The following is a 113383-nucleotide window of genomic DNA, read 5'->3' as shown; positions in this document are numbered from 1 at the left end:
GACCGGCCCCGCTTGCCGCGCCCCTCCGGCGAGGGTTGCGGCACGGGCGCGGGATCGTCGGGTAGGGGCGTGACCGTGAAGGCAGGCTCGACGTGCGCCTCGGAGGCAACCGCCTCGGGGGGCCGTCGACCGAACGTGTCTCGCGGTCCCTCGGGCGGGGCGGGCAGGGGGGTCGCGGGGATGGCGAGGTCAGGCGGGTCAGGCGGAGCATGGATCGTGGACGGCGCGGGGTCGACCGGCGCGCTCGCGGCTTCCGTGGTCGCGCCCGCGCCCGTCGCGCGGTCGCCCGAACGGCGTCCGAGGCTCATCCAGCCGACCAGGAGGACCGTCGCGCCCGTGACGAGGGCCGGCCAGCCCACCTGGACGAACTGCATCGCGGCGGCCGCCAGCGCCACGGCCGATCCGAGCAACAGAAGGCCTTCCCGGGCTCGGCCGGCCCCCGGTTCGCGCCCTGCCATGGACCGCGCCTCACCGCTCGCCACGGCCACCCCTGCGCCCAGCAGGGTCGGCGCGCCAATCCCGTGCCCGAGCCCGGCCCTCGGCAGGGCTGCACCGGCGCTGCGCCACGGGTCCGACAGGCCGGGACGGCGCGCCGGCAAGGTTCGCCGCCGCGGCGAGCCGCGACACGGTATCCGCGTCGAGATGGTGGCCGGGCGCCGTCGCCATCCGGCGCAGGTAGTCGGCCAGCCTCGGGCCGACGGCCTGCCCGGGTTCGAGGAGGATGCGCAGCGCCCGGAGCGCCGTGCCGCGCGGGTTCGGGTCTTCCTCCAGGTTGATGTCGACCGTGCCGTGACCCAGCCAGGCCGCGAACCGCGGGCCGTGGTGAACCCGGTGGCAGCCGCACAGGTACAGCACGGCGTCCCGGTCGAAGAAGGTCGTGTGGACGAGGTCGGCCAGGCGCGTCGCGCGGACGTGGCCGGTGCGCACCGCCCAGGTGGAGGGGAGGGCCCAGACGTCGTAGGAGTGCCGGCGGCCGGCGATCCGGTACCCGCCGAAACGGTTGCGCACGGCGCGGCCGTCGCGCAGCAGCTCCGCCAGGCGCCCCGGCGCGGTGTCCACGACGAGGTCCACGTCCGACCCGAACGCGTCGGCCCCGCCCCAGGCGATGTCGCGGGGCATGCCCCCGAAGATGGCGACCTCGCCGGCCTGGCCCAGGTGGCCGATCAGGTCCGCGATCTCGTCGCCGCCACGGGCCTCGTCCGCGAGGAAGGCCCGCATCCGCCGGCCCAGCTCGGCCCCGTCCCGGGCGCGCCTGCCCGGGTCAGCCATGGTGCCGCCCCAGGTCGTCGCGCAGCGATACCGCGAAGGTATCGGTCATGCCCGAGATCATGTCGGTGATGAGTTGCAACTCCCGGTAGCGCATCGGCATCCGGTTGCCCGGAGCCTCGGCGACCCGCCGGTAGTTCTCCGAGATCCGGGAGTAGACGTAGGCCGGCAGGGCCTCGCGATCCGACCTCAGGTCGTCCGGGTCCTTGCGCTCGACCACGGCCGTCCAGAACATGTCCATGAGCTCGTGGAGCGTGCGGTGGCCGGCGAGCTCGACCTCAAGGACGCTGCGGTGGCGGTAGACGTGGAACTTCGCGAAGCGCTTGAGCGAGGTCCACAGCACGACGGCGTCCGAGGCCGCCATCAACTCCCTGTCGAACGCGCCGGCCATGATGGCGTCCCGGTTGGCGACGAAGGCCCCGACGGCCGCCCGGACCATCGTCCCGATGGCGTCGACGCGGAACATCTGCATCGAGATGTCGTCGAGTTCCCCGGGCGAGAGTCCCTCGTCGCGGAAGTCGGCATGGTAGCGCTCCGCCCGCTCGCAGACCCCGAGGGTGACCTCGTCGTCGCAGGCATCGTGGCGCAGCCACGCCGTCAGCACGTTGAAGTTGATCAGGTTCTTCTTGGCGGCGTCCTCGACGTCCACGACCGAGTAGGCGATGTCGTCGCAAGCCTCCATCACGAAGGTCAGCGGATGCCGCACGCCCTGGCGCAGCCCGGTCTCCGCCCAGACCTCCGCGGCGATGCCGGCCTCGGACTGGAAGAAGTTGAACTTCTTCCGGGCATGGGACGACTTGTCGACCGCGTCCGAGGGCACGGGGTACTTCATCAGGGCCGCCAGGAAGGCGTAGGTCATGTTGAGCCCGAAATCGTCGTTCAGGATCTGCAGCCGGGTCAGCAAGCGGAACGCCTGCGCGTTGCCCTCGAACGCCAGGAAGTCCCGGCGCATCGGCTCGGTCAGGCCCGGCGCGTCGAAGATCGCGAAGGAGCCCGGCTCCTCCGAACGGGGTGTCGCGTGACGCTTCATCCAGGTCTGGATCGCGGTCTCGCCCTGGTGCCCGAAAGGCGGGTTGCCGAGGTCGTGGGCGAGCCCGATGGCCTCCAGCAGGGCCGGCACGTTGCGCAGGGGCTCGACCGACGCCGGGAAGCCGAGCGCCTCGCCGTGGACGAAGGCCAGGGTGGTCCCCATGCTCCGCGCCATGTTCGCCACCTCGTGGCTGTGGGTCAGCCGCGTGCGGACGCTGTCGTTGCGCTCCAGCGGGAAGACCTGCGTCTTGTCCTGGAGGCGCCGCACCGGGGTGGAGAACAGGATGCGGTCGTGATCGCGTTCGTGCTGGGTCCGATCCTCGCCCAGCCTCGGTTCGTGCGCCTTCCCGCCGGGCCTCGGCTTGCGACGCCGGGAATTCAGAAGGGCCGTCCAGTCGAGTTGCTCGCCCATCCTCGGTCCTGTCCCCGCGGCGACGCCGGCTCCGCCGCCTCCCACAACCGCATGACGCATGGTCTACGTTCCGGCTCTCCCGCCCGTCACGTCCGATTCCGGCCGTTGTCCACGGATTCGTTTCCGCATGGTGCCGGCCCGCGTCGCAAGAGGGTAGGGCACCCGGACCGGAAAGGGAACATTGCGGGAACGATGGCGGCGGCGCTGAGGGGCGGCCGGGCAGGCATGCGGCCTCGCACGGATGCCGTCGGCAGCGGTCCCGTACGCCTGACGCGGGCGCCGGCGGCCTCCTCTATGCCCGCCGGATCGCGGGAAGGGCGACGCGTCAGCTTGGCTGAACGGCCCGGCCCCCGTGTCGGTACGGATCAAGCCGGTCGAGAAGTGGCAGGCCTTCCGCCCGGTGGTTGGCGTCGCGGATCGGTGCGCCGTAGGGTCGACGGTGTCATGAAGAACGCTTCGACCGCTGCCTATCCCGACCGGTCCGACATCCTTGCTCGGAAAGCGGAAGGGCGCCGCGAGCTCGCCGCCCTGACCTTCGGCGAGAAGATCGCTCGGATGGAGGCCCTGCGCGACCGCCTCGCGCCGATCCGCGCCGCGCGCGAAGCTCGCTTGAGGCGCGCCTCCCTACGTTCCTGACCCGCCGTCGTTCCGTCCCCGGGTTGGGGACGGCGAGGTCCGGATCCCGCGCCGGCGGCCACGAAGCTGACCCGCTCCGCGCGAACGACGCCCTGCCTCGGCGGCTGCCTCTGCCGCCGCGCGGGCGCCTGCGCGCTCGCCCGGCTCAACCGATCCGCCCGAGCGCGGGGAAGGCCTCCAGGATGAGGGCGGCCACGGCGGTCATGCGGTCGGTGATCATCAGCAGACCCATCGCCACCATGACGCCGCCGCCGACCACCTGAAGGGCACGGCCGAACCAGCGCAGGGTCCGAAGGCGCGCGACGAAGCCGGACAGGAACAGGGCCGCGGCCACGAACGGCACGCCGAGGCCGAGCGAGTAGACGGTGAGCAGGGCGACGCCCTTGCCCGAGGCCGAGGAGGCCGTGACCGCCAGGATGGCGCCGAGGACGGGACCGATGCAGGGGGTCCATCCGAAGGCGAAGGCCGTTCCGAGGAGATAGGCGGCGACCGGCCCTCGCCCCGGCGGATCGCCGTGCCAGCGCAGCTCGCGCTGCAGCCAGGCGGGCCGCAGCAGACCGGCCGTGAACAGGCCGAACAGGATCACGAGGAGGCCCGAGGCGAGGTTCAGCGCCTCGCGATGGGCGAGCAGGGCGAAGCCGAGCGCGCTCGCCCCCGCGCCGAACGCGACGAAGACGGTCGTGAACCCGAGCACGAAGCAGAGGCTCAGGCCGAGCGTGCGCAGGCTGTCGCGCCCGCCGGCAGCCGACTGGCCCGCGACGTAGGACACGTAGCCCGGGACGAGGGGCAGCACGCAGGGCGACAGGAACGACACGGCGCCGGCCGCGAAGGCCGCCACGAAGCCCACGCTTGAGGCGTCGATGGCCATGGTCTCAGGCCCGGCGCAGGGATGAAGGCAGGCTCGTCACTCCCGCCCGTCCCCCGCCGCGGCGAAGGTCTTGCGGGGGCGCTGGCGCTCCGCCTCGGTCCCGCCGGGCCCCGGCGGCTTGCGTGCCGCCGCACCCCGGACCGGCTCGCGCTGTCCGGCAAGGGCAACCGGGCCCGAGGCCGGCATCGCGACCTCGCGCGGCCCTGCGGCCAGGGCCTCGGGGCGGCTCACCTCGCCGAGCCCGTTTCCCATCGCCATCATGGTCTCGCGGAAAGCCCGGTGCTGGCCACCGTCCTCGTACACCAGCCGGACGGCCGGCGTCCCGCTCGCCACGAGGGCGGCGACCTGCCGCTCGTCGTCCGCCTGCTTCCGCGCGACCGCGCCGGCCGTGGCCTCGTCGCCGCCGGCATCGAACACGTAGCGACCGCCCGCGGCGCCGACGACCGGCTCGGCCCACGTCACCTCGAAGCGGTCGGACCCCTCCTTGAGGTTCCTCCAGAACGCGACGTTCGGATCCTGCCGATGCCGGGCCAGGTTCTCCGGGGTCATGCGGAACGGATAGGATTGGAACTGGACGGCACGCTGCCCGCCCGCGAAGGCCTCGCGCACCACGGCATAGAGCTCCGAGATCGCCTCGTCCGTCATCGCGAAGCAGCCCCGCGACGAGCAGGAGCCGTGCACCATCAGGTGCGCGCCCGTGCGTCCCAGGGAGCGGTCGTACTCGTTCGGGTACCCGAGGTCGAACGAGAGATAGAGGCTCGAATTCGGGTTCAGGGACGCGGGCGTGACCGCGTAGAAGCCCTCCGGCGCCTGCCGGTCCCCCTCCCGGGTCTTGGGCCCGAGCTGGCCCGACCAGCGGCACATCGGATAGGTCTTCAGGAGGGCGTACCTGCCGTCCGCGCCGCGCTTCCAGAGCTCGATCTCGGATTCCTTCTTGTAGGCCCGCATCAGGATCGGGTCGGCCGCCGAGACCCCCTTGGTCGACATCAGGGCCAGGGTCGCGGGCGGGATCGGCGCGAGGTGGCGCGTCGAGGCCGCGTACTGGCCGTCCTGGCAGGCGGACAGCGCCAGGAGGAGGGCCAGACCGAGCGTCGTCGTCTTCAGCATGTCGGCCTCGCTGGGGTGGGCGCACGAGCCTGGGCCCGAAGGGTTGATGCCAGGTTGTCGTGGCCGTGGTTCGGCGGAATCGGGCCCCTCATGGGACTGGTTCCCCGGCACCGGGATGGCTCCGTCGCGCGGAAAGGCCTTCGAGGAGCAGCAGGACGACGCCGGCGGAAATCCAGGTGTCGGCCAGGTTGAAGGTGAACCAGCGAATGCCGCCGGTGTGCAGGTCGAGGAAGTCGGTGACGGCGCCGTCGATGAGCCGGTCGAGGAAGTTTCCAGCCGCCCCGCCGGCGATCGCGGCGAGCCCGAGACGTTCGAGCGTGCCCGTCGTAGCCAGCGCCCAGGCAATGACGAGGCAGGTGAGCGTACCCTGGAGGGCGAGGAGCAGCGCGAGGGAGGACGGATCGTGCGCCGCGAACAGGCTGAAGCTGATGCCCCGGTTGAACGACAGGCTCAGATCGACGAAGGGCACGAAGCCCCGGGGCACGCCCTCGGTCAGCCACGCCTCGGCCACCGCCTTCGCGCCGAGGTCGATGGCCGTGGAGGCGAGGATGACCACGGCCACGGTCGCCATGCGGCCGGCCCAGCCTGACGAAGAGCTCATCAGGCCCTCAGAAGACGCAGCGCGTTGGCCGTCACCAGGACGGTCGCGCCGGTGTCGGCCAGGATGGCGGGCCAGAGGCCGGTGATGCCGGCGATGGTCGTCACCAGGAACACCGCCTTCAGGCCGAGCGCGATGGCGACGTTCTGGCGGATGTTGCCCAGGGTCGCCCGGGACAGCGAGACCAGCGCGGCCACGTCGCCGACGCGGTCGTTCAGCACCGCCGCGTCCGCCGTCTCCAGGGCCGCGTCGGTGCCGCCGCCCATCGCGATGCCGACGCTGGCGGCGGCCAAGGCCGGGGCGTCGTTGATGCCGTCGCCGACCATGGCGACCGGGCCCCTCTCCTTCAGGGCCGCGATCTCGGCGAGCTTGTCCTGGGGCAGGAGCTCGGCCTTCACGTCGAGGCCGAGCTCGGACGCGACCGCCCCGCCCGTGCGGCGGTTGTCGCCGGTCAGCATCACGCTGTGCACGCCGAGCTTCCGCAGGGCCGCGATGCCGGCGGCCGCGTCGGCGCGGGGCTCGTCCCGGACCGCGATGGCGCCCAGGGCCTCGGCGCCGCGGACGACGATGACCACCGTCTTGCCGCCGGCCTCCAGCTCCGCGACGGCGCGGTCCGCCTCGGGGCCGAGCCGCGCGCTCTCGGCGGCGTGGCGCGGGGAGGCGACGAGCACCGTCTGGCCCATCACCGTGGCCTGCACCGCCCTGCCGGGGATGGCGCGGGCGTCCCGCGTCGGCCGCAGCGGCACCCCGTCCGTGTTCGCCCGGTCGAGGATGGCCCGGGCGATGGGGTGGCTGCTTCCGCTCTCGACCGCGGCGGCCAACCCGAGAAGCGACCGCTCCGACGCGTCCGGGGCGAGGGCCAGGATGTCGGTGACCCGCGGCCGCCCCGCCGTCAGCGTCCCGGTCTTGTCGAACGCGACCGTGCGCACCCGCCCGATGACCTCCAGCGCGGCGCCCCCCTTCACGAGCAGCCCGCGCCGCGCTCCGGCGGCCAGCCCGGACGCGATGGCGGCCGGGGTCGAGAGCACCAGCGCGCAGGGGCAGGCGATCAGGAGGAGCGCCAGGCCCCGATAGACCCAGGTGCCCCAGTCGGCGCCGAGCAGCAGCGGCGGCACGATTGCGACCGCGGCGGCGAACGCGAAGGCGATGGGCGTGTAGACCGCGCTGAACCGGTCGATGAAGCGCGCCGTGGGCGACTTCGAGGCCTGCGCCTCCTCGACGAGGTGCAGGATGCGGGCGACCGTGTTGTCGGCCGCCGTCTTGGTGACCCGGACCTGCAGCGCGCCGTCGGCGTTGACGCTGCCCGCGAAGACCGGGTCGCCGACCTCCTTGGGCTTCGGGACCGACTCGCCGGTGATGGGGGACTCGTCGAGGCTCGACGCGCCGTCGGTGATCACGCCGTCGGCGGGCACGCGGTCGCCCGGCCTCACGACGACGACCTGCCCGATGGCCAGCGACGCCGCGGGCACCTCGCGGATGGCGCCGTCGGGCCCGTCGACGAGGCGGGCGGTCTTCGGCACCAGGGCGGCGAGCGCCTTGATCCCGGCGCGCGCCCGGCCCGCCGCCACGACCTCCAGCATCTCGCCGACCGTGAAGAGCAGCACGACGATGGCGGCCTCCTCGGCGGCGTGGATGGCGAGCGCCCCCGCGGTCGCGACCGACATCAGCATCTCGATGGAGAAGGGCGTGCCGGCGAACGCCGCCAGGACCGCCCGGCGGCCGTAATAGGCGAGCCCGACGAGCGCGCCCGGCCAGTAGGCGTACTCGCCCGCCAGGCCCGGCGCGATCCGCTCGACGAGGAAGCCGGCGGCGAACAGGGCGCCGATGAGGATGCCCAGCAGCGCCTTCCGGCTCCGCCAGAGCGGCGGCTCGGGCTCTTCCGCGCTCTCGGCGGGCGGGGCGCCGCCCGAGGCTTGCGCCCTGGCCAGGTCCGCGGCCGTGGGGAGCGGCGCGACGCCGTAGCCCAGGCGCTCGATGCGCCCCTCCAAGTCGGTCCTCGGCGTCGCGGCCTCGTCGAGCGCGAGGTCGAGGATTTGGCTGCCGTAGTTCACGCGCACGTCCGCGACGCCCGGCAGCCGGGAGACGGCGGTCTCGATCTTCCCGGCGCAGGTCGGGCAGTCCATGCCCCTGACCCTGTAGCGCAGGGCCTGCGCGCCGGGGGCGGACGGGGACAGGGTGTCCGCGGGGGCGGCCTGGTTCATGCTGCGCTCCGTTCGTCCGAGCCCTGGACCGGACCGGGACGGGTGCCTACATGCACCCTGTAGTCACTGCAGGGTCAAGCCGTGAGCAAAACCGCGTCCATGACCATCGGCAGGCTCGCGGAGGCAACGCAGACCCGCGTCGAGACGGTGCGGTGGTACGAGAAGGTCGGGTTGCTGCCCCCGCCGGCGCGGTCGAGCGGGAACTACCGGCTCTACGGGCCCGAGCACCTGCGCCGGCTGAGCTTCATCCGGCGGAGCCGCACCCTCGGGTTCACGGTGGAGCAGATCCGGGACTTGTTGGCGCTCTCCGACGACCGGGAGCGCTCGTGCACCGAGGTCGACATCATCGCCCGCGCCCACCTCGCCGACGTGGAGCGCAAGCTGGCCGACCTGGCCCGGCTCGCCGCGGAACTGCGCGAGGTCATCGGCCAGTGCGGCTGCGGGTCGGTCGCGGACTGCCGCATCATCGAGGCCCTCTCGCCGATGGTCGACCCCGCCTGAGGGACGTGCGGCTGGCTCCGCAGGCGACGCAAGGGGCATCAGCTCCCGTCTCTCGAACGGCCCTTGGCCGCGAACCCGCGGCACGCCACGGCGGGGGGAGGGGGGGGCGACCGTGGCCATCGCCCGGACGGCGGCCCTGGCGCGACGGTGAGGGCCCGCATCCTCCGCTGCCAGCACAGCCGCGCCTTGTCTCATCACCTCACCTCGCCGACGATGATGCAATGTTCCACCGCGGCGCGCATCGAGATCCCGAACACAACGATCGTCCGGACAACTCACTCAAGCCTGAGCAGTGTATGAGCGAGCACGCAATGCGAGCGTCCGGGATGCCATATAACGGCCGAACATCGATGGAAGGCGCGCACGAACGAACCGGCGCCTGGTCTTCAATTGCGGAACTTCGGGAGGACGCCGCGAACCCCGACAGCGGATAGCTGCCGCGACATGGCGTGGATGATCGACGCGGGTCCGGCCGCGCTGTGGCGAGCTTCCAGCTTCACCTCAAGGCCGCGCAGCCCCACGGCCAACTCAAGTGCTTGCAGCGACCTCGTGATCTCCTCGAACCGCGCTCTCGCGTCGGACCAGCCTTGCGCGAAGCCGAACAGCTCGCGCAGGGCCGGCGCGATCTCCTTGAAGGCTGCCAGCGCCGCGACCAGGGCGTCGAGCGAGAGGCGGCCCTGGACGAAGCCACGCCGCCGGAAGCGTCAGCAGCGAGAGCAGCACGAGGCGCAGCTGGAAGCGCAGCGTCGCCCGCGGGACGTCGCGCTCAAGGCTCCGCCGCTCCGGGCTTCCGGCGCCGCGACGGCGCTGCCGTCCGCGCAGCCAGCGCCAGCCGAGGCGGAGCGCCAGCCTTCCCGTCCAGGCCGGCGCCACGACGAGAACGAGGACCGAGACGAGCTCAATCCACCCAGGGCCGTGGGGCTGATCCAGGCCGGTGACCCGGTGGATCAGGTCGTGGACGACGGGCGCGAACAAGGGGCTCCGAGGTGGGACGCTTCAACCGAGCCGGGTCGCCCGCAGGCGCAGGGCGTTGCCGATCACGCTGACCGAAGACAGCGCCATGGCGGCGGCGGCGATGACGGGCGAGAGCAGGATGCCGAGGAACGGGTAGAGGACGCCCGCCGCCATCGGCACGCCGGCCGCGTTGTAGACGAAGGCGAAGAACAGGTTCTGGCGGATGTTGCCCATCACCGCGTTCGACAGCCGCCGCGCCCGCACGATGCCGAGGAGGTCGCCCTTGAGCAGGGTCAGCCCAGCGCTCTCGATGGCCACGTCGGTGCCGGTGCCCATGGCGATGCCGACGTCGGCGGCGGCGAGCGCGGGAGCGTCGTTGACGCCGTCGCCGGCCATCGCCACGACCTGGCCGGCCGCCTTGTGCCGCTCGACCACGGCGGCCTTCTGGTCGGGCAGCACCTCCGCCTCGACCTCCTCGATCCCGAGGCGGCGCGCCACCGCCTCTGCGGTCGTCCGATTGTCGCCGGTCAGCATCACGACCCGGATGCCCTCGGCCCGGAGCGCGGCGAGCGCCTCGGGCGTCGTGACCTTGACAGGGTCGGCGATCGCGATGACGCCGGCCACGCGCCCGTCGACGGCCGCGAAGATCGCGGTCGCCCCATCTCGCCTCAGGTCGTCCGCCTCGGCCGCGTAAGTCGACACCTCCACCCCCTGCTCGCGCAGGAAGGCGGCGTTGCCGAGCGCCACCCGGCGCCCCTCGACGGTGCCGAGCGCGCCCTTGCCGGTCGGGCTGTCGAAATCCGCCACGGGAGCCAGGCCGATCCCGCGCTCCTCGGCCGCCTTCACGATGGCGAGGGCGAGCGGGTGCTCGCTCGCCCGCTCGACGCTCGCCGAGAGGCGCAGCACGCTGGCCTCGTCGAAGCCGGTCGCCGCCGCCACCCGCGTCACCGCTGGCTTGCCCTCGGTCAGCGTGCCGGTCTTGTCGACCACCAGCGTGGTGACCTTCTCCATGCGCTCCAGCGCCTCGGCGTTCTTGACGAGCACCCCGGCCCCGGCGCCGCGGCCAACGCCGACCATGATCGACATCGGCGTGGCGAGGCCGAGCGCGCAGGGGCAGGCGATGATGAGCACTGCGACAGCCGCCAGCAGCGCGAAGGTGAAGCGCGGCTCCGGCCCGAACGCCATCCAGGCGATGAAGGCCAGCGCCGCCACGCCGATGACCGCCGGCACGAACCAGCCGGCGACCTGGTCGGCGAGACGCTGGATAGGCGCGCGAGAGCGCTGGGCCTCGGCCACCATCTGGACGATGCGGGCCAGCATGGTGTCGCGCCCGACCTTGGTCGCCTCGATGACGAGGGCGCCGGACTGATTGAGGCTGCCGCCGATGACGGAGGTGCCGACCTCCTTGGTGACGGGCATCGATTCCCCGGTCACGAGGCTCTCGTCGACGGAGCTGCGGCCCTCCACGACGGCACCGTCGACCGGCACCTTTTCGCCGGGGCGGACGCGAAGGCGGTCGCCAACGCCGATGGCGTCAAGTTGCACCTCCTCGTCCGTCCCGTCGGGCCGGATGCGGCGGGCCGTCTTCGGCGCGAGGTCGAGCAGCGCGCGGAGCGCCCCGCCCGTGCTCTCGCGGGCCCGGAGCTCCAGGACCTGCCCGAGGAGCACCAGCACCGTGATGACCGCGGCCGCCTCGAAGTAGGCCGGCACCGCCCCGCCGTGACCGCGCAGCGCCTGCGGGAAGAGTCCGGGCGCAACGGTGGCGACGACGCTGTAGGCCCAGGCCACCCCGGTGCCCATCGCGATCAGGGTGAACATGTTGAGGTTGCGGCTGCGCACCGACGCCCAGGCGCGCACGAAGAACGGCCAGCCTCCCCAGAGCACGACCGGGGTCGCGAGGACGAACTGGACCCAGTTCGAATTCTGCTGGCCGAGGAGGTCGAGCAGGCCAGTCAGGTGGCCGCCCATCTCCAGCGCGAACACCGGCAGGGTCAGCGTGAGCCCGATCCAGAACCGCCGGGTCATGTCGACGAGTTCCTCGCTCGGACCCTTGTCGGCGCCGACCAGCACCGGCTCCAAGGCCATGCCGCAGATCGGACACGCCCCTGGGCCGAGCTGCCGGATCTCGGGGTGCATCGGGCAGGTGTAGATCGTGCCCTCGGGCACCGGGTCGGCCTTCTTCGCGGCCCGGCCGGGGTCGACGTAGCGGACCGGGTCGGCCTCGAACTTGGTCCGGCAGCCGTTCGAGCAGAAGTAGTAGGGGTGCCCGTCGTGCTCGGCCCGGTGCTTCGTCGCATGCGGGTCGACCATCATCCCGCAGACCGGGTCCTTCACGCGGAAGGCGCCGTCCTCGCTCTCCGTGACGCCGGCATGGTGGCCGTGGTCGTGGCCGTGTGCGTGCCCGTGCTCGGCATGGCCGTGGCCTCCTGGGGCAGGATCGTGTCCCTGTGGCGCGTCGCTCATGACCGCTCCTTCCGCATGGCCGAGCGGGCGCCGCCGGGCCGCAAGCGACCCGACGACAGCCGGCGGCTTACTGGTTGCCTTCCGTCTTGGCGTTCTTGTCGAGCCAGGCGACGAGCTCCTTGATGCTCTTCTCCTGCTCCTCGATTGTCTTTTCGGCGAGGCGCTTGCTCTCGGCGTTGTCGGCGCCCTTCAGCCCGGCGCGGGCCATGTCGATGGCGCCTTGGTGGTGCGGGATCATCGCGCAGATCCAGGCGACGTCGGGGTCGCCCGCCATCATCCCCTGCATCATCGGGCCGTTCATCGACATCATGGCCTGCTGGAGACCCTTCTGGGTCTCGGTCATCTGGCCGCCCATGCCCTGCATGGCCTGGGACATGTGCCCCTGCATGTCCTTCATCATGGCGTCCTTGCCGGCGGTGGCCGCCTTGCAGGCCTCCGGCAGCTTCACGGCGGACTGCATCGAGCCATGGTCGTGGTCGGCCGCGAGAGCCATCCCGGCGCCCGGGAGCGCCAGGGCCGCGGCGAGAATCAGGGTACGAACAAGCATGATTGCCTTCTCTCGTTGGGGGTGAGGAGCGGCCCGGTCGGCCGCCCCGGATCCATCAGGCGGCCATCTTCCGGCAGCTCTCGGCGCAGCGGCGGCACTGCTCGACGCATTGCTGCATGTCGCCGACCTGCTCGCAGCTGCGGGCGCAGTCCTCGCAGACGTCGGCGCACTCGGCGCAGGTATGCTTGTGGTGTGCGGTCCCCAACAGCATGAAGTGCGCCGAGGTCCGGCAGATTTCGGCGCAGGCGAGCATCAGCCGGAAGTGTTCGGGCTCGACGTGCTTGCCGCCGGCCGGGAGGCAGTGGTTCGAGGCCATGCTGAGGCAGGTCTGGTAGCAGCGTAGGCACTCGTCGATGCAGGACTGCATCTCGCTCGACATCTGGTGCATTCAGGTTCTCCGTCTATCCATCGCAAGGTTTGCGGCACGACTGGAATGCTGACTCAGTATCAGATAAGTCAGACCGTCATTACCCTAATATAGAACTCACGGGATACAGATGCGTTCTGAAATAAATACTCTGAAGCATCACGTATTCGGGAGGGCCGCCTGCGCGCGGACGCGACCGCTCAGTTGGTGCCGCGCTTCCTGAGGAAGGCCTCCATCTGGGCGATCTCAACGTCCTGAGCCTTGATGATCTCCTCAGCCAGCTTCCGGATCTCGGGGTCCTTGGAATGCTGGAGGGCGACCTTGGCCATCCCGACGGCGCCCTTGTGGTGGGGAATCATGCCGCGCACGAAATCGACGTCGACGTCGTTCGAGTAGCGGATGTCCATGTTCCGGTGCATCTCGGCATCGACGTCCCGGAACGCCTTCGTGGCCGGCGTGTCCGCTTTGTCCGCGGCAGCCATGGCGGCGTGGTCGTGACCGCCATGGCTGGCATGGTCGTGGGCCTCGTGCGCTAAGGCGATGCCCGAGAGGCCGAGGGCCAGGGCTCCGGCGGCGAGGGTCGAGGTCAGGGTCTTCATCGAGGAGGCTTCCTGGTGCGAGGGGTCAGTTGAACTTGCCGCTGGCGGTCGCGCCGTCGGGACCAGTGAGTTGCACGGCCCCCTTGGGGCTTTCGCCGAGGGCGACCGCGGCCCTGCCGGACAGGCGGTTGCCGTCGGCGGGCTCCAGGGGGACGCGGGTCGGCTTGCCGCCGACGACGAGGATGGCCGTGCCCTTGAAGCCGGAGGTCGGGACCGGCTTCTGGCCCTCGTCCAACAGGAACACGTCGACGGTCTCGCCTTTGGTGACGAGCTCGACGTGGAACTTGCCCGCGTCCGCCACCCGGCCGCCGTGCTGGCCGGTGGTCTCGTGGGCGTAGGCGGCGGTCGCGGCGAGCAGGCCGGCGGCCAGGGTCACTCTCGAAAGGATCATGGGGAACTCCTCGGTTGCGGGGTCAGTAGGCCTCGGCCGGCCGCGGGGGCGCGCCGTCCGGGGATGGGTAGGCCGGCGCCTCGGCGTGCAGCGCACGCAGCCGCTCAAGCGGCCTGCGGCCGAAGCGCAGGAACAGGACGGGGGTCAGGAAGGTGTCGAGCAACGTCGCGCTGATCAGGCCGCCGAAGATCGTCACCGCGACCGGGTGCAGGATCTCCTTGCCCGGGCTCGCCGCGTCGTAGAGCAGCGGCAACAGCGCCACGCCGGCCGAGAGCGCCGTCATCAGCACCGGGGTCAGCCGTTCCAGACTGCCGCGCACGACGAGTTCGGGCCCGAACGGCACGCCCTCGTGCAGCGACAGGTTCAGGTAGTGGCTGATCTTGAGGATGCCGTTGCGGGCCGCGATGCCGGTCAGCGTGATGAAGCCGATCATCGACGCGACCGAGAGCGGCTGCCCGACCAGCCACAGGGCCGCCACCGAGCCGATCAGGGCGAGCGGCACGTTGCCCATGATGATGAGCGCCAGCGCGGCCGAGCGGTAGCGGCTGTAGAGGATGGCGAAGACCAGCGCCAAGGACAGGCCGGAGAGCGCCGCGATGGTCCGGCTCGCCTCCTCCTGCGCCTGGAAGGTGCCCTCCAGGCTGGTGAAGAAGCCGGGCGGCATCGGCTCCTGGGCCACCGCCTCGCGGATCGCCGCCACGATCGTGGCCATGTCGCTCTCGGCCGTGGTGTTGGCCTGGACCACGATGCGGCGGCGGGCGTTCTCGCGCAGGATCTGGTTCGGCCCGTCCGTCTCGCGGATGTCCGCGACCTGGCGCGCCGGCACCCAGCCCGAGGGCGTCTCCAGCAGCAGGTCACCGAGGCCAGCCGTCGTCCGCCGGTTCTCCGACAGGCGCAGCACCACGTCGAAGCGGCGCACGCCGTCGACGACCGTCGAGACCACCCGCCCGTTCGAGAGGCGGCTGATCTGCTCGACGACCGCGGCGGGCTGGACCCCGTAGAGGGCCGCCCGGGTGTAGTCGACGCGCACCTCCAGCTGCGGGATGCGGACCTGCCGCTCGACCTGCAGGTCGGCGAGCCCCGGGATCTTGGCGAGGCGGTCCCTCAGGCCGTTCGCCACCCGGCGCAGGGCGTCGAGGTCGTCGCCGAACACCTTGAGCGCGATCTCAGCGCGGACGCCCGAGAGCATGTGGTCGAGCCGGTGCGAGATCGGCTGGCCGACGTTGACCGCCACCGGCAGGGCACCGAGGCGCCCGCGGATGTCGGCGACGAGCGCCTGCTTCGGACGCTTCAGCCCATCGTCCAGGGCGACGTCGATCTCGGAGGAATGCACCCCCTCGGCGTGTTCGTCGAGCTCGGCCCGGCCGGTCCGGCGGCCGACCGCCTTCACGCCCGGAATCTCCAGGAGCAGTTTTTCCGCGATCAGCCCGACCCGGTTGCTCTCGGCGAGCGAGATGCCCGGGTTGAAGGTCATGCTGACCGTGAACGAGCCCTCGTTGAACGGCGGCAGGAAGGCGCGCGGCAAGTTCCAGGCGGCGATGCCGGCGGCGGCCACCGCGGCCGCGACGGTGCCGACCAGCAGGCCCTTATGCCGGAAAGCCACCCGCAGCAGGGCGGCGTTGCCGCGCTTGAGCAGCTTCAGCAAGCGGCTGTCGTGCTCCTCCAGGTTCCGGAGCCCCGGCAGCAGCCAGGACGCCAGCACGGGCGTCAGGGTGATGGAGGTGAGCAGGCTCGCCAGGATGGAGATGATGTAGGCCTGCCCCAGGGGCGCGAAGAGCCGGCCCTCGATGCCTGAGAGCGCGAACAGCGGCACGAAGACCAGGATGATGATCAGCGTCGCGTAGACGATGCCGGAGCGGACCTCGTTCGAGGCCGAGACCACCACCTCGAAGGTGCTCCTAGGGTTGCCCGCCTTCCGATTCTCGCCGAGCCGTCGGTAGATGTTCTCGACGTCCACGACGGCGTCGTCGACGAGCTCGCCGATGGCGATGGCGAGCCCCCCGAGCGTCATCGTGTTGATGGACAGGCCGAACAGGTGGAACACCAGAGCGGTCGTCAGCACCGAAACCGGGATGGCCAGCAGCGAGATCGCGGTGGTGCGCACGTTCAAGAGGAAGGCGAACAGCACCAGGGCCACCACCAGCACGGCCTCGACGAGGACGCGCTCGACGTTGCGGATCGAAGTCTCGATGAAGTCGGCCTGCCGGAACAAGACCTGGTCGGCCTTGATGCCGCCGGGCAGGGTCGGGTTGAGTTCCTTCAGGGCGGTCTCGATGCTGCGGGTCAGCCGCACCGTGTCGACGTCGGGCTGCTTCTCGACCGAGACGATGACCGCGGGCTTGGCCATGTAGCCGGCATCGCCCCGCTTCACCTTCGCGGCGAAGGACACCTCGGCGAGTTGGCGCAGGTAGACCGGGGCGTCGGCGACCGTGGCGACCACGAGGTTGCGCAGGTCGTCGAGGCTCATGGTCCGGCCGATGTTCCGGATCAGGTACTCGCGGGCGTTCTGGTCGGTGAAGCCGCCGCCGGCGTTGGTGCCGAACTGCGCGAGCGCCGTCTCCAGCTGGGCGTTCGTCACCCCGAGCGCGCGCATCGCCGCCGGGTTTGGGCTGACCCGGAACTGGCGCACCTCGCCCCCGATGGGGATGACCTGCGCCACGCCCGGGATGGTCAGCAGCCGGGGCCGGATGGTGAAGTCGGCGACCTCGCGCACCTGCATCGGGGTCGCGGTCTCGCCCGTCACCGCCACCAGCAGGATCTGGCCCATGATGGACGAGATCGGCCCCATGACCGGGGTCACGCCGCGGGGCAGCTGGTCCTGCACCAGCGACAGCCGCTCGGCAACCTGCTGGCGATTGCGGTAGATGTCGGTGCCCCAGTCGAACTCGACGTAGGTGATCGAGAGCCCGACCCCCGAGACCGAGCGCACGCGGGTGACACCCGGCAACCCGTTCATCCGGGTCTCGATGGGATAGGTGACGAGCTGCTCGACCTCCTGAGGCGCGTACCCTTCCGCCTCGGTCATGACGGTGACGGTGGGCTTGTTGAGGTCCGGGAAGACGTCGACCGGCAGCTTGGTGGCGGTGAAGGCGCCGTACAGCACCAGCACCGCGGCGAGCGCGAGGACGAGCAGGCGGTTGCGGACCGACTGGCTGACGAGGACGGTGAACATGGCCGGCCTCCTCAGCGGACCTGGTCGAGGAGCTCGGCGCCCTGGGTCACCACCCGCTTGCCGGGTCCGATCCCCTCGGCCACCAGCAGGCGGGCGCCGTCGAGCGGCTCGACCCGCACGGGCCGCGCCTCGAAGCGCTCGGCGGTGGTGTGCTCGTAGACGACGTCCTGCCCGTTGCCGGTGCGCACCACGGCCGAGCGCGGCAGCGCCAGGCCGGCCTGCTCGGTCTCGGTCCCGGCCAGCACCGTGACGAACTGCCCGACGCGCAGGCCGGCGGCGTCGCCGAGGACCGCGAACTGCACCGGGATAGCCTGGTTGCGGTCGGCGAGCCCCGTGCCCTGGTAGGCGAGCTTGAGGGTCCGGCCATCCGCGAGCCGGGCGGTGGCGTTCTGCGCCGCGGTCAGCGCGTCGAAGCTGAGGGCCTCGACCCAGAGGCGGTTCGGGTCGACGATCTGGAACACCATCGCGCCGGGCGCGGCCATCTGCCCGGCCACGGCCGCGGCCTGCGCCACCACGCCGTCGACGGGCGCCACCAAGGTTTCGGGCTGCTGCCGGATCTTGTCGAGGGCGGCGCGGCGGTCGTGCAGGCCGTTCAGCTCCGCGACCGCGTCGTCGAGCTGGGTCTGGGCCACGGCGCCGGTGGTGGCGAGTTTTTTATAGCGCTCGACCCGGCGCTCGACGATGGCGACCTGCTGGTCGAGCTCGCCCTGGCGCTGGCGCATGTCGGAGACGTCGACGGCCTGGACCGGCGGCGTCACGGTCGCGAGCACGTCGCCCCTGCGCACCTTGGTGCCGAGGCGTGGGAAGAGGCCGGAGGGCGGTGGCGCGAGCCGGCCACCGACCGAGGACTGCACCACGCCGCTGGCGTTCGGGTCCGGGATGATGCGGCCCGGCAGCTCGACCGAGCGGTGGAAGCTGCCCTGCTCGGTCATGGTCGTTCGCAGGACGAGGAGCCGTTGCGTGGGCTTGGGCACGAACACGGAGCCGTCGGGCAGGCGCTGGGCGAGGTCAGCCGAGCCGGGGGCCCGCGCCTCGATCAGGGCGGCCCCCCGCATCGGCTCGCCGTGGTCCTCGTCGCCGTGCGCGAAGGCGGCGGTGCCGAGGATGAGGGTGATGCCGATGGCGAGCAGCGCCAGGGCGGGGGCGCCTCGGCGCCCGCGAACGACCGCGGTGACGAGCATGCCGAGCAGGAACGCGACGGCGACCGCCGCCACCAGCGTCGGGTCCTTGGCCGTCAGGCGCTCCCGGAGGCCGTGGGCGAACTCGGAGGCGCGTCCAAAGGCCGCTTGCGTCGGCGTCGGCTTGGCGGCCGCTGCGGCTGCCTGCGCGGCGGGATCGGGCACGGTGACCGCCACGGTCAACACGTCGACCGCATCCCCGGCCGTGACGGTCGCCACGAGCTCGTGCCGGCCGGGCTTCGCCAGCCAGGGCACCGGCAGCGCGTAGCCGCCCTCGGGCGTGGCCGCGGCGATCTTGGCCCCCTCCGGCGTCTCGACCTCGATGGTCGCGCCGGGCACCGGCTCGTTCGTCCGGAAGCGGTCGAGGAACAGCGTCAGGGTGCCGTCGCGCGGGATGGCGACGAGCTCGAAGGCGTCGGACAGCGCCTCGCCGCGCGGCGCGATGGTCTTGGTGACGGGCGGCGGCGCGGCGCCGTGGTCATGCCCTCGTGGGCGAGCGCGGGCCCCGCCAGGACGGCGGCAAGCAGCGCCACCGCCCCGGGGGCGGCGGCAAGACGGGTCGACATGAATGGGTATCCTCGCGTCGGGAAGTCCGGATGCACGCCGCGATGGCGGACGCAGTCCGGGCGTTGCGCGCCTCAGGCGCGCCTCACGTCACGCGAGGGTTCGTGGCGGCTTGGGCAGGGCCTCGGGGCCGACGCCCGGGCGGCCAGCGACGTCGTGCGGGATCAGCTTGGCAGTGCGGACCACGGGAAGTGACAGGGCCCCCGTGCCGGACATGATGCCCGACGCGCAACAGACCATGGTCCCGCAGCAGGAGCCCCTGCAGCCGGCCGGACAGCACCTACCGCCGGCGTCATTCGCTCGCAGCGAGGCCACCGGCTCGACGGCCGGCGCCTGAAGATCGACAGCGGTCCGGGGCCTCGCCGACGTCTTTACGACGCGCGAAGGGGCAGCGGAAACCGTGGTCTCAGCGATGGAGGGCGCCGCCTGGACATATGCCGCCGCGGCTTGGTGGCGGCCATGGTGCGCGTGGCCCTCGTGGGCCTGGACGGCGGACGGCGCGACGTAGGCGATGATCGCGAGGATCATCGCCGCCATCAGGCGCACGATTTGCCGGTCGGGGCTCATGAGGGCTGCTTACACCGTTTCCAGTGGCGGGACTATGTCGTCAGGGACGTGAATGCCGGCGTGCAGGTTTGGTTGCCGCGGCGGCGTTTCAAGGTGCCGCGGGCAACGGCTCGGCCGGGTAGCCGGCGGCCGTGATGGCCTGGGCGATGCGGTCGGCGAGGCCGCCGGCGCCCGAACCCGTCACGCGTTTGGCCCGCAGGTCGGCATTGACCCGAGCCCCGGACTCGACGCCGAGGACGGCGCGTGACGGCCTGGTCGCAGCCGCAACCCGGTTCCGAGACCCTGTATCGGGCCATGACGCTCTCCCCTCGGTGGCGTCCCGCTCAGATGGGGCTTCCCATAGTGGGAAGGTCAACAGGCTTTTCCGGGACAGGAGGTGAAAACCACAATTGATGGCTTTCCCTCGAAAAGACGCGCCACCCGAAGAAAGCCGCGCAAGCCGGGCTTTCCACCGAGTTCGCTGAGGCGTCGCATGAGCGCGGTCGCGCCGCCTGGCCAGGTCGGGGCCGAACCGGTCCAGCGATAGTCTCAGCCGCGCCCCTTGTCCTTCCGGTAATGGTCGCGAACGAGCTGACCCGGCGAGGGCTGCGCGACCATGGTGCCGCCGTACCCGGCTGCCTTGGCCAGGTTGATCGCATGATCTGCGCACTTGGCCGCGTATTCGCCTGCGCAAACCTCGTGGCCGTCCGTGTTCGTTGCGTAAACCAAGTAGGTGCGGTCGGGATTTGCCATGGTGTTTCGCCAGAATCGCAATCGACCGATTGTGAATCGAATCGAACGGTTTCGTCAAAATCGGATATCGGTCACGACGTGTATGACGGTCCGGGCGCAGCCGCCGCAGCCCATTTTCTCGACCCTGTAGCGGACCATGACGCCCTCCCGTCGGTGGCGTCCTACGCAGATGGGGCTTCCCCTGGTGGGAAGGTCAAGGGCCGCGGCGCCCGTCAGGCCGGCGCCCACACGGCAATCGTCGTCGCAGGCTCCTGGTGGCCGTGCCGGATGCCCTCCCAGCCGAGCCAGCCCGTGTAGAGGCCGACCAGGACGATCAGAGCCGCGGAGGCGTAGGGGGCCCGCCGGGCGAAGGCGTCGAAGCCCGACCAGCGGTTCGCCACGTGCCTCACGCTGAGCGCGGCCAGGATTCCGGCCGACACCATCGTGAGCGCCAGCCCGATGCTGAAGCACACGACGAGCGCGAAGCCGAGGCTGAACTGCTTGAGCTGGATGCAGAGCAGCAGCACCGTGATGGCGGCCGGGCACGGGATCAGGCCGCCCGTCAGGCCGAACAGCACGATCTGACCGGTGGTCACGGTGCGGCCCCCGAACCGTCGCCGGATGGCCTCGGCGTGCGCCCGGGCGTGTGCGTCGTCCTCGTCGCCCAGGTTCAGGTGGTCGTGTGCGTGGCCGTGCTCCTCGAACGCGACCTCGTGGATCTCCGCCCCGGCGGACCCATCGAGGTGCAGCCGTGCCCTGAAGGCATGCGGCTCCGGGATCTCCTCCATGCTCTCCAGGAAGTCGCCCCCACTCGCGAACGAGAATGCCTGGCGGGCACCGTCGGGTCGGACCGTCTCAAGGGTGACGCGCTGGGCCGGGGGCAGCACGCCCTTGACCCGGCTCAGGCGCCAGCGCGGCGGCACGCCGTCCTCGATGACCTCCAGCTGGAAGACGCCATCGCGGGCCATGATGCCGTGGCCCTCGGCGTCGTGGTGGTGGTCGTGGTGCTGCTCGCGCCAGGTGCGCCACGCCATCCAGAGCGCGATGCCGACGATGAGGACGGCCGAGGCGAGCTGGAAGTACGGCTCGGACGCCTCGCCGCCCCACGCCTGCCCCAGGTACTGGCCGCCGAGCGCGATCACCCAGACGACCGCCGTGTGCGAGAGCGTCGCCGCCAAGCCCAGCAGGACCGCCTGCAGGACGGTGCCGCGGACCGCGATGATGAAGGCGGCCATCATCGTCTTGGAGTGGCCGGGCTCCAGGCCGTGCAGGGCGCCGAGCAGGATCGCGCTCGGCACGAACAGCCAGGCGTGCGCGGTCCCCTGCTGCAGCAATTCGGGAAACGGGACCATGACGGGTCGCCCTCCTACTTCAGATAGGTCCGGACGACCTCGATGAGCTCGGCCGCGCCCTTGGCACGCTCCGGGTCGGGCTCGCGAGCGGGGTCGACGACGTGATGGCGGATGTGGTCCTCCATCAGCTCGGCGGTCAGCCCGTTGATGGCGCCCCGCATCGAGGCGACCAGCATCAGCACGTCGGTGCAGCCGATCTCCGCCTCCAGGGCGCGCTCGACGGCCTCGGCCTGCCCCTTGATCCGGCGCACGCGCGCCAGAAGCTTGGTCTTGTCCTTGACGGTGTGGGACATGGGTCGGCTCCCTTCGCTTCGTAATATAGGGGGCTACCCTATGTATGTCGAGCGAGAAGCCCGTTGCGGGCGAGGGAGGGCGTGCCGTGACGGAGAAGGATCCCTGCACCGGCGTCTGCCGGTTCGATGGCCGGTCGGGCTGGTGCGTCGGCTGCGGCCGGACCAGTTCGGAGATCAGGGCATGGCGTAAGATGACGCCCTGTCGGCGCACGGCGCTCGCGCGCGAATTGCCGCGCCGAGTCCGGCAGGCCAGCGGGGAGGGGGCCGCGCCCTGACCGAGCGCGCCGCCTTCGACGCGACCGACCACACTGCCCGCGTGAGCCTTGCCGATGACAGCGTTCCCGAAGGCGGGATGGTACGCTCCCATCCGGATGCGAAGGACGGGTATGCCGCGCCGATGCAGGTGATGGACGAGACCGGGACCGACCGAACCCTCCCTGCCTGACGCGGCCTGGATCGGGAACCGCATCCGGGCCTGGCGCGACGACCCGGGCGGCTCCCACCGGACCTGGTCCCTGTGGGAGGAGCGCATCGAGAACTTCCGCGCGATCCGACGCCGCCTCCAGGCCGTGGTCGAGGAGATCCGGGCCGACACCTTCGGCAACGCCTACCGCGGCTCGTGACTGGAGACGGGGGCCCACGCGATCGCAGAGCAGCGCCAGGTCTTCCACGGCGCCGACCACGCCTTCCTCTGGAAGCCGAAGCTGCGCATCCCGGACATCCACGAGGACGGCGCCAACCAGGTCGCCTTCGGGCGCTTCCTCGACGCCTGCCTGCGCGGCACCGCCGAGGCGCAGGTGCTCGCGGCCATCCAAGCGCTCGACCAGGCGGGGATCACGAGCCTCGGCCCGGCGGCGGCGAACCTGCTCTACTTCCTGCACCCGACCTGGGTGAGCCCGTTCAACACGGCCATCGTGAAGGGCTACAACGCGCTGACCGGGGCCAACGCGACACTCGGCAAGTGGGACGAGTCCCTCGCCATGGGCCCGGGGGATCGTCGCCCTCAACGCCAGCCACCGGACGCTCCTCTCGAACGATGACGGGGGCGTCGCCGGCTTCCTGTTCGACGTCGGGTCCGGCCGCTGCCCGAGCGCGACGGGGGCCGCGGCCCTGGCCCGCCGGCGGGCGGACCTCGACCGGGTGCGGGCGCAGGCCGCGAGCAAGGCGGACCACACCCACACCGAGATCCAGGGCTGGCTGCGGGACCTCGGCCTGGCCCTCGGCTTCGACGTCTGGATCGCCTCGAACGACGCCGGCCGTCCCTACGGCCCCGGCCGCCTGTCGGGCGGCTGCCTCAACCGCCTGCCCGAACGCCTGACCGCGAGCGGCTCGGCCGAGACGGTGCAACTCATCGACGTGCTCTGGCTGGGCAAGGCGGGCGGCGACGTCGCGGCGGCCTTCGAGGTCGCGCGCACCACGAGCATCTATTCCGGCATCGTGCGCATGCTCGACCTCGCCCTCGGCGTCGAGGGCGGGACCGCGCGCAACTTCTTCCGGGTGGCTCGGGACAACCGCGGGGACGACGTGCGCGCCCAGTTCGCCGGGCCGGCGTTCTCGCGCGTGGGCGACCTCGACCCGCGTTACCTGCCCTCCAGCGAATTGCGCGGGACCCGCGAGGCCATTGCCCGCCCCGTCCGCATCGCACGATGACGCGGTGCGAGCCTATCCCTGAGGCATCTCGGGCCGCCGCCCGGCGGCAGACCGAGCCCATGGGCCGCCCCTTCCGGAAACCACGGAGGATAACCGGGAGCGAGAGCCCAAAGACTTCCCTCGTAAAACGCCCTTGACCCCGTACTACGGTACGGACCTTAGGCTCACGGGGCGTTGGTGATGCCGGGGCAGCACATGCGGGATCCGACCATCGGGAAGGCGGCGCGGGAGGCCGGCGTCGGCGTCGAGACCATCCGGTTCTACGAGCGCCAGGGCTTGATCGCGCAGCCGGCCAAGGGGGCCGGCTATCGGACCTACCCGCCCGAGGTGATCGCCCGCATCCGCTTCATCCGGCAGGCCCAGAGGATCGGGTTCTCCCTCAAGGAGGCGCAGGAGCTCCTCGCCCTGCGCGCCGACCCGCAGGCCGACTGCGGCGACGTGCGGGCCCGGGCCCGGCACAAGATCGCCGAGGTGGACGCGAGGATCGCCGAACTCCTGCGCGTCCGCGCCGCCCTGGAGGCCGTGGTCGCCTCGTGCCCGGGCCACGGCGGGCTGGGTGGCTGCACCATCCTGGAAGCCCTCGACGAGGCACCGCCGGCACCGGCGGCGTGCCGATGCGGCGCGCCGAGAAAGAGGAAGACGCCATGAGGACGGTCACCCTGAAGGTCGAAGGCTGGCGGTGCGCCGCCTGCTCCGCCTCGGTCGGCTCTCTGTTGGAGGCTCATCCCGGCGTCCGCGGCATCGACGTCTCCTTCGACGAGGGACGCGTCCGCGCCCTCTACGACCCGGCGACCACCAGCGAGGACCGCCTCGTCGAGCTGATCGAGAAGCGCGGCTTCCAGGTCGTGGCCCGTACTTCGGCCTGATCCGGCCGGCTGGACATTCCTGGAGACGGACCGATGGCCGCAGCAACCCTCGACACCGACTTTTCCCTGTGGAGCGAGGAGCCGGCGAGCCGGCCCGACCGGGCGCGCATCCGTGCCCGGATCGGCGGCCTGCACTGCTCGCTCTGCACCGGAACCATCGAGAAGGCTCTGGGCAGCCAGCCCGGCGTCGACAAGGTGGCGGTCAGCCTGACCCACGAGCAGGCCCTCGTCGAGTACGACCCGGCGGTCGCGCGGCCGGCGGCGCTGCTGGGGATCCTGCGCGACATCGGCTACACCATCTCCGACCCGCGCAAGGTCCGGCCCTACGAGGAGGAGGAGCGCGATCTCGTGCGCGAGAGCCGCCGCTTCGTCGTGGCGGTCGCCCTGAGCGTCGCCTCCATTCCCATCATCGCGGATCCCACCCTCGGCTGGATCGGCTTCCTACCCGCCCTGGTCTGCCTCAGCCTCGGCGCGATGGTCTTCCTCGTCCTGCGGAAGACCAGCCTCCTCGCCGCGGCCGCCAGCACCACCGGTCTCGCAGTCCTGGCACTCGGCCTGCTCTACCTGAACCTCCAGGGCTACCTAACGGCCTCCGCTCCCTGGCTCGTCGCCGCGCTCGCGGTCGTGCTCGTCTTCGGGGTTGGGCGCCACATCCTGCACATGGCCGTCCAGGCCCTCCGCCGCGGCATCCTGAACCAGCACGTGCTGCTGGAAATCGGCGCCTTCGCGGGCATGCTCGGCGGCGTCATCGGGCTGGTTCTCGACCGGCCGGACTACCCGACGGCCCCGTTCTTCGCCGTCTCGGTCATGGTCGCGACCTACCACATCTTCTCCGAGTGGCTGTCCCTCATCGTCAAGACGCGCAGCTCCCAGGCCGTGAAGCGGCTCCTCGACCTCCAGCCGGAGACCGCCCGCGTGGTCCGGGACGGCCAGGAGCGGGATGTGCCGCTGGACGCGGTCGCAGTCGGCGACCTCGTCCGCATCCGCCCCGGGGAGCGCGTGCCCGTCGACGGCACGGTCGCGGGCGGCCGCTCCGCCGTCGACCAGGCCCTCGTCACCGGCGAGCCGATCCCGGTCGAGCGCGCGGAGGGCGACGCCGTCATCGGCGGCTCGATCAACGGCACCGGCACCCTGCTGGTGCGGGTAACCGCGGTGGGGGCCGGCAGCTTCCTGCAGAAGGTGGTGCGCGAGGTCGAGGACGCCCGCGCCCTCAAGCCTGGCCTGCTCCACCTCGTCGACCGCGTCCTGCAGGTCTACACCCCGACCGTGCTCGCGGTGGCCGCGCTGGCCTTCGTCGGCTGGCTCGCCGGTTCGTGGTTGGCGGGCGGCGAACCCGACATCGAGCGGGCCGTGTTCGCGGGCTTGAGCGTCCTGGTCATGGGCTATCCCTGCGCCGTCGGGATCTCGGCACCGCTCTCCATCGTGCGGGGGTCCGGCGAAGCCGCCGAGCACGGCATCCTGATGCGGACCGGCGAGGCCTTCCAGGGCTATCGCCTCGTTGACACCGTCGTCTTCGATAAGACCGGGACCCTCACCGAGGGCCGGCCCGCGGTCCGCGAGGTCGAGGCGTTCTCCGGGAGCGAGGCCGATCTCGTCGCCGTTGCCGCCGCGGCCGAGGCCTCGTCCGAGCACCCGCTCGCGCAGGCGGTGGTCAAGGCCGCGTTCGCTCGCGGCGCCGTGCCCCCGGACGTGACCTCGTTCGAGGCCGTCCCGGGCAAGGGCATCGTCGCCCAGACCGAGGCGGGCAACGTCCTGGTCGGCAGCCCGGCCTTCCTCGCCGGCCACGGCATCGATCTCGCGCCCGCTTCAGCGCGCATCCTGACCCTGGAGGGGGCCGGGCGCACCGTCATCGTGGTCAGCCGGGACCATCGCCTGCTGGGTCTGCTCGCGCTCGACGACAGCCTGCGGTCCGACGCGGCGCAGGCGGTCGCGGCCTTGCGGGCTGAGGGCGTGAGGACGGTCCTGCTCACCGGTGACAACGAGCGGGCCGCCCGCCGGATTGCCGCCGAGGCGGGCATCGACGAGGTCCACGCGGGGGTGATGCCCGACGGCAAGGCGGAGACCGTGCGGCGCCTCCAGGCGACGGCCAAGGTCGCGATGGTCGGCGACGGCATCAACGACGCGCCCGCCCTGATGCAGGCCGATGTCGGCATCGCCATGGGCGGGGGCACCGACATCGCCATCGAGGCCGCCGACATCATCATCCTGTCGAACCGCCTGGCCGCGCTGCCGCTCGCCCGCCGCATCAGCCGGCGCAGCTACGCCAAGATGCTCCAGAACGTCTGGCTCGCCTTCGCCTTCAACGGCCTCGGCATCCCGATCGCCGCGACCGGCCTCATCAACCCGATCTGGGCCATGGTCGCCATGGCGGTGAGCGTCACCGCGATCTTCCTCAATTCCCTCTGGGGCCAGCCCGGACTGTTCCTGGGGGCGATCACGAGCGTCGGCAGCCTGCCCGGGACGAACGGGCTCGCCATCGAAGGAGGTCGGCGATGAGGTTCCTGATTTCTTCGAGCGGGGCGGCCGCACTGGCAGCTCTCCTCCTGGGACCGGTGGGGCCTGTTCGGGCCCAAGAGGACACGCCGGCCACGTCACGCCGCGGCTCCGATCTGAAGGTCGCGACCCTCCCGGTGGAAGGCATGGTCTGCCTCTCCTGCGCCGCCTCGATCAAGCGTGCGGTCCGGAAGGTGGACGGGGTGACCGACGCGGAGATCGATTTCGTCGGCCGCACGCTCCGCGTCACCTACGCCGCCGGCCGACCCCTCCTGCTCGGTCGCGTGCGGACGGCCGTCGCGGGCCTCGGCTACACCCCCGGTCCTCCCGTGGTGGCGCCGTGACGCTCGAACATCTCGTCCGGCCCCTGGCGACCGGCGCCGGCGGGCCGGCCGCCCTCTGGATCGCGTTCCTTGCCGGGGTCCTGGCCAGCGCGGTCTGCCCCTGCACCCTGCCGGTCGGGCTCGGCTTGGCCAGCGTCGCCGGGGCCTCGGAGGCGGGGTCCCGCCGCGCCGGCCTGCAGGTGGCCGGGTCCTTCTTCGCCGGAATCGTCCTGAGCCTCGCCGCCCTCGGCTCCGCGGTGGGACATCTCGGCGCGCTCGCGACGGAGGCGTTCGGCCGGAGCTGGGCCCTGCTCATGGCCGGCGTCTCGCTCGCGGCGGCGCTGCTCGCCTTCTGGTGGCCGCGCCTGCGCACCCGAGCGCTGACGGCCTGGCGCCACCCCGGCCTGCTCGGCGCCTTCGCCTACGGCGTGGTGTTCAGCGTCGGCACCTCGGCCGCGCCGCTGTTGCTGCTGCTCACGGTGGCGGCCGCGGAGGGTCGGGACGGGCGCGGCGTCGTCCTCGCCCTCGCCTTCGGCCTCGGTCGGGGCCTGCCCTTCCTCGCCGCCGGTGCGGCCGGGAGCGCGGTCACCCGCCTGGCCCGCCTCGGCGTCTGGGGCCGAGCCCTGCAGCTCCTCAGCGGCGCCGCCCTCCTACTGGTCAGCGCCTACTACGCGCGGGTCTACGCGGACCTGCTCTGAACCCCGGAGACCTCATGAGCGACGAAACCGCCTTTCTGACGGAGGTCACCCTCTCCGTGCCAACCATGTTATGCGACGGCTGCGCCGAGACGGTCCGTGACCTGCTGATGGCCATTCCGGGTGTCCGGCAGGCGAGGGCCAGCGCCTGGCGTAAGCACGTCGCCGTTCGCTTCGAGCCGTCCCGCGTCGGACCCGCGGAGATCCGGTCGGCGCTCGCCAATGGCGGGTTCGACGGCGCCGAGGTACAGGCATGATCCCCGGAACGGCGGAACCCGCGGAGGCTGACCGCGAGCGCCTCCTCCGCGTGCTCGCGGCAGCGGCGTTCGTGATCTTCTTTCAGGCGTTCATGGTCGCGCCGGTCCTGCCGCAGTTGGCGCAGGGGTTCGGCGTCTTGCCCGAGCGTGTCGGGCTCATCGTTCCGGCCTATTTGATTCCGTACGGCGCGGCGACGCTGGTCTACGGGCTGCTGGCGGACCGCCTCGGCGTCTGGCGCGTCATGGCGGGTTCCCTGGCCGCCTTCGCTGCGCTGACGGCCCTGACAGCCACGGCGAGCTCGGTCGGGCAACTCGCCACGTGGCGCTTCCTGACCGGCCTGGGGGCGAGCGGGGTCGTCCCCCTCGGCCTCGTTCTCGTGGGCCGGCTCTTCCCCTACGAACGACGCGGGCGCCCCTTGGGATGGCTGTTCGGCGCCATGGCCGGCGGCATGGCTTTCGGGTCGACCTTCGGCGCCCTGCTCGAACCGGTCGCCGGATGGCGCGGCCTCTTCCTGACCGTCGGCGCCGCCGGGGGCGCGCTCCTGCTCGTCCTTGCGCCGTCACGGGGGATCATCCCGGGCGCCACGGCGATCGGGACACGGCTGCCCGACCTGTTCCGCGGCTATCGCGACCTCCTGCTCATCCCACGCGGACGCCGCACCTATAGCTTCGTCCTGCTCAACTCGATGTTCCACTCCGGCGTGTTCACCTGGCTCGGCCTGTACTTCGAGCAGCGATACGGGCTCGGTCCCGTCGGGGTCGGCCTTGCGCTCCTCGGCTACGGCATCCCGGGCTTCCTCCTGGGGCCTGTCATCGGCCGCATCGCGGACCGGCGAGGGCGCGGCCGCCTGCTCCCGGTCGGGCTGCTCCTGGGGGCCTTCGCGGCGGCAGCTCTGACCCTCGACGCGCCGCTTCTCCTGGCTGCGGCGGCGGTAACGGTCCTGTCGCTCGGCTACGACATGACCCAGCCGCTGCTCGCCGGCGTCGTCACCGCGCTCGGGGGCCAACGTCCGGGGCAGGCCATGGGGCTCAACGTCTGCCTGCTGTTCACCGGGTTCGGGCTGGGAAGCCTGCTCTTCGGCGGATTGCTCCGCTTCGGGTTCGGGACGACGCTCGCGCTGTTCGCGGCGGCGGAACTGGCGCTGGCCGCAACTGCCGTGCGTCTCTTCAGGCCCGAGACGCCGTCCGTCGAAGGAGGACGCCCCTGAGCACGCCAACACCCGAATTCGAGGAGGATACCCTCGACACCGTCATCCTCTCCGCATTCCGGCAGGCGCGCCGCGAGGGACATCGCGACGCGGCCGAGCACCTCATGCGCGCCCTGGAGGCCCTCGCCGGCGCGGCCGACCCGTCGTCGGCATCGGCCTGCGTGGCCGAGGCATGCCTTGGCTTCGCGGACGAGCAGGGCACGGGACGCGCTTCCCCGACGTATGGAAGTCGATCGAGGCAGCCGCATTGAGCCTCGACGGTCCGTTCTCGTCCCGGGGCGGCAGGGTCTCTGAGGCGGAACGCGTCGGAGCGGAGCCGTGCCCCGCATTCGACACCTCTTAAGGCCGGGACGGCCCACCAGCCCAGTTTGAGGTGACCGCGGACGGCCCAACCGGCGCCGGCGGGCCGCTCGGGTGCACCGAGTCCCGCTGCGCAAGCGGAGCAGGAGCGTACCGTGCAGGAGGGCCCCGGTGCAGAGCCCCTGGAAGCGCTGGAGCGGCTCCGCCATCCTCGCTGCCGCTGCGCCGTACACGCGCTGGTTTGCCAAGCCGCGGACCTGCGCGAGCGTCGGGGACTCTCGGCCGGGCGAGGCGAAGCCCCAGGGGCGGGTGTCGCGGCCTCGTCGACGATCAGCGACGTGGACGTGCCTGTCACGAAGGCGGCGCCGCGGGACTCCGTCCGGCTGCGACGGCGCAGCCGGGTGCAAGCCACGCCCCCGCTCTCCGAGGCCGCCTGCCTTCACCTGCTCGTCGAGAACGCAGCCGTTCAGAGCATGTATCCGATGTCGGATGCTCCGGTTGGGTAGGCGAACATCGTCGTTTTCAGGTCTTCGGCCGTGAGACCATGCCGGATCGCCAGGCCGAAGATGTTGATGACCTCATCGACGTGGGGGCCGACCAAGTGCGCACCGAGCACGCGGTCGGTGTCCTCGTCGACCAGAACCTTGAAGCCGTAGGTGGGCTCGGCGACGCGCCGGGCCGTGTACCAGCCGGACACCCTCTGGCTCCGCAGGCGGAACCTCAAGTTCCTCTGCCGCGCCTCTGCCTCGCTCAGCCCGACGCTCGCGATCGGGGGGATAGTGAAGGCGACGCTCGGGACGCCGCGATAGTCAGGCCGGTACTGATTGCCCTCGATCATGTTCCGCACGGCAACCTTGGCGTCGTGGCTCGATACCGGCGTGAGGGGCGGCCCCGTCCGGGCGGCGTCGCCTGCGGCGTAGACGGCAGGGTTCGATGGGCTCTGCAGGAACGCGTTGAGCCTGAGATGCCCGCGCTCGTCCCGCGCGACGCCGGCGGCATCGAGCTGCAGCGGCTCCAGATCCGGGATTCGGCCCGCGGCGTGGACCACGAGGTCGGCCTCCATCGCCTCCTCGGCGCCGGTCTCGGACCGCGTCAGGACCGTGTACCCGTGCCCCGCCTTCTCGACCCGCACGACGGCGCGCCGCGTCCGCACGTCGATCCCCGCCTCGTGGAAGCTCTCCATGAGCCAACCGACGAGCTCGGGGTCGAACTGGGTCAGGAGGCGCTCGCCACGCTGCAGGATCGCGACGCTCGCGCCCGCCCGGGCCGCGATGTGCGAGAACTCGGCCGCGATGTAGCCACCCCCGACCAGGATGATACGAGGCGGGAGCTCCTCAAGCTCCAGGAACTCCTCGTTGGTGACGAGGTGCTCGGCGCCGGGAAAGGGGAGCGGCGCTGGGCGGGCTCCGGCCGCGATCAGGATGTGCCGCGCCTCGCAAACGCCCTCGCCCGCGATCGCGACCGCGTTCCGACCCACGAAGCGGGCTTGGCCGTGAAAGGCGTCGATGCCCTTCCCGGCGTAGTTCCTCGCCTGCTTCTCCGGGATCGGGGCCGTGAAGGTGCGCTTGAACGCCATGAGCTCCGGCCAGGACATCCGAGCCTCGGGCGCGACCACCCCGCGGGTGCGCATGCGGCGGATGTCGTCCATCACCTGGGCGCCGGTCACCAGCATCTTCTTGGGGTCGCATCCGCGCAGGGCGCAGGTGCCGCCGAAGGGCCGGAAGTCGGTCACTGCGACCTTACGGCCGGCGGCCGAGGCCCGATTGCTCGCGACCATGGCCGCCGTGCCACTGCCGATGATGATCAAGTCGTAGCTTCCAGCCATCTCGTTCACCCAGACTTGCGAGGGATGTCCTGCTCACCGGCAGCTCCTCTTCGGTCGCGAGCCCTGCCGGGACGGCCCGCATTGCGCGCGCAGGTGGCGCAGCACCGTCGGAGGTGTCAGCCGAAGCCGACCCGCCCGAGCGCTGCAAGGGCACCTGCGGCCGCCGGTTCGTACGGAGCCACGGAGGCCAGTGGCACGTCGGACGGAAGATGGATGGATGGGCAAGCCACAGCGGACGAGGGCAAGCGCGGCGAAGGCGAGGAAGGTGGCGACTCCCGCGCTCGCGCCGGTTCCGGGATATTGCCCACCTCACGCGAAGGGCCGCGAGCGGACAGCATGGAACCTCCCCGAACAGGTCGGCAGCCAGACAGGCGCAAGCGGGCCCCGGCTCGGCTTGGTGCCTCGGACGAGCCCGCGTCTGACCCGACCGGCGACAGAAGATGGGCCGATGGCCGCACGCACGATGGTCAACAAACCTGGAGCAGCTTCAGGTTTCCGCCGGGCCGGAAGTTTCTTCGGTTCCGTATCGGCCAGAGGTGAATGCGAAGTTCGGTCTGGATTGTCGAACAGGCTCGGCGGCGTCTGCCCGCGAACCTATCGGCCGGCCTCGGAGGGTGCCGGTTTGAGCGCGCTCGCTGCTGGCGGTCACGTGTGGAGCAGGCCGTCGGCCACCTGAGGCGGCGGGAAGCCGCCGGCCGCGTGCCCGAAGCATACGGCCGGCGGATGCAGGCGTCACGAGTCCTCGTCCTGGAACAGCGTCTCCATGATCGGACAGTCGGGTACGAGGCCGCCGATACAGGCCGCGGTCATGTCCTTCAGGACGCGCTCCATCCGCCGGAGGTCGGCGATCTTCGCCCGCACCGCGATCAGTTGGCGGTCGGCGACGCCCTGGACTTCCCCGCAGGTGACCGCGTGGCGGTCGACGAGCGTCAGCAGCGCCCGGATGTCCTCGACGCTGAACCCGAGCTCGCGGGCCCGGCGGATGAAGGTCAACCTCTGCCGGTGAGCTCGATCGTAGATCCGCTGGTTCCCGGCCGTCCGGGGCGGTGCCGGCAGGAGCTTGACCTTCTCGTAATACCGGATCGTCTCGATGTTGACGCCGGTTCCCTCAGAAAGCGCCCCGATGGTCAGGGCAGCGCGTCCGCGCGACGCAGGAACGATGCCCATGCAAATCTCCTTGAACCTGTAGTCGCTACAGATGCTAGCCCCTCCAAGGTGGGAGGGAAAGCCGTGTTGAAATTCTCCTTGATTGCCCGCGTCCCCCAGGCCTTGCGCAGGCATGCCCGGAGTGTGATCGACGAAATCTCGCGCTTCCGCCTCCGGCCGCTGCGCCTCGGGAGCCTTCCGGTCGTCCTGGCCCTGACCGGCCCGGCGCACGCCGGCGACGTGGGGCTCTTCGCGCTCCCGATCCCCGACAGCTACCCGGAAAGCGTGGCCGTCGGACCCGGTGGCACCATCTGGTTCACGGAGAAGCAGGGCAACAGGATCGGGCGGCTCGCTCCCGACGGCGAACTGACCGAATACCCCATCCCGACCCAAGACAGCCGCCCACAGGCGATCGTGGCCGGTCCGGACGGCGCCCTGTGGTTCACGCAGAACCGCGGCAACAAGATCGGGCGCATCACGCCTGCGGGCGTGATCACGGAATATCCGGTCCCGACGCCCGAGAGCTACCCGTTCGGCCTCACGACGGGGCCCGACGGTGCCCTGTGGTTCACGCTGTCGGGCACGAACCGGATCGGCCGCATCACGGCCGAGGGGAGGATGAGCGAGTTCAGCCTCGCCAAGACCCTGACGCCTTACGGCATCACGCTCGGGCCCGACGGCAATCTCTGGTTCACGGGCTTCAACAGCAACACGGTCGGCCGGATCACACCGGCCGGCCAGGTTGCGGAGTTCCCGCTGCCGACCCCAGATAGCGCCCCGCAAAATATCGTTTCCGGTCCGGACGGCGCCCTGTGGTTCACCGAGGCTGCGGCGGATGCCATCGGTCGGATCACGACAGACGGCAGCGTGACCGAGTTTACGCTCGCATCGTGCGCGCCTGGTTCCGTTTCCGAGGACGGCCACCCTGCCCGTTGTACGGGCACGAGGTCTCCCTGCGGCATCGCGGCCAGCAGCGACGCGCTGTGGGTGACGCAGCATTGTGGCGGACGGCTCAGCCGTCTGTCCCCGGGCGGACGGCTCAGCGAGATCGGTCTGGGCGGCCTCAAGGCACCGAACGGGATCGCAGTCGATCCGGACGGCGCCGTCTGGTTCGCCCTCGCCCGCTCGAACGGGATCGGGCGTCACCGGCCCGAGGGCGGCAACCGGTGAGCGACTCTCGGGTCTTCGCCGGGTCGTGGACGGGGCCGCAGGTCCGCCGGCGGCGACCCGGCACGGGCAAGACCGAGGGCGACGCATGTTCCACTCTGGCGAGACCATCGCCCGCGAGGAATGCGCCGCGCTATTGCCACGCTTCGGCGGCGCCGGGCTGCTTCCGGCCGTTGCCACCGACGCGGGCTCCGGCGCCGTCCTGATGCTGGCCTGGATGAAGGCCGCCGCGCTCCACAGGAGCATCGAGACCGGTGAGGCGTGGTTCTGGAGCCGGTCCCGGCAGCGCCTCTGGCACAGGGGCGCGACGAGCGGGCAGGTCCAACACGTCCAGGAGATCCGGGTGGACTGCGGCCAGGACGCGATCTGGCTGAGGGTTCGCCTGGCCGGTCGAGCAGGGTCCTGTCACACCGGCCGCTCCAGCTGCTTCTACCGTCGCGTGGTGACCGGGCCGGACGGGCCGATCCCTCATCCTGGACCCGATCCCACCGGGGCAGCCCGCAGAGCCGTCCCGAGGCCGGAGCGAGGAACACGTGAACGGCCCAAATCAGCGCTTGCACCTGTAGTCGCTACAGGTTGCACAATCCGGACATCGAAAGGATCCCACATGGACAAGTTGGTTGGCACGGCTCCATGCGAGAGCACGGTCGCACCGCGCAGCGAGGCCGAAGGGGACGGGCAGAGGATCGCTGCCGTCGGCGGCATCCTCGCCGCGCTCGGAGCCTCCTCCTGCTGCATCCTGCCCCTCGCACTCTTCAGCCTCGGCGTCAGCGGGGCCTGGATCGGCAACCTGACCGCGCTCGCGCGCTACCAGCCCGTCTTCATCGCCGCGGCGGTGGCGTTCCTTGGCTTCGGGTTCTGGCGGGCCTACCGCCGGCCGGCGGCCTGCGCGGATGCCGGCGCGTGCGCGCGGCCCGGCTCGGGCCGTCTCGCCAGGATCGGGCTGTGGATTGCCGCCGCACTCGTCCTGGCGGCCGTGACCTTCCCCTACACCGCCCCCCTGTTCGTCTGACCCTCACCGTCCTTACCCAGGAGATCACTATGAAGATCTTGCTTCGCGCCCTCATCGCCGGATCGGTCCTGGCGCCGGCCGGTGGCGCCTTCGCCGCCCCGCGCACGGCCATTCTCGACGTCCAGAACGTGAGCTGCGTCACCTGCGCGCCCATCGTCAAGAAGACGTTGTCGCGCCTCGACGGGGTGACCCAGGTCACGGTCGTCGAACGTGGCGGCACGGCCACGGCCACCGTGACCTTCGACGACGACAAGGTCACGGCCGAGGCCCTGTCCGGGGCGGCCACCAACGCCGGGTACCCGTCCTCCGTGAAGGAGGTGAGGAACGCGGCCGCCGACATCACCGGCAGCCCCGCTCAGGCGCGCTGACGAGGCCCGGGACATCATTCTGGCGACCGCCATCTCCTTCGAGCCGGCGCCTGCCCGGCCGCGCCCTGGCGCGCGACGCCCATCCCGGTGGCCGTCCCAGGATCGGGCGGTCTCGCGGCCGGGGCCACCGGGGCCGACGGTGTCCCGGTCCCGCCAATCCTCGTCCTGGGCAGCTCAGCCGGGATCAAGCCCGATCGGTTCAACACCTCCACGCGTCCGGCGGCATCCGAGTGCCGCGGCGCGGACGAACACACACGGAAGCTGAGATCATGAGCGATTGCTGCAGCACCCCGCGCGGGAACAACGGCAGCGGCCCCTACGACCTCGTCGTCGTCGGCGCCGGTTCGGCCGGGTTCTCGGCCGCGATCACGGCCGCCGAGCAGGGCGCACAGGTCGCCCTCATCGGGCACGGCACGTTGGGCGGCAGCTGCGTGAACGTGGGCTGCGTCCCCTCGAAGGCCCTGATCCGGGCCGCGGAGACCGTGCACCATGCCAACACCGCGGGCGGCCGGTTCGCGGGCATCCAGGCCCAGGCTCGGGTGACCGACTGGCGCGCCCAGGTCGCCCAGAAGGACGCCCTGGTGCAGGGCCTGCGCCAGGCGAAGTACGCGGACCTCCTGCCGGCCTACAACAACGTGTCCTACCACGAGGGTCGCGCGCGCCTCGTCGCCGGCGGGGTCGAGGCAGGGGGCCGGCATTTCGCGGCGAATCGCATCCTCATCGCCACGGGCACGCGCCCGGCCATGCCGAACATTCCCGGCCTTGCCGACGCCTCGCCCCTCGACAGCACCGCGGCGCTTGCCCTCACCGAACTTCCGCGCTCGATGATCGTCCTCGGCGGCGGCTACATCGGCGCGGAGCTTGCGCAGACCTTCGCGCGGGTCGGGGTCGCCGTGACGCTCGTCTGCCGCAGCCGGCTCCTGCCCGCGGCGGAGCCGGAGATCGGGGAGGCCCTCGCCGGCTACCTGGCCGGCGAAGGCATCGCCGTTCTGGGCGGCCTGTCCTACGAGGGCGTGGACAGGACGGAGGGTGGCGTGAGCCTCACGCTCTGGCGGGACGGCCGCCGGGAGACCGTCACGGCCGAGCGGATCCTCGTCGCGACCGGGCGCACCGCGAATACCGAGGACCTCGGTCTCGCCGACGCGGGTGTCGCCCGGACGCCGACGGGCGCCATCGTGGTCGACGACCGCATGCGCACCTCGAAGCCGGGCATCTACGCCGCGGGCGACGTCACCGGGAAGGACCAGTTCGTCTACATGGCCGCCTACGGCGCGAAACTGGCCGCCAAGAACGCCCTCAACGGCGACAGCCTGCGCTACGACAACAGGGCGATGCCGGCCGTGGTGTTCACCGACCCTCAGGTCGGGAGCGTCGGCCTCACCGAGGCGCAGGCCAGGGCGACCGGGTACGACGTGCGCACCTCGGTGCTCACGCTCGACAACGTGCCCCGCGCGCTCGCGGCGCGCGACACGCGCGGGCTGATCAAGCTCGTGGCGGATCGCGCGACCCGGAAGCTGTTGGGAGCGCATATCCTGGCGCCCGAGGGCGCGGACAGCATCCAGACGGCGGCGATGGCCATCCGCGGCGGGCTGACCATCGACGCGCTCGCGGAGACGATCTTCCCGTACCTGACCACCGTCGAGGGTCTCAAGCTCGCGGCCCAGACCTTCGACAGGGACGTCAAGAAATTGTCCTGCTGCGCCGGTTAACCGGGATGCCCAGGATCCGCAGGGGGATGTCGTCCGACCTGCATGCGAGACCGCAGCGTTGTCCCGTCGAGATCAGGCCGGGCGTGCTCCGCCCGGAATGGTCGGCCGCTATCTCGCCTGGCGCGCGGGCCGCGCTCGCCCGGCGACGGCTGCGCGGTCCAGCTTGATCGAGGCGTAAGCGCGTCCGCTGGAGGCCGATGAGGATCGGGTCTGGCGCGCCGTCCTCCGCCTCTACGCGGAACGGGAACGTCCACCTTGGCGCCATCGCCGCCACGATGGGCGTCGCCGAGGATCATGCGCGAGCCCTCCTGGGAAGCTTGCGGCGGCGGGACCTGATCGGCCTGGAGCCCGCGACGACGGTCATCCGGTACGCGTACCCATTCTCCCGCGTCGCGACAGGCCACCGCGTCTTGCTCGGTGGGCAGTCCCTCGATGCCCTCTGCGCCGTCGATGCGCTCGGAGCGGGAGCCTGTAGGGGGCGGACATCGAGCTTCGGGCCGATTCTGGCCGAGGCCGGGAGCCCTGGATGCGTCCGTGGGGAGGGTTGCCAGACCGTCTGAGGTGGTCCGGCGAGCTCCGGGCAAGGGCCGCCGGCGCATCACGGGGCGGTGCTCGACGAACTTGACGAGGTCCCGCTGCGACTTGGTGCTGGCATGGCCCTCTAGGCGGCGCACCACGCGCCCGCTCGGCTGACTCGATCGCCCTGGCCATCGCGATCGCCTCGCGCTCCGCAGCGGAACGCCTGCGTGGCTCCTTGGCAATCGCATCGGCGACAAAGGTTGTCCACGCTTCCGAAGCAACGTCCGGAGCGGCTCTGGGACACAGCTTGCGCACCTCCTTATCCCCAAGCCAGGCTGAGATCATCGCGTTCGGTCCGTACCCAGACCCGAGTCGATGGCGAAGTCCGGCTGGCCGGGGTTCGCGGGTCGCGATTGCGCGGCTGTTAAGCCGCCATCGCAAGGAGAGGGGAGGACCGTGGCAAACCGGGCGGTCTCCGGCGGGTTAAGTCGGCCGGAACGCCTGAACTAGGCTCGGATCCGTCTCGATGTGGGCTGCCCCGATCAGGTCCAGGCAATACGGGATGGCCGGGAATACGGCGAGCAGGCTGACGCGGATGGACGCGGGACGCCCGGGACAGTTCACGATCAGGGCCTTGCCGCGCAGGCCCGCCGTCTGCCGCGACAGGATGGCGGTCGGCACCTGCTCCAGGCTGCGCCGCCGCATGAGTTCGCCGAAGCCGGGCATCATCCTGTCGCAGGCGGCCTCGGTACCCTCGGGGGTGAGGTCGCGGGGCGCCGGCCCCGTCCCGCCGGTGGTCAGGACCAGGTCACAGTGCGCGTCGTCCACGAGCCGGATCAGGGCGTCCCGCACGCTCTCGACGCCGTCCGGCACGGTGCGCGCGACCGCCTCCCAGGGCGAGGCGAGGATTTCCGTCAGGACGGCCTGCATGGCCGGCCCGCTCGCGTCCGCGTAGCCGCCAGAGCTCGCGCGGTCCGAGACCGTCAGAATTCCGATCCGCGCTGCCCGCTCCGATGAAACCATGGGTTCGTGCTCCGACCCGTGACGGGTGAGTGCTGCGTGTTCGCCCACCGGAGGAACCGACGCAACCCCGCCCGCCGCGGGGTCGGTCGAACACCCGCTCTCGTTTCTTCGAGGGCCCCGGGGCTCACGCGCGCGCCGCCTCCGCGCCCTCGCCTCACCGACTTTCCCGGTTTGTAACGAAATCCGGCGCTGCCCCGAATTGCTTCTCATTCCGACCTGACGGAGACGATGGTGGCCGTCCCTTCGAAGCCGATCCTGATGACACTGCTCGGGCTAACCCTAGCGGGAGCGTCGCCGCTTCTCTCCGCTCCCGCGGCCGCCCGCGAGAGCGCCCTGGATTGGCTGCACCACGTCTCCCGGCTGCTGCGGGCATCCACGGATGCGGTTGCCCGGGTCGACGCCAGGATCAGGGCGGTTGACGAGCGCTCGGCGAAGCGCACCGTCGCGTACGCAGCGTTCCCGGCCCGCGGCAGGCGGGTGGCGACCGCGACGTTCCAGGTTGCCGAAACTGTCCGCCTCGGCGCCGTCAGAGTCGGGGACGCGGTGGAGGTGCGAGCAGCCCAGCACGCCGGCGTCGAGCGGGTCATGAGTATCCGGCCGCAGGGATGAACCGTCGAGTCCTCCGCGGGTGGTCGTCGGCCCAGGCCGGCCAATGGCCTTGGGGCCTGCCGCGCCCCTGCGTCCCCGCCGCGATGCGGCGGTGCGATGCGCGGACCGGCCGATGAGGCGGGGAATGCGATGTGCGCGATGATGGCAGGGAACGCCTCCGACTGGCGATGGGTCCTGCAGGGCGGCCCGATCACCTGGCTCGTGGTCCTGTTCGCGGTGCTCGCCGTGGTCGGGGTGATCCTGGCCGGGGCGGCGCTCGCGAGAAACCTTGTCGATGTCCTCGGCTCCCGCCGGCGCTCGCCGGAAGCCTTGGCGCGACCGAACCCTGGTTTCGGCGGGGAGGTCCCCGCCTGGCCGACGCCGCCGTCCGCTCCCGAGCAGCGGCGCTCCTCTGACAACACCGGAGTCTGACGATGAAACTCGCGACGATGATGTCCGCCTCGTCCCTTCTCGGGCTCGCGCTGACGGCCGGCGTGGCCCTTGCTCAGGGCACGGGCGCCCAGCCGTCCCAGCAGGGCGGCGACCCGTCGGGTCAGGCCGGCGGCATGCCCCAGCCAGGCGGCATGGGCATGATGAAGGGGATGATGGGTGGCATGGGGATGGGCTCGGGGTCCGCCGATGCGAAGCAGGGCGGCTGCGGCATGATGAACAAGATGAGCGCGTTGCAGGAGCGCGTGAACCAGTTGGAGCAGCGCCTGAACGCGGCTCAGACGCAGAGCCCGGCCAAGCCTCAGTAACGGAAGACGGACCCGCGAGCCTTGCCTCGCGGGTTCCCCGGGACGCGGGGGATCCGGCCGGACGCTGCCCGCGCGCGCGGCGCATCCCGCGACCGGCGCCGCCTCGTACCGCAACCTCCTGCCACCGCGAGCCCTGACTTGGCGACCAGCAATCCCGATCCGGACGCGCATGCTCTCCGGCCTGCCGGTCGGAGCACCGCGAAGTCGCGCAGGCCCGCCACGGCCTCCGTCGTCTTGCACTGGCTCGGCATGGCGGCGCTGTTCGCGGCGCTCGCGGCCGGGCTGGTCGTCCACCGGTTAGCCTCGTGCTGCCAGCCCCAGTACTGGCCGACCTACAATCTGCACGCCTCGCTCGGTCTCACGGTCCTCGCCCTGGTCGCGATGCGGGCCCTCTTCCGGCTGCTTCGTCCGTGGCCGGCACTGCCGGCCGGCATGCCCGCCTGGCAGCGCCTGGCCGCGCACGGCACGCACACCGCGCTCTACGTGCTCATGGTGGCGCTCCCCGTCGCCGGGTGGAGCGTCGTGTCGGCCCCGGGCTGCTGCCACATCAACCCCTTCGTGTTCGGCCTCTTCACCCTGCCGAGCCTCGACCCGGCCCCGTTGCCCGACAGGGCCGCCGCGTTCGCGGTTCACTCCACGCTGGCCTGGATCGCGATGGGCCTCATCGCCCTGCATGCCGCCGCGGCCCTCCTGCATCACTTCGTGCTCAAGGATGCCACCCTCGCGCGCGTGACCCCCGGACTGCGCCCGAAAAGCGGTCCTGACGCCTGACTGGCATCGTTCGGTCACGTCGCCGGGATTCCGGCCGTCCTCCGCTGGCCATCGGTCCGGCACGTCCCGGCGAGCTCAATCGGGCGACCGTCCCCGACCGGTCGGTGGAACAGCCACGCCGGCCGGTGGCGTGACGTACGGCCATCCCGTCAGGCACGTTCGTCTGCCGGCGGCCCGTCCGGCCGATGCGGCGTGGTCCCGCTCCACCCGACGTCACGGCGATGCCCCGGGACCCGGAACGCGCGCCACCGGCCACAGGCCGGGACAGGAGATCGCGCGCCCTCAGGCGCGCACCCCGGTCCCTCCGCTCATCTCATCTCGCAGGGCCGGCGGCCAGTCGCGTGTCGGCGCCATCGGCCTGACGCAGGAGCCCGACGATGCGGCCGAGCTGTCCGTCGTCGCCGATGCCCGCGAACAGCCCGCAAACAGCATGCACGGGCCGGGGCACCACGCCCTGGCGATCCTTCGGGAAGCGGGCGAGGGTGGCCGCGTCCCAGACCAGGCCGCTCTGCCGCTTCGCCTGAGAGAACGGGTCGCCCTCGGCTTCGCCGGCGGCCCGGCCGAACGCCTGGATGAGCGCAGGGCCGGACAGGTGCCGGGCGCACGCGCCGATCCGGTGACGATGCGCGCAGGGTCGGAAGACCGGATCGAACGTCGCCGCGGGGACGTCGACCGCCGCGCGTGCGGCCGGGTGGGACCTCGCCGCGGGGGAGGGTGGGCTCGGCACCGGCAACGCGAGCACGGCGAGGCCCACCGCGAGGCAGGCCGCCGCAAGTCCGGCGAGGACGAGCGCGACGCACGGCCCAGGCAGCCGTCATCCCGACCAGGTGGCGCTCGGCGCCATCGTCGCGGCCTGGCGCGGCTCATCCGGCGAGATCGCGCTCCTGAAGCGGCCCTCGGCATCCATCAGGAACGCGGTCGCCGTGTGGCTCATCGCATATGCGCCCGGGGCCGCGACCTCCGCGGGCGTCCCGGTCGACGTCAGGACGCGCGGACGTCACCACCGCAGGAGACGGGGTCCGAGCAGGGCGCCGGCGAGGGTGCAGAACGCGATGGTGCCGCCGTACCAGAGCGCCACGAACGGGACCGAGTCGTCCATGCAGTGAAGGGCGTACCCCATCGCGCTGATGCCGCCGGCCGCCAGCCCGACGAGCGCGCCCGTCCGGACGAGGTCGGTCGGCGCGGCGAACCGGCGGACGGCCCAGACCAGGACGGCGAAGGGCACCACGCCGATGATCGGGATCGACACGAGGCACTCCAGCCACATGTGGCCGACGAGCATCCTGTCCCAGTGCGAGCTCGGCGCCGAGGCCAGGCTGAGCGCGGCCAGCAGCATGACCCCGAGGAACGGTGCCGCGGCGACCCAGGCCCGGATCCTGGTCTCGCCGCCTGGGCGTGCGACCTTGGTCAGCAGCCATCCGGCCAGGAGGACGATGCCGGCGCCGAAGGCGACCTTCAGGAGCAGGAAGCCGAGCACGCCGGGATGGTCGAGGTCCGGCCGGACCCCGAGCGACAGGAGCGCGACGCAGAGCGCCGCCCCCGCGCCGAGCGCCGCGGCGAGGCCGAGGCCGCGCTTGAGCCGGCCGTGGTCGGTCGGCTCGATGTTCGTGCTGAGCATCTCGATCAGCTCGTTCGTTCTCATCGTGCCCTTCCCTGGCTGATCGCGGACGCCATGGCCTTGAGGCCACGGTGGACGCTGACCTTGATGGCCGATTCCGACATGCCGGTCCGGCTGGCGGCCTCGGCGACGCTCAAGCCGTCGCGCTTCACGTAGCGGATCGCGCGCCGCATCTTCTCGGGCAGCTTGGCCAGGAGCCGATCCAGGTCGTGCGCGCTCTCCGTGCCGGCATGGTCGTCCTGCGCCGGGAAGTCGCCCGCATCCTCGATGGGCACATCGGCCATCGAGGGGCGGGTATGGCGCAGGTGAACGATCAGCTTGTAGCGGGCGATGGCCTGCACCCACGGGGTGAACGGCTGGTTCACGTCGTAGGTATGCCGACGCGTATGGATCGCCATCAGCGTGTCCTGCACGAGGTCCTCCGCCTCGGACTGGCTTCGCCCGATGCGGGCCAGCTTACCACGGTAATAGGCGCGCAGATGCCGGCTCAGTCGGTCGAGAACCGCCCGGTACGCAGCCGCATCACCGCCCAGGCTGGCCCTCATCAGGCCCCTGAGCTCTGCTTCACTGGCAATCATCATGCACTCCCCACCGAGTTCGGGAGGCCTGCCTCAACGGTTACAAGCGCTCCTCGGCGCGATGGCGGTGGGGCCAGGTCATGGCGGCTCCCGGTGCGGAGCATCGCTGGATGGCCTGGGTCGGGCGCCGGACCGCGAAGGGAAAGGCTGCGCGCGCAGGTGCGCGCCGGGGACAGCCGGCCATGGGCCGGGTCACGGTGGGATGACATCGGTCTCGTCCTGGAATGCCGTAGGGGCCGGCCCCTCGATGAGGGACCCGGGCACAAGCTCGCGCGGAGGCTGTCGTCGGAAGCGCGGCGACCAGCGCGCCGGTTGGCCGGCGCGCCTAGCTCAGGACGGGGCTCTTCGGCGGCAAGGGATCGGGCGGTCCGTGCAGGCTCCAGCCGTCGACATCCGCGAGCGCAAACGCGACCGAGGACCCGGTGATCCGGGGGCCGGCCGCCGCCGGAGCGATGGCGACGAAGCCGGCGCACAGCACTGAGCAGGCTGCGGAGGCTTGCCCGCCGTCGTCACAGCCATCGCAGCCGTCGGGCATCGGCGCCTGCATCGCCGCCACAGGCATGGACGCCCTCATGTGCGCGGCCTGCACACCATGCAGCGCGAACCCCGCCACGAGGGCGAGGGTCAGGAACCACACGCAGAGGGAACGGGACGGCGGCCAGGACATCCGGCCGGGCATAACAGGCCGCCGCACGCATCGAAAGGGTTCGCATCGGCTGGGCGACCGGTTTGCCGCGCATGGTGAAGTCGGGTCTGGCGGCATCCAGCGGACGTCGCCCCGGCAGCCCACGTTGTAACGATGCGTCCGCCGCCTCCGAACTCGGCACCATGAATTTCAGATCGCAGGCGCTTCGTGGCCGGCATTGCGGCAGCTCGCATCCCGGGCCGATGCTGTCTTCACGGCCGCGGTTCGCGCCAATCGCGCTCCGCAGCGGCGCGGGATACACGGCGCCGACCCGCCGTCATCGAGGATCGGCGACCCCTGGCCGGACATGATCGGCGTGGCTTCGAGGCGTATGGGGCCGCCGAGGGGGAGGCGCGCGGACCGCGGAATTCCGGCTTCGCGGGAAGGCCGCACCGGATCTCGGGACCAGAGCGCCAAGCTCGCCGCCGCCCCCCGGGCGAAGACCCCGACGCGCTCCTACGTCGTCTTCGAGTCGCGCTTCGCCCAGGACCTGTTCTGCGCGGTTCCGACAAGCCTCCCGATCCCGGGCTTTCTCACCGATGCGGGCTGGCAGTTCCGGGGTACCCTGGGCAAGCGAGGCTTCATGCCGCCGGGCTTCAGGGCGGCCGCGGCCCGGAAGGCGGCCAGCCGTGACGGGTTCTATCTGTTCTCCCCGCCCCATTCCGAGGATTGAGGCTGCCCGACCGTGCGAAGCCCCCCCTCGGGCGGAGGAGCGGTCCGCGCCGACGGGCGTTCGCGGCGGCCCCTCGCGACGCCGGCGAAACCACACAAAAAACTTCGAAGCGCTGTAACGGACTTCACGGGACATCCGAAATCAAGAACAGAGGCAGCAAGCTTCAAAGTCAGCAATAGAGCTCCATCATGAAGAGCAAGATGATCCCCGTTGTCGCCGGCATCGCCATGATTGCCGGGCTGCCGGGTTACGCCCTTGCCGGGTGGATCGACAATGTGCCGCTCCGCTTCCGGCCTGGCGCGCACCCAGCGTCGCCCCGCAATCTCGATGCGCCGGATGCCGTCCGGACAACCGGGTCGGTCAACGTCGTCCCCCGCCGCCCGGCGACCCGTCGGCCGAACTTCTGACATGGCCCGCGGCACAACTGGCGCCTCAAGACAACACGTAGATTAAGTCGCACTGGAAGGATTAACGGCCATGAAATCTTCAGCCATAGCCCTCGCGATGGCCACCGTGATCACGGCGACAACACCGTATGTTGCTGTCGCCGGTCCGAGCGGTATCGACACCATCAGGCTCTACGAACTGAACAGGCGGCATTCCATTGCCTCGCAGCCCAACGTCAACTTGGATGTGAGCACGACGGGTTCGGTCAACGGCATCCCTTATCGGGAAAACACGAGCCGCCGTGGTCGGAACCGACATTGATCCGACCTCACCCGACCCCGCTTCCTGCCCGAGGAACATCGGCGGCCTCCGTCATGCAGAACACGTCCCTGTCGGTCTCGTCTGAGTTCGGGATCCCGCCCCGGTACCTCGATGAGATCCGCAAGTTCCCGATGCTGGAGCCGGCCGAGGAGTTCACCCTCGCCAAGAGCTGGCGGGACCGCGGGGACCGCGAGGCGGCCCACCGGCTCGTCACCTCGCACCTGCGCCTCGTCGCGAAGATCGCCATGGGTTATCGCGGCTACGGCCTGCCGGTCGGCGAGGTCGTGTCCGAGGGCAATGTCGGCCTGATGCAGGCGGTCAAGCGCTTCGACCCCGACAAGGGCTTCCGGCTGGCCACCTACGCCATGTGGTGGATCAAGGCCGCGATCCAGGAATACATCCTGCGCTCGTGGTCCCTCGTGAAGATGGGCACCACGGCCAACCAGAAGAAGCTGTTCTTCAACCTGCGCAAGGCCAAGGGCCGCATCTCCGCCCTCGACGAGGGCGATCTGCGCCCCGATCAGGTCCAGCACATCGCGACCCGCCTCGGCGTGCCCGAGCAGGACGTCATCGAGATGAACCGTCGCCTGTCCGGCGACACCTCGCTCAACGCGCCCCTGCGCGAGGAGGGCGAGGGCGAGTGGCAGGACTGGCTCGTCGACAACAGCCCGAGCCAGGAGACCGTGCTCGCCCGCGAGGAAGAGGGACAGAACCGCCTCTCGGCGCTCCGCGACGCCCTCTCCGTCCTCAACCCGCGCGAGCGCCGCATCTTCGAGGCGCGGCGGCTCGCCGACGACCCGATCACGCTGGAGGATCTCTCGGGCGAATTCGGCGTCTCCCGCGAGCGCGTCCGCCAGATCGAGGTGCGGGCCTTCGAGAAGGTCAGCGCAGCGGTGCGGTCCGAGGTATCGCGGCGCGAGGGACCGAGAATCCGGCTGCAGGTAGCCTGACCGCGGGCCTTTGGCGTGCACGGACGAGCCTCGACCCGGACGGCCTGCCGCCTGGGCGCTCCGAACGGCCCCTGGCCCGGATTTCCCGCATCACGCGTACGACCGGACATCTCGACGGAAGATGCCTCGGGCCGATCCACCAAGCAGACCGACGACATTCAATGCGCTCCGCCAAAGCAAGCAGGCATGTAACCATCAATCCGACAACTTCGAAGTCATGAAAGTAAAGGCGCGTATCAGACCTTTATAGTTCATCTTCGGAGCGCAATCATGATTTATCCTTCCGCAGTTGCCTTGGCTCTCGCGGCCTTCGTGGCGCCTGCATCGGCCAATCCTCACTTCGGCACCCGGGATCCTGCCGCTTCATCGGTCCTCCAGGCTCGATCCGCCCCCGGCATCGGCCCGCAGGCGACCGGGAGCTTACCCAGCGGCTCTCGCTTGCAGCTGGACGCCCGTGACGGGCTCGGCCGGGATATGCGGAGCAGCAAGCGTGGCAATGCGCAGTTTCCCGAACGAGCGCCGGAAGCACAGAACCTCGGCGGCACCGCCGGAGGCCCGCAATACTAAGGGGGCGCCGGGAGGCCCCCTCGCGCCAGCAGCGCTCGCAGTCTGAAGGCAAGCCATCGATTGTAACGAAATAATCCTGCCCCCCGAACTCGTTAGCAATGGCGCTGAACGGATGGCGCTTTCCAGTCAACGGAGATGTGTCATGAAGCTCACGGTTGGCATCCCCCTTGTCGCACTGACCTTGGCCGGTGCGGCAACCGCCGCGCCGGGATTACAGGCACGAACCGGCCCGCAGCGACACCACCATGGTCGATCGTCGGCTCACGCGCTGCGCGAGCCGGTGACGACCGGAAGCCTCGCTGGCAGCACGGGCCGCGTTCGGGTCTCTCGCGACGTGCAGGGGCGCGATTTCCGAAGCAGTAAACGCGGAAATGCGCAGTTCCCAGAGCGTGCGCCTGCTCAGCAGAACCTCGGCGGCACCTCAGGCGGCCCTGAGTTTTGAGCGTCCCACCTTGCACGCCTCCGCTGGCCGCAGCACGTGCTGCGGCCACCCCCGCGCAGCGGCGGCTCCCATTGTGGCGTGCTCTCGCGCTGGTGCTGCTTCTCATGGGCGCCGGCGTGACCCTGGCATCTCCCTTCGGTCGCGACGCTTCGCGCCATTACGTCTTCGAGCTCGTCGAGCGCGCGGTGAAGCAGGGTTACGGCACGACCATCCTGGTCCGGCTCGTCGACGAGCGCACCGGCAAGGTGGTTCCGGACGCGGTCTTGTTCATCAGCCGCATCGACATGTCGCCCGACGGGATGGGCGCGATGACGGCCCCGCTGGAACTCCAGGCCGATACGCTGCCCGGCTACTACCGTTTCGAGACCGACCTCGCGATGGAGGGCGGCTGGGCGCTCACGCTCGCGGCCAAGATCCCCGGCCTTCCAGACCCGGTCCAAGGCAGGCTCGTCCTGCAGGCAGTGCCATGATGCATCAGAACACGCCCTTTCGTGACTTCGAGGAGTTCGAGCCCGCCCCGGACGGCGGTGGCCGGACAAGATGGATCATGGCCATCCCCCTCTTGGCCACGATGCTCGTGGCTGCCGCCGGCGTCGGCTACGGCTTGGGGCGCGGGACCTGGACGATTCCGAGTTCGATCACCGAGCACGTGCCCGCCTCGCTCGCCGGCTGGCTGCCGGCTCCAGGGTCTCTTCCCACCGGCGCCGGCACACCGGTCGCGCTCAAGGACTATGCCTTCGAGCTGACCGACGCCCGAGCCAAGCAGGGCGAGGCGGTTCTGGCAGTGCGCCTCGTGCACAAGCCGACGGGCAAGCCCACTCCCGACGCGGTCGTGTTCGCGCACCGCCTCGACATGGCGCCCGCGGGCATGCCCACCATGACGACGGAACTGGAGCCGCAGCCCGCGACCGAGCCCGGCCTTTATCGGTTCAAGACCAATCTCACGATGGCCGGCGAGTGGCAGCTCTCGCTGGCCGCCAAGGTGCAGGGCCAGACCGGCACCGTGCAGGCCCGGCTCGCGCTCAAGGCGGTACCGTGATGGACCAGATGACACCGTTCGAGATCGGCGCGGCGCACGGGCGCCGGGCTCCCCGCCGAAGCCTCATCTCCTGGTTCATCGGGCTCGTGGCCGTGCCGGCCGCGCTCGTGGGCGTCCTCGCCCTTGGCCTGAAGGCCGGCGAGGCCGGCTGGCCCCTCCCGGACTGGCTGCCGGTCTCGGTCTCCACGCTGCTCGTCCGGGACGAGGCGGGGTCGCCACCGGACGCCCCCGTCCTCTACTACCGTGATCCCGACAAGGCGCACTACGCGCTGGCTCCGGCCAAAACGCCTGACGGCCGCGACTACCGGCCCGTGCGCGTCGGCGAGGATGTGGACTTCGAGCCCAAGCTGGCCGGTGGCAGTGGCAGCCAGACCGGCATGGCCCAGGCCGGGGACAAGAAGGTTCTCTACTACCGCAATCCGATGGGCCTGCCGGACACCTCGCCGGTGCCGAAGAAGGACTCGATGGGGATGGACTACATCCCCGTCTACGAAGGCGAGGCCGAGGACGGCAACACGGTCAGGATCTCCCCCGGCAAGGTCCAGCGCACCGGCGTGCGGACCGAAACGGTGGAGCGACGGGTCGTGGCCCGGGCCGTACGCGTGCCCGGCACCGTCACGCTCGACGAGCGCCGCGTCACCGTCGTGGCGACCCGCTCGGATGCCTATGTCGACCACGTCGAGAACGTCACGACCGGCGACCGCGTCCGCAAGGGCCAGCCCCTGGTCGACGTCTATTCCCCCGAGATCAACGCAGCGGCCGCCCAGCTCATCGCCAATCCGGGTTTCGACGGCTCGCGCCGACGCCTGCAGAACCTGAACGTCCCGGCCGAGGTCATCGCCGAGATGGAGCGCACGCGGAAGGTGCCGATGGCTATCACCTGGTCATCTCCCCGCGATGGAGTGATCCTGCAACGCACCGCCATCGAGGGCATGAAGGCGGCCGCGGGAGAGACCTTGTTCCGGATCGGCGACATCTCGGTGATGTGGGTCTTGGCCGACGTCCCCGAGTACGACCTCGGCAGCGTCAAGGTCGGCCAGCCCGCCGCCGTGCACGTGCGCTCGCTCCCCGGTCGCGCTTTCACCGGCAAGGTCGGGCTGATCTACCCGCAGGTGAACGCACAGACGCGCACCACCCGCGTGCGCATCGAACTGCCGAACCCGGACGGCACGCTCCTGCCCGACATGTACGCCGATGTCGAGATCGGGACCGGGGCGACGAAACCCGTGATCGCGGTGCCGAATGACGCCGTCATCGACACGGGCGCGCGCCAGGTCGTGCTCACCGACAAGGGCGAGGGCCGCTTCGAGCCACGTGAGGTCAAGGTCGGTGCCCGCGGCGCGGGCTACACCGAGATCCGCGAGGGCGTGCGGGCCGGCGAGCAGGTGGTGACCTCAGCCAACTTTTTGATCGATGCCGAGAGCAACCTGAAGGCGGCATTGCAGAGCATGGCGGCGCCAAAGGCCTCCACCGAGCCGCAGGCCCAGGCCGAGGAACAACAGCCATGATCGCGCGCCTCATCGGCTGGTCGGCCCGCAACCTCGTGCTCGTCCTGATCGGCACGGTGTTCGTGGTGGCCGCCGGCCTCTACAGCGTGCGCACCCTGCCGCTCGATGCCATCCCCGACCTCTCGGACGTGCAGACCATCGTCTACACCGAGTACCCGGGCCAGGCGCCCCAGGTCGTCGAGGACCAGGTCACCTACCCGCTGACCACCGCCATGCTGACGGTGCCCAAATCGAAGGTGGTGCGCGGCTTCTCGTTCTTCGGGGTGAGCTTCGTCTACGTGATCTTCGAGGACGGGACCGACCCCTACTGGGCTCGCTCGCGCGTGCTCGAATACCTGAGCGCGGCCGGCAAGCGCCTGCCGGCCGGCGTGACGCCGACGCTGGGCCCCGACGCGACGGGGGTCGGCTGGGTCTACCAGTACGTCATCCTGGCCAAGCAGCAGACGCTGGCCGAGCTGCGCTCGCTGCAGGACTGGGTCGTCCGCTTCGGGGCCTCGCGCGCCGAGGGCGTGGCCGAGGTCGCGGGCGTCGGCGGCTTCGTGAAGCAGTACAACGTCGTCGTCGACCCGAACCGGCTGCGCGCCCAGGGCATCTCGCTCGCTAGGTTGCGGGACGCCATTCGGTCGAGCAACGCCGATGTCGGTGGCCGCACGGTCGAGCTCTCCGAGTTCGAGTTCATGGTCCGCGGCCGCGGTTACGTGAAGAGCGTCGCCGACATCGAGAACATCGTGCTGAAGACCGAGGCCGGCACGCCGCTGCGGGTCAGGGACGTCGCCCGGGTCGAGCTCGGGCCGGACGAGCGCCGCGGCATCACCGAGATGAACGGCGAGGGCGAGGTCGCCGGCGGCATCATCCTGCAGCGCTTCGGCGCGAACGCGCTCAACGTCATCGAGGGCGCCAAGGCGCGCCTCGCCGAGGTCGCGAAGAGCCTGCCGGCCGGCACCGAGATCCTGCCGGTCTACGACCGCTCGCAGCTGATCGAGGCGGCCATCGACACCCTGCGGCACACGCTGGTCGAGGAGAGCGTCATCGTGGCGCTCGTCTGCATCGTGTTCCTGCTGCACCTGCGCAGCGCGCTCGTCGCCATCCTGATGCTGCCGGTCGGCATCCTGATGGCGTTGGGCGCCATGCATCTCCTCGGGATCGGCGCCAACATCATGTCGCTCGGCGGCATCGCCATCGCGGTCGGCGCCATGATCGACGCCGCCATCGTCATGATCGAGAACGCCCACAAGCACCTGGAGCGGGCAGCCCCGGGCAAGCCCCGGGTCGAGATTCTCGTCGAGGCGGCATCGGAGGTCGGCCCCTCGCTGTTCTTCAGTCTGCTCGTGATCACGGTCTCGTTCCTGCCGATCTTCACCCTGGAGAGCCAGGAGGGCCGGCTGTTCGGGCCGCTCGCCTTCACCAAGACCTTCGCCATGGCAGCCGCCGCGCTCCTGTCGGTGACCCTGGTGCCGGCCCTGATGGTGCTGTTCGTGCGCGGGCGGATCGTGCCCGAGCACCGCAACCCGCTGAACCGCTTCCTGATCTGGATCTACCGGCCGGTGATCAAGGGTGTCCTCAGGGCCAAGGTGCTGACGATCCTGCTCGCGCTCGTGGCGCTCGGCGCCACGATCTGGCCGGCGCGCCAGCTCGGCTCCGAGTTCATGCCGGAGCTGAACGAGGGCACCCTGATGTACATGCCGACCACGCTGCCGGGCATCTCGGTGACCAAGGCGGGCGAGCTGCTGGCGACGCAGGACCGGATCATCAAGTCCTTCCCGGAGGTCGCCTCGGTCTACGGCAAGGCGGGGCGGGCCGCGACGGCGACCGACCCGGCGCCGACGGAGATGTTCGAGACCATCATCAGCCTGAAGCCGAAGAGCGAGTGGCGCCCCGGCGTGACGCTGGCGAGCCTCAAGGCGGAGATGGACAAGGCGTTGCAGTTCCCCGGCGTCTCGAATGCCTGGACGCAGCCGATCCGGGCCCGCATCGACATGCTCGCGACCGGAATCCGCACGCCGGTCGGCATCAAGGTCTACGGCAAGGACCTCGCCGAGATGGAGAAGGTTTCCCGCGAGGTCGAGGCGGTGGTGCGGGCCGTGCCCGGCACGTCGAGCGCCTATGCCGAGCGGGTGATCGGCGGCTACTTCCTCGACATCACGCCGGACCGCGAGGCGCTGGGGCGCTACGGGCTCAACGTGGGCGACGTCCAGGACGTCATCGCCACGGCGCTCGGCGGCGACAGCGTCACGAACACGGTCGAGGGGCGGGAGCGCTACACCGTCAACGTGCGCTACCCGCGCGCCTTCCGCTCGGACCCGCAAGCCATCGCGACCGAGGTGCAGGTGCCGATGCCGGCCGGCGGCACTGTGCCGCTCGGCGAGGTCGCCAAGGTGCAGCTCACCCGTGGGCCGACCTCGATCCGCACCGAGAACGGGCAGCTCGCGGTCTACCTCTTCGTCGACCTGGCCGGCCGCGATCTCGGCGGCTACGTCGCCGAGGCCCGGGCCGCGGTCGAGAAGGAGGTTCAGCTCCCGCAGGGCATGAGCGTGCAGTGGAGCGGCCAGTTCGAGTACCTGGAGCGGGCCGAGGCCCGGCTGAAGATCGTGGTGCCCGTGACGCTGCTCATCATCTTCCTGCTGCTCTACCTCAACTTCCGGCGCCTGACCGAGACGCTGATCGTGATGCTGTCGCTGCCGTTCTCGCTGGTGGGCGGGGTCTGGCTGCTGTGGTGGATGGGCTTCAATATGTCGGTCGCGGTGGCGGTCGGCTTCATCGCGCTGGCCGGCGTCGCCGCCGAGACCGGCGTGATCATGCTGATCTATCTCGATCACGCCTGGGACGAGCGGCGGGCCCAGGCCGCAGCCGAAGGCCGTGAGGCGACGCGCGCGGACCTCTACCGGGCCATCATGGTCGGCGCGGTCGAGCGCGTGCGACCGAAGATGATGACGGTCGTGGCCATCATGGCCGGGCTCGTGCCGATCCTGTGGAGCACGGGCTCGGGCTCGGAGGTGATGCAGCGTATCGCGGTGCCGATGATCGGCGGCATGGTTTCCTCGACGGTGCTGACGCTCGTCGTCATCCCGGCCATCTACGGCTTGGTCAAGGCGCGGGGGCTCCCGCACCACGACCGGAATGGCGCCGCGTCGACGGGACCCGGGCAAGCCCGCGTCCACGTACCGCCTCGGCTCGTCAGCCCCGCCGCGGAGTGACCTGCAGCGGCGAACCCGCCGCCGAACATCGCGCAGGGATCGGCCCCGTCACGAGGGATGCAGAATGATGCCGGAGAAGGTGCTTGACTGTCTCGTCGTCGGCGGGGGCCCGGCGGGTCTGACCGCGGCCATCTATTTGGCCCGCTTCCGTCGTCGCTTCCAGGTGGTGGACGCCGGCCGGAGCCGGGCGGCCCTGATCCCGACGTCCCACAATCACGCTGGCTTCCCGGACGGCGTTCGCGGGTCGGTCCTCCTCGGCCGTATGGCGGAACAGGCCCGCAAATACGGCGCCCACATCGTTGCCGGCGCCGTCACCCACCTCAGTCGCCGGGAGGACGGCCCGTTCGTCGCCATCGTCGACGGGAGGCGGATTGCCACGCATACGGTTCTCCTGGCGACCGGCATCGTCGACCGCGAGCCGAACCTCCCGGATGTGCCGGACGCGATCCGGCGAGGCTTGGTGCGCCACTGCGGCATCTGCGACGGGTACGAGGTCCTAGGGGACAGTGTCGGGGTATTGGGGCATGGCAGCAGCGGCCTCCACGAAGCCTTGTTCCTGCGCACCTACACCGCGAACGTCACCCTGCTCTCGCTGGGGTGTCCCTTGCGCCTGACGTCGGACGAGCGAGGCCAGGCGGCGTCGGCCGGGATCACGATCGTCGACGCACCTGTGCAACACGTGGTCATCGAGAAGGACAGGATCCGGGCCCTGGCGCTGCGCGGCGGCGATTGCCGCTCGTTCGATGTCCTCTACTCGGCCCTCGGCAGCGATGCGCGATCGGAGCTCGTGCGCGATCTCGGCACGCTCGTGGACGGCAAGGGCTGCGTGGTGACGGACGAGCATCAGAGGAGCTCGACCGACGGCCTGTTCGCCGCCGGCGACGTCGTGCGCAGCCTCGATCAGATCAGTGTCGCGATGGGCCAGGCCGCCATCGCCGCGACGGCCATCCATAACCGCCTGCGCGGCATGGCTCTGCCGCGGGACGCCTCTGGCGAAACCCTGTCCTTCTCGCCCCAGAATCTCCGCGATCGCAGTACGGCTGCCCCCGGGGTGTCGTAGCGCCGGCGCCATACTGGCGCGCAAAACTGGGGCGCAGGACCACCGATGCCGGTCCACGGCCCCGTGGCGCGCCGAACCAGGCCATCGCCGGTCGGCACGATGAGCGGTGAGGCTCCGCTCGCGACGACGGCGCTACCTCCAACGCCGCCACCTCGATGTGTAACCTTTCTTCCGCCGGCTCCGAAGTTTTTCCCCGACGGCCTGCAGGGTCGGCCTGCTCGTCGCGCGAGGCTCGGGCCAGCCCCGTTGCGCTGCGCGAGGGCCGTAAGACGAAGCGACGAGAGAAGGGATGCAGATGTTCGACCTTGGTCAGCCAACCCGCATGAGAACGCTTGCCGTGGCCACCGCGACGAGCCTGCTTCTCGTCGGGGCCGCGCACGCGCAGGCCGGCAAATCCTCCGGCATGGACGACATGCCGGGCATGAGCGGAAACGCGGGGGGCGCGAAGACCCAGACCGCCAGCGCGAAAGGCACGGTCGCGGCCGTGGATCCCGGGCAGCACAAGGTCACCTTCGATCACGAGCCGATCCCGGCCATCGGCTGGCCCGCCATGCACATGGAATTCCCCGCGGCCAAATCCGTCGATCTCTCGACGGTCAAGCCGGGCGCAAAGGTCCAGTTCACGCTGAGCGGAAGCAAGGGATCCTACACGGTCCAATCGATCACGCCGGCACCGTGAGCGGGATCGAGCCTGGAGGGCGCGGAATGATGCGACGACGCACGGTTCTCGCGGGGGTCCTCGCGACCGCCCTGCCCGGGGTGGTCGTCGCGCAAGGCGCGAGCCCTGCCATCCTCTACAAGAACCCGCAGTGCCAGTGCTGCGATGCCTACGCCAAGGTGCTCCAGCGCAGCGGCATTCCCGTCACGGTCCGGCCCACCTCCACACTGGCCGCGGTCAAGCGCGAGCACGGCGTGCCGGAAGCGCTCCAGGGGTGCCACACCCTGCTCATCGAGGGATACGTCGTCGAGGGACACGTGCCGGTGGCACAGGTCAAGCGGCTCCTCGCCGAGCGCCCGGCCATCAAGGGCATCTCGCTGCCCGGCATGCCGGCGGGCTCGCCCGGCATGGATGGCGAGAAGACGGAGCCGTTCACGGTCTACGAGATCGGCGACGGCGCCCCGAAGGTCTTCGCGCGACTAGCGCGGAGGCGGGACTACCCTGAGACCTGACGGACGACAGGAGACCCCATGACCAAGATCTCGAAATTCACGATTGCGGCCGCCCTGGGCGGTGCCCTGGTCGCCGGCATCGCCGCGGCTTCGGCCGAGCCTGCCGCGTCAGCCTCCACATCCTCGGACAAGGGCATGATGGACCACGGCATGATGCAGGGCGGCGGCATGATGCCGATGATGCAGGAGATGTCGAAGATGATGGAGAACTGCAACACGATGATGCAGACCATGATGGACCGGCAGAACCAGGGCGGTTCGGGCCAGCAGCCCCAGGACAAGCGCGGCTGATCCCAGGAGACGGTGCCGGCGCTTCCTCCAAGCCGCTGGCCCGACAGTTCCGAAATCGTGGATCGCCGAAGGATGCCCCCCTTTCGACGGTTCATGGTCGAGCCTGCCCCATTTGGCCTCCGGCCGGGGCGGCGAGAGGAGCCGGACCCGAATCCTCCAACTCGCGAGGACGGGTCGGACCGGTGCAAACCGGTTCTCCGACCCGTCCTGCTCGTTCGTCCCGGCGGCCTCTCGCCGCTGGCCCGACCCGCTCCCAGGGACCTGAACCTTCATGCAGGGCCATGCCATGCACGATCCGCATCCGCATGCCGCAGAACCGGTGAGGGCGACCGTGCGGGACCCGGTTTGCGGAATGTCGGTCGACCCTGAGACGGCCCCTCACCGGCATCAGCTCGGCAACGCGACCTACCACTTCTGCAGTGCCGGTTGCGCGAGCAAGTTCGAGACTGAACCGGACCGTTACCTCAACCCGCCCGACTCGGATCCCGCAGTCCTGCAGCCCGCTATGGGCACGCTGCCCGAGCCCGCCGAGAGATCGGTCTGGACTTGCCCGATGCACCCGCAGGTGCGCCGCCCCGGCCCGGGAAGCTGCCCGATCTGCGGCATGGCCCTGGAGCCGGCCGCGCCGACCCTGGAGGAGGGGCCGAACCTCGAACTCATCGACATGGCCCGCCGATTCTGGGTCAGCACAGCCCTGTCGCTGCCGTTGCTGGTCCTCGCCATGGGTCACGAACTCTTCGGTTGGACCCTGCTGCCAACCCGGGCGTCGACGCTGGTCCAGCTCGGCCTCGCAACCCCGGTCGTGCTCTGGGGCGGTCGGCCATTTTTCGAGCGTGGCTGGGTGTCGGTGCGTACGCGCAACCTCAACATGTTCACCCTGATCGGACTCGGCGTCGGCGTCGCCTACGCCTACAGCGCCGTCGCCGCGCTCGCACCCGGCCTGTTCCCGGCCTCGTTCCGCTCGCCCATGACCGGCGAGGTGCCGGTGTACTTCGAGGCCGCCGGCGTCATCGTCAGCCTGGTGTTGCTCGGGCAGGTGCTCGAACTGCGCGCCCGGTCGGCGACGGGCCGCGCCATCCGCGCGCTGCTCGGCCTCGCCCCAAAGACGGCCCGCATGGTCCACGGCGACGGTCGGGAGGAGGACGTCCCCCTTGACCTGATCGACGTGGGCGTCGTGCTGCGCGTCCGACCGGGCGAGAAGGTGCCGGTCGACGGCGCGGTGGTCGAGGGCCGCTCCGTCGTCGACGAGTCGATGCTGACCGGCGAGCCCATCCCGGTCGAGAAGGGGCCCGGCGACAAGGTCACGGGCGCGACCGTGAACGGCACCGGCAGCCTTCTCATGCGGGCCGAGCGCGTCGGGCAGGACACCATGCTCGCCCGGATCGTCCGCATGGTGGCGGAGGCGCAGCGCTCGCGCGCGCCGATCCAGGCGCTGGCGGACCTGGTGTCGGCCTGGTTCGTCCCCGGCGTCATCGGCGTCGCCCTCCTCGCCTTCGCGACCTGGAGCGCATTCGGTCCGACGCCGGCCTTCGCCTTCGGGCTCGTCAACGCCGTCGCCGTGCTCATCATCGCCTGCCCCTGTGCCCTGGGCCTCGCCACGCCGATGTCGATCACGGTCGGCACGGGACGGGGGGCCCAGGCAGGCGTGCTGGTCAAGAATGCGGAAGCCCTGGAACTGATGGAGCGGATCGACACGCTCGTCGTCGACAAGACCGGCACGCTCACCGAGGGCAAGCCGCGCCTGGTCGCGGTCGTGCCGGCCCCGGGCGTGGCGGGCGGCGACTTCCTGCGGCTGGCCGCCAGTTTGGAGCGCGGCAGCGAGCACCCGCTCGCGGACGCCATCGTCAGGGGAGCCGAGGAGCGGGGCCTGGCCCTGAGCGAGGCCACGGGCTTCCGGTCCGAGACCGGCAGGGGCGTGACGGGCTCGGTGGACGGCCGCACCGTCGCCCTGGGCAATCGAGGCCTGCTCGAATCCCTGGCGATGGACCCGGGCGAATTGGAGTGGGAGGCCGACCGGCTGCGCTCCGAGGGCCAAGGCGTCATGTTCGGCGTCGTCGACGGCCGCATGGCCGGGCTTCTGGTCGTCGCCGACCCGGTGAAGGACAGTGCCGCCGGAGCGGTCCGGGCGCTCCAGGCCGAGGGGGTGCGGGTCGTCATGCTGACGGGTGACAACCGCCGGACCGCCGAGGCGGTCGCCCGCCGGGTCGGCGGCATCGACGAGGTCGTCGCCGATGTGCTTCCGGATCAGAAGCAGGCGGCGGTCGAGCGCTTGCGCGCGCAGGGCCGGCGCGTCGCCATGGCGGGCGACGGCATCAACGACGCGCCGGCCCTCGCGGCCGCCGACGTTGGGATCGCCATGGGTACGGGCACGGACGTCGCCATGGAGAGCGCGGCCGTCACCCTGGTGAAGGGGGACCTCAACGGCATCGTGCGGGCCCGACGGCTGTCGCGGGCGGTCATGCGCAACATCCGTCAGAATCTCTTCTTCGCCTTCGTCTTCAACGCGCTGGCTGTGCCGGTGGCGGCGGGCGTGCTCTACCCCTTCACCGAAACCCTGCTCAGCCCGATGATCGCGGGTGCGGCCATGGCACTCAGTTCCGTGACCGTGATCGGCAACGCGCTCCGCCTGCGCGTGGTGCCCCTGTCCTGACGGACGGCCGCTGCCTTCTCCGACCCTCCCTCGGCAGGAGATCCCCGTGGCTCCCGCGCCGATGGCGTGCGTGGCGAGACCGGCGCGGCCGGCAACCGCCAGAGGGCGTGGATCGGCCAAATGCCCGCGAGAGGCCGCCGGCCATTGCCGGGCAGACGGGGCCAGCGTGCCCGGCAGTGGCGCCGGCGCAGCCACGGCCGGGTGTCCACGACGCAGCGCAACGGTTCGGCACGGCGCTTCACCGCCGGCGTACCACGAGGGCAGGGCGTGTTCGGTGGCTCGGCCCGGATCTTCGCCCGTGCTGTCGCTCTTCCCCGCGTAAAAGCCGAGAACGCCCCGCGGGGAGAGCTTCGCGTCAATCGACCATGGCTGTTCGCCGCCGCAACGGTGACACCAAGCAACGGAGTTGCCCGTCCGTATCGGTTGAGTGGCGCGAGGCGCGCTGCCGCGCATGCGGCTGTGTGCCGGCAGCCACGTCCGCGGGCAGCTCGGCCATCCGCCAGCACGCGCCTGCGCCTCGTCCCCCGCGCACGTCGTTGCAGCGGCCGGAGCGTGAGCGTTGAACCCTGCCCTGGGTCGCCCATCCCCCTCCTGTCAGGCAGGCCAGTTCGCCGGTCGTCCCAGGAAGCCACGCCCGGGCATGCCGCGGATCCAGGCCACGAAGGCCTCCACCCGGTCGGGCGCGAACCGATTGCGGTGCCCTTGCGTGCTATGGACGAAATCCCGCAATGCCCGAGGAACAAGCGGGCCGGACCCGCCCCAGTAGGCAAACTCACGCCCGAGCAACACCTTGTCCGTCCGCCCGGTGTCGCGCACGAGATTGGGCAGGCTGGTGACGCCGCCGGGCTCGCTGTGAAAGGAGTCGGCCTGGACGAAGGCGCCGTCCCGCCCCCGATGGTAGATGTTGTCACCGTGGATCTGCATGCGGCTGCCGGACATCACCGGCCGCTTCGACCGGAACCGCGCGTCGGACCAGTATTGATCGAAGGTGAGGATCTCGTCGACCCGCATCCAGTAGACGAGGCGGTCCTTGAGCCCGTTCGGGATCGAGCCCGTCCCGGCCACGTAGTCCCCCAGGCTCGCGTGCCGCCGGATCAACGGCTTGCAGGCGCTCAGTGTGCAGACCCGGTGGAAGGGGTTGGGCGCGAATCCGAGGTCGTGGTCGATGACGTAGGAGTGGACGCGCACGCCGGCCTCAGCACTTGTTCCGCTTGGTCTGGCGCTCCGCGCGCGGCTGGGCGTCGGGCTTCAACCATCCCGGGGCCGTGTCCGCACTCGACAGCGCGCCCCGCAGGCGGCCGGCATCCCAGGTGACGGTGTCGCCGCCATAATCCTCGAACGCGCGCGGGAGCGTCTCGTCCCGCGTGCCCGGCGGCCAGATCCCGATGACGCGGCACCCCCGGGCGGCGGCCCCCTGCATCGCGCGCTCCAGCCCCTCGTCCGCGAGGCACGCGAGAGACAGCACGATCACCCCCACCTCCTCGTCGCCCCGCGGCTCGGCGTCCTCCACCGCGACGTCGCCGTCCGCGGGCCCCGGCTCGTCATCCTCCGGCGCCTCGGGGTCTTCCACCCCGTCCGGGTCGTCAACCTCGCCGTCCGGGTCGACGCCGCAGGCCTCCTCGTCCACGAGCTCGCAGCCCGCCTCCGCCAAAAGCTTGCGCAGGGCCTCGCGCGTCTCATCGTCGATAGAACCGAGTAGGCGGACCTTCGACATGTGTGGCGTCTCCCCGGGGCCAGGCCCCCGTCGCGGGTCCCGCCTCGGGCCCCGGCATGATCAAGCTCAGGTGGTCGGCCCTGGCGGAAACGGCAAGGGCGGCCCCGACCTGTCATGCCTCGTCGCCGGGGCCCTGGACGGGGCCCCGGAAAGGTTCGACGATGCCACCTCAGGGCCTCCGAGCATCGCAGGTGGGGGAAGATGGGCACAGCGCCGCTAAGCCTCGACGAGTACCAGGCCGGGGCGGTCCGCACGGACCGGACGCGGGGGAAGGGATCCGGCCTCGACCTGGCCGTGCTCGGGCTTTTCGGGGAGACGGGCAGCCTGCTGAGCGAGACCAAGAAGAAGCAGCGCGACGCGCGCTCCTATCTCGGCTACGAGGCGAGCGTCGTCGAGGAGATGGGCGACGCGCTCTGGTACCTGGCCGTGATCGCGGATCACGCCGGCCTCCGGCTGGCGGACCTCGCCGGCAGCCAACTCGGCGGCGGTCCGGACGCGACGTTCGCGCAATTGCAGCCGCAGCGGGCCTTGCCCCTGCATGTCCCGACGGTGGCGTTCGAGCACACCCTGCTGCAGCTGGCCGGGGCGGTCGGCCGGTTGGCCACCCTGGGGGCCCGGGGCGACCTCGCCGCGAACCCGGATCTCCCGGAGCGCCTCTCCGCCGTCTTCGGCCTCCTTGTCGCGGCCGCGAACGAGGCCGGCATCACCCTGGACCAGGCGGCGGTGCGCAACCTCGCGAAGGCCGACGACCGCTGGCCGGCGAAGCGCGTGGCCCCGCCGCTGTTCGACGACGCCTTCCCGGCCGAGGAACGCCTGCCCCGCTTGCTGACGGTCGACATCTTCGAGCGGACCGGCGGCAACGACCGGCGCTACGTGGTGCAGCGCTGCAACGGCCTCTTCATCGGCGACCGCCTGACCGACAACATCATGACGCCGGACGACTACCGCTTCCACGACGCCTTCCACTACGCCTACGCGGCCGTGCTCGGCTGGTCGCCCGTGACCCGCGCCCTTTTTCGGCTGAAGCGGAAGAGCGAGGCCCGCGTCGACGAGGGGCAGGACGGGGCGCGCGCGATCCTGATCGAGGAGGGGGTGGCGACCTTCGTCTTCGGGGAGGCGAAGCAGCTCGGCTTCTTCGAGGGGCAGCGCCCGGGCGACCTCGGCTTCGCCTTCCTGAAATCGGTCCGGCAGTTCGTGCGCGGCTACGAGGTCGAGACCTGCCCGCTCTGGCTCTGGGAGGAAGCCATCCTCGCCGGTAACGAAGCCTTTCGCTTCTTGCGGGAGAACCGGCGCGGGCGCCTTCGGCTCGACCTCGTCGAGCGCAGGATGCTGGTCGAGGACCTACCGACATGACACCTGGCGCCTTCATCGAGGCCCTCGCGGCGCTCCGCTTCCGCGACACCTTCAACCCCTACGCCGAGGCCTGCCCGGACCACGACGGCGCCGATGCCCCGCAGATCCGGCGGGAAAACCTGCGCCTCGTCCTGGAGGCGGCCCTCGCCGGAGGCGTGGAGTCGATCTGGATCGCGCGCGACCTCGGGTATCGCGGCGGGCGGCGCACGGGCCTGGCGCTCACGGACGAGGCCCACCTCTCCGCCCATGCCGGTCTCTACGGGCAGCTGCCGCTGGCGCGGGCCACCCGCGGCCCCGCGATGACCGAGCGCACCGCGACGGTGATCTGGCAGGTTCTCCGGGATTTGCGGCGCCCGATCTTCCTGTGGAACGTCTTTCCCCTGCACCCGCACGCGTCCGGCGACCCGCTGTCCAATCGCTGCCACACCCGTCGGGAACGGCAGGCGTCCCGCCACCTCCTCGAATGGTTGGTCTCGGAGCTGCGGCCCCGGACCCTGATCGCCATCGGGAGGGACGCCGAGGCGGCCCTGGCGGACCTCGGCATGGCGGCCGAGCGGGTCCGCCACCCCAGCTACGGCGGCCAGACCGAGTTCATCGCTCGGATGGGCGCGTTGTACGGCTTGCCGGCCAAGGTTCGGCATGAGGTGCAGCTGACGCTGCCTTGAGGACTCCGTCGCCGGACCTTCCCGAGGGCGGCTTCGCAGGCTCCTGCCTCGTGCATGACGCACCAGCCCCCATCCCGTCCCGGTCCTGGCCCCGGCGCCGGAACCCCTCCTGCCGCCCAGGCGACCACGCGCAACCCGTGCGCGCGCGGAGTCTCGGGTCCGATACCCCGATCAACCTCGGGTGGCGGCGCGGATAGCCGGATCGCCTCACTTTACCTGGAGCGTGATCCCGGTCTATCGCCTCCGCCTGGGTCGGGGGGCGATGGGGGGCGGATTGGACGCGGCGGTTCGTGCGCGATTGCTCGCCTCGATGGAAGCGGGGCGCCTCGTCATCCTCTGCGGTGCCGGTCTGTCGATGGCGCCACCGAGTTCCCTCCCGTCGGCGTGGTCCGTGGCGGCCAGCTGCTACGACCGATACGTCATGAGCATCGACCCGGCGTGCCCGCCGGAACTGCGCGGCGACCTAGAGGCCTTGGCGGAGATCTTCGCGAAGGACGATACACTCGGCTCGGTCTTCATCGAGGCCCTCGTTCCCTGGGAGGGCTTCGTCAGGCCGCCGAACGCCGGCCACGCCGCGGTGGCGGACTTCCTGATCACGCGCATGGCCGCCGGCGCCGTCTCGGCCAACTACGACAACCTGATCGAGCGCCGGGCGCAGGATTACGGGTTCGACCTCGCCGCCTCGCTCGACGGCGACGAGGCGACGGTCAGGGCCCCCAAGCACGCGCCCCTGCTCAAGTTCCATGGATGCTCGGTGCGCGAGCGGCGCGCCACGGTCTGGACGGCCTCGCAGCTCAGCGAGGACGGCGTGATCGCCGCGCGCATCGCGAAGACGAAGACCTGGATGGCGGCGAACCTGCGCGAGAAGGACCTGCTCGTCATCGGCTTCTGGTCCGATTGGTCCTACCTCAATGCCGTTCTCGCCGAGGCGATGACGGGCGTCGCGCCGCTGTCGATGACCTTGGTCGACCTCGCGGGCGCGGACGTCCTGCAGGCCAAGGCCCCCGAACTCTGGGCACTGGCCAATTCGGGGAACGTCCGGTTCGCGCATGTCCAGCGCTCGGGGGCCGAGGTCCTGGACGACCTCCGCAGGGCGGTCTCCCAGGCCTATCTCCGCAAGGTGCTGCACGCCGGGCGCGCCGCGTTGGAGAGGGAGACGGGGGCGGCGTGCGAGGCGGCCTGGCTCGATCCGCCCGATCTGGGCAGCGAGGATCTCTACGGCCTCCGGCGGGACGCCGAGGGGGTACCGGCCACCGCCGCCGCGACCTTGCGGAACCCCGGCCCCTCCGAGGTCTTGGGCTACGCCCACCTGTTGCTGCGCCGCGCCGGCGCCGTCCAGACCGCCGTCGGCTATGATCTCGCCGGCCGTCGGGTCAGGGTCGTGAACGGTTCGGGCACGCTGCTCCAGACGACGCAGGACCGGTTCAGGGAGACGCCGTTCGAGGTCGCCGACGTCGTTGTCTGCGCCGGAGCCATCGACGTCGGCCTGCCGGTGAACCTCGTGCGGGAGGGGCGTCCGGGCGACATCATCCGGCCGGGCGCTTCCGCGGCGTGGCTCGACCTTCCCGCCGCTCGCCAGGAGCTCGGTGTGTGATGGACATCGCGACCCAATCCGAGGTGCTGCTCCGCTCGGCCGGCTACGAGACGTGGACCTGGCCGGGCGGCGGCGTGCCGGTCGTCTGCTTCGAGAACGCCTCCGTCGTCGGCTTCCTGCACGTCTTCGGGAGCGGCGAGGGCCTGCTCGCCGACTGGCGGCACGTCCAGCAGGCCACGCTCGGCCGGCATGCGGCCTCGCTGCGCTCCGCGGGCGCGAAGGCCTGGAACGTCTATGCCTTGTTCCTCGCCGGCGGTTCCGAACCCGTCCTCGCGCGGCAGATCGAGCGGATCGAGGAGGACTTCTCCATGACCCGCAAGATCGCGCGCGGCGATCTGCGCACGGCGGCCGACCTGCGCAGGACGTTGTTGCCCCTCCTGCCGGTTCTCAGCGCGCCCGTGATCGGCGGGGCCGACTACCGGGCTCGGTTGCGGGCCCGGTTGAGCGACGTTCCGGACGACGCGGCGGCCGCGTTCCTGGGCGCCGCGAGCGCTTCCGACGTGGCGCGCATCCTGGTGGATGCGCCATGAGGCTCGACTATCTCGAACTGTGCGGCTTCCGGGGCTTCCGGGAGCGCCAACGCGTGGATTTCGGCCCCGGCTTCACCGTCATCTGCGGACGCAACGGCGTCGGGAAGAGCACGCTGTGCGACGCGGTCGAGTTCGCCCTCACGGGCCAGATCGACAAGTACCTCGTCGACAAGGCGGCGAAGGAGAGCCTCGACGACTACGTCTGGTGGCGTGGCGAGGGGCAGCCGGAGGCGCACTTCGTCACGGTGGGATTCCGCGCCGACGACGGGAGCGGCTTCGCCGTGACGCGCTCGCGCGAGACCGGCGCCGACCGGGACGCGGCGCGCATCGAGGCGATGCTCTGCGTTCCGGGCGCGAAGCCCGAGCGGGCGCTCCAGCAGGTCTGCAGGACGTCCATCATCCGCGACGAGTGGATCGCGGCGCTCAGCCTCGACCTGACCGAGACCCAGCGCTTCGAGCTCGTGCGGGCGGCACTGGGGGCCATCGAGGGTCCGGACTACGCGAGCAAGGCGCGCGAGGTCGTGTCCTCCGCCGAGACCGTGCACGATGCCGCCGCGCACGACTACGAGGCGGCGCGCACGCGCCTGACGGCGGCGTTGACCGACCTGGAGGAGACCCGGGACGTCGCCCTGCAGGCCGGGGACGTGGCCGCCGCCTTGTCCATCGTGACTGAGCTGACGCCGGACGGCGGCTCGGACCTGGGAGGCCGGGTCGCGGCGGCGCGGCAGGCGCTGGCTCGCCTTCGGCTGAGCCTCGGCGAGATGGCGAGCGTCGCCGACGAGGTTCGCGCGGTGACGGCGTTGCGCGACACGGTCGTGGCCCCCGACTTCCGCGCGGGCCGGGACGCGGCGGCGGTGGCGGCGGCCGAGGCCGAGGCCGCGGTCCAGGAGGCCCGCCACGCGCTGGAGGCGGCCGAGGCGCGCCTCCACAGGGAGCAGGAGACCGACGCGCTCGCCGCGTCGCTGGCCATCCTGGTCGACCATGGCAGCCGGATCGGCCTGCATGACGACCGCTGTCCGCTCTGCCGTACGCCGCAAGGCGCCTCCGCGTTCGAGACGGGGCTCGCGGCTGCGCGCGAGCGGCTCGCCGCCCGGCGCTCGGGGGTGCCGGAGGCCCGCGCCGAGGTCGCGGCGGCCCGGACCCGGATCGCGGATGCGGGCGCGACCCTGCGGGAGGCCGAGGCGGCGGTGCTTCGGTTCGCGTCCGCCGAGGCCGGGCTGGCGGCCCGGGAAGAGGCGCTTTCGGCCGAGCTCGTGCGACGCTCGCTGGATGGGAATCTCGCGCACGACGCCGGCGCCCTCGACGACGCGGTGCAGGCCGAACGGAGCCGGCTGATCGACCTGGAGCGGAGCATCCTCACCTTGGAAGCCTCGCGGGCGGTGGAACGCGTGACGGACCTCGAAGCGCGCCTCCAGGCGCTCCGGGCGGAGGCCGACGCCGCGGGGGACCGGCTCGCGCGGGCCCGGGCGGCCGTGATGACCGCCCGGACGCTGGACCGTACCGTCCGCAGGACGAATGCCGAGATCATCGACGAGCGCCTCGCGGTCATCAGCCCGCTCCTGAACGAGCTGTACCAGCGGCTGCGCCCGCATTCCGAGTGGCGCACCATCGATTACGGCATCCGCGGCGACGTGAAGCGCTTCCTGAGCCTGAGGGTCGGCGACGGGCTGAACCCGCAATTCGTGTTCAGCAGCGGGCAGAGGCGTGCGGCCGGCTTGGCCTTCCTCCTCTCCGTCCACCTGTCCCGGCCGTGGTGCACCTGGCGGACGCTCATGCTCGACGACCCGGTCCAGCACATCGACGATTTCCGGGCCCTGCACCTGGTCGAGGTGTTGTCGGCCCTGCAGCGGTCGGGTCGGCAGATCGTCTGTGCCGTCGAGGATCCGTCGCTGGCCGAATTGCTGTGCCGGCGCCTGATCAGCGAGCCCGCGGCGCCCGGCCGGCGCCACGACCTCGACCTTGTTCCCGGCGGCAGCGCCGCGGTGGTCCGCTCCACGGACATCGCCCCGGGCATCGCCGGCGTGCTCGGGCGGACAAGGACCCTGAGCGCGGCAGGGTGAGACGGCGCCGGCGTCCGCCGGCGTCGGGGCTGGCCCGGCCCCGGCAAGCATTCCAGCCTCGATATGCGACCTCATGCCCTCAACGGGGAAGGCGGCGGCAAGCTCGACGCCCGCTCCGCAGCTCGGCCCATCGGCGATGGCGACGTCCGTGGGGGCCGGCCGGCCATCGGCCACCTGCGCGCCCCGACGAGACCGGATTGGCCGGCGTTACGGGTGCCGCTCGGCCGTCGGCCCAGCCTTCACCGGCGAGCCCGTCCCGGTCGCGCGGACGCACCCGGGCAGGGCGCCCCAGCGCCGGCCCGACGGCCCTCAACCCGCGACGGCGGGCCAGGCCTGCGCCGGCCGCGAGACGAAGGCGGGCCTGCGCTCGGACGCCCGCCGCCACGCGTCGACGAAGCCGCCGAGGTGCGGGCGCCCCGCGCGCTCGGCCCCCAAGTAGCGGATCAGGCCGTCGACGGCCGCGTCGTGGGCCTCCGAGCTGGTCCTGCCGGTGAGGTGCGCCCAGCGCAGGTACACCACGAACAGGTTCAGGCAGTCGGTCTCGCAATAGGCCCGCACGCGCCCGATCTCGCCGCGGGCGATCAGGGCGGCGACCTCCGAGCCGTGCTCGCCCATCTTCCCGGGAAGGGCCAGGAGCCCCGCGGCCTCCTCCAGGGTCAGCCGCGCGCAGGCCCCGAACTCCGCCATGGCCTCCATCAGGTCCGCGTGCCAGTCCACGGCGTAGCGGTGGCCGTAGCCATCCCACTTGGTCCCCCTCCGGTACCAGGAGGGGACCGCGATCCCGTGCATCATCGACCGCAGCAGGAGCGTGGGCAGGTCGAAGCTCCTGCCGTTCCAGGTGACGACCCTGTAGCGGCCGGCCGCGAAGAACTTCCAGAAGGCCCGCAGCAGGCGCTCCTCGTCCCATCCCGGCTCGCCGCCGCTCCGGCACGACCGGACCCGGTACGCCTCGGTCCCGGTCGCCGCGTCGCGCGCGATGGCCGCCTCGACGAAGGAGACCGCGACCACCTTGTGCCAGGCCGCCTTCGGGAACTTCTCGGACGGCCAACCCGCCGGGACCTGCTCCGTGTCGGGCACCGTCTCGATGTCGAGGACGAGCAGCGCCTGGTGCGGGCCGGGGGACTCCGCGGCGCCGGCCCCCGCCTCCGCCCGGCCCGGACCGCGTGCCTGCGGGACCGCGGGCGGCGCCCGGCCGTCGAGCAGGGCCGGGCCCGCGGCGGCGAGGCGGGCCGGGCCGCGCGGCGCCGGAGGGCCACGGCGTGCGGGTGCGTTCGCGCTGGAGTGCAAGGACATGGTCAGGACCTTTCCGGGCGGCGGGGCGGGCTGCGGCGGGGCTCAGCCGGGCTCCGCCGGCGGTCGCCGGCCGCGCGCCGGGGCGGGCTTCGCGGGGTTGCGCGGCGCGCGGGCCGCCCGGCCCGCCACCAGGGCCCGGACCTCCGGGTCGTCGAGGTAGCCGTGCGCGAAGAGGGCCCGGGCCAGGCGTTCGAGGGCCAGCCGCTCGGTTCGCATCAGGTCGAGCGCCCGGTCGTAGGCGGCCTGGAGCCGCACCTGCACGGGCCTGAGCAGCCAGGGCAGGCGCGCGAGGTCGAGCTCGTCCCCCAGCCCGACGCTCACGAGCGGGAACTCCGCCGAGAAGCCGTACCGGGCCTCCATCAGGCCGGCGCATCGGGTGGCGGCGGCGAGGTCGCTGACGGCGCCCGCGGAGACGTCGCCGAGGATCACCTCCTCGGCCGCGCGTCCGGCCAGCGTCATCACCAGGAAGTCTTCCAGCTCGGCCTCCGTCGCCGCGCCGACCTCGCCGATCCCGTCGACCTCGGTCAGGCCGCCCGCCGCCTGGACCGAGAGCACGACCGACTGGCTCGCCCCGCTCGCGACGACGGCGAGGCCGTGGCCGGCCTCGTGCACCGCGGCGCGCAGCCGGACGCGCTCGCTCAGGGGCGGCATCCCGTCGGCCAGCGCGGCGCGGAGGTCGCCGGCCGCCAGCGACCGGCCGGCGCGGCGGGCGGCCCCGCGGGCCCGGCGGACCGCGGCCTCGACGTCGGCCCCCGTCAGGCCGCGCGCCTGCACGGCGGCGGGGGTCAGGTCGCAGCGCGCGAGTTCGCCGCCGAGGTAGTGCCGCAGGATGCCCTTCAGGTCGTCCAGACCCGGCAGGCCGATGCGGATGTGCCGGTCGAGCCGGCCGGAGCGCCGGATGGCCGGGTCGATGCGGTCCGGCAGGTTCGTCGCCCCGATCACGACCATGCCCTCCCGCGACGCCGCCCCGTCGAGGAGCTCCAGCAGGGCGTTGACGACCTGGCTGCTGTAGTCGCGGTGATCGCTGGCGAAGGCGTCCCGGTCGCCGAAGGAATCGAGCTCGTCGATCAGGGCGACGCAGGGCTCCCGCCGGGCCCGCTCGAAGAATTGCCGCATCGCGCCCAGCGTGTGCCCGAGATGGCCGTCGCGCGCGCTTTGCCACTGCCCCAGAGATCCGGCCAGGAAGGGGAGGCCGGCGCTGCGGGCGAGCGCCATGCCGAAGCGCGTCTTGCCGCAGCCGGGCGGGCCGCTGAGCAGGAGGGCGCTCTCGCAGGCCGAGAACGGGATCTCCCCCGCCCTCCACCGGCGAAGGTCCTCCACCAGGTCGAGCCCCCAGGCCTTGGCCGCGCCGTAGCCGTGCAGCTCCTCCAGGCGCGGCCCCGATCCGGCCGCGCCCAGCTTGCCCCTCAGCAAGCCGTCCAGCCGGTCCAGGGCGGCGTCCCCGGCGCCGCCGTGGCGGACGGACAGGCGCAGGTCGGCGGGCTCGCACAGGGCGGCGAGCCGCGGCGCCAGGGACCGCGAGGCCGTTGCCCCGGTCGCCGCCTCGATGACGAGCGCGACCCCCGCCGCATCGAGCCCGCCCGCCGCGATCCGGTAGTCCGACGCGCGGGTAAGGTCCCGCGGCAGCAACCGCGCCGGCTCGGCGGCGATCCCGATGACGGCATGCCCGGCCATCAGGGCGTCGCCGACGGCCTCGTTGCCCTTGTCGGGCCGGTGGTTCGTCGAGGACCCGTCGCGGGCGACGACGAGGGCCTCGCGCTGGCCGATCCCCTCGGATCCCAGGCGCGAGCCGTCGCCGCCCCGGGTCAGGCACAGGCTCCCGAGGGCGCAGAGCTCGACCGCCCGCTCCATCGGGTCGACCCACTCCGCCGACGGCACCTGCACCGTGACCGCGGGCGCACCCCGGCGCAGGGCCTGCAGCAGGCCCTCCTCGGCCTCGATGGCCCGGGCCAACGACACGGCCGCGGCGACGAGGTCGGGGCGCAGCGGCGGCGAAGCCTCGCGGTCCGCGGGCTCGTCGAGGGTTCCGAGCAGGTCGTCCAGATCGCCGTCGGCGAGCGCGGCCGGTCGCTGGCGGGTCTGCCCCGCCTCGCGGCGGAGGATGTCGATGAAGGCGCGGGCGAGGAGGTCGGGCGGCAGCTGTGACCTGGGCATCGGGATCTCCGGGACGGGATAGCGGGGCGCGGCGCGCCGGCTCAGGCGGGATGGCGGGGCGGTCGCGGCGCGGCGCCCCCGGGGCGGAAGCGACGCCGCCACTGTCCGGCCAGGCGCGCGAGCGTCGCGTCGGCCGGTGCGAGGCGGGCCGACGCGGCGAGGGCATGGGCGAGGATGACCGGCGCCGTGGCGTCGCCGCGCACGGCCAGCACGAGCAGGTTGCTCATGACGGCGTCGACCGGCCGGCTGCCGAAATCGGACCGACGCAGGCGGTCGATGGCGACCGCGGCCGCGGCGGCGGCGTCGCCGTTCCGGGCCGCCCGCCACCGCGGCTCGTGCAGGATCTCGGTCGCGGCGAGCAGCGCCGCGATCCGGCCGGCCTCGCGCCGCGTGACGGAGCCGGGCGGCCGGGTCCGCCAGGCCGCCAGCAGGCCGCCCGGCGGGTGCCGGGGCCGCTTCCTTCGCCGGGTCGGAACGGCCGTCCGGTCCGTCCGACGGAGGCACGCCGGTGTCGTCATCGCTCGCATGAGGCCTCACTGGGGTCGCGGCCGGCCGGCGCGGCCGGCCTGAGGGGAGGGTGGATCGGCCGGGCGCTCAGACCGCGACGACGAAGCCGGGGTCGAAGGGCGCGGCGCGAGCGGGATCGCCTCTGGGGTTCGCCACGACGCGGGTCCGGCCCAGCCTGTAGTCGGCGCGGCTCGGGACGTGACCGTGGACCCAGAGGCTCGGGGCGCCCCAGCCGCTCATCAGCGGTTCGAGGTCGGAGACGAGGGCGGCGGCGACCCACTCGTCGCCGAGCCAGCCGGGCCAATCCGCGGCCAGGGAGCGGCGCGACGGGGCATGGTGGGTCAACACCACGGCGCGGTCCCCGCGCGCGACGCCGGTGACGACGGACGTCGCGGTCGCCCGGAAGCCGACCTCCTGGTAGGCGATGGAGCCGAGCGCGTCCTCCAGGTAGGCGCGCGAGCGGGCGTGGGCCCCGGCGGCGTCCGGTGGCGACCAGTCACGGCCGGCGCGCAGGCGGATGCGGCGGGCATCCGGCCAGTGATGCCGGGCATACCCTCGCGCGAGGCGGGCGCGGGCCGGCCCATGCAGGGCCCAGTCCGTCCACAAGGTTGCGCCGACCACGTGCACGCCGCGGCCGTGGCCGTCGTCGAGGCGTACGCAGGCGTCCGAGAGGAGATGGAGACCGAGCTCCCGCGCCAGGGCGCGGCCCCGGGCGAGCGCCTCGACCATGGGGACGTCGGACCAGTACTCCGCGTTGCCCGGCACCATCACCACGGGCCGGCTTCCCTGGCGCCCGTCCAGCGCCCGGGCGAGCCAAGCCAACGCGGCCTCGATGCCGGTGCAGACGTCGCCGGCGACGAGCAGCGCGTCGAACTCCGGCAGAGGGTGCGGAAGCTCGTAGGGCGCCCGATCGACCCGCAGGTCCGAGAGGATCCACAGGCGCATCCCCGCGGGCGTCCCGCCGCCGCCGGGCCCGCGCGCGGTCTCCGGCGCCCGACCGGCGTGCCCGGGGCCCACCGGCAACGGCGGGCGCGCGGGGAGCGGGCCCGGCCGGCCCCGCGGGGGCGTTTCCAGCGCGGGCGCAGGGGGCGGCGCCGTCAGCGGGCTCGTCCCGAGCGACCCCCGGCCGCGCTCCCGCACGCGCGGCACGGCCTCGGCAGCCGGGCGCGACCGGCGGACCAAGCCGCCGCGTCGGCGCAACGCCTGGATCGCGACGCCGTCCGGGGGCGGCAGAACCGGCGCCGGCCGCGGGAATTCCGGGGCCTCGGGGTTCGAGGCCCGCGCCGTGCCGACCGTGCCGAGCGCCGACGCGGCCGCCGCATCGGCCGCGAGCCGGCGCGGCGAGGCAGCGTCGCGCCCCTCCGGGACAGGTCCCGCGCACAGGCCGCGCGGAAGCCGCCTCGGGACGACCGGGCGCGCGAGGTTGGGCGGGATCTTCGTCATCGGGCTCCCGGGGAAAGGGGGTGAAGGACGCGCGGGGGCAGGGCGGCGCGCCCGCCGGACGCGGGGCATGCGGAACCGCCGTCGATCCGCGGGCTTGGCGGCGTCAGACCTCCACGACCAGGGCCGGGTCGAAGGCGGGATTCTCGCCGCCGTAGCCCTTCGGATTGCAGAGCACCCGCGTCTCGCCGAGCCGGTAGTCCATCGACGCGTGGGTGTGGCCGTGCACCCAGAGGGTCGGGCCGGCTTGCTCGACGAAGGCGTCGAGCCGCGAGGCGAAAGCCGGGTTGAGGGGCTTGCCTCGGAAGGCGGGCGCGACGGAGCGGGCGCTCGGCGCGTGGTGGGTCACCACGACGTGCGGCCGACGCGGCGCGGCCGCGGGAGCGGCCAGTGCGCCCTCCAGGTAGGCCCGCGAGACCCGGTGGACGGCGAGCGCCTCCTCCGGCCGGAAGCGCATCCACCGGGGCTTGGTCTGGAAGCTGATCAGCCGATGGTCGTTCATGCCCCGGCGGGCATCCTCCATGGAGGCGGCGCGCAGGTCGGGGCCGTCGAGGTCGTAGTCGGTCCAGAGCGTGCATCCCGAGAAGGGGACGCCGCCGATCACGACGGTGTCGTCCTCCAGCAGGTGCACGCCGAGGTTCGCGGCGACCGCCCGCCCGCGCGCGAGCTCCTCGACGAAGGTCCGCCGATAGAATTCATGGTTCCCGGCCACGCACACCACCGGCATGTGCGGGCGGATGACGTGCGCGAGCCAGGTGACGCTCTCGACCAGGCCCTCCCGAACGTCGCCGGCCACGACCGCCACGTCGGCGTCCGGGATCTCGGCGGGCGTCCAGGGCAGGCCGACGTCGCGGTGCAGGTCAGACAGGATCCAGAGGCGCAAGCCGCGTTCCTTTCCGGCGGGGGGACGGGACCGGTCGCCGCGCCCTTCCGGCGCGGCGCGGGCGGGAGCGCCCGCGGCGGCCCCCGGTGCTCGGTCCCCGGGCGGGGGCGCCCAGGCGTCCCAGGACGCGGCGAGCCGGGCGAGGTGGGGCTCGCCCGGGCGACGCTCGCCGAGCCGGCGCAGGGCGTGCGCGAGCAGCGCCGCGGCGGCCGGCTCGCCCCGCAGCGCCTGCGCGAGGAGCGCGCTCGCGACGAGGTCCGTCAGGCGGCTCTCCGGGCCGCAGACCCGCAGGACCGTGACCGCGACGCGGGTCAGGGCGGCGGCGTCGCCGTCGAGGGCCTCGCCCCAGGAGCGATGGCGGGTGGGCGGCGCGCAGGTCCGGAGCGTGGCCAGCAGCGCCTCGGCCGTGGCCGGCCGGAGCCCGGTCGCGGGCACCACGCGCCAGAGGCGGAGGATGGCCGGGCCTTGCCGCGCCCGGACGTCCGGGCCGGTGGCGCGGCGGGCGCCGGCAGGGGCGGCGTGCCCCTGTCCGGCGGGGCAAGTCGGGGACTCCGTCATGGGCAGCGGCTCCAGGCGAGGGGAGGGTGCGCCTCCGGCGCACGGCGGGGGTGGGCGGCGGACGCTGGCGCGCCGGCCGCGACCGGGCGTGGCCACGCCGGCCGGCTCCCGGCCGACAGCGAGGCCGACGGCGCACGGTCCGGGGGAGGGCGGTGCCTCCCGCCGTCAGGCGGGGGTGATCCGCAGCCCGGTCTGCCGCGGCGTCGCGCCGTCGGCCGGGGCCGGCCTATTGCAGGGTCGTGGGCGCCATGTCGCCAACCGCTCTCCCGAGCCTGTACCAGCGGGAATAGGTCCGGACCCAGGTCTGCCCGTCCGAGGCGTAGACCTCGGAGGTCCTGATCCGGCACGGCCGGGGGAAGTCGGGGTGCCCCGAGACGACGCCGGTCAAGGCCCTCACGGCCCGGAGCCCGACGTCCCAATCCTCCAGCAGGGGCGCGTCCGCCAGGTCCTGCGGCGACGGCCCCGCGCCCTCTTCGATGGCCTCCAGCGCCTCGGCGAGGTCGCGGAGGCGCTCGCCCGTGTCGCGGTGGTCCGCGCCGCCGCCGGCGGACGGCGCCGGGCCGGGGCTCTCGGCCAGGTCCTGCCGTCGCAACGGGGCGGCGGAGGGGTGCCGGGCGGCGGCCTCGATGGCGGCGATGAGGTGGAGGCCCTGGCAGAGGAGCCGGGACGTGAGGGTGCCCACGACGAGGCCGGCGGCGTCGGACGGGCCGAGGCGCGGCAGCGCGACCGGCAAGGCCCGGATCGCATCGGCCGCGTCGGGAGCGCCGGTTCGGACCGCCGCGCGCATCGAGCGCTCGAAGCGCGACACGGCGGGCTCGCCGCCGGAGCGGCCGCAGCCGAGCAGCCAGACCGGGGCCGGGGGCCCGGCCTGAACGGGGGGCACGAGGCGCGGGTCGCCCAGCACGGCGGCCGCGAAGTGTTCGTCGAGCGGCGTGGGGCCGACCGGCAGAACGGCCGCGTCGAGATGCGCGCGCAGGGACGGCGCGGCGAGGCACTCGGCGGGCAGGTCGAGGATCAGCCAGCCTTCGCGGTCCCGGGCCGTCGCGGCCTCGCAGGCGGCCTGCACCGCCGCCTCGGCCGAGGCGGCCTGAAGCTCGACAACGCGGACGGCGTCCGGCAACCTCGTGCCGCGAGGCAGCCGCGGCTCGGCCGGCCGGGTGATCCGCGCCAGCGTCGCCGGCCGCCCGGCGGCGGCGGCGGCGAGCGTCGCCACGAGGACAGCATGGGCACTCACGGAACGTCCGTCGGCACCGAAGAACGCAGCGATCATGGCAGACCCCCAGCATGCACGCCCGAAGCCGTCCGCGGACACCAAGTCCACCGACAGCCACGAAACCGTCTCGTCTGAAATCGAATGGAATTATATCATTGGTATAAAGCTTTTTCAATGCGGAGAGCCGTACCATGACCTGCTGCTGTTGCCGAAGGTTAATGCTTATCCACCGGAAAAACCGGTGCCGGGGTACCTGTGCCAAGCGGCGCGCGCCCTCCTCGGGCTCTCGCAATCCGATCTGCGCGAGCTGTCGATGGTGTCGAAGAAGAGCATCAACGATTACGAGAACGCGTTCTCCGACCTCAGCGAGGGATTGGCCCTGCGGCTCCGGCAGGCCCTGGAAGGGCAGGGCGCCCGCTTCCTGCACGGGGACGGGGCCACGGGCGTCGTGACGGGGATGGCGCGGTCCGAGCTCGACCGAAGGTCGCGCTCGCCCCGCAAGAACGAGGCGCCCTCCGACCGCCCGTGAGGCCCCGGGGCCGGGCCGCCTCCGCCCTTCGGCCACGGGCGGCGTCCGGCGGGGTCCGGTCGACGCGCCTCGGTCATCCCGCGGCCAATCCGTCCCGGGGTCCCGCCGGCGGCCCTGGTGAGCGCATCGCGGGCCCGAGCCGGGGCGGCGTCCGGCCGGTGCGCCCGCGGCCCGGCGCCGGGGTGCCCGCCGGTGAGGGTACCGCCGGGAGCGGGGCATGCCGCCACGGCCGGCGGTGCCTCCGTTCGAGGCCGCGGCGAACCCGGCCTCCCGAAACCATGACGCCCGCCCTGCGGGCCGCGGGACCGCCATGATGCCGGACGGCGGCCAGGGCCGCCGCGGGCACCACGTCTCTCATCGTCGCGACGACGATTGGCGGGCGGCGTACGGAGACACCGCCTGGGATCCGACGCCGCACCGCGACGAACCCGATTGTATCCGCGGCCTCGAATCGCCATAAGGACGGGGATGACCCTCGGGATGCGGCAGAAGAGCTTCGACGCCGGGCGTGGCTGGTCGGTGACCGCCCTGCGCCTGCTCGCGCTCGTGCTCGTCCTGCTCATCGCCGCTCCCGACCTGGGCCTGGCAGCCGATTTCGCGTACCACGGCAAGGCACCTGCCGGGACGGAACTCTCGGTGGTCGCGCCGGCCGACGGCTCCGCGACCGACACGTCCGATCCGGGCGTGACCTGTCACGTGCATTGCAGCTGTCACCAGGCCATCACCGCGGACGCCGCTCCCGCGACGGCGCCCGCGGCGGCTGCCCAGCCCAACCGGTCCCGGTCCGTCGGCGCGCTCGCGTCGACCTGGCCGGACCGCCTGTCGAGGCCTCCTCGCGCCTGAGGTGACCGCGCCACCGAGGTGGCACGGGCCGCCCGGCGATCCGCCGGGCCAGTCGATCACCTTACGTGAACATGCGGGATCGACCGTCACCGCCGCGCAGGCGGGCAAGCGGCGTCCCGGTCGAGTCAGGCTCAATGCGCATTCTCCTGTCCGTGGTCATCCTGGCCACCGGCATCGCCATCGGCGGTGCCGTTCCCCGCGTGTCCGAATTCGTCCAGGACGCCCTCGCCTCGGTCGGGGTCCCGAGGATCCACCCGGCGCCCGCCGCCGGTCAGCCCTCCTCCGAGACCGACGTCCCGGAGCCCGCGGGCGAGCATCCCCGCCCGCGAGGGGCGAAGCCGGAGACCGGGCCTGAGACCGCCAAGCATCCGCACGCGGAGGGTGGGGGAGAGGCCGAGCCGACCGTGATCAAGATGCAGCCCGAGCAGGTTTCCGGGCAGGACATCACGGTCGTGACGGTGGAGGGGGGCACGCTCGCGCGCCACCTTCTCGTTCCCGGCACCATCGCGCCGGACGCCGACCGGATCGCCCGGGTGCCCGCGCGCGTGGTCGGGATTGTGGCCGAGATGCGCAAGCGCCTGGGCGAGGAGGTTGTGAAGGGTGAGGTCGTCGCGGTGCTCGACAGCCGCGAGGTCGCGGACGCCAAGAGCGAGTATCTCACCGCCTCAGTGAAGGCAGAGCTTGAGAAGACCAATTTCGATCGGCAGCAGGCGCTTTGGGACAAGCGCATCTCGGCCGAATCGGCCTTCCTCAATGCCAAGGCCGTCTATTCGGAGGCGCAGCTTCGCGTCGACCTCGCCCGGCAGAAGCTCTCCGCCCTCGGCCTCAACGCCGCCGAGGTGGCGAGCGCGGCCAAACGGGACGAGACCACGCCCAACACCTCGACGCTGCGCCGCTACGAATTGCGCTCACCGCTGAGCGGGCGCGTGGTTGAGCGCAAGGTCGACCTCGGCACCGACGTCGGCGGTCAGGGCGACCCGGACGACCTGTATACGGTCGCAGACCTGTCCACCGTCTGGATCGAACTGGCGGTGCCAACCACCGAACTGGCCAAGGTCAAGGAAGGCGCGCGGGTCCTGGTCACCCCGAGCCAGGGCGACGCCGACAAGCAGGCCGAAGGCAAGGTGATCTTCGTCAGCCCGATCCTGAACCCGGACACACGCTCCGCCCGCGTCATCGTCGGGCTGCCGAACCGGGACATGGCCTGGCGGCCCGGAACCTTCGTCACCGCCGAGGTCGAGGTCGGCCAGGATGCGGTCAAGGTGCGGGTTCCGAAGGCCGCGATCCAGACCGTCGCCGGCGAGAAGGTCGTCTTCGTGCGCACGGCCACCGGTTTCGAGAAGCGCGAGATCGAGCTCGGGCGCTCCGACGACGATGCTTACGAGGTCGTCTCGGGCCTGAGGCCGGGCGACGAGATCGCGGTCGCCAACTCCTTCCTCCTCAAGGCTGAGCTCGGCAAGGCCGCGACCGGCGACAACGACTGAGCGAGAGCCCGCCCATGATCTCCCGCATCCTCGACTTCTCGGTCCACCAGCGCTGGCTGGTGCTGCTGCTGTCGCTGCTGGCCGCCGGCTTCGGCGGCTACGCCCTGACCAAGCTGCCCATCGACGCGGTCCCCGACATCACCAACAACCAGGTGCAGATCAACACGGTCGCGCCCTCGCTCTCGCCAATCGACATCGAGAAGCAGGTCACCTACCCGGTCGAGACCGCGCTCGCCGGGATCAAGGGCCTCGAATACACCCGGTCCTTATCGCGAAATGGCTTCTCGCAGGTCACCGCGGTCTTCGCGGAGAAGCTCGACATCTACTTCGCCCGCCAGCAGGTCGCCGAGCGCCTGTCCCAGGTCAAGCAGGACCTGCCGCCCGACGCCGAGCCCCGCATGGGCCCGATCTCGACGGGCCTCGGCGAGATCTACATGTGGTCGATCCACTACGCGAAGCCGGACGAGCGGACGGTGTCGCCTGCGGGCAAGCCGGGCTGGCAACCGGACGGCAGCTACCTGACCCCGGAAGGCCAGCGGCTCAGGACGGAGCTGGAGCGGGCCGCGTACCTGCGCACGGTGCAGGACTGGATCATCCGGCCCCAGATCAAGACCGTGCCGGGCGTGGCCGGCGTCGATGGCATCGGCGGCTTCGAGAAGCAGTACCACGTCCAGCCGGACCCGACGAAGCTCACCGCCCTCGACCTCTCCTTCTCCGACGTGGCGCGGGCCTTGGAGGCCAACAACGCCAACCAGGGCGCCCGCTACCTGGAGGACAACGGCGAGGGCTACGTCGTGCGCGCGGCCGGGCGCCTGGAGAGCATGGGGGAGATCGAGAACGTCCTCGTCACCACCCGCGGCGGCGTGCCGGTGCGGATCCGGGACATCGCCGAGGTCCGGATCGGGCGCGACCTGCGCACGGGCTCGGCCAGCGAGGACGGGCAGGAGGTCGTCGTCGGCACCGCGCTGATGCTGATCGGCGAGAACAGCCGCACGGTGGCGGCGGGTGTCGACGCCAAGATGACGGAGATCCGCAAGTCGCTGCCACCCGGCGTCGAGGTCCAGACGGTCCTCAACCGGACGCTCCTGGTCGAGGCCACCATCAGGACCGTGGCCAAGAACCTCGCGGAGGGCGCGGCCCTCGTCATCGTCATCCTGTTCCTGCTGCTCGGCAACATCCGGGCCGCCATCATCACGGCCCTGGTCATCCCGGTCGCGATGCTGATGACCATGACCGGCATGGTCGAGGCGAAAATCTCGGCCAACCTGATGAGCCTCGGCGCCCTCGACTTCGGCCTCATCGTCGACGGGGCGGTCATCATCACCGAGAACGCGCTGCGTCATCTCGCCGAGAAGCAGCACGCGCTCGGTCGCACCCTCGACACCGAGGAGCGCCTCGCCACGGTGCGGGCCTCGGCCGAGGAGATGATCAAGCCCTCCCTCTACGGGCAGGCCATCATCATCCTCGTCTACGTGCCGCTCCTCACCTTCACGGGTGTCGAGGGCAAGATGTTCGAGCCGATGGCGCTGACCGTGATCATCGCGCTGGTCGCCGCCTTCGTCCTGTCGCTGACCTTCGTGCCGGCGATGATCGCCATCGTCATCACCGGGCGCGTCACCGAGAAGGATAACCTCATCATCCGCGCCCTCAAATGGGCCTATCGGCCCGTGCTGGCCGGGGCGGTGCGGGCGCCGATGGTGTTCATCGTCGCGGCGTTGCTGCTGCTGGCTGGGGCCGGCCTGCTCTTCACCCGGCTCGGCGCCGAGTTCATCCCGACGCTCGACGAGAAGAGCATCGCCATGAACGCGCTGCGCATCCCCTCGACCTCGCTGTCGCAGTCGCAGGCGATGCAGCTCAAGATCGAGCAGGCGATCCGCCGCTTCCCGCAGGTCGCCTACGTCTTCTCGAAGACCGGCACCGCCGAGGTCGCGTCCGACCCGATGCCGCAGAACTCCTCGGACACCTTCGTGATCCTGAAGCCCCAGGAGGAGTGGCCGGACCCTGAGCTGTCCAAGGCCGAGCTCCAGGAGAAGATCGAGAAGGCGGTCGGCGCCCTGGCCGGGAACGTGTTCGAGTTCTCCCAGCCGATCCAGCTGCGCTTCAACGAGCTGCTGGCGGGCGCCCGCGGCGATCTCGCCGTGAAGGTGTTCGGCGAGGAGTTCGGGCCGATGACGAAGGCGGCCGACCAGATCGCCGAGATCCTGCGGGGCATCGACGGGGCCGAGGACGTCAAGGTCGAGCAGACGGCGGGCCTGCCCTTCCTGGAGATCAAGATCAACAAGGCGGAAGCGGCGCGGCTGGGGCTCAGCACCGGCGCCGTCCAGGAGGTCATCGGGGCGGCCATCGGCGGCAAGGACGCCGGGCTGGTGTTCGAGGGCGACCGCCGCTTTCCCATCGTCGTGCGCCTCAGCGACAAGGTGCGCGAGAACCGGGAGGCGTTGGAGAACATCCCGGTGCCGCTGCCGCCCGGCCCGAACGGGCGCGCCGCGTCGGTCCTCCTGAAGCAGGTCGCGAGTTTTTCCGTCGCGGAAGGGCCGAACCAGGTCTCGCGCGAGAACGGCCGGCGCCGGGTGGTCGTGACCGCGAACGTCCGCGGGCGCGACATCGGCTCGCTCGTCGCCGAGGCTCAAGGAAAGGTCGCGAGCCAGGTGCGGCTGCCCTCGGGCTACGACGTGACCTGGGGCGGCCAGTTCGAGAACCTCGCCTCGGCCCGCAAGCGCCTGATGATCGTGGTGCCGGTCTGCTTCGCCCTGATCTTCCTGCTGCTCTACTCGGCGCTCGGCTCGCCCCGGGACGCGCTCCTGGTGTTCAGCGCCGTGCCGCTGGCGCTGACCGGCGGCATCGCGGCCCTGTGGCTGCGGGGCATGCCGTTCTCGGTGCCGGCGGCGGTGGGCTTCATCGCGCTCTCGGGCGTGGCGGTCCTGAACGGCCTGGTGATGCTGACCTTCATCAAGCAGCTCGTCGCGGAAGGGCGGCCGCGGCGCGAGGCGATCCTGGAGGGCGCCATGACCCGGCTGCGGCCGGTGGCGATGACGGCGCTGGTCGCCTCGCTCGGGTTCGTGCCGATGGCGCTCGCGACCGAGACCGGAGCCGAGGTGCAGCGGCCGCTCGCGACCGTGGTCATCGGCGGCCTGATCAGCGCCACCCTGCTGACCCTGATCGTCCTGCCGGCCCTGTACGCGCGCTTCGGCGGCGAGGAGGTCGCGCGCTCCCCGCGCCGGGCCGAGGAGGCTTCGGCCGGCGCGCGGGCGCGGCTCCGGCAGGCGGCCGAGTGACCCGGGCCATGCATCCCCGGACCGGCGAGGCGCGGTCGCGACGGACCCGAGGGGGAGGCCCGTGATGCGGACGTTTCGTCGTGCGCTCGCCACCGCGTTCCTGGGGGCGGCCGGCATCCCGGGGGCGCTTGCCGGGGAGGCACCCTTCGGCCTGCGTTGGGGTCCGCTGACGTCCGTGCCGAAACCGTCCATGGCGGATCGGGAGGGGAACGTCACGGCCCTGTTCTATTTCCAGGGCCGGGCGCCGGCCTCCGGGCCCGATACCGAGCAGGTCGTCCTGGAGGTCTGCCGGGACGAGGGCCTGCAGCAGGTCATCTGGTTCAGCCGCCCCTTCGCGGAGGCCGAGCTCGTGCCGGCCTACGCGGCGATCTACCGGGAGGGGGTGCGGCGCTACGGCGAGCCGCAGGAGGCCGGGCGGCCGAACGCCGTGACGTGGCCGGCGGGGCGCACGCTCCTGGCGGTCCGCCCCGCCGAAGGCGGCGGAAAACGCATCGTCATGGTCGCCGCGGGCGAGCTCTACGAGAAATGCTCGTCGGCGCACGAGGCGGCGACCGGTCACCCCGCCGCCCGCCATACCTCCGACCTGCTCGAATCCCGGGACCGCCGGACGGCGCCATGACCACCCACCGGCCGGCGTTCGACGGCGCTGGCTCCGGCTCATCCTACGAAACTGGAGCGACGGGGAGCATCGATGCGACGAACAGTGATAGTGGCCCTCGGCGTCATGATCGTGATGTCCGCGCAGGCAGGATCGACGGCCAAGATCGTCGGCATCGGCGCCCAGACCTGCGCAGCGTTCAACCAGGAGATCTCCGCGAACCAAGCTGCCGAGCTGTACTTCTTCGCCTGGGCGCAAGGTTTCATGAGCGGAGCGCTGATTCGTGCGCCGGCAGGAATCGATGAAGACCTGGACCTGACACCGCCGTCCGTCCCGCTTCAGGCCCAAGTCCATTTCCTGCGCACCTTCTGCGCCAAGAACCCGGGTCAGGACTACATGGATGCCGTCAGGGCTCTCTACCATCGACTGCGCGGCCCCGGGATCTAGCCGGGTTCGGCACCGGGCCGGTCGGGGCGGTGCAGCGGCCACGCCGCTGCGGGCAATCCGGGGATCCGGGCCGCCGAAGGCGGCGAGCGCAACGGCCGGCGCCCATCCGCGGCCGGGCCATGCGCGGGCGTCGGTCGGACCGGCACGGGCGGGGAGGGATCGTGATGATCGGCTGGAGGAGGTTCGCGTGTGCCTTGGGGCTGGCCACCGGCGTGACGGGCTGCCTGCACGTGCCCGATGTTCCGGGCTACGCGACGGTCCCGTTCACCCTGCATCTCCCGTCGGGGGAGCGCCTCACGGGCAGCGTGACCACCCGGCTGCTGCGGCGCGAGTTCTACGCGACCGACGGGCGGACGACCTGCAGCGGCCTGTTTCATCCGTCCGGGGCGGGGCTGCCGGCATCCGTCGGGGCAAATTGCTCCAATGGCCAGCGCGGCACCGGGTCGGCCGACGGGACGAGCTCGTTCGCCGGGTCCGGGACGCTGAGGATGGACGGCGGCTCCGCCACGTTCCGGTACGGAGAGGCGATCCAGGGAGGGTAACGGCCCGCGGGATCGGAGCCCTGCCCCCGGAACGCACGGACGCCGACGCGGCCTCGCGCCCGCGCGGGACGGGCGTTCGGAGAGGCGTCGGACCGATCCGCCGGGGCGGTCCGGTGGGCCGGGTCGGTCCCGGCGCGGTTCGCGACGAGCGCGTCGCAATCCGGGGTCGCGTCCCAGCCCTTGCGCCGGCGCAGGCCGGCCCCGCTCGCGTCAGCGTTCCGGACGGCGTCGTCGCCGCGCGGGCCGGCGCGGAGCGCGCCGCCGGCGCTCGCCCCGCCGAAGTCGCGGCCGGTCCTGGCCCCGCTCCGGTCGGCTCCGCGCGGGTTCGCCCCCGGACCTGCGGACCGAAGAAACGCGCGCCGACGAGCTTCGCCCCGCCAAGGTCGGCCGTCTTGAGCCCGGCCTGGTCGGGGGCCGCGACGCGGAGACCGCCCCCCCGCGGCAGGACCCTGTTCAAGCGGGACGGGCGCAGGTTCGCGCGCCTGAGGTCCAGGCCGGACAGGCGCCCGTCCGAGAGGCCGAGCGGCTTGCCGGCCGCCCGGGCGATCGTCGCCTCGATAGCGGCGCGGGCCGTCCCCGCCTGCGTCATGTCCGGCATCGTCCGGCCGAGGGGGCGGAGCAGGTCGCCCGCGGCCGACGCCGGACCCGGGGCGACGACGGCCGAGAACGGGAGGGCCGCGTGCCTGCGTATGGGTGTCCCCGCGGTTCCCGGCGAACGGGCTCGGGCCCCGCGCACCGCCGGAACCGGCACCGCCGCGCGCCCGCGCGGCTCAATCCGAACGCGGGCGGCATCGGTCGTTTGTGCCCGCGCTCATCGACGCCGGCCTGTCCCGGAACGTCCCCGGCGCCCGACCGGCGCGCCGCGGAGCTGAAGGTCATCGCGCATGTCTCACGCCGACCGCGTCGAGCGCTGGTTCGAGCAGTTTCCCGTGCTCGGGACGCTTCCGGCCGACCACCGGCACATCCTGCGCGGCGCCGTGCGCTTTCCCGTGCTGGAGGCGGGAGCGACCGCCTACGAGCTGGGAGGCGCGTGCGCGAACTACCTGATGTGCATCGAGGGCCGGACACGCGTCTTCCGGATCTCCGCGGGCGGCCGCGAGATGCTGATCTACCGGGTGGGTCCCCGGGGGACCTGCGTCCTCACGACCCAGTGCCTGCTCGCCGGCGGCACCTTCCCGGCCGAGAGCGTCGCGGAGCAGCGCACGGTGCTGGCGGCGCTTCCGGCGGAGACCTTCCGGCACCTCATGGCGGCCTCGGCCGCGTTCCGCGCCTTCGTCCTCGACGATTACGCCAAGCTCATGGCCGTCCTGTTCGGGCTCCTCGACGAGATCGCCTTCACGCCCCTTGAGGAGCGCCTCGCCCGGCACCTGCTCGCCCAAGCGGACCAGCACGGAAGGGTGACCGCGACGCACCGGCAGATCGCGGCCGACCTCGGCACCGTGCGCGAGGTCGTCAGCCGGCATCTCGCCGGCTGGGAGCGCGCGGGATGGATCCGGGTCCTGCGCGGGCAGGTCGAGATCCGCGACCGCATCGCCCTGGCCGGACATCGGCTCCGCCCCTGAGGCCGGGCCGGACCCCGGCGAAGCGCGAAACCCTCCGCGCGAGGAGGGTCCTGCGACGGGTCGCGCCGCCGGCGCGCGGGAACGATCGGGCTCCTCGGACGCTGGCCTCCCCCACCTCCGCGAGACCTTGCGCCGGGCGGCGCGCCCCCGTAAGCATGGCGTATGGTCAGGCTTCGGCAGCGGTGGGACGGGTACGCGTCCGGCGTTTGGCGCCGCGCCCTGGTTTGCCTGCTCGCCATCGCCCTGACCGTCTCCCTGGTGGACCCGGCCCTGACCGCGCCCGCGTCGCCGGACGAGGAAGCCGGCGGGCCCGGCATCGTCATCGTGCTCGATGCCATCTCCGGGGCGCCCGCCGCGGACGAGCCGGCGGACCGCGGCCTTGCGGGGCCTGGCCGTTGCAGCGCGCACTGCCCCTGCCATGCCGTCATCCGGCCGGAGAGCCCGGTCGTGACGCCCCTGCGCATCGCCAGGCCGCCCGAATTCACCCTCGGCACCGCCCGCCTCTCCTCCGTGGCATCGACGCCCCCGAGCGAGCCCCCGCGCGCCTGACCCGCCGGCCGCCGCATGCCGCGGCGGCAACCCGGGTTGCATGGTCATCCCCAGGCCCGGAAGGGAAGGCGCCCGCCCTGCGCGGCGCGGGTCCCGTCGATGCGACGGGGCGGCATGTGGCAGCATCTCGCAGGGTGGGCGATGCCCGTTCCCCTCATCATCGACCCCGAACCGGCGGTCTTCCCGGGCGCGGCGCCGCGTGCCGGCGCGTTCCCGCTCGCTCGTGCGGGCCAGGCCTCGGCGCTCGCCGCGGGTCGGGGACGCCGCGCAGCCGAGCCTCGGCAGGGCGGTACGCCGGAGCCGTCGCGCGGGTCGGATCCGGCCGGGCCATGGTCCGCCGCGGCGGTCCGCCCCGCCCGGGCGCCCGGACCCGCAGGTTCACCGGGTCGTGCCGGCGCCGAAACCTCCGCCCGGCCAGGGGCGCACGGTGCCCGCCGGCCTTCCTCCCCGTCGCCGAGCGCCCGATCGCGGCGGACCCGCGCGGCCTGCAGCCTGTGCGCCGCGCTCCTTCTGGCCGGCGCCACCGGGGGCGCGCGGGCCGAGACCCTGGAGGGTGCCCTCGCGCGCGCCTTCCGCGCGAACCCGGAGCTGAACGCCGCCCGGGCGGGCCTGCGCGCGACGGACGAGGAGATCGTGCAGGCCCGGGCGGGCTACCGCCCCACGATCCGCCTCGACGCCGACATCGGGGTCGAGCGACAGAAGGGCGTCGAGGGCGGGGAACGCTTCGCGCGGACCGCCCTGCCGGGCGGCGCCGGCCTGACCGTCAACCAGACGCTGTTCAACGGTTTCCAGACCGACAACAACACCCGGCGCGCGGAATCGACCGTGCTCGGCCAGCGCGAGAGCCTGCGCCTCACCGAGACGACGACCCTGTTCAGTGCGGTCCAGTCCTACATGGACGTGCTTCAGAATACCGCGACGCTGGAGCTGAACCGCAACAACGTCGCCGTCCTGCAGGAGCAGCTCCGCCAGACGGCCTTCCGCTTCCAGGTCGGCGCGTTGACCCGGACCGACGTCGCCCAGGCGGAGGCGCGCCTCGCGCTCGCCCGCTCGCAGGTGAGCGCGGCGGAGTCGCAGCTGGGCGCCAGCATCGGCATCTATCGCCGGGTCATCGGCGTGGAGCCGCGCCAGCTCTCGCCGGGCCGCCCGCTTGACCGCCCCGTGCCGGGCAACCTCGACGCCGCGGTCGAGATCGGCCTCAAGGAAAACCCGCAGATCGCCTCGGCGCTGCACGCGGTCGATGCCGCCGAGGCGCAGGTGAAGGTGCTGGAGGGCCGGCTCTACCCGCAGGTCGGCCTGACCGGCCAGGTCGCCCAGCGCTACGACCAGGAGCAGCCCGGCGACAACGGCCGCACCGCCTCGATCGTGGGCCGCATCACGGTCCCGATCTATCAAGGCGGATCGGAATACGCGCAGATCCGGCAGGCCAAGGAGCTCGTGGGCCAGACGCGCCTGCAGGTCGAGTTCCTGCGCGACCAGATCCGCGCCGCCGTGGTCTCGGCCTGGGGCCAGCTGGAGGCCGCCAAGGCCCAGGTCATCGCCTCGCAGGCGCAGGTCCAGGCGAACGAGGTCGCGCTCGACGGGGTGCGCGAGGAGGCCCGCGTCGGCCAGCGCACCACCCTCGACGTGCTGAACGCGCAGCAGGAGCTCCTGAACGCCCGCGTGCAGCTGATCCAGGCCCAGCGCAACCGCGTGGTGTTCTCCTACGGCGTCGTGCAGCAGATCGGGCGCCTGACCGCCCGCTTCATCGCGGTGCCGGTGGCGGCCTACAGCCCGAAGACGCACTTCGATCAGGTCAAGGACCTCTGGTCCGGCGTGCGCACACCGGATGGCCGCTGATGGGACGGAAGACCTTCCGCCGCCAGGTCCGCGCCCCGGGGCCGCCCGCTCATCCCTGGCCGGGGCTGCCGGGCGGTCCGGGACCGCCGGCGCGCCCCGACCCGCCCCCGCCTTCGCCAGACACCGCCGAGCGCACCGTCATGTCCCATCCCCGGCTCCGGCCAACCGCACGTCCCCTGTCCCGCGCCGGCGCCGCGCTCCTGATCCTGGCGCTGCCGGCCTGCGCGATCTCGCTGCCGATCTCCCGGCCTGCCGACGGTTCTCCCGGCGTGCCGGGGCAGGACCCGAAGCGCACGGCGCCCCTGGCGTTCCCGGGGCTCGACCCGGAGGATTGGCGCCGGGCGCGCGGCATCCTCGGCCTCGCGTTGGAACCCAGCGGGAACGGCCTGCGCATCCGGTGGGACAACCCGGCGAGCGGGCGGAAGGGCAGCGTCGTGCCGACCGCCGCGCCGGTCGTACGCGCGGGGCGGATCTGCCGCGCCTTCCTGGCCACCGTGGAAGAGGCGCAGCGCACCGCCAGGATCCGCGGCACGGCCTGCCAGAACGTCGGCGACGACTGGGAGGTGACGGAACTCGACCCCGGGAGCAGCGCGCCGGACCGTCAGGGCGTAACGAGGCGCGACGCCGAGCCGACCGGACCCCGCTCGCCCTGATGCGGGCCGCTCCGGGAAGGTTCCGTCAGGCGCGAGGATCACCGTCGGCGCGCCGCTGGCGGCCCGCCTCGGAACGGCGGCACGACGCGCGGACGGACCATCGGGGCGTTCTCACACCGGCGAGGAATCATGGGTTCGTACTGGGGCATCTGGGGAGACCTTCCCAACCACTTGGTGCGGCTGGGCCTCGCCTTCGCGTTCGCATTCCCGCTCGGCTGGAACCGCGAGCGCGAGGCGCGCAGCGCCGGATTGCGCACCTTCCCCATCGTCGCCATCGCCAGCTGCGGCTTCATCCTGCTCGCCAGCGAGCTCCTCGGCGCGCGCACGCCGGAGCAGGCGCGCATCCTCCAGGGACTCATCACCGGCATCGGCTTCATCGGCGGTGGCGCCATCCTGAAGGGGGGCGACAACGTGCACGGCACCGCGACCGCGGCGAGCCTGTGGAACGTGGGCGTGATCGGGGCGGCCGTCGGCTTCGGCTACTACGACCTTGGCCTCATCCCGGCCCTGTCCAACTTCCTGGTCCTCGCCCTCCTGACGCCCTTGAAGCGCAAGCCGCGGACCGCCGCGTCGCAGGACCGGGGCGCCGGCACCGAGCCGGGGGGAGGGCCGGCCGGCACGGGCGGGGCCGGGCACAGCGAATGATGCCCCCCGGGATCGGAAGTCAGCGCGAACCGGTCCGGCCCTGGCGCGCCTGCCGCGCCCAGATCCGATAGGTGCCGCCGAAGGTGTCGGGATGGCGGGTCTCGAAACCGTGCCACGCCGCCGGCGAGCGCGCCGCGGCCGGGTCCGGATGCTCGGCCGCGAACCGGGTCCGGTCCGACGGGCGTTCGGGCTCCAGGCCCAAAAACTCCAGCCCGCAGGCCTCCAGCATCGCGCCGATCCCGGGCAGCGTGAAACGGTGCTCCTCGACGTGGAAGATGAGGTCGCGGCATTCCGACAGGGTCCAGAAGTCGGAGGCGGGGCTGAGCAGCATGCCGAGGTCCGGCTGCGCCACGGCCCCGGCCATGACGGCACGCCGGCCCGCCCGCACGCCGGCCGGGGTCGGCGCGAGCGCGCGCTCCGCGACCACGGCGCGCCCCGCGACGACGCTGGCGCGCGCGATCTCGCTGTAGAGCCCGAGGAAGAGCAGGCCGCCCGGCGCGAGCAGCCCCGAGAGGACGCGCAAGCCCTCTCGGGGCTCGTGCATGTGGTGGAGCACGCCGAAGCTCTCGATCAGGTCGAAGCGCTCGCCCAGGTTGGCGAGGTCGAGGATGTCGGCCTGCAGGTGCCGGACCGACCCGATCCCGTATTCCGCCAGCTTGCGCATGCCGTAGGCCAGGCTGCTGCGGCTCAGGTCGACCGCGAGCACCGAGGCGTCCGCGACCGACTGCACGAGCCGCATGGTCTGGATGCCGGTCCCGCACCCCGCGACGAGGACGCGTGGCCGCTCGACCGCCGGCATCTCGTCCGCGCCGAGGTGCGGCAGCGCGAGGTGGACCCGCTCGCGCAAGGGACGCGGGGTCCCGAGCAGGGCGCGCGACCAGCGCGGATAGGGGTTCTCCTCGTACTGGGCCTGGACCAGGAGGGACACGGCGTCGCGCACCGGCCTGAGCGGGACCAGGCTGTCCGCGAGGGCGCGCTCCTGGGCCGGCTCCTCGACCTGCTCGCGCACGAGGGCGCGCAGGGCGGGCGGGGCCTTGGCGAGGTCGAGGCGGGCCGCGGCCGTGCGATGCAGCGGCAGGTAGCAGGCCGCGATGGCGACCCGGCGCCAATCCGCCGCGCCCGCGTCGGCCTCGGCTCGACCGAAGCCCGCGCACAGGGCCGCCAGGGCGACCTCCTCCTGCTCGTCGGTGCAGTAGAGGTACTCGTTGAGGAAGCACTGGCGCGCCAGGGCGCAGGCGAGGGTGAGGTCCGGTGCGGGCGGCGCCCCCTCCCGCGCCGCCAGGAGCAGGCTTCGCCGCACCTCCGTCAGCAGGAGCTCAAGCCCGAGATCGGGAATGGGGGCGGCGGCGAGGAGCGCGCGGAACAGCGCGTCGTCCAGCAGGGCGCGGACGACCGCATCGGCTTCGGCGACGGTCTCGCGGGCACGCGGGGGATCGGCCGCCAACCGGGCGAGCAGGCCGTCGACGGCCGCATCCTGCCGCAGCGCCGCGACGGCCGCGGTGGCGAGCAGGCGCGGGTCGACGTCGGCCCGCCCGAACAGGGCGATCAGCACCGCCCGGAAACGTGGTCCCGCCGGCACCGCGCCGAGGTGCAGGAGCTCGCGGGCGAGCAGGCGCGGGAAGCCGGGCTGGTCCGGCGCGCAGGCAACGGCCTCCGCGAGGGCCGAGAGGCCCGCGAGCGTCTCGCCGGCCCGGAGGCGGGCGCTCCCGAGATTGGCCCAGAGCGGCGCCCGCGCCGGTGTCATCGTGACGGGGGTGGCCCGGAGCGCGGCCTCGAAGAAGGGCACGGCTTGGCCGAACTCGCCCTCCCGCACCAGCAGGAGCGCGAAGCCCGCCAGGCAGTGGGCGAGCTCCGGCTTCAGCATCAAGGCGCTCTGGTAGGCCTTGGCGGCCTCCGTGAAGCGCCCGAGCGCGCGCAGCATCTCGCCCGCCTGGCCATGCGCCTCGGCGAAATCGGGGCGGAGCTCGGCGGCCTTCCGGAAGTGGCGCAGGGCCGAGGCCGGCGCGCCGGTCTGCCGGTGCGCCTCGCCGAGGTTGAACTGCAGCAGCGGATCCTTGGACCGCGTCGCACGCACCCGCTCGAAGTGGGCCAGCGCCTCCCCGGGCCGGCCCCGGTTCAAGGCGACGCAGCCGAGCACGTCGAGGGCGGCGGGCTCATGGGGGCGGGCCGCGAGCACCGACCGGGCCTGGTGCTCGGCCTCGTCGAGACGGCCGGCGTTCAGGGCCTCGGCCGCCCGCCGCAGCGCCGGCAGCGCCGCCGACGGGACCGCGCCCGACGAGGTCCCGTCACCCGCCCGATTCCGACGCTGCCGCATGTCCATCCTCCGCCCGCTCGCACCCAGTCCCCGCCGCCCATCCGGCCCGTGCCACCGTCGCTCATCCCGAGGCGACCAGCAGGAGGGTCGCCGCGGCGAGGATGGCCGCCATCAGCAGGATCAGATCGCGCCTCGCGGCGGCCCGAACCCACCGCCTCACGCGGCGGCGACCGCCACGGGCTCCCGTGCTCCAGCGCGCCGTCTGCCGCGCCACCTTCTTGCTGCCCATCCCGGGCCTCCGGATTTGGTTGGGTGTCGCGCCCCCCGATGCCGACGCCCTGCGCGCAGCCGCGCCGCGGTCGGCCGAGGGAGGCGGTCTCCTGTCGCCCCCGTGTCGCGGCGCGCCCGCCGTCCGCCACCTCCCAGGGCTCGCGCCGCGCCGCCGAAGGCGAGCGCGTCCGGGAAGAGCATGATGCGGGAGGTGATCCGTGCGGCGTGGCTGGCCGCGAAGCCCGGTTGCGCGTGAGGGCCGGCTCCGCCGCGGCCCGGGATGGCGCGCAGGGCGCAGGGGCAAGAGGGGACGGCCTACCGCCCCGATCCGCCCCGGGTTGGCGTGCCGCGGGCAGGGCGCGGCCCGCTTCGGGCGCGGCACGCGCGGCGGGCCTCACCGGCGTCCCTCGGTCGCCTCGGCCGCCCCGGGCGCGCGTGGCCCGACGGACGGCGCCACCGAGACGGCGACGCGCACGACTTCGAGCAGGCGGCGGCCGTTCAGGACGAACAGGACGGCGGCGAGCCCCAGATAGACCCAGGCGAGGGCGGTCAGCGTCGCGACGGTGCGCGCCTCGTCCTCCCGGTACCAGAACGCCAGTCCGACCTGGATGCCGAAGAGGCCGGCCAGGGCGAGGGCGGACCAGAGCCCCAGGCGCAGGCGCAGGAGCAGCGCCAGGGCGAACAGCGACTGCGCCGCGGTCAGGAAGAACTCCTCGGCCTGGCGCGCGTCGAGCGGCAAGGCCGTCAACGAACCCGCGCCGACGCTCATCGCCAGGGGCAGCATGCCGACGAGCAGCGTCCACTGGTTGATCTTGTCGCTCACCAAGGCGGCGAGGCCGCTGGCTGCGCGCCCCGCGACCACGAACAGGATCGCGACGGTGACGGCCGGGGCCTCGCTCGCCAGCGGCGCCAGCCACTGGATCAGCAGGAACTCGTTGAGGCCCAGCAGCCGGCCCGAGCCGACCATCGCCTCCGCGAAGGGCTCGGCCGAGACCAGGATGATCGCGCAGGCGACCACCGTCAGCGCAGCCATGGACGCCCACTGGGCGGCGGGCGTCAGCGCGTTGAGGGCGGCGGCCGGGCCGGGCTCCTCGCCCTCGTCCTCCTCGGCCTCGGACCCGCCGCGCACGCGCCAGACATAGGCCGCGAAGATCGCGACGAGCACGGCGAAGTCGAGCAGCGTGATCGTGTCCTTCAGCACGATCAGGAAGGCGTAGAGGCTGGCGACGAGCAGGACGACGATCTCGACCGCGTTGCTCCGCGTCAGCGCGATGGCGCGCCCGCCCCCCTTCAGCCAGTGCAGCGCGACCAGCAACGGCCACGCCAGCCCGACCAGGAGGCGGTTGGCGCCGGTCATGTTGGCCGCGGCGTAGTGGACGTACTGGGAGTCCGGGCCCGCCTTGCCGGCCTGGTAGGCGTAGTAGAGATCGACCGCGTATTCGGGCAGCACGGTCACCAGGGCCACGACGGCGACGATCAGGCCCAAGGACACGTGGCGTTCGGCCGCCTCCGCGCCCCACGAGAGCAGGAACCCGGCCGACAGGATCGCGGCGCCGAACGCCACCATCTCGCCGATGGGACCGACCTGCAGGCCGGTCAGGCGGATCCCCGCACCCGGCAGGGCTGCCAGCACCGCCAGTGCGACCAGCATCAGGAACCGTCTCATCCCTCATCCCCCGTCACACCATCCTCCCCTTCGGCCTTGCGGCGCCGACCGTCACCCGAGTTGCCGTCCCGAAGAGTCCCGGATTTCCGCCCAAAAACGGGCGGCCCGGCGCGGGACACCTCCGTTCCGCACGGCCGACCGCCGCGGCGCGGAGATCTCGGCCCTTGCCCGTCATGCGTGCGCTGTTCGGCCGGCGAGTCAGCGGCACCAAGCCGCCCACGCCCGGAAGCCGGGGCTCGGGAGGCAGAGCTGCCGTCAAGGACCGGCTCTCGGCGTGAACACCCTCGCGCCCGCCATCCAGCGCTCAACGGTGTCCTTGTCGTCGCTGATCTGGGACAGGGCCGACACGAGGCTCACGTCGTCGTGTTGAAGACCGAGTTCTCTCGTGATCGCGTTGATGCCCGCCCGATGGGCGCATCCGACAAGTTGGAGGACACCATAGGACTTCATGTAGACGTCGGCTTTTCCGGAAACCGCCGATTTCAAGGCGTCTTCGCACAGCAAGTCATCGGAGGACAGCAACGTACGACATGCGAACGGTCGCACCGCGTAGACCGAGCAGGTTTTCTCCTCGCTCAACAGAGGGCACGGCAGGCCCGCGCGCGACCGGCCGACGACGCGGATGGGAGCCGGTCGATGCGCGGGTGCGCCCGACGGCCGGCCTTCGGGGCCGTGCGCCGCGTCTCTCCTGCGCGCGATCAGGATCGCTTCCGGGATGGACACGTCTACATCCTGGTGGCAGCACCAGGCGCATCCCGTCCTGCAGGCGACCGGCAAGCGTCCGCCCGGAGCGTCCGCGACCAGGCCGTCGACCGCAGCGTCGCCATGCCTGAAGACGACGCCTTCCAGATAGTTCAGAAGGGCTTCGATCTTCGCCGCGGTGCTGCCTTCCGCGGACCGGCACCTCGTCAGGCCGCCGTCCCTGACGTCGCGAGCGATATTCGTCGCAGCTCCATAGATCAGTGGATTCAAAATCGTCGGCATCCCCATCGGAAGCGGGACTTGGATGGGGTGTCCCTGCCGGGATGGAACCTGTTCGGATGCTCGCCGCCGGCTTGATTGGCGGCCAAACGCTCGTCGCTCCATTGCGAACCTCGATACGTACCCGTGATTTGGCTGAGCGGTTCGGGTTGTCGTCTGCATGCCGCAGAGACCGACGTATCGAGGTCGTGGTGGTTTACTCGGCTTATCCAGGTCAGCCGAAGGCAAAGCCGCCGCATCCGGCGGAACGCCACGATGGCGGGCAAGCAGATGCCGTCCGGGACATTCGAGCGCCAGGCTGAGACCCGAGCCGCAGTCGCAGGCGCCACCGCACAGGCCCGGTCCAGGCAAGGAGTCCTGGGAACAGCCCGGAGGCTCGCGGCTTCCGTCCCGCAGCACGCCGGGCAGGTCCGCGAGAGCGATGGCAGCCTGCCTCTCGGCCGGTCCGCCCGTGGACGCGGTCGCGAGACCGACCAGCCCCAGGATCAGCGCAAGCGCGATCATGCACGCGCCCAGGCGGAGCGGGCGGATCGCGGTCGGCACGGAGATGCGTCCGGTTTTGCGCATGGCTCTCAGGGATCGGGCCGCCGGTCACGCGAAGTGGTCGCGGGCATCCGCCCGGCCGTCGCCGGCTGACCGGACGGTGCGGCCCAGGCCGGAACGGTCCCGGTCTGGCTGTCCATGCCCCTCGTCCTGCAGCGAAGGGACTTCGCGGCCGCGGGAGACGCGGGCGTCGGGTCCGCAAGAGCCGCTGCGATCATGAGGCGCTCCCTCTGCCCGGCACCTGGGGCCAGGCCGGAGGGCCGCCTTCATGCACCCTGTAGCCACTACAGGGTCAAGGCCATATCGCGGGTCCCTTCGCCGACCGTCGGCGGTCTTGCCAGCGTCGCGGGGAGGCGCAGTTGGCCCGGCCGAGGCGTCATGCGGCCGACCGCAACCGGGACCCAGCGCGGGCCATCGTTCGTCGCCTCCGGGCCGGGGGGTGCACGCTCGTCCCGGATTGCCGGGGCTGCGTGCTCGTGCGATGCTCCGCGGGAGGCGGGGTGAGGTCAGCGGACCTGTGGCGATCGCGCGTTTCCTGGTGCTGTCCGTTTTCGCGTTGGCCATTGCCGTCGCGCCGGCGGCGCAATGCACGACGCCGAGACACGCCTCCCTCGCTGACCTGACGGTGGCGGAGCCCCCGGCCTATCCTCACGACGGTGGATGGAGCGTTGGCATCGTGCCGGCGCCCGACGATGGCGACGTCGTCGGCGCGGGGGCCGAGGCGATCTCCGCGGCCGCCGAGGCGGCCGGTGACATTCCGGACGACGTGGCGCCGAAGCCTTCCCACCGGCACCAGCCCCAGCAGAAGCGCGCCGCCTCCTGCCCGGCGACCTGTTCGCCCTTGGCATGCCAGGCCGCCGTGCCCGCGCCGCCGGCCTCCGGTGCCATATCGGGGCTTCGGCCGGCCGAGCGGCTCCGGGCGCTGCAGGAGGATGCCGTCGCCGACCCGCACCTCCTGCGCATCGAGCGGCCGCCGAGACGCACCGCCTGACGCGGGCGGCGCCCGGACGCGGCCGCCCCGAAACCGCGTCGCCGAGCCGGTCATCCTGAGCTGATCCCGGCCGACGGCCGGCCGTGCCCTGGTCGACGCCTCCGCGTCGCCGGTGCAACTCGGGCGCGCCGTCCCTCCCATGCCCGCCAGCCCCGCTCCGCGGCAGGCCCGCCCCCGTCCGGGACCTCCCTGATGTCGACGGCGGCGGGACCGGTCATCGGCCGCCGCGGGCAGGGGCGCCGTCGGCAAGCTCTGTGGGGCGATGCCAACCGCCGTGCCTCCGGATTGGGAGCCCGGACGCCCGCGCCGGCCCGTTACCGCCTCGTCCGCGAGGCGGCGTCATTGTCGGAGAGCGAGGATCCAGCCGATGCCGCGGTACTTCTTTGATTTCAGCGACGCCAACGGAAAGGTCTTCGACCGGGACGGCCTCGACCTCGCCGACCGAGAGGCCGTGCGGGAGGAGGTCAGCGCCACCCTTTCCGAGCTCGCCAGGGACCTGCCGCCCGGCGAGGACCGGACCACGCTGATCGCGCGGGTGCGCGACGAGGCCGGGGGCGTCCTGCTGATCGCAACGCTGTCGCTCGTCGTGGAGTGGGTCACCTAGGCCGATGCGAGCCGCCGAGGGACCGTGCCGTCAGCCCTTGCCCCGTCTCGCTCCGGCCGCGGGAAACGGATGCGCGACGGCGGCTCGGTTCGCGCTCACGTGCCGGGAGGTCAAGGCGGCACCGCGCCCGCTGCCGCGCGGGGCCTGCCGCGCGCCCCCGGGCCGGGGTTGGCGCAGCTCCGGGCGCGAGCGCGGCGCCGCATCGCTTCGCCCGGCTGCCGGAGGCCCCGGTCCCGCGGCGCGTGCGCGGCGGCCCTGGCCGCCCGGCCCGAGCCTGCGGACGGGAATCCCCCGGTCGTCACCGGCCGGGCCGGGCCGGCGGAGCCCCCGGCGAGGCCCGGACGCGAAACGGGGACGTGACGCGGGCACGCACGCATCGGCGCGGGCAAGCCTGACGGCCCCCACGGGATGGGATCGATCCCGGCATCGGAGCGCCCCGTGGTGACGCCAGCCTTCATCCACGCCCTGGCCCACCGGATCACGGGGCTCGACTACCCGCACGGCCACTGGTGGATCGACCTCCTGGCCGTGCTCGTCTTCGTGGTCGCGCCGGCCTGGACAGGATGGCTGATCGTCCGGTTCGGCCTGCGGTGGGCGGGGCTGCGGCGGCGCCGGCGGGCCCGGCCGAGGCCGATGCCGCCGACCGCGGTCGGCGCGTCCGAGGGCGAGCGGGGGTGGCGCCTGGAGCGCTTCATCGTCCGGGCGACGCTGCGCTTCCAGCTGCGCCTCGTGCTGCTCTCGCTGCTGACCCTTCCGGCGGCGTGGCTTCTCCTGGAGATCCCCAAGCACATCATCAACCGCGCCATCACCGACGCGGACGGGGACGGCCATCCGGAGATGACCGTCCTGGGCCTCACCCTCTCGCAGGTGGAACTCCTGTTCGCCCTGTGCGCCAGCTACCTTGCCGTGCTGACGCTGGGCGGGCTCGCCAAGTACGCGGTCAACCGGGCGCGCGGGCGCGTCAACGAGCGCCTCGTGCGCCGGCTACGCCTCGCCATCGTCCGGCGGGCGCGCGGGGAAGGCTCGCCCGAGCGCCGGGCCGCGCTCGCGGCCGTCGCCGTCCAGGAGGTCGAGCCCATCGGCTACTTCGGGGCCAGCCTCGTGGCCGTGCCGCTCGTGCAGGGCGGCACGCTGGTGACCAGCGTCGCCTTCCTGCTCCTCCAGAACGCCGCCCTCGCGCTGGCCGCGCTGATGATGCTGCCGGTGCAGCTCAGCGTCCTGCCCCGCCTCCAGCGGCGCCTGAACGGCAGGGTGCGCGCGCGGGTCCACGCGACCCGGGCGCTCGGCGGCCTCCTGACCACGGAGGAGGCCGCCCGCGCGCCCGCGGCCGCGCCCGGCCCCGCACGCGGGTCGGCCCTGCTGCGGCAGATGCGGTTGGCGGAGGAGCTTGAGCGGGTGCGGGTCGAGATCAACGACCTCAAGGGCCGGCTGAAGGGGCTCTACAACTACACCTCCAACCTCACGCCGTTCTTCTTCTTCGCGATCGGCGGCTACCTCGTCGTCCAGGGCCGCCTCTCGCTCGGCGCCCTGGTCGCGGCGCTGGCGGCCTACAAGGAGATCGCGCCGGCCCTGCGCGAGCTGTTCGACTTCGCCCAGAACTGGTCCGACGCGAGCGCGCGGTTCGAGGAGGTCACCAAGGCGGTGAGCCGTCCCCGATCGGACCAGGGGCCGCGTCTCACTGACGCGCCGGGGCGGTCGATCCGGACCGCCTGAGCGCTCGCCCGCGCCCCGTCGCCGGCGCGGCGGGCTCGCCGGGAACGCGACGGGCAACGGATCGGCGTCCGGCGAAGACCGGGCTCGCGGCTCCCCGCGCGGCCCGCTCGCCGAGCCGTCGGAAGCGTGGCGGTGGTGCGGCCCGCATCCCCGCACGTCGGGGCGCGTAGACTGCTTTCGGTTAACCAAGGCCAGAGATTGCGGTGGGGTGAACTGCTTTCAGGCAAGACCGAATCTAGCCAGTCTATTTTACCATTGGTATAATTCAGCCTTCCTCAGAGAAGGAAGCTCCAGCGGCCCGCAACCGGAAAGGATGCCGCCATGGTCTATGGGTTCTTCGCGGACGATGCGTCCGGATACCACGCGGCGTTGCTGGCCGCCGCCGCCCTCGCGCGCGTCGAGCGCCCGGCCACCGTCCTGGCCTACCCCGGGCACGCGCCCGGCCCGGCCGCGCCGGCCGGCCGGCGCCCGCCCGCCCTGGTCGCCCACGGCGCGGCGGCGCAGCTCCAGGGCCTGCTCGACCGCGCGGCGGCAGCCCTGGCGGGCGGGTCCGAGGTCTTCCTCGTGCTGCCGCTCGCCGCGCTGGACGAGGACCGGGTCCGCGCCCGCCTCGGCGTGGCGGTCGTGACGGGCATGAGCCCGCTCCACGCCGCCCGGGCCCTGCGGGCCGTCGCGCACGCGGCCGCCCCGGCCGGCCGGCGCCCGCCGCCCCCCTGGCTGCTGCCCTGGTCCGCCGCGCTCTCCGGATGCCGGCGCCTCGAAGGCAGGCTGCGGACGCTCCCGGTCCGCCTCGCCCCGCCCGGTCGCGCGGACCTCGCCGCCCTCGCGGCCGGCACGCCGGCCGCCAGCCTGCTGCGGTCGGGCACCCTGCTCATGGCCGTCCTGGAGGCCGCGGCGGCCGACCCGGACGCGCAGCGGCTCGACGCCGCGGCCCTCGGGGAGGCGCTCAGCCCCGCCGGCTCCCCCGCGGACCAGGCCACCGCCGAGCGCCTCAGGGACCTCGCCGAGAGCTTCGCGCGCCTCGGCGGCGACGGCTCCCGAGCGGCGCGGGCGCCCCGCCGCGCGCCGCCGCCGAGGCGCCGCAGGCCCGGACCCCGCGTTCCCGGCCGACGCCCCGCCGCCTGCCAGCCCTGCGCGGCGATGCCGGGGGCTCGGTGAGCCGGCAACCCCTCCGACCTGCGCCACCCCATCGATCCTGCTGCGACGGAGACGACGATGACGACATTGGCGAACACCCGCGGCGCCCCCTCCAGGGCAACGCCCGGGCGCGCGGCGAATCCCAGGCCCCGCCGGCCCGGGCCGGCGCGCTCGCCCGGGCCGGGCCGGGGCCGCCCGGACCGCGCCCGGGGCCGCGCCGGGCGGCTCGCCGGCCGTCTCGCCCGCGACCCGGGCGCGGCCGTCGACCCGGCCTCGCCGCGGGACCGCGGGCGGACCGGGCCGGACGACCGCGGCTTCGCCGATGGCGCGGCGCTCGCCGCGCCGGAGGCGTGGACCCTGCTCGACGGCGCCTTCGACGACGCCAACGAGGACCTCGCCACCTTCGTCCGGCTCGCCCGCGAGACCGCGTCGCTGCCGGGCTCCTGGGCGTCCTGGGACACCGGCGAGGCGACCTGAGGCGCGCGCCGGTGCAGGGGATGCGGCACGGCCCGGGCGGCGCCGATTGTGGCTTGCTCCGTGGCCCGCACAATGGGGCGTGCGCCCGATTCCCGGGCGCCGTCCGCGGCCCGGATCGAAGCGCCCTGGATCCATCGCGCCGGCCTGGCGCGGTCCCGCGGCCTATCGCCCGGCCGGACGCTCGCGTTCCTGGGCATCCTCCGGCCATGCACCCCGCTCCCGTCGTCCCGGCCTCCCGCGCCGGAAGCAGCCCCACGCAAACGGACGCGGGAGAGCTCGCGACGGCGTGGCGAACCATCGCGACGCTCTCGCACCCGGCCACCCGGCACACGGTCGACGCGACGATGGAGAACCTGCACGCGGCGTTCGTGGCCGGCGGCATCCGGGCGACCCGGATCGCGGCCCTGAGGCGGGCGATCCGGAAGGATCTCCGGCAGGTCTGGGACGACGGGATCGTCCTCCCCCTGGCGCGGTCGCGCGCGGCGGCCGACCGCGCGCTCCTGCGCGCGCTCCCCGGGGCCTTCGCGCCGGCGGATCACGCGCAGGTGCGGGATGCCCTGCTCAGGGCCGCCCGCTGGATCCCCGAGGATGGCGCCTCCGCCCGCGCGCATGTCGAGCGCGCCCTCCGCTTCCTCGATTGCCTGCCGGCGGTCCTCCGGGCCTCCGACGAGCTGGAGGCGCTCGCGTTCACGGTCGCGCCGGAGGCGCGGCAGGCCGCGGCGCTGATGGCGGATGCCGGCGAGGCAAGCCGGGCGGCGCAGGCCGCCTCGGCCGGCCGGCGGCTGCGGGCGGCCCTGGCCAAGGGGCTGCCGCCGCTGGTCGAGGCCGTCGCGGATGCGCTCTACCGAGAGGCGCTGGGCGCGAGTGCCGGGCAGCGCTTCCGCCACGCCGCCGCGGTCCTCCGGGCGCTGCCGGCCCCCGGCGCCCGGAGGAGCGACCGCGACGGCCCGGCTTGGCGGCGGCGCCTCGCCGACGCGCTCGCGCGGGACATCGTCGACGCGGAGCTCGGCCCCGCCCTGGGTCGCCTGCTGCGCCGGCATCGGGGACTGGCGGTGGGTCCGGCGTCCTACGCCGCGGGCGAGGGACTCGACGGGGCGGTGGCGATCACCGTGACGCGCACCGCTGTCCGCCTCGTCCTGTCGGCCCGCTTCGACCTCCGGGCCGGCGGGATCGAGCTGTCCGTCGCGGCGGTCCTGCCGGGCGGCGGCGCGGCGCGGGTCTCCGACGCGGCGGCCGACACCCTGCTGGACGCCTCGGTCCCGGCCGAGCTCGACACCGCCGCGCACCGGGTCATGCGCCGGCTGACCCGGGGGGACGACCTGCCGGACCTGCCGCTGGGCCTGTCGGGGGAGGGGGACCTGGTCGTAGGCGGCCTGGCCGGGCGGGCGCCGCGCCCAGGCTTCCTGGAGCGGCTCGTCGCGATCGCGGACGCGGAGGGGGCCGGGCTGCGGATCGCTCCCGCCGACGACGCGCAGCTGACGGCGGCGCTGGCCGCGCTTGGCTTCGCCTGGGCGGAGGGCAGGGGGCAGCCCTTCATGTCGCGCGAGCCGGTCGGTCCGGCCGCGGCCTACCGGGCGGGGTGACGCCGAGTCACCCGGCCAACGGCCGGAGCGCGCCGGCACGCCCGGCCCGGGCTCGCCGCCCGCGGGCGCGCCCGGCCAGGTCTGCGCGGCCGGTCCGGACGGGAAGCCACCCGGCCGGAAGCAGGGTCGGTCAGGCAGGACCCCGTTAACCAGGCGCCTTGCGGCCGGGTCTCACCCGGTTGCCACGGGGTCCGCGACCGGGTAGGATTTCAAAATCGGCCTGGGCGCGACCGCCCGCGGGCCTTGTGGGGGATGGTCGTGCTCACCGAACTGCAACAGGCGCGGGAGAGGCTGCGCGAGCAGGCCCGGCAGGCCGAGGCGGAGATGCACGAAGCCGTGCGGTCGGCGATGCTGGCCGGTGCCGCGAAGCTTCGCGAGATCGCCACCGAACTGGCCGGCATCGACCACCTGATCGGCACGTTGGAGCGCTCCGGCCTCGCGCCGGCCGTGGCCCTCCCGCGGGCGGCCGCGGATGCGGATCGGCCGGGGGCGGAGCCCCTGCAACTGCCCGCGGTCACCGGCCCGGTCGCGAAGGTGATCGTCACGGCGTTGGCGAAGGCGGGCCCCCGGGGGATGTCCGGCGCCGAGGTGAACGAGGTCGTCCGGAAAGCCGGCTACCAGCTCGACGCCTCGGAGAAGTCCAAGACCAAGCTTAAGCGCGATGGGAAAATAATCCACGACCGGAAGGCGAAGATGTGGTACGCGCTCGGCCAGTTCCGGGCGCAGCCGTCTCAGGGCGAAACCGAGTAAAGTCCCGTCCCGGGACTTCGAGGGAGAGTAACAATGCCCGGCCAGATCAGACCGGTTCGCGTCCGCCGTGGGCGGTCGCGCGACCCTCCGCGACCGGCTCCGGTCGCGCCCCATGAGTCATGACAAAGGCGCACGGCCCGAGGGCCGCACGCCTTGAGATCACCTGCGTCTAACCACCAAGCCACCGCAGGTGTATCGCTCGACCGCGCCGGGAAGGGGAGTGGAATCCCCGGCCCAAGCGACGTCCGAGCCTTTTCGACCGCGACCGTGAAACTACCGCACCGACCGGATGAGGCACACGCCGAGGCCCGACACGTATGCCAGCTCCCGCGCGTGAAAGCAAGGGCCTGCGCGTGTCGCCTCCTTGGGGTGTCCCGGCCGCCTGATGCCGCCGAGCCGGGGCCGTCCGACGGACGCCCTCGACCGGGCCACCGACCTCGCGACCCCAGGAGAACGCCCTTGACCGATCAGTACGGCGGCGAGCCGCCCGCCGGCGACCGCTTCGTCGATCCCGCCTTCGACGCGTGGGACGACGACCTCGGCCTCCTTCTCGGCCACCCCACCGGCAAGTTCACGCCCGAGGCCTGGGACGACCAGGCGCCCGAGGACTAGCCCGCACGACCGGCCCCGGCCCGAGTGCCGGGGCCGCCTCGCCCAGCTTCCATCAACGCCCGCCACGGGCTTTCAGAGGACCGCCGCGGTCATGACGCAGCTCGAACTTTTTCCCGTCCAGAGCGACTCCCTCGCCCCGGCGGATCCGCCGGCCCTCTCGGAGCTGACGGAGGCGCAGCGCGCCCGCGCCGGACGGCGCCTGGCCTATGTGCAGGCCCTGGAAGGCCTGCCGGCCGGCGCGTGCGGCGCCGATGCCGTGCCGGCCGCCTTCGCGGCGGTCGGCCGTGAGGTGGACGACGTCAAGTGGCCGTCGCTGCGGCAGGTCAGGCGGTGGCAGCGGCTGCTCCGCACGAGCGGCGGGCAGGTGGCCGCGCTCGCCGACCGGCGGCGGTCCGTGCCGGCCCGGCCCCGCTGGGCCGCCTGGATCGGGTCCGTGGCCGACGAGGCCGCCGCCCAGGCCCGCCTGCGGCCGGCGCCCTCGCTCTCCCTGTTGACGCAGGCGGCGCTGCAGCGGTGCCGGGAAGAGGCCCTGGCCCGCGGGTGCGCGCCCGACCAGGTGCCGGCGCCCGGCACCCTTCGCCGGATGATCCGCGCCCGCATGCGGCCGCCGGCGCGCGGATCCGCGGCGCCCGCCCGGCAGGTCTTCCGGTTCCTGCACATGTCGAGCGGGCACCCCTTGGGCGAGGTGGTCGTCGGCGAGGAGACCCTCGACATCGCGCTGCCGGAACTCGACACGGATCGCGTCCACCTGCTGACCGCGCGGGACGCCTACAGCGGCGTGACGGTCGCGGCGAGGCTCTCCACGACGGAGCCCGACGGCGACGCCGTCCTCGGGCTCTTCGGTGCCCGGCCGGCCGCAGCCACGCCGGAGCCGCTCGGCGTCGCCCGCCTCTGCCTCGGTCTCCCGGACGCCCTCCTGCTCGACCACGCCCCCCTGTTCCGCAGCGAATCGGTCCTGCGGTCCGCGGCGGCGCTCGGGATCGAGCTGCGCTTCGGCCCGGCGGCCTCCGCGGGCGGGGCCGCGCCGGCGGCGGGCCTGGGGCAATGGCTCGCCGCGACCGGGGCCGCGGTGGCGACGGCCGACGGCCTGATGGCCGCGGTGCAGGATTGGCTCAGCCAGCACGACCTCGGCCGCTCGCGCCGGGACGGGCGGACCCCGCTGGACCGCTGGCAGGAGGGGGTGACGCGGTATCCAATCCGCCTGGGGGCGGCGGCCGCGCCCGCGCGGATGCCCGGCGCCGGGGCAGGGGCCTGATGTCCCGGACCCTGCGAAGCCGGCATGTCGGCAAGCCGAATCCGTCCCGCCGGATCGTCACCGGACGGCGGGACTGCATCACGGGCGAGATCCCCTCCGGCAAGCCGGGCATGGGCCACCGCATGGTGGCCTACGAGGGCCTCCTCGCGCGGGATTTCATCCTCCTCCTGGAGCAGGACGACGCCGTCCTGCGCTACCAGGAGGAGCCCGTCCCGTTCCGGTGGCACGACGGCGTCCGGTGGCACACCTACACGCCGGACTTCGCCGTCGAGATCGACGACGGGCGGCGCCTCTGCGTCGAGGTCAAGCCGCTGAAGCGGGTGATCAGGCTCGGCTGGGACGAGATCCGGCCCCGCTTGGCGGCGGGCGCCATCGCGGCCGGCTACCACGGCTTCGAGCTCTGGACCGAGGTCGAGATCGACGCGCTCCGGGTCGCGAACGCGGCGCTCGTCGCGAGCGAGCGAAGCTTCGTCGTCGACGAGGCGGAGCAGCACACCATCCGCGTCGTCCTGGACCGCTTCGGCGGCGAGGCCCGCGTCCGGGAGCTCCGAGCGGCCTCGGGCCTCGGGACCCGCGCCTTCCGGGCCGTCGTCGCCCTGGTCGCGCGCGGGGAAGCCGAGCTCACCGAACCCGGCCGACCGTTCGACGACCACGCCCTTGTCCGCCGTTCCCCGAGCCGGAGGTAGCCCCATGACAGGAGATCGGTCTCAGATCCGCACGCACCGCGGCGCGGTCGCGCTCGTCGACGGGATCCCCCACGCCATCGCGCGCGCCGCGGCCGGCGTCCTCTTGCGCCGGCTCGGGCCCGATCCCGTCACGCTTTTCCTGAGCGAGGCCGCGATGCTGGACCTTTGCCGCAGCGGGCGGCTGCGCGTGTCCGAGCCCGGGAGGGGGCGGCGTTGAACATGGGCGCTTGCCAGATCCGCCTGCAGGAGGGCGCCCTCGTCATCGTCGAGGGCGTCTACCACAAGGTGCTCTCGCGCGACGCGAGCGGCGTCACCCTGCGCACGCTCGGGGCGAGGCCGGTCTCGGTCACGAAGAGCCATGCCGAGCTGGCCGACCTCTACTTCGGCGAGCCGAGGCGCCTTCAACTGGTGGAGGACACGACCGCGGGCCTGCCCCAAGGCGTCCAGGACAACCTCCTCCGCACCATCGACACGTTCGATGTCCGCCAGCAGGACGCGGCGCTGATGCGCCTCGACTACATGCAGGCCTGCGACCGGTGCTTCGCCGAGCGGACCCACAAGAAGGTCCTGAAGGGCTACGCCGAGATCGCGAAGCTCGTCGCGGCGGAGCGTCGGCAACGGGTCATCGAGAACGAGGGCTCCCATCCCGACGACGTGCCGCTCGAACGGGTGAGCGGGTCCTCGCTGAAGGGTTGGTACGGGCGCTGGCGCAAGGGGGGCAGGGCCCTCGCGGCGCTGATCCCGTTGCACGACCAGAAGGGGCGGGCGGGTTTCCGCCTCGACCCGGAAGTCGAGGTGATCCTCGCCGAGCGGGTGCGCGAGGACTGGCTCATCCGGAACGGCCCCCCCCTCAGCCACGTCATCCTGTTCATCCAGGGCCGGGTCGAGCGCGAGAACAAGACGCGCGCCGTGCCCCTCGATGTGCCCGACGCCATGACCATCCGGCGCTGGGTGAAGGCGAACGTCAGTCGGTTCGACGAGATCTATCACCGCCAGGGCCCCGCGGAGGCGGAGCAGGCCTTCCGGCACGTCAAGAAGGCTCCTCAGGCGACGCGGCCGCTCGAAATCGTCGAGATCGACCACACGCCGCTCGACGTGCTGGTTCTGGAAGGCGACGGCACCCCGGCGCGGAACCGGCGTCGGAAGGACAAGCGCACCAAGCGCGTCTGGCTCACGGTCGCCATCTGTGCGGCCACCCGGATGATCGTCGGGTTCCATCTCAGCGAAGAGCGCCCCTCCTGGACCTCGGTGATGCATTGCCTGCGCATGGCGGTGCTGCCGAAGGACCTGACCCGCGTCCGCGTCGAGACGTCCTGGCCCGTGTTCGGCGTGCCGGAGGTGGTCAAGCTCGACAACGGACGGGAATTCCACTCCCGCTCGATGAAGGCGGCCGCCGGGCAGCTGCGGTTCGAGCTTCGCTACATGCCCCGGCGCAAGCCCCACCTGAAGGGCAAGGTCGAGCGGGCCCTCGGCACGATCGCGCGCGACTTCTGCGCCTACCTGCCGGGCCGGACCTTCCGGGACGTGCGCGAGCGGGGCGACTACGACAGCGTCGGGCAAGCCGCCCTGACCCTCGCCCAGCTCATCGAATTCTTCACGATCTGGGTCGTCGACATCTATCACAACCGCAAGCATGGCGGGCTGCTGGGACGCACGCCCCTGCAGCGCTGGCAGGACCTGATCGGCTACGGCACGCGCCTGCCGCCGTCGGCCGACGACCTCGACCCGCTCATCGCGCTCGTGGTCCCGAGGACCATCCAGCGGCACGGGATCACCTTCCTCGGGCTCACCTTCCAGTCGGACGAGCTGAAGGGCGTCCGCCGCAGGAAAGGCTTCCACTTCGGCGAGGAGTTCCTCGTCAAGGTCGATGCGTCCGATCTCGGCCACCTCCTCGTCCTGGTGGACGAGGAGGCCGGGTGGATCAGGGTTCCCTGCGACGACGCCTTGGCGGACGGCACCTCCCTTGCCGAGTGGCGCGACGTGGTCCGGACGGCGCGTCGCATGACGCTGGAGGGCCAGCGCGTCGCACGCGCGACCCTCGTCCGCGCGATGGAGCTGCTTCGCGCCGAATGCCGCAACGCCGGCGTCAAGCCGCAGCGGTTGGCCAGCACCGACGTCGACTGGTTCCGCGAGCACGCGGACGACCCGATGTTCGAGGTGGCCTGGGACGTCGCTGACGAGAACGCCCACGAGGCCGAGCGGCTGCGGACCCGGCGCCCGAGGAAGGCCGCGCCGTCGGCCGCGGCCGACGGCCAGGCGGCGCCTGCGCCCCGCATCGGGCAGGGGGGCCGCAAGACCGGCGGGCGCCCGGTCCGCGCGGCGCAGGACGACTCGGTCGCCGCCGAGCCGGCACGATCACCGCCCGTCACCGCGGCGGCGACCGTGCCGGCGGCGACCATGCCGGCGGCGGCGGCCGACGACATCGGGTTCGATGCAGACGATCCCGATAACTGGACTGCCGAGTGAGGACCATCGCATGCTGCAAGCCCACGAAGCGGACATCTTCCGCCCCGACGTCACGGTCCTCGCCCCGCAGGAGGCCGTTCCCGCGCGCCGGGAGCGGTTCGCCACCCGTCTGAGCCCCCAGGATCTGGAGCGGCGCGCCTGGAAGAGACGCGTGAACACGATCCACGTGAACACGGACGTCGTCGTCAAGGCGGTCGCGCGCTTCGACCAGATGCTGGCCGACCTCGCCGACGACGTCGAGGGCCAGTGCCTTGTCGTTCCGGCTCCTTCCGGGGCCGGGAAGTCGCATCTGCTCGCCCGGCTGCAGATGCGCCCGTCCCTGGTGCCGTTCCGTGACGAGGTCGGCCCCGTGCGCCCGCTGGTGTTCATCAAGGCGCCCAGCCCCTGCACCCTGAAGACGCTGGGGCTCGCGCTGTACGTCGCCCTGACCGATCTGGAACTCAGCGCCACCCTGAAGGAGCACGACATCTGGCGCAGGGTCCGCCACCAGATGCACGCCCAACTCGTGTCGGTCGTCATGGTCGATGAATTCCACCACGCCCTCCGCGGGCGCACCGGCGACGAGCGGCGGGCCTTGGTCGAGACGCTGAAGAACCTCGTCCTCCCGGACCCGAACGACCCCCTGCGGCCGCCGGGGGCGGAGATGCGCCCCATCTCGCTCGTGCTCTCCGGCATGCCGTGGCTGAGGCGGGTGCTCAAGGAGGACTTCCAGTTGCTCCGACGCTGCATCTTCATGCCCATCAGGCCACTCGGCCACTCGGCGGCCTGTGTGAAGAAGGCGACGAAGTTCCTGGAGCTGATCGAGCCGCGGCTCGGCTTCCCGGCCCCCTCCGGCCTGTCCGAGCACGACATGGTCCAGCGCATGCTCAAGGCATCGGCGGGATACACCGGCCGGATGATGCACCTCGTCAAGAAGGCGGCCTTCCGCGCCATCCGAAGCGGCGCGCCGAGCATCAGCCAACTCGACCACCTAGCATTCGTCTTCGACGAGATCTTCGAGCTCGGCCCTCACCGGAACCCGTTCAGGGTGCCCGACATCTCGACCTGCCCGAAGCTGAAGGAGATCGAGTTCGACAAGCTCACCCGACTGATGGGAACCGCGCAAGCGGACATCGACCCGGACGACGCGTAGGAGGACGTCGGTGCGACTGACCATCATCCCGCCCGTCGTCGAGGGCGAATCCGCAGCGGCGCACCTGCTGCGCGCCTTCGACGTCAATGGCGAGCCGTGGAGCCGGGAACGCCTGAGGAGCGCCGGCCATGCCTTGAGCGACATCCTGCAGGGGCGCGCCGCCAAGCCCCTCGCGGACCGGCTCGGCCGTGACGGTGAGCCCTTCCTGCGATGGACCCCGGCGGAGGTCACCAAGCGGAGGGTCGTGATCGCCGGCGAGGAGATCCACCGGGACGACTGGACGACGAACGCGCGTCGCTGGTGCCCGCGCTGCTGGGACGACGACCTCCGCCGGCCGCGGTCCGGACGTCACGCCCATTGGAACGTTCACCGGCGCTTCTGGTGGGACGTGGCTGCCGTCCGCACCTGCCCGGTGCATCACGTCCTGCTGGCCGCGGCTTGCCCGACCTGCGGCGTGGACGTCACCTGGGAAGCCGGCTCGCTGACCCGGTGCAGGAACGGCCACCCCCTGCTGGCCTGCGAGGGCGTCGAGGTCGCGCCCGGCACGACCCTGGCGGACGCCTACGTGGTCGGCCGCCTCGGCGGCATGCCGAGGACGGAGGTCCCCATTCTCGACGGGCTGACGCTCGCAGAGGCTTGCGACGCCATGGAGCGGCTGGGCGTCGCCCGGCACGGGGGCGCCGACGGGGCCTTGTCGAAGTTTCCGGCGGAACGCCATCCCGAGGTGCTTTCGGCCGGCCTCGCCATCGCGCGGGACTGGCCGCGCGCCTTCGAGGCCCTGCTCGACGGGATGGCCGGAGCCGACCATGTCGGCCTCGGGGCCTGGGGCGCCGAACAGGTCTATGGCTACCTGTACCTGTGGGCGAAGCGACTGCCGGCGGGAGGGAGCGGTGACGCGGTGCGGGCGATCCTCTTCGCGCATCACGCGGCACGGGGTCCGGTCCACAAGACCTCGGTGGTGATCCGGCATGCCGATGTCCCCCTGGTCAGCCTCGCCGAGATCGCGGCCCAGTGCGGGCGCCGGCCGGAGTTCGTCGCCGGCTACGTCAAGGCCCTGGGTGCGTGGCCGGAACGGACCAAGCGGGGCACGCCCATCGGCATCACCCGCGAGACCGCCGCCGAGATCCGCGCGCTCCTCGACCGTGCGGTCCGCGCGGACGACCTGCCCGCCGCGCTCGGGCTGGCCAAGCGACAGGCCAGGATGCTGGTGGCCGCCCGCATCGTCCCGCCAGCCGAGATCCATCGTCGCGCCGGCATCAAGGCCGAGGTATTCGACCGGGGTGCCATCGACGCCGTGCTGGCCCGACTCCGCGGCCCAGCGCCGACCGTCGAGGCCGCTCCCGCCGGCCTCCTGCCGCTCGCGCGCGCCAGCCAGCACGGCAAGGTCGACGGCGTGCGCGGCACCTGCGCCATGATCTTGGCCGGACAGCTCCGGGTCAGGGCGGTCCTGCGGGACGCGCCCGGCCTCGCGGGGTTCCTCCTCGACCCGGAGGACATCAGGGCCGCGCGCCGGTCCCGCGGGGGCGGCGGCCTCACCCTCGCAGAGGTCGGCCGGCGCATCACGGTGCCGTCCGACGTCGTCGGCCTGATCGTCCGGCAAGGCCTGCTGACCGGGACCGCGACCGCATGCGGGGAGATCCTCGTCCCGGAGGATGCGTTGGCGGCCTTCGAGAGCGAGTACGCAACCACGGGGGCCCTCGCCAGGGACATCGGATCCGGCATTCGGTGGGTGCGGGAAGCCCTCGACCGGGCCGGCATCAAGCCGGTTTTCGCGACCGCCGGCCGTAAGGTCACGACGGTGTGGTCCCGGGAGGATGTACCGCGGGACCTCCGGCGCCGCATTCCCAGGACGCATGCGCGCCCGCTCTAACGGAGGTTGCGCCTCGGCGGCGGGATACGTGAGCGGACCGTGCGGGGCTGCCCCATCCGAGAGCCCGCGGCGGGCGCACCGGGCGCCCGGGTCCTGCGACGCGGCGGCCGCCGCCCGGGAACCCGAGAGACGCAAGAGGATGGCGGCCCAAGGCAATTTCGCAGCAGCGTGCTGCAAGATCGCGGGACCGGCCCAATACTCGCCGAAGCCCTCCCGTGCTTGAGGTCTCGTCGCGGGAAGCGTCCTGCGCCGAAGTCCGTCCCATTGTGCTCCTACAGCCGGGGAACGGGCTCGGCCCCCCAGCACCGGCTCTCCTGCTTGTCGGCGATGGACCGATGGCCCCCAGCTTGCGCCGCGTTCAGGCTCCTCACGATGTCGGGGGCGCCGGCCTGGTGTAATGACGGCGTGCCCGACCGTTCGGCCGGTCTCAGGGCACGGCATACGCTCGCGAAATCACGGCCCTTGTGGATGTTGGTGACACCGCATGTTTGACTGGCTCCGATCCCTCCTGCGCCGTCTCTGGTCCGGCCGTTCGGGCGACGCGCCTCGAACCGAACGTCCCGTTGAACCGCGGCACCGACAGGTCACGATCCGCCGCTACGGCGGTGGGGACAGGCCGCCGCCGCTGCACTGGAAGGCCTGCCACCCGTCGACGGTGAGGCGCTTCAAGGCCGAGATGACCTGCTCGCAGGGTCACGCGCTCGTGCTGAAGGACCACACGGTCACGGCGGAGGGCCGGGTCCTGCCGAGCGTCGTCTGCCAGGCTCGCGGCTGCACGTTCCACGAGTTCGTCCGCCTGGACGGTTGGGCGGCAGGCGAGCTGCGCTGAGGCGCGGCGGAGCTCAGGCGGCGAGCACGTCCTCCTCGCCGCCCAGGGTCTCTGGCCTGACCTCGCGCCCCTCGTCGTCGAACGCGTAGAGGAGGGCGATGCGGCGGCCGGTCCAGACGTACCGGTAGTGCACCGTCTGGATCGAGCGGCCGAGCACGCTTGCCCTGAGCACGGCCAGGCACGTCGCGCTTGAGCGCTCGGGAGGGTGGTAGAGAACCCCGTCGGCCTCGGAGGATACGCGGGCGCCGATCTCGCGGCACGCCTTCGCGTCGAGATCGGCCGGGACGTGGCGAAGGTCCACGAAGCGTCCCTCGGCCGGCGTCCGCAGCATGCGCATGTCGAGGCCGATGGGCGCCTCACGGGTCCGGGCGAGAAACCTCTCGCGACGCGCCACCGACACAGCGAGCGCGGTCTGGCGGTCCGCAGCCAGTTCCAGGCACGGCCTCAGGTGATCGAAGAAGCGGCTGCCCTCCGGGTTGCCGTAGGCGAAGGGCGCGTGGTTCCAGTTCTGCAGCCTCGGGGCATCGGCCGGGACCCCGGGTCGGAGCCGCGCGAGGCGGTCAATCGAGCGGAGGCGCGGGTTCGTGATGTCCTCGACCGCGACGAGGGCCTCGACCCTGCCGTCGGCCACGAGCCCGTCATAGACGGACACGGGCGGAAACCGGGACGGGATCAAGCGGAACGCGTCACCCTTCCACGTCGTCAGGGAAAAATCTTCAGCCGCCACGCTGAGCATCCAGGTAGATGCGGACCTTGTACAAGTCCGCGAATTTCCCCGAGAGCATGACGTCGAGCGCGCTCGCCCCATCGAAATACTCGTTCGGCGCCCTGATCCACTCGTCCCCACGCTCGTCTACGGTAAACAGGATGCGCAGCGCCTTCCAGATCGAGAGAAGGTGAGACACCCGCTCCGTCGTGTCCGGCGGGATGCTGCCCCCTTCCTTCTTCCACTTGAAAAACGTCGACCGCGCCGGCGAACCGAGAAGCGCGATCTGCTCGTCGGCGCTCAGGTGCCACCTGTCGGCCATCGCGAAGAACGCTTCGAGCTCCACAGGGAGCCGCGACGACCCAGCCTCGTTCCGGGCGCCGTGGGCAGAATTCGTCATCAACCCCTCCCTGGTCCAGAATCGGACTTGATGGCCGACCTAGTCCAGATACATACAGTCCCAGCCGAGACTGAAAGCGTCTTTTAGTCCAAGGCCGTCGTCCGTCAAGAGTGTGTACGGGAACGTCGGCGCGCGCCAGCAGGTGGAGACGAGGATGAAGGTTATGGATAACGCGCGGGCCCGCAGCTTCGTGTTCCCGGTGAACGGCACCCCGGTTCGCTTCGACGACGGCGAGGTCACCGGGCGTGAGGTCCTCACCAGGGCCGGCCTCTTGCCCGCGAGCGAGCACCAGCTCATCCTGGTCCGGGGCGGCCGCACCCACCTCGTGGGCACGGACGACAAGGTCGACCTCGTCGCCGAGGAAGGCGGCGCGTTTCGCGGCTTCCGCAGCGACCGCAGCTTCTCCTTCACGGTGGACGAGGTCGGCCAGGTCTGGGGTGACGGCCGGATCGAGGTCGACGAGCTCCTCGCCATCCTGCACGTCCCGGCAGGCCACGACCTCGTGCTGGAGCGCGAGGACGAGCCCGACAAGATCCTGCGGCCCGGCGGCGCGGTGTCGTTCGAGACTCGCGGCGTCGAGCACATCGTCTCGCGGCGCGCGCAACGGCCGGACTTCGTGCTGGTGACCGTGTTCACCACGAGCGGCGTTTTCCCGGCCGAGGGGGCGGTGCGGGTTCCCGCGACGACGCCGGTCGCGGACGTGCTGGCCCGCGCCGCGCGCAAGCTGGAGCTCGGCGACACCGCGACGTGGATCACGACCGTCGGCAACCGCGACATCGAGCCGTCCGCCTCCTTTGCCGGGAACGGGCTCTCCGGCGAGGTCGAGATCGAGTGGGGGCCCCGCGAGGGCGGTGGGGGCACCCGTGCTTGAGCTGCTCTCCCGGGCCGCGTTCGAGCGCGACGTGCGCCGCCTCGATTCCCGAACCGCGGCCCACCGCAACTGGACGGTCCTTCAGGCGGAGTATCCCGTGCTCGACGTGATCCTCGGGCATCCGACCGCCGCGCCCCTGAGGCTCCGTTTCACCTGCGTCGATTGGGACGACCTCCCCCCGTCGGTCGAACTGCTCGACGCCGCCGGGCAACACCTCGCGCAGGCTCCCCCCGGGGCCGGCGGCATCTTCCACCCCAGTCCCCATCCCGTGACCGGACGCATGTTCGTCTGCATGCGCGGAACGCGCGAGTACCACACCCACTTCAGCCATGTCGGCGAGCGGTGGGACGGTTACCGCGGCCAATCCGGCCTGGATCTGCTCGGCATCCTCGACCAGATCTGGCGCTGCTGGAAGAGGGCGGTCGGATGACGGCCGTCGCTTGCACCGCCGCCATCCTGGCGGAAACCCTCGACCGCCTCCGCGTCGGGGGGCGGCGCGGCGAGGAGCGCGCCGTGCTCTGGCTCGCGCGCTCGGCCTCGGCGGCGCCGACGCCCGTGCATGAGGTCTACGAGCCCGAGCAGGCCACCGCCGAGGACTACTTCCACCTGCCGCCCGCGAGCATGCGCGCGCTGATGGGGCACCTGCGCGCGCACCGTCTCAAGATCGTCGCCCAGGTCCATACCCATCCGGACAGGGCGTTCCATTCCGAGGCGGACGACGCCTGGGCCATCGTCCGGCATCGCGGGGCCCTCTCCCTGGTGCTCCCGCGCTTCGCCGCGACGGCGACGCCCGGGACCTTCCTGGAGGAGGCGATGGTCTACGAGCTCTCCGACGCTGGCCTGTGGGAGCATGTGCGCCGGCCGGGCGAGCGCATCCGCATCGAGGTGACGCCATGATCACGCCCGCCCAAGAGAACGCCCGGATGCTGGCCGCCATCCTCGGCAGCGACGAGGACGACGCGGCCGAGCGCCTCAACCGGGCGGTTCTGGTCACCGCTCCTCCCGGCGGCGCGGACGCCGCCTGGGCGGCGGAAGTGGCGGCCCTGCTCGCGCGGACCGTCGGCGTGGTGACCTCGCCGGCCGAGGAGGCGCAGCTCGAACTCGTCATCGGCGAGGCGGCCGCGCGGACGGACCTGCCCCGGCTGCACGCCGCCATCGACGCCGGCGGCGCCACCGTCGATGTCCGCCCCGTCGGGCGGACGGGCGGCCCGCCGCCCCATCCCCTGCTGGCCGCCGTCGCCGCCTGCCCGGTGGCTGCCGCGACCCTCCGGATGCTGCTCGACGACCCGGCACTTCCGGCCGTCGCCTACCCGCTCCGGCTGGACTTCGACCAGCTCGGCGTGCCGGACGCGGCGCTCGCGACGACCGTCGATCTCTCGGACGCCGTGCTCGTCGGCGCCGGCGCCGTGGCCCACGGCTTCGTTCGCGCCCTGCGCCACCTGCGCGCCGTCGGCCGCCTCCGCATCGTCGACCCGAAAACGGTGGGCTCGGGCAATCCCAACCGCTGCCTCTACCTGGGCGACGAGGATGTCGGCCGCGACAAGGCCGTCGCGCTCGCCGAGCGCGCCGCGGCCGACTTCCCCGAGCTCGCGTTCGAACCGCTCGTCCAGGACTTCTCGGCCTATTGCAAATCCGCGGGGCCGCCCGCCACGGCCATCGTCACGGTCGACAGCAGGCGCGCGCGGCGCGGGATCCAGAAGGAGCTTCCGGGCCGGGTCCTCGACGCGTCCACGACCGACGTGCGCGGCGTCGTCGTGCACTCGCACCGGCAGCCCACGCAGGGTGCCTGCATGGCCTGCATCTACCGTCACGTTCCCGACGAGCACGCGCGGGAGCGCTCGATCGCGGATGGGCTGGGCGTCGACCTCGCCGCGGTCAGGGAGGGTTTCATCTCGGCCGAGGCCGCCGGGCGGATCCATCGGGCCCATCCCCAGATCGATCCCGCGGGGATCGTGGGCACGGCCTATGACAGCCTCTTCAAGCAGCTCTGCGCCGCACAGACACTGCTGACACCGGAAGGCAGGCAGGTGCTCGCCCCGTTCGCGTTCGTGTCGAGCATGGCCGGCGCCTTGCTGGTGGTCGAACTTCTGCGCTCGAACGCGGGGGCGGCGGCGACCAACTATTGGGCCGTCGATCCCTGGAAGGCCCCCATCGGGCGGCGCCGGCTGCGGCGGGCGCGCGATCCGCACTGCGAGTTCTGCTCCAAGCCCGAATCGGACGCGGCGGCCGAGCACCTCTGGGGCCGGAACGCGGCGGGGTGACCTGCCGACGCCGTGATCGCTCGGGCCCGCGGGACCGTTTTCCGGGGCGGCGCGCTCCGGGCGGCGAGGCGCCCGGAGCGTCGGGCGGCCCCTGAGCGAGGTGGTGTCGAGGCCGATCTCGGCGGCACGGCGCGAAGTGCCGCGACGCCGGCGGATGAGGCGGAAGAGCCGACGGCAGGCGGGCCCTTCGCCGGGCTCCGGGGCGGACCTCGGGGCGGGCGCCGAGCGGGGCCGGTCACGGCAGGCCGTCCGGGTCGGCCCTCCCGGGAAGGGGCGGCGCCGGAGCTGATAGGACGTCCACGCCCATCGAGCGTCGCCCGTCCGCGGGCCACGCCCAGACAGGGTCCGGCAGCCGGGCTCGCTCGAAGGACAGGCTTCCCGGGAAGTCAGGACAAATTGTGTTGAGAGCGTTCCTTCGGCGAGGCCGGAAATCGGGACAAGCTTTCGCGATAGCTTGGCCCGCCGGCCCACGCCGGATCGGCCGTTCCAAGCCCCGGCCGGCGAGCCCCGCCCAGTGGGCGAGAGCGCTGGCCTGGCGATCGTAGAGCCGCCACCGTGGTGGCGAAGGCGCGGACGGGGGGCGAAGCCAAGGGCCGGGCTGATCGACCGCTACCGTCGCTTCGTCCGGCATCATCGCTCCGCCTCGCTCGGGAGCGGCGGAACGCCCACGGCATCGGACGCCACGCGCGGTCACAAGCCATGGACATCCGCGGACTGTCAATCGGCGTCCAATAGGGACCCAGGATCGGCGTCCAAAAGGGACCCACCCGCCGCGCATGAGCGCCGACGCAGAGGCCGATGCCGCGCAG

The 113383-nt window shown here is 72.4% G+C and carries 108 protein-coding genes and 3 pseudogenes (1 of these 111 cut by a window edge); 71 read left to right on the top strand and 40 right to left on the bottom strand.

Going from position 1 to position 113383, the window contains the following annotated elements; translation table 11 throughout:
* The 3 genes in view from HNR01_RS07190 to dgt are tightly spaced (at most 58 nt apart) and all read right to left on the bottom strand, a layout consistent with a single transcriptional unit that may run on beyond the window.
* Positions 1–410, bottom strand: the 5' end (the start) of a protein-coding gene (locus HNR01_RS07190) for a tellurite resistance TerB family protein (protein ID WP_238231525.1). 2119 nt of this gene lie to the left of the window's left edge; the window shows 410 of its 2529 coding nt (coding positions 1–410); it begins with the start codon at positions 408–410; the stop codon falls past the left edge of the window.
* Positions 411–468: 58 nt separating this feature from the next.
* Positions 469–1269, bottom strand: coding sequence for a hypothetical protein (locus tag HNR01_RS07185; RefSeq protein ID WP_012752936.1), 801 nt, complete (start codon positions 1267–1269; stop codon positions 469–471).
* A complete protein-coding gene (gene dgt / locus HNR01_RS07180) occupies positions 1262–2707 on the bottom strand; it encodes a dGTP triphosphohydrolase (RefSeq protein ID WP_012752937.1) in 1446 nt (481 codons plus the stop codon). The genes HNR01_RS07185 and dgt overlap by 8 nt, the downstream gene beginning before the upstream one ends.
* 444 nt (positions 2708–3151) lie before the next feature.
* Between dgt and HNR01_RS07175 the strand changes: the two genes are divergently transcribed.
* The gene (locus tag HNR01_RS07175; protein WP_009861980.1) at positions 3152–3343 is read left to right on the top strand and encodes a hypothetical protein; all 192 of its coding nucleotides are present in this window, start codon (positions 3152–3154) and stop codon (positions 3341–3343) included.
* Between the two features lie 145 nt (positions 3344–3488).
* Here HNR01_RS07175 and HNR01_RS07170 read toward each other — a convergent pair whose 3' ends face one another.
* The 4 genes from HNR01_RS07170 to HNR01_RS07155 all read right to left on the bottom strand — a co-directional run bounded on the left by HNR01_RS07170 (position 3489) and on the right by HNR01_RS07155 (position 8117).
* On the bottom strand, positions 3489–4211 hold the full coding sequence (locus tag HNR01_RS07170) for a cytochrome c biogenesis CcdA family protein (RefSeq protein ID WP_012752938.1): 723 nt from the start codon (positions 4209–4211) through the stop codon (positions 3489–3491).
* Between the two features lie 36 nt (positions 4212–4247).
* Entirely contained in the window at positions 4248–5318 is a 1071-nt protein-coding gene (locus HNR01_RS07165) for a L,D-transpeptidase family protein (RefSeq protein WP_012752939.1), read from the bottom strand.
* Between the two features lie 88 nt (positions 5319–5406).
* Complete coding sequence (lspA, locus tag HNR01_RS07160; RefSeq protein ID WP_009864915.1) at positions 5407–5919, bottom strand: signal peptidase II; 513 nt, start codon at positions 5917–5919, stop codon at positions 5407–5409.
* Positions 5919–8117 carry a heavy metal translocating P-type ATPase gene (locus HNR01_RS07155; protein WP_012752941.1) on the bottom strand — a complete coding sequence of 733 codons (2199 nt, stop codon included), beginning with the start codon at positions 8115–8117 and terminating at the stop codon, positions 5919–5921. Before HNR01_RS07155 ends, lspA begins: the two co-directional genes overlap by 1 nt.
* Positions 8118–8216: 99 nt before the next feature.
* Between HNR01_RS07155 and HNR01_RS07150 the strand changes: the two genes are divergently transcribed.
* Positions 8217–8618: a MerR family transcriptional regulator gene (locus HNR01_RS07150; protein WP_012752942.1), complete on the top strand. Its 402-nt coding sequence runs from the start codon at positions 8217–8219 to the stop codon at positions 8616–8618.
* Between the two features lie 996 nt (positions 8619–9614).
* Here the strand turns inward: HNR01_RS07150 and HNR01_RS07145 are convergent.
* The 11 genes and pseudogenes from HNR01_RS07145 to HNR01_RS07095 form a co-directional block, all read right to left on the bottom strand.
* Entirely contained in the window at positions 9615–12035 is a 2421-nt protein-coding gene (locus HNR01_RS07145) for a heavy metal translocating P-type ATPase (protein ID WP_183667247.1), read from the bottom strand.
* Positions 12036–12102: 67 nt separating this feature from the next.
* Positions 12103–12582, bottom strand: coding sequence for a DUF305 domain-containing protein (locus HNR01_RS07140; protein WP_009865581.1), 480 nt, complete (start codon positions 12580–12582; stop codon positions 12103–12105).
* 55 nt (positions 12583–12637) lie between these two features.
* Entirely contained in the window at positions 12638–12970 is a 333-nt protein-coding gene (locus HNR01_RS07135; protein ID WP_009865580.1) for a four-helix bundle copper-binding protein, read from the bottom strand.
* Positions 12971–13149: 179 nt separating this feature from the next.
* Positions 13150–13548 carry a CopM family metallochaperone gene (gene copM, locus HNR01_RS07130; RefSeq protein ID WP_012752945.1) on the bottom strand — a complete coding sequence of 133 codons (399 nt, stop codon included), beginning with the start codon at positions 13546–13548 and terminating at the stop codon, positions 13150–13152.
* A 25-nt stretch (positions 13549–13573) separates the two neighbouring features.
* Positions 13574–13939: a hypothetical protein gene (locus tag HNR01_RS07125; RefSeq protein ID WP_142583006.1), complete on the bottom strand. Its 366-nt coding sequence runs from the start codon at positions 13937–13939 to the stop codon at positions 13574–13576.
* Positions 13940–13961: 22 nt separating this feature from the next.
* On the bottom strand, positions 13962–17111 hold the full coding sequence (locus tag HNR01_RS07120; RefSeq protein WP_012752947.1) for an efflux RND transporter permease subunit: 3150 nt from the start codon (positions 17109–17111) through the stop codon (positions 13962–13964).
* A gap of 11 nt (positions 17112–17122) precedes the next feature.
* Positions 17123–18855: pseudogene (locus HNR01_RS07115) on the bottom strand (efflux RND transporter periplasmic adaptor subunit).
* 88 nt (positions 18856–18943) lie between these two features.
* Positions 18944–19420, bottom strand: coding sequence for a hypothetical protein (locus HNR01_RS07110; RefSeq protein WP_012752950.1), 477 nt, complete (start codon positions 19418–19420; stop codon positions 18944–18946).
* 528 nt (positions 19421–19948) lie between these two features.
* Positions 19949–20152 (bottom strand): hypothetical protein, encoded by a 204-nt coding sequence (locus HNR01_RS07105; RefSeq protein WP_009865907.1) that lies wholly within the window; start codon positions 20150–20152, stop codon positions 19949–19951.
* 212 nt (positions 20153–20364) lie between these two features.
* Entirely contained in the window at positions 20365–21483 is a 1119-nt protein-coding gene (locus HNR01_RS07100) for a nickel/cobalt efflux transporter (protein ID WP_012752951.1), read from the bottom strand.
* Between the two features lie 14 nt (positions 21484–21497).
* On the bottom strand, positions 21498–21776 hold the full coding sequence (locus HNR01_RS07095; RefSeq protein WP_009866592.1) for a metal/formaldehyde-sensitive transcriptional repressor: 279 nt from the start codon (positions 21774–21776) through the stop codon (positions 21498–21500).
* A 44-nt stretch (positions 21777–21820) separates the two neighbouring features.
* Between HNR01_RS07095 and HNR01_RS07090 the strand changes: the two genes are divergently transcribed.
* The 10 genes from HNR01_RS07090 to HNR01_RS07055 all read left to right on the top strand — a co-directional run bounded on the left by HNR01_RS07090 (position 21821) and on the right by HNR01_RS07055 (position 29268).
* A complete protein-coding gene (locus HNR01_RS07090; protein WP_012752952.1) occupies positions 21821–22051 on the top strand; it encodes a DUF1289 domain-containing protein in 231 nt (76 codons plus the stop codon).
* Positions 22052–22573: 522 nt separating this feature from the next.
* Positions 22574–22816, top strand: coding sequence for a hypothetical protein (locus tag HNR01_RS28245; protein WP_009866593.1), 243 nt, complete (start codon positions 22574–22576; stop codon positions 22814–22816).
* Positions 22817–22916: 100 nt separating this feature from the next.
* On the top strand, positions 22917–23426 hold the full coding sequence (locus HNR01_RS28240; protein ID WP_238231528.1) for a type II restriction enzyme NmeDI-related protein: 510 nt from the start codon (positions 22917–22919) through the stop codon (positions 23424–23426).
* A gap of 195 nt (positions 23427–23621) precedes the next feature.
* Entirely contained in the window at positions 23622–24074 is a 453-nt protein-coding gene (locus HNR01_RS07080) for a MerR family DNA-binding protein (protein ID WP_009866299.1), read from the top strand.
* Positions 24071–24292, top strand: a complete 222-nt coding sequence (locus tag HNR01_RS27350; RefSeq protein ID WP_043766175.1) for a heavy-metal-associated domain-containing protein — start codon at positions 24071–24073, stop codon at positions 24290–24292. Before HNR01_RS07080 ends, HNR01_RS27350 begins: the two co-directional genes overlap by 4 nt.
* Before the next feature lie 33 nt (positions 24293–24325).
* Positions 24326–26788 carry a heavy metal translocating P-type ATPase gene (locus HNR01_RS07075; RefSeq protein WP_012752954.1) on the top strand — a complete coding sequence of 821 codons (2463 nt, stop codon included), beginning with the start codon at positions 24326–24328 and terminating at the stop codon, positions 26786–26788.
* Positions 26785–27129: a heavy-metal-associated domain-containing protein gene (locus tag HNR01_RS07070; protein ID WP_012752955.1), complete on the top strand. Its 345-nt coding sequence runs from the start codon at positions 26785–26787 to the stop codon at positions 27127–27129. The genes HNR01_RS07075 and HNR01_RS07070 overlap by 4 nt, the downstream gene beginning before the upstream one ends.
* Positions 27126–27806, top strand: a complete 681-nt coding sequence (locus HNR01_RS07065; protein WP_009866213.1) for a cytochrome c biogenesis CcdA family protein — start codon at positions 27126–27128, stop codon at positions 27804–27806. The genes HNR01_RS07070 and HNR01_RS07065 overlap by 4 nt, the downstream gene beginning before the upstream one ends.
* A 14-nt stretch (positions 27807–27820) precedes the next feature.
* Positions 27821–28060, top strand: a complete 240-nt coding sequence (locus HNR01_RS07060) for a heavy-metal-associated domain-containing protein (protein ID WP_012752956.1) — start codon at positions 27821–27823, stop codon at positions 28058–28060.
* Positions 28057–29268, top strand: a complete 1212-nt coding sequence (locus HNR01_RS07055; protein WP_012752957.1) for an MFS transporter — start codon at positions 28057–28059, stop codon at positions 29266–29268. Before HNR01_RS07060 ends, HNR01_RS07055 begins: the two co-directional genes overlap by 4 nt.
* A 766-nt stretch (positions 29269–30034) precedes the next feature.
* Here HNR01_RS07055 and HNR01_RS07050 read toward each other — a convergent pair.
* Positions 30035–31393 carry a dihydrolipoyl dehydrogenase family protein gene (locus HNR01_RS07050; RefSeq protein WP_012752959.1) on the bottom strand — a complete coding sequence of 453 codons (1359 nt, stop codon included), beginning with the start codon at positions 31391–31393 and terminating at the stop codon, positions 30035–30037.
* Positions 31394–32125: 732 nt separating this feature from the next.
* On the bottom strand, positions 32126–32560 hold the full coding sequence (locus tag HNR01_RS07045; protein ID WP_012752960.1) for a MerR family transcriptional regulator: 435 nt from the start codon (positions 32558–32560) through the stop codon (positions 32126–32128).
* Between the two features lie 123 nt (positions 32561–32683).
* Between HNR01_RS07045 and HNR01_RS07040 the strand changes: the two genes are divergently transcribed.
* From HNR01_RS07040 to merA, 5 genes and pseudogenes are all read left to right on the top strand, one after another.
* Positions 32684–33709, top strand: coding sequence for a Vgb family protein (locus HNR01_RS07040; protein ID WP_066927590.1), 1026 nt, complete (start codon positions 32684–32686; stop codon positions 33707–33709).
* Positions 33710–33794: 85 nt separating this feature from the next.
* Positions 33795–34172 (top strand): annotated as a pseudogene (hisI, locus tag HNR01_RS07035) (phosphoribosyl-AMP cyclohydrolase); the annotation flags it as partial.
* A 141-nt stretch (positions 34173–34313) separates the two neighbouring features.
* Complete coding sequence (locus tag HNR01_RS07030) at positions 34314–34718, top strand: mercuric transporter MerT family protein (RefSeq protein WP_009865694.1); 405 nt, start codon at positions 34314–34316, stop codon at positions 34716–34718.
* A 29-nt stretch (positions 34719–34747) separates the two neighbouring features.
* Entirely contained in the window at positions 34748–35086 is a 339-nt protein-coding gene (locus HNR01_RS07025; RefSeq protein WP_012752962.1) for a cation transporter, read from the top strand.
* A 269-nt stretch (positions 35087–35355) separates the two neighbouring features.
* On the top strand, positions 35356–36795 hold the full coding sequence (merA, locus tag HNR01_RS07020) for a mercury(II) reductase (protein WP_183667246.1): 1440 nt from the start codon (positions 35356–35358) through the stop codon (positions 36793–36795).
* Positions 36796–37797: 1002 nt separating this feature from the next.
* On the opposite strand, the gene mog is transcribed toward merA, so the two are convergent.
* A complete protein-coding gene (gene mog, locus HNR01_RS07015) occupies positions 37798–38337 on the bottom strand; it encodes a molybdopterin adenylyltransferase (protein WP_183667245.1) in 540 nt (179 codons plus the stop codon).
* 228 nt (positions 38338–38565) lie between these two features.
* On the opposite strand from mog, the gene HNR01_RS07010 reads away from it, so the two are divergent.
* The 4 genes from HNR01_RS07010 (at position 38566) to HNR01_RS06995 (ending at position 40454) form a co-directional block, all read left to right on the top strand.
* Positions 38566–38946: a copper-binding protein gene (locus HNR01_RS07010; RefSeq protein WP_183667244.1), complete on the top strand. Its 381-nt coding sequence runs from the start codon at positions 38566–38568 to the stop codon at positions 38944–38946.
* 96 nt (positions 38947–39042) lie between these two features.
* On the top strand, positions 39043–39357 hold the full coding sequence (locus HNR01_RS07005) for a hypothetical protein (protein ID WP_183667243.1): 315 nt from the start codon (positions 39043–39045) through the stop codon (positions 39355–39357).
* 2 nt (positions 39358–39359) lie between these two features.
* The gene (locus HNR01_RS07000) at positions 39360–39683 is read left to right on the top strand and encodes a hypothetical protein (RefSeq protein ID WP_183667242.1); all 324 of its coding nucleotides are present in this window, start codon (positions 39360–39362) and stop codon (positions 39681–39683) included.
* Positions 39684–39821: 138 nt separating this feature from the next.
* Complete coding sequence (locus HNR01_RS06995; RefSeq protein ID WP_183667241.1) at positions 39822–40454, top strand: cytochrome b; 633 nt, start codon at positions 39822–39824, stop codon at positions 40452–40454.
* Positions 40455–40767: 313 nt separating this feature from the next.
* On the opposite strand, the gene HNR01_RS06990 is transcribed toward HNR01_RS06995, so the two are convergent.
* The 5 genes from HNR01_RS06990 to HNR01_RS06975 all read right to left on the bottom strand — a co-directional run bounded on the left by HNR01_RS06990 (position 40768) and on the right by HNR01_RS06975 (position 43287).
* Entirely contained in the window at positions 40768–41208 is a 441-nt protein-coding gene (locus HNR01_RS06990) for a c-type cytochrome (protein WP_183667240.1), read from the bottom strand.
* A 60-nt stretch (positions 41209–41268) separates the two neighbouring features.
* Complete coding sequence (locus HNR01_RS28280) at positions 41269–41439, bottom strand: SCO family protein (RefSeq protein WP_488168549.1); 171 nt, start codon at positions 41437–41439, stop codon at positions 41269–41271.
* 12 nt (positions 41440–41451) lie between these two features.
* Positions 41452–42096 (bottom strand): NrsF family protein, encoded by a 645-nt coding sequence (locus tag HNR01_RS06985; protein WP_183667239.1) that lies wholly within the window; start codon positions 42094–42096, stop codon positions 41452–41454.
* Complete coding sequence (locus HNR01_RS06980) at positions 42093–42650, bottom strand: sigma-70 family RNA polymerase sigma factor (protein WP_183667341.1); 558 nt, start codon at positions 42648–42650, stop codon at positions 42093–42095. Before HNR01_RS06980 ends, HNR01_RS06985 begins: the two co-directional genes overlap by 4 nt.
* A gap of 325 nt (positions 42651–42975) precedes the next feature.
* Positions 42976–43287, bottom strand: coding sequence for a hypothetical protein (locus HNR01_RS06975; protein ID WP_183667238.1), 312 nt, complete (start codon positions 43285–43287; stop codon positions 42976–42978).
* Between the two features lie 364 nt (positions 43288–43651).
* On the opposite strand from HNR01_RS06975, the gene HNR01_RS06970 reads away from it, so the two are divergent.
* The 14 genes and pseudogenes from HNR01_RS06970 to HNR01_RS06905 form a co-directional block, all read left to right on the top strand.
* Complete coding sequence (locus HNR01_RS06970) at positions 43652–44008, top strand: hypothetical protein (RefSeq protein WP_183667237.1); 357 nt, start codon at positions 43652–43654, stop codon at positions 44006–44008.
* 188 nt (positions 44009–44196) lie between these two features.
* On the top strand, positions 44197–44415 hold the full coding sequence (locus tag HNR01_RS06965; RefSeq protein ID WP_183667236.1) for a hypothetical protein: 219 nt from the start codon (positions 44197–44199) through the stop codon (positions 44413–44415).
* 70 nt (positions 44416–44485) lie between these two features.
* On the top strand, positions 44486–44716 hold the full coding sequence (locus HNR01_RS06960) for a hypothetical protein (protein WP_183667235.1): 231 nt from the start codon (positions 44486–44488) through the stop codon (positions 44714–44716).
* Positions 44717–44769: 53 nt separating this feature from the next.
* Positions 44770–45666, top strand: a complete 897-nt coding sequence (rpoH, locus tag HNR01_RS06955) for an RNA polymerase sigma factor RpoH (RefSeq protein WP_183667234.1) — start codon at positions 44770–44772, stop codon at positions 45664–45666.
* Between the two features lie 709 nt (positions 45667–46375).
* Positions 46376–46675, top strand: coding sequence for a hypothetical protein (locus HNR01_RS06950; RefSeq protein WP_183667351.1), 300 nt, complete (start codon positions 46376–46378; stop codon positions 46673–46675).
* A 71-nt stretch (positions 46676–46746) separates the two neighbouring features.
* Entirely contained in the window at positions 46747–47145 is a 399-nt protein-coding gene (locus HNR01_RS06945; RefSeq protein WP_246417429.1) for a FixH family protein, read from the top strand.
* Positions 47146–47222: 77 nt separating this feature from the next.
* Positions 47223–47714, top strand: coding sequence for a FixH family protein (locus HNR01_RS06940; RefSeq protein WP_246417428.1), 492 nt, complete (start codon positions 47223–47225; stop codon positions 47712–47714).
* Positions 47714–49222, top strand: coding sequence for an efflux RND transporter periplasmic adaptor subunit (locus HNR01_RS06935; protein WP_183667232.1), 1509 nt, complete (start codon positions 47714–47716; stop codon positions 49220–49222). Before HNR01_RS06940 ends, HNR01_RS06935 begins: the two co-directional genes overlap by 1 nt.
* Positions 49219–52416, top strand: coding sequence for an efflux RND transporter permease subunit (locus tag HNR01_RS06930; protein WP_183667231.1), 3198 nt, complete (start codon positions 49219–49221; stop codon positions 52414–52416). The genes HNR01_RS06935 and HNR01_RS06930 overlap by 4 nt, the downstream gene beginning before the upstream one ends.
* 64 nt (positions 52417–52480) lie before the next feature.
* Positions 52481–53476 (top strand): NAD(P)/FAD-dependent oxidoreductase, encoded by a 996-nt coding sequence (locus tag HNR01_RS06925; RefSeq protein ID WP_312893294.1) that lies wholly within the window; start codon positions 52481–52483, stop codon positions 53474–53476.
* Between the two features lie 322 nt (positions 53477–53798).
* Positions 53799–54155, top strand: a complete 357-nt coding sequence (locus HNR01_RS06920; RefSeq protein WP_246417427.1) for a copper-binding protein — start codon at positions 53799–53801, stop codon at positions 54153–54155.
* A 26-nt stretch (positions 54156–54181) separates the two neighbouring features.
* On the top strand, positions 54182–54646 hold the full coding sequence (locus HNR01_RS06915; RefSeq protein ID WP_183667230.1) for a DUF411 domain-containing protein: 465 nt from the start codon (positions 54182–54184) through the stop codon (positions 54644–54646).
* A gap of 18 nt (positions 54647–54664) precedes the next feature.
* Entirely contained in the window at positions 54665–54937 is a 273-nt protein-coding gene (locus HNR01_RS06910; protein WP_183667229.1) for a hypothetical protein, read from the top strand.
* Between the two features lie 280 nt (positions 54938–55217).
* A pseudogene (locus HNR01_RS06905) lies at positions 55218–57587 on the top strand (heavy metal translocating P-type ATPase); the annotation flags it as partial.
* 594 nt (positions 57588–58181) lie between these two features.
* Here the strand turns inward: HNR01_RS06905 and HNR01_RS06900 are convergent.
* On the bottom strand, positions 58182–58775 hold the full coding sequence (locus HNR01_RS06900) for an Nmad2 family putative nucleotide modification protein (protein ID WP_183667228.1): 594 nt from the start codon (positions 58773–58775) through the stop codon (positions 58182–58184).
* Between the two features lie 7 nt (positions 58776–58782).
* Positions 58783–59301 carry a hypothetical protein gene (locus tag HNR01_RS06895; RefSeq protein ID WP_183667227.1) on the bottom strand — a complete coding sequence of 173 codons (519 nt, stop codon included), beginning with the start codon at positions 59299–59301 and terminating at the stop codon, positions 58783–58785.
* A 201-nt stretch (positions 59302–59502) separates the two neighbouring features.
* On the opposite strand from HNR01_RS06895, the gene HNR01_RS06890 reads away from it, so the two are divergent.
* From HNR01_RS06890 to HNR01_RS06870, 5 genes are all read left to right on the top strand, one after another.
* The gene (locus HNR01_RS06890; RefSeq protein ID WP_183667226.1) at positions 59503–60654 is read left to right on the top strand and encodes a nucleoside triphosphate pyrophosphohydrolase family protein; all 1152 of its coding nucleotides are present in this window, start codon (positions 59503–59505) and stop codon (positions 60652–60654) included.
* Entirely contained in the window at positions 60651–61319 is a 669-nt protein-coding gene (locus HNR01_RS06885; RefSeq protein ID WP_183667225.1) for a uracil-DNA glycosylase, read from the top strand. The genes HNR01_RS06890 and HNR01_RS06885 overlap by 4 nt, the downstream gene beginning before the upstream one ends.
* Positions 61320–61740: 421 nt before the next feature.
* On the top strand, positions 61741–62913 hold the full coding sequence (locus HNR01_RS06880; RefSeq protein WP_246417426.1) for an SIR2 family protein: 1173 nt from the start codon (positions 61741–61743) through the stop codon (positions 62911–62913).
* Entirely contained in the window at positions 62913–63443 is a 531-nt protein-coding gene (locus HNR01_RS06875; RefSeq protein WP_183667224.1) for a hypothetical protein, read from the top strand. Before HNR01_RS06880 ends, HNR01_RS06875 begins: the two co-directional genes overlap by 1 nt.
* On the top strand, positions 63440–65503 hold the full coding sequence (locus HNR01_RS06870; RefSeq protein ID WP_183667223.1) for an ATP-binding protein: 2064 nt from the start codon (positions 63440–63442) through the stop codon (positions 65501–65503). Before HNR01_RS06875 ends, HNR01_RS06870 begins: the two co-directional genes overlap by 4 nt.
* A gap of 309 nt (positions 65504–65812) precedes the next feature.
* Here the strand turns inward: HNR01_RS06870 and HNR01_RS06865 are convergent, their stop codons facing one another.
* From HNR01_RS06865 to HNR01_RS06840, 6 genes are all read right to left on the bottom strand, one after another.
* Positions 65813–66796, bottom strand: coding sequence for a 3'-5' exonuclease (locus HNR01_RS06865; protein WP_183667222.1), 984 nt, complete (start codon positions 66794–66796; stop codon positions 65813–65815).
* Between the two features lie 42 nt (positions 66797–66838).
* On the bottom strand, positions 66839–68950 hold the full coding sequence (locus HNR01_RS06860; RefSeq protein WP_183667221.1) for an AAA family ATPase: 2112 nt from the start codon (positions 68948–68950) through the stop codon (positions 66839–66841).
* A gap of 41 nt (positions 68951–68991) precedes the next feature.
* Positions 68992–69468 carry a hypothetical protein gene (locus HNR01_RS06855; RefSeq protein WP_246417425.1) on the bottom strand — a complete coding sequence of 159 codons (477 nt, stop codon included), beginning with the start codon at positions 69466–69468 and terminating at the stop codon, positions 68992–68994.
* Between the two features lie 76 nt (positions 69469–69544).
* A complete protein-coding gene (locus HNR01_RS06850) occupies positions 69545–70900 on the bottom strand; it encodes a metallophosphoesterase family protein (RefSeq protein WP_183667220.1) in 1356 nt (451 codons plus the stop codon).
* Between the two features lie 103 nt (positions 70901–71003).
* Entirely contained in the window at positions 71004–72338 is a 1335-nt protein-coding gene (locus tag HNR01_RS06845) for a metallophosphoesterase (protein ID WP_012752974.1), read from the bottom strand.
* Between the two features lie 226 nt (positions 72339–72564).
* On the bottom strand, positions 72565–73572 hold the full coding sequence (locus tag HNR01_RS06840; RefSeq protein WP_183667219.1) for a DUF6634 family protein: 1008 nt from the start codon (positions 73570–73572) through the stop codon (positions 72565–72567).
* Positions 73573–73606: 34 nt separating this feature from the next.
* Between HNR01_RS06840 and HNR01_RS06835 the strand changes: the two genes are divergently transcribed.
* The 12 genes from HNR01_RS06835 to HNR01_RS06780 all read left to right on the top strand — a co-directional run bounded on the left by HNR01_RS06835 (position 73607) and on the right by HNR01_RS06780 (position 86517).
* The gene (locus HNR01_RS06835) at positions 73607–74080 is read left to right on the top strand and encodes a helix-turn-helix domain-containing protein (RefSeq protein WP_183667218.1); all 474 of its coding nucleotides are present in this window, start codon (positions 73607–73609) and stop codon (positions 74078–74080) included.
* 480 nt (positions 74081–74560) lie between these two features.
* Positions 74561–74923: a hypothetical protein gene (locus HNR01_RS06830; protein WP_050772664.1), complete on the top strand. Its 363-nt coding sequence runs from the start codon at positions 74561–74563 to the stop codon at positions 74921–74923.
* Positions 74924–75057: 134 nt separating this feature from the next.
* Positions 75058–76407, top strand: coding sequence for an efflux RND transporter periplasmic adaptor subunit (locus HNR01_RS06825; RefSeq protein WP_183667217.1), 1350 nt, complete (start codon positions 75058–75060; stop codon positions 76405–76407).
* Positions 76408–76421: 14 nt separating this feature from the next.
* Positions 76422–79682 (top strand): efflux RND transporter permease subunit, encoded by a 3261-nt coding sequence (locus tag HNR01_RS06820; protein ID WP_183667216.1) that lies wholly within the window; start codon positions 76422–76424, stop codon positions 79680–79682.
* Between the two features lie 64 nt (positions 79683–79746).
* On the top strand, positions 79747–80301 hold the full coding sequence (locus HNR01_RS06815; protein WP_183667215.1) for a threonyl-trna synthetase: 555 nt from the start codon (positions 79747–79749) through the stop codon (positions 80299–80301).
* Positions 80302–80391: 90 nt separating this feature from the next.
* Positions 80392–80727, top strand: a complete 336-nt coding sequence (locus HNR01_RS06810) for a hypothetical protein (RefSeq protein ID WP_312893292.1) — start codon at positions 80392–80394, stop codon at positions 80725–80727.
* Between the two features lie 194 nt (positions 80728–80921).
* A complete protein-coding gene (locus HNR01_RS06805; protein ID WP_183667213.1) occupies positions 80922–81269 on the top strand; it encodes a hypothetical protein in 348 nt (115 codons plus the stop codon).
* Between the two features lie 884 nt (positions 81270–82153).
* A complete protein-coding gene (locus HNR01_RS06800) occupies positions 82154–82831 on the top strand; it encodes a Crp/Fnr family transcriptional regulator (RefSeq protein ID WP_183667212.1) in 678 nt (225 codons plus the stop codon).
* Between the two features lie 162 nt (positions 82832–82993).
* Complete coding sequence (locus HNR01_RS06795; protein ID WP_012752983.1) at positions 82994–83380, top strand: hypothetical protein; 387 nt, start codon at positions 82994–82996, stop codon at positions 83378–83380.
* Between the two features lie 141 nt (positions 83381–83521).
* Positions 83522–85219, top strand: coding sequence for a TolC family outer membrane protein (locus HNR01_RS06790; RefSeq protein ID WP_183667211.1), 1698 nt, complete (start codon positions 83522–83524; stop codon positions 85217–85219).
* Between the two features lie 140 nt (positions 85220–85359).
* Complete coding sequence (locus HNR01_RS06785) at positions 85360–85872, top strand: RT0821/Lpp0805 family surface protein (RefSeq protein ID WP_066923538.1); 513 nt, start codon at positions 85360–85362, stop codon at positions 85870–85872.
* A 129-nt stretch (positions 85873–86001) separates the two neighbouring features.
* Complete coding sequence (locus HNR01_RS06780; RefSeq protein ID WP_050772665.1) at positions 86002–86517, top strand: MgtC/SapB family protein; 516 nt, start codon at positions 86002–86004, stop codon at positions 86515–86517.
* A 19-nt stretch (positions 86518–86536) separates the two neighbouring features.
* Here HNR01_RS06780 and HNR01_RS06775 read toward each other — a convergent pair whose 3' ends face one another.
* The 4 genes from HNR01_RS06775 to HNR01_RS06760 all read right to left on the bottom strand — a co-directional run bounded on the left by HNR01_RS06775 (position 86537) and on the right by HNR01_RS06760 (position 92255).
* Positions 86537–88831, bottom strand: a complete 2295-nt coding sequence (locus HNR01_RS06775) for a class I SAM-dependent methyltransferase (RefSeq protein ID WP_183667210.1) — start codon at positions 88829–88831, stop codon at positions 86537–86539.
* Between the two features lie 61 nt (positions 88832–88892).
* A complete protein-coding gene (locus tag HNR01_RS06770) occupies positions 88893–89060 on the bottom strand; it encodes a hypothetical protein (protein ID WP_183667209.1) in 168 nt (55 codons plus the stop codon).
* A 375-nt stretch (positions 89061–89435) separates the two neighbouring features.
* Complete coding sequence (locus tag HNR01_RS06765) at positions 89436–90707, bottom strand: calcium:cation antiporter family protein (protein WP_183667208.1); 1272 nt, start codon at positions 90705–90707, stop codon at positions 89436–89438.
* A 255-nt stretch (positions 90708–90962) separates the two neighbouring features.
* Positions 90963–92255, bottom strand: a complete 1293-nt coding sequence (locus tag HNR01_RS06760) for a YkgJ family cysteine cluster protein (protein WP_246417424.1) — start codon at positions 92253–92255, stop codon at positions 90963–90965.
* A 652-nt stretch (positions 92256–92907) separates the two neighbouring features.
* On the opposite strand from HNR01_RS06760, the gene HNR01_RS06755 reads away from it, so the two are divergent.
* The 15 genes from HNR01_RS06755 to HNR01_RS06685 all read left to right on the top strand — a co-directional run bounded on the left by HNR01_RS06755 (position 92908) and on the right by HNR01_RS06685 (position 108336).
* Positions 92908–93222 carry a hypothetical protein gene (locus tag HNR01_RS06755; RefSeq protein WP_246417423.1) on the top strand — a complete coding sequence of 105 codons (315 nt, stop codon included), beginning with the start codon at positions 92908–92910 and terminating at the stop codon, positions 93220–93222.
* Between the two features lie 367 nt (positions 93223–93589).
* Positions 93590–93826, top strand: a complete 237-nt coding sequence (locus tag HNR01_RS06750; protein ID WP_009862913.1) for a DUF6894 family protein — start codon at positions 93590–93592, stop codon at positions 93824–93826.
* Between the two features lie 441 nt (positions 93827–94267).
* A complete protein-coding gene (locus tag HNR01_RS06745; RefSeq protein WP_238310505.1) occupies positions 94268–95539 on the top strand; it encodes a multidrug ABC transporter ATPase in 1272 nt (423 codons plus the stop codon).
* Positions 95540–95860: 321 nt separating this feature from the next.
* On the top strand, positions 95861–96697 hold the full coding sequence (locus tag HNR01_RS06740; RefSeq protein ID WP_153874034.1) for a hypothetical protein: 837 nt from the start codon (positions 95861–95863) through the stop codon (positions 96695–96697).
* 57 nt (positions 96698–96754) lie between these two features.
* Complete coding sequence (locus HNR01_RS06735) at positions 96755–97153, top strand: hypothetical protein (protein ID WP_153874033.1); 399 nt, start codon at positions 96755–96757, stop codon at positions 97151–97153.
* Between the two features lie 206 nt (positions 97154–97359).
* Positions 97360–98736 (top strand): hypothetical protein, encoded by a 1377-nt coding sequence (locus tag HNR01_RS06730; RefSeq protein WP_153874032.1) that lies wholly within the window; start codon positions 97360–97362, stop codon positions 98734–98736.
* 252 nt (positions 98737–98988) lie between these two features.
* Positions 98989–99486 (top strand): hypothetical protein, encoded by a 498-nt coding sequence (locus HNR01_RS06725; RefSeq protein ID WP_012752997.1) that lies wholly within the window; start codon positions 98989–98991, stop codon positions 99484–99486.
* A 459-nt stretch (positions 99487–99945) separates the two neighbouring features.
* Positions 99946–100098 carry a hypothetical protein gene (locus tag HNR01_RS06720; RefSeq protein ID WP_009863639.1) on the top strand — a complete coding sequence of 51 codons (153 nt, stop codon included), beginning with the start codon at positions 99946–99948 and terminating at the stop codon, positions 100096–100098.
* A 91-nt stretch (positions 100099–100189) separates the two neighbouring features.
* Positions 100190–101353 carry a hypothetical protein gene (locus HNR01_RS06715; protein WP_183667207.1) on the top strand — a complete coding sequence of 388 codons (1164 nt, stop codon included), beginning with the start codon at positions 100190–100192 and terminating at the stop codon, positions 101351–101353.
* The gene (locus tag HNR01_RS06710; protein ID WP_012752999.1) at positions 101353–102039 is read left to right on the top strand and encodes a TnsA endonuclease N-terminal domain-containing protein; all 687 of its coding nucleotides are present in this window, start codon (positions 101353–101355) and stop codon (positions 102037–102039) included. Before HNR01_RS06715 ends, HNR01_RS06710 begins: the two co-directional genes overlap by 1 nt.
* 4 nt (positions 102040–102043) lie before the next feature.
* The gene (locus HNR01_RS06705) at positions 102044–102256 is read left to right on the top strand and encodes a hypothetical protein (RefSeq protein WP_066927220.1); all 213 of its coding nucleotides are present in this window, start codon (positions 102044–102046) and stop codon (positions 102254–102256) included.
* Between the two features lie 2 nt (positions 102257–102258).
* Positions 102259–104505 (top strand): TnsB C-terminal domain-containing protein, encoded by a 2247-nt coding sequence (locus HNR01_RS06700; RefSeq protein WP_246417422.1) that lies wholly within the window; start codon positions 102259–102261, stop codon positions 104503–104505.
* A 10-nt stretch (positions 104506–104515) separates the two neighbouring features.
* Complete coding sequence (locus tag HNR01_RS06695) at positions 104516–105637, top strand: ATP-binding protein (protein WP_066923658.1); 1122 nt, start codon at positions 104516–104518, stop codon at positions 105635–105637.
* A gap of 10 nt (positions 105638–105647) precedes the next feature.
* Positions 105648–107507: a TniQ family protein gene (locus HNR01_RS06690; protein ID WP_066923656.1), complete on the top strand. Its 1860-nt coding sequence runs from the start codon at positions 105648–105650 to the stop codon at positions 107505–107507.
* Positions 107508–107991: 484 nt separating this feature from the next.
* Positions 107992–108336, top strand: a complete 345-nt coding sequence (locus HNR01_RS06685) for a hypothetical protein (RefSeq protein WP_183667205.1) — start codon at positions 107992–107994, stop codon at positions 108334–108336.
* A gap of 13 nt (positions 108337–108349) precedes the next feature.
* Here HNR01_RS06685 and HNR01_RS06680 read toward each other — a convergent pair whose 3' ends face one another.
* Positions 108350–108988, bottom strand: a complete 639-nt coding sequence (locus HNR01_RS06680; RefSeq protein WP_238231842.1) for an RES family NAD+ phosphorylase — start codon at positions 108986–108988, stop codon at positions 108350–108352.
* Positions 108989–109052: 64 nt separating this feature from the next.
* The gene (locus tag HNR01_RS06675; protein WP_012753006.1) at positions 109053–109442 is read right to left on the bottom strand and encodes an MbcA/ParS/Xre antitoxin family protein; all 390 of its coding nucleotides are present in this window, start codon (positions 109440–109442) and stop codon (positions 109053–109055) included.
* Between the two features lie 154 nt (positions 109443–109596).
* Here HNR01_RS06675 and HNR01_RS06670 point away from each other — a divergent pair, with 154 nt between their 5' ends.
* The 4 genes from HNR01_RS06670 to HNR01_RS06655 are packed head-to-tail and all read left to right on the top strand — an operon-like array spanning position 109597 to position 112574.
* Positions 109597–110313, top strand: a complete 717-nt coding sequence (locus HNR01_RS06670; protein ID WP_183667204.1) for a multiubiquitin domain-containing protein — start codon at positions 109597–109599, stop codon at positions 110311–110313.
* Positions 110306–110743, top strand: a complete 438-nt coding sequence (locus tag HNR01_RS06665) for a putative metal-binding protein (RefSeq protein ID WP_312893288.1) — start codon at positions 110306–110308, stop codon at positions 110741–110743. The genes HNR01_RS06670 and HNR01_RS06665 overlap by 8 nt, the downstream gene beginning before the upstream one ends.
* Positions 110740–111210, top strand: a complete 471-nt coding sequence (locus tag HNR01_RS06660; protein ID WP_183667202.1) for a Mov34/MPN/PAD-1 family protein — start codon at positions 110740–110742, stop codon at positions 111208–111210. The genes HNR01_RS06665 and HNR01_RS06660 overlap by 4 nt, the downstream gene beginning before the upstream one ends.
* Positions 111207–112574, top strand: a complete 1368-nt coding sequence (locus HNR01_RS06655; protein ID WP_183667201.1) for a ThiF family adenylyltransferase — start codon at positions 111207–111209, stop codon at positions 112572–112574. The genes HNR01_RS06660 and HNR01_RS06655 overlap by 4 nt, the downstream gene beginning before the upstream one ends.
* The last annotated feature ends 809 nt before the right edge of the window (positions 112575–113383 follow it).

It is taken from the genome of Methylorubrum rhodesianum (assembly GCF_014199985.1).
GTDB lineage: Bacteria > Pseudomonadota > Alphaproteobacteria > Rhizobiales > Beijerinckiaceae > Methylobacterium > Methylobacterium rhodesianum.
This window is presented reverse-complemented; position numbering and strand designations above follow the sequence as displayed.

Coding starts and splice junctions, on each gene's coding strand:
- HNR01_RS07185 (WP_012752936.1), bottom strand. CDS start 1,269: ATGGCTGACCCGGGCAGGCGCGCCCGGGACGGGGCCGAGCTGGGCCGG.
- dgt (WP_012752937.1), bottom strand. CDS start 2,707: ATGGGCGAGCAACTCGACTGGACGGCCCTTCTGAATTCCCGGCGTCGC.
- HNR01_RS07175 (WP_009861980.1), top strand. CDS start 3,152: ATGAAGAACGCTTCGACCGCTGCCTATCCCGACCGGTCCGACATCCTT.
- HNR01_RS07170 (WP_012752938.1), bottom strand. CDS start 4,211: ATGGCCATCGACGCCTCAAGCGTGGGCTTCGTGGCGGCCTTCGCGGCC.
- HNR01_RS07165 (WP_012752939.1), bottom strand. CDS start 5,318: ATGCTGAAGACGACGACGCTCGGTCTGGCCCTCCTCCTGGCGCTGTCC.
- lspA (WP_009864915.1), bottom strand. CDS start 5,919: ATGAGCTCTTCGTCAGGCTGGGCCGGCCGCATGGCGACCGTGGCCGTG.
- HNR01_RS07155 (WP_012752941.1), bottom strand. CDS start 8,117: ATGAACCAGGCCGCCCCCGCGGACACCCTGTCCCCGTCCGCCCCCGGC.
- HNR01_RS07150 (WP_012752942.1), top strand. CDS start 8,217: ATGACCATCGGCAGGCTCGCGGAGGCAACGCAGACCCGCGTCGAGACG.
- HNR01_RS07145 (WP_183667247.1), bottom strand. CDS start 12,035: ATGAGCGACGCGCCACAGGGACACGATCCTGCCCCAGGAGGCCACGGC.
- HNR01_RS07140 (WP_009865581.1), bottom strand. CDS start 12,582: ATGCTTGTTCGTACCCTGATTCTCGCCGCGGCCCTGGCGCTCCCGGGC.
- HNR01_RS07135 (WP_009865580.1), bottom strand. CDS start 12,970: ATGCACCAGATGTCGAGCGAGATGCAGTCCTGCATCGACGAGTGCCTA.
- copM (WP_012752945.1), bottom strand. CDS start 13,548: ATGAAGACCCTGACCTCGACCCTCGCCGCCGGAGCCCTGGCCCTCGGC.
- HNR01_RS07125 (WP_142583006.1), bottom strand. CDS start 13,939: ATGATCCTTTCGAGAGTGACCCTGGCCGCCGGCCTGCTCGCCGCGACC.
- HNR01_RS07120 (WP_012752947.1), bottom strand. CDS start 17,111: ATGTTCACCGTCCTCGTCAGCCAGTCGGTCCGCAACCGCCTGCTCGTC.
- HNR01_RS07110 (WP_012752950.1), bottom strand. CDS start 19,420: ATGAGCCCCGACCGGCAAATCGTGCGCCTGATGGCGGCGATGATCCTC.
- HNR01_RS07105 (WP_009865907.1), bottom strand. CDS start 20,152: ATGGCAAATCCCGACCGCACCTACTTGGTTTACGCAACGAACACGGAC.
- HNR01_RS07100 (WP_012752951.1), bottom strand. CDS start 21,483: ATGGTCCCGTTTCCCGAATTGCTGCAGCAGGGGACCGCGCACGCCTGG.
- HNR01_RS07095 (WP_009866592.1), bottom strand. CDS start 21,776: ATGTCCCACACCGTCAAGGACAAGACCAAGCTTCTGGCGCGCGTGCGC.
- HNR01_RS07090 (WP_012752952.1), top strand. CDS start 21,821: ATGTCGAGCGAGAAGCCCGTTGCGGGCGAGGGAGGGCGTGCCGTGACG.
- HNR01_RS07080 (WP_009866299.1), top strand. CDS start 23,622: ATGCGGGATCCGACCATCGGGAAGGCGGCGCGGGAGGCCGGCGTCGGC.
- HNR01_RS27350 (WP_043766175.1), top strand. CDS start 24,071: ATGAGGACGGTCACCCTGAAGGTCGAAGGCTGGCGGTGCGCCGCCTGC.
- HNR01_RS07075 (WP_012752954.1), top strand. CDS start 24,326: ATGGCCGCAGCAACCCTCGACACCGACTTTTCCCTGTGGAGCGAGGAG.
- HNR01_RS07070 (WP_012752955.1), top strand. CDS start 26,785: ATGAGGTTCCTGATTTCTTCGAGCGGGGCGGCCGCACTGGCAGCTCTC.
- HNR01_RS07060 (WP_012752956.1), top strand. CDS start 27,821: ATGAGCGACGAAACCGCCTTTCTGACGGAGGTCACCCTCTCCGTGCCA.
- HNR01_RS07055 (WP_012752957.1), top strand. CDS start 28,057: ATGATCCCCGGAACGGCGGAACCCGCGGAGGCTGACCGCGAGCGCCTC.
- HNR01_RS07050 (WP_012752959.1), bottom strand. CDS start 31,393: ATGGCTGGAAGCTACGACTTGATCATCATCGGCAGTGGCACGGCGGCC.
- HNR01_RS07045 (WP_012752960.1), bottom strand. CDS start 32,560: ATGGGCATCGTTCCTGCGTCGCGCGGACGCGCTGCCCTGACCATCGGG.
- HNR01_RS07030 (WP_009865694.1), top strand. CDS start 34,314: ATGGACAAGTTGGTTGGCACGGCTCCATGCGAGAGCACGGTCGCACCG.
- HNR01_RS07025 (WP_012752962.1), top strand. CDS start 34,748: ATGAAGATCTTGCTTCGCGCCCTCATCGCCGGATCGGTCCTGGCGCCG.
- merA (WP_183667246.1), top strand. CDS start 35,356: ATGAGCGATTGCTGCAGCACCCCGCGCGGGAACAACGGCAGCGGCCCC.
- mog (WP_183667245.1), bottom strand. CDS start 38,337: ATGGTTTCATCGGAGCGGGCAGCGCGGATCGGAATTCTGACGGTCTCG.
- HNR01_RS07010 (WP_183667244.1), top strand. CDS start 38,566: ATGGTGGCCGTCCCTTCGAAGCCGATCCTGATGACACTGCTCGGGCTA.
- HNR01_RS07005 (WP_183667243.1), top strand. CDS start 39,043: ATGCGCGGACCGGCCGATGAGGCGGGGAATGCGATGTGCGCGATGATG.
- HNR01_RS07000 (WP_183667242.1), top strand. CDS start 39,360: ATGAAACTCGCGACGATGATGTCCGCCTCGTCCCTTCTCGGGCTCGCG.
- HNR01_RS06985 (WP_183667239.1), bottom strand. CDS start 42,096: ATGAGAACGAACGAGCTGATCGAGATGCTCAGCACGAACATCGAGCCG.
- HNR01_RS06980 (WP_183667341.1), bottom strand. CDS start 42,650: ATGATTGCCAGTGAAGCAGAGCTCAGGGGCCTGATGAGGGCCAGCCTG.
- HNR01_RS06965 (WP_183667236.1), top strand. CDS start 44,197: ATGAAGAGCAAGATGATCCCCGTTGTCGCCGGCATCGCCATGATTGCC.
- HNR01_RS06960 (WP_183667235.1), top strand. CDS start 44,486: ATGAAATCTTCAGCCATAGCCCTCGCGATGGCCACCGTGATCACGGCG.
- rpoH (WP_183667234.1), top strand. CDS start 44,770: ATGCAGAACACGTCCCTGTCGGTCTCGTCTGAGTTCGGGATCCCGCCC.
- HNR01_RS06950 (WP_183667351.1), top strand. CDS start 46,376: ATGAAGCTCACGGTTGGCATCCCCCTTGTCGCACTGACCTTGGCCGGT.
- HNR01_RS06940 (WP_246417428.1), top strand. CDS start 47,223: ATGGCCATCCCCCTCTTGGCCACGATGCTCGTGGCTGCCGCCGGCGTC.
- HNR01_RS06935 (WP_183667232.1), top strand. CDS start 47,714: ATGGACCAGATGACACCGTTCGAGATCGGCGCGGCGCACGGGCGCCGG.
- HNR01_RS06930 (WP_183667231.1), top strand. CDS start 49,219: ATGATCGCGCGCCTCATCGGCTGGTCGGCCCGCAACCTCGTGCTCGTC.
- HNR01_RS06925 (WP_312893294.1), top strand. CDS start 52,481: ATGATGCCGGAGAAGGTGCTTGACTGTCTCGTCGTCGGCGGGGGCCCG.
- HNR01_RS06920 (WP_246417427.1), top strand. CDS start 53,799: ATGAGAACGCTTGCCGTGGCCACCGCGACGAGCCTGCTTCTCGTCGGG.
- HNR01_RS06915 (WP_183667230.1), top strand. CDS start 54,182: ATGATGCGACGACGCACGGTTCTCGCGGGGGTCCTCGCGACCGCCCTG.
- HNR01_RS06910 (WP_183667229.1), top strand. CDS start 54,665: ATGACCAAGATCTCGAAATTCACGATTGCGGCCGCCCTGGGCGGTGCC.
- HNR01_RS06895 (WP_183667227.1), bottom strand. CDS start 59,301: ATGTCGAAGGTCCGCCTACTCGGTTCTATCGACGATGAGACGCGCGAG.
- HNR01_RS06890 (WP_183667226.1), top strand. CDS start 59,503: ATGGGCACAGCGCCGCTAAGCCTCGACGAGTACCAGGCCGGGGCGGTC.
- HNR01_RS06885 (WP_183667225.1), top strand. CDS start 60,651: ATGACACCTGGCGCCTTCATCGAGGCCCTCGCGGCGCTCCGCTTCCGC.
- HNR01_RS06880 (WP_246417426.1), top strand. CDS start 61,741: ATGAGCATCGACCCGGCGTGCCCGCCGGAACTGCGCGGCGACCTAGAG.
- HNR01_RS06875 (WP_183667224.1), top strand. CDS start 62,913: ATGGACATCGCGACCCAATCCGAGGTGCTGCTCCGCTCGGCCGGCTAC.
- HNR01_RS06870 (WP_183667223.1), top strand. CDS start 63,440: ATGAGGCTCGACTATCTCGAACTGTGCGGCTTCCGGGGCTTCCGGGAG.
- HNR01_RS06865 (WP_183667222.1), bottom strand. CDS start 66,796: ATGTCCTTGCACTCCAGCGCGAACGCACCCGCACGCCGTGGCCCTCCG.
- HNR01_RS06860 (WP_183667221.1), bottom strand. CDS start 68,950: ATGCCCAGGTCACAGCTGCCGCCCGACCTCCTCGCCCGCGCCTTCATC.
- HNR01_RS06855 (WP_246417425.1), bottom strand. CDS start 69,468: ATGACGACACCGGCGTGCCTCCGTCGGACGGACCGGACGGCCGTTCCG.
- HNR01_RS06850 (WP_183667220.1), bottom strand. CDS start 70,900: ATGACGAAGATCCCGCCCAACCTCGCGCGCCCGGTCGTCCCGAGGCGG.
- HNR01_RS06845 (WP_012752974.1), bottom strand. CDS start 72,338: ATGACGGAGTCCCCGACTTGCCCCGCCGGACAGGGGCACGCCGCCCCT.
- HNR01_RS06835 (WP_183667218.1), top strand. CDS start 73,607: ATGGCAGACCCCCAGCATGCACGCCCGAAGCCGTCCGCGGACACCAAG.
- HNR01_RS06830 (WP_050772664.1), top strand. CDS start 74,561: ATGCGGCAGAAGAGCTTCGACGCCGGGCGTGGCTGGTCGGTGACCGCC.
- HNR01_RS06825 (WP_183667217.1), top strand. CDS start 75,058: ATGCGCATTCTCCTGTCCGTGGTCATCCTGGCCACCGGCATCGCCATC.
- HNR01_RS06820 (WP_183667216.1), top strand. CDS start 76,422: ATGATCTCCCGCATCCTCGACTTCTCGGTCCACCAGCGCTGGCTGGTG.
- HNR01_RS06815 (WP_183667215.1), top strand. CDS start 79,747: ATGCGGACGTTTCGTCGTGCGCTCGCCACCGCGTTCCTGGGGGCGGCC.
- HNR01_RS06800 (WP_183667212.1), top strand. CDS start 82,154: ATGTCTCACGCCGACCGCGTCGAGCGCTGGTTCGAGCAGTTTCCCGTG.
- HNR01_RS06795 (WP_012752983.1), top strand. CDS start 82,994: ATGGTCAGGCTTCGGCAGCGGTGGGACGGGTACGCGTCCGGCGTTTGG.
- HNR01_RS06790 (WP_183667211.1), top strand. CDS start 83,522: ATGCCCGTTCCCCTCATCATCGACCCCGAACCGGCGGTCTTCCCGGGC.
- HNR01_RS06785 (WP_066923538.1), top strand. CDS start 85,360: ATGTCCCATCCCCGGCTCCGGCCAACCGCACGTCCCCTGTCCCGCGCC.
- HNR01_RS06780 (WP_050772665.1), top strand. CDS start 86,002: ATGGGTTCGTACTGGGGCATCTGGGGAGACCTTCCCAACCACTTGGTG.
- HNR01_RS06775 (WP_183667210.1), bottom strand. CDS start 88,831: ATGCGGCAGCGTCGGAATCGGGCGGGTGACGGGACCTCGTCGGGCGCG.
- HNR01_RS06770 (WP_183667209.1), bottom strand. CDS start 89,060: ATGGGCAGCAAGAAGGTGGCGCGGCAGACGGCGCGCTGGAGCACGGGA.
- HNR01_RS06765 (WP_183667208.1), bottom strand. CDS start 90,707: ATGAGACGGTTCCTGATGCTGGTCGCACTGGCGGTGCTGGCAGCCCTG.
- HNR01_RS06760 (WP_246417424.1), bottom strand. CDS start 92,255: ATGCGCAAAACCGGACGCATCTCCGTGCCGACCGCGATCCGCCCGCTC.
- HNR01_RS06750 (WP_009862913.1), top strand. CDS start 93,590: ATGCCGCGGTACTTCTTTGATTTCAGCGACGCCAACGGAAAGGTCTTC.
- HNR01_RS06740 (WP_153874034.1), top strand. CDS start 95,861: ATGGTCTATGGGTTCTTCGCGGACGATGCGTCCGGATACCACGCGGCG.
- HNR01_RS06735 (WP_153874033.1), top strand. CDS start 96,755: ATGACGACATTGGCGAACACCCGCGGCGCCCCCTCCAGGGCAACGCCC.
- HNR01_RS06730 (WP_153874032.1), top strand. CDS start 97,360: ATGCACCCCGCTCCCGTCGTCCCGGCCTCCCGCGCCGGAAGCAGCCCC.
- HNR01_RS06725 (WP_012752997.1), top strand. CDS start 98,989: ATGGTCGTGCTCACCGAACTGCAACAGGCGCGGGAGAGGCTGCGCGAG.
- HNR01_RS06715 (WP_183667207.1), top strand. CDS start 100,190: ATGACGCAGCTCGAACTTTTTCCCGTCCAGAGCGACTCCCTCGCCCCG.
- HNR01_RS06710 (WP_012752999.1), top strand. CDS start 101,353: ATGTCCCGGACCCTGCGAAGCCGGCATGTCGGCAAGCCGAATCCGTCC.
- HNR01_RS06705 (WP_066927220.1), top strand. CDS start 102,044: ATGACAGGAGATCGGTCTCAGATCCGCACGCACCGCGGCGCGGTCGCG.
- HNR01_RS06700 (WP_246417422.1), top strand. CDS start 102,259: ATGGGCGCTTGCCAGATCCGCCTGCAGGAGGGCGCCCTCGTCATCGTC.
- HNR01_RS06695 (WP_066923658.1), top strand. CDS start 104,516: ATGCTGCAAGCCCACGAAGCGGACATCTTCCGCCCCGACGTCACGGTC.
- HNR01_RS06685 (WP_183667205.1), top strand. CDS start 107,992: ATGTTTGACTGGCTCCGATCCCTCCTGCGCCGTCTCTGGTCCGGCCGT.
- HNR01_RS06675 (WP_012753006.1), bottom strand. CDS start 109,442: ATGACGAATTCTGCCCACGGCGCCCGGAACGAGGCTGGGTCGTCGCGG.
- HNR01_RS06670 (WP_183667204.1), top strand. CDS start 109,597: ATGAAGGTTATGGATAACGCGCGGGCCCGCAGCTTCGTGTTCCCGGTG.
- HNR01_RS06660 (WP_183667202.1), top strand. CDS start 110,740: ATGACGGCCGTCGCTTGCACCGCCGCCATCCTGGCGGAAACCCTCGAC.
- HNR01_RS06655 (WP_183667201.1), top strand. CDS start 111,207: ATGATCACGCCCGCCCAAGAGAACGCCCGGATGCTGGCCGCCATCCTC.